The organism is Hymenobacter gummosus, assembly GCF_003970915.1.
Taxonomy (GTDB): Bacteria; Bacteroidota; Bacteroidia; order Cytophagales; family Hymenobacteraceae; genus Solirubrum; species Solirubrum gummosum.
The window spans coordinates 452,178-565,812 of record NZ_RXOF01000002.1; the positions used below are offsets into that span (position 1 = coordinate 452,178).

The 113,635-nt window shown below is 65.1% G+C and carries 99 protein-coding genes (1 of these 99 running past the window's edge); 48 read left to right on the plus strand and 51 right to left on the minus strand.

Annotated features, from left to right (window positions below; translation table 11 throughout):
- Positions 1–307: 307 nt before the first annotated feature.
- Complete coding sequence (locus tag EJV47_RS05315; protein ID WP_126692090.1) at positions 308–691, plus strand: hypothetical protein; 384 nt, start codon at positions 308–310, stop codon at positions 689–691.
- Positions 692–779: 88 nt separating this feature from the next.
- Here EJV47_RS05315 and EJV47_RS05320 read toward each other — a convergent pair whose 3' ends face one another.
- Positions 780–1,754, minus strand: a complete 975-nt coding sequence (locus EJV47_RS05320) for a c-type cytochrome (RefSeq protein WP_126692091.1) — start codon at positions 1,752–1,754, stop codon at positions 780–782.
- A gap of 403 nt (positions 1,755–2,157) precedes the next feature.
- On the opposite strand from EJV47_RS05320, the gene EJV47_RS05325 reads away from it, so the two are divergent.
- Together EJV47_RS05325 and EJV47_RS05330 are read left to right on the plus strand one after the other, a co-directional pair.
- Positions 2,158–3,690: a sigma 54-interacting transcriptional regulator gene (locus tag EJV47_RS05325; RefSeq protein ID WP_126692092.1), complete on the plus strand. Its 1,533-nt coding sequence runs from the start codon at positions 2,158–2,160 to the stop codon at positions 3,688–3,690.
- Between the two features lie 229 nt (positions 3,691–3,919).
- Positions 3,920–4,105 carry a hypothetical protein gene (locus tag EJV47_RS05330; protein WP_126692093.1) on the plus strand — a complete coding sequence of 62 codons (186 nt, stop codon included), beginning with the start codon at positions 3,920–3,922 and terminating at the stop codon, positions 4,103–4,105.
- Between the two features lie 77 nt (positions 4,106–4,182).
- Here EJV47_RS05330 and EJV47_RS05335 read toward each other — a convergent pair whose 3' ends face one another.
- Together EJV47_RS05335 and EJV47_RS05340 are read right to left on the minus strand one after the other, a co-directional pair.
- The gene (locus EJV47_RS05335) at positions 4,183–6,756 is read right to left on the minus strand and encodes a PAS domain-containing protein (RefSeq protein ID WP_126692094.1); all 2,574 of its coding nucleotides are present in this window, start codon (positions 6,754–6,756) and stop codon (positions 4,183–4,185) included.
- A 529-nt stretch (positions 6,757–7,285) separates the two neighbouring features.
- Positions 7,286–7,750: a peptidylprolyl isomerase gene (locus EJV47_RS05340; RefSeq protein WP_126692095.1), complete on the minus strand. Its 465-nt coding sequence runs from the start codon at positions 7,748–7,750 to the stop codon at positions 7,286–7,288.
- Between the two features lie 325 nt (positions 7,751–8,075).
- On the opposite strand from EJV47_RS05340, the gene EJV47_RS05345 reads away from it, so the two are divergent.
- Together EJV47_RS05345 and EJV47_RS05350 are read left to right on the plus strand one after the other, a co-directional pair.
- Positions 8,076–8,561, plus strand: a complete 486-nt coding sequence (locus EJV47_RS05345; RefSeq protein ID WP_243651030.1) for a fasciclin domain-containing protein — start codon at positions 8,076–8,078, stop codon at positions 8,559–8,561.
- Between the two features lie 147 nt (positions 8,562–8,708).
- Entirely contained in the window at positions 8,709–9,323 is a 615-nt protein-coding gene (locus EJV47_RS05350; protein WP_126692097.1) for a fasciclin domain-containing protein, read from the plus strand.
- A gap of 319 nt (positions 9,324–9,642) precedes the next feature.
- Here the strand turns inward: EJV47_RS05350 and EJV47_RS05355 are convergent, their stop codons facing one another.
- The 6 genes from EJV47_RS05355 to EJV47_RS05380 all read right to left on the minus strand — a co-directional run bounded on the left by EJV47_RS05355 (position 9,643) and on the right by EJV47_RS05380 (position 15,972).
- A complete protein-coding gene (locus EJV47_RS05355) occupies positions 9,643–10,536 on the minus strand; it encodes an NAD(P)-dependent oxidoreductase (protein WP_126692098.1) in 894 nt (297 codons plus the stop codon).
- Between the two features lie 204 nt (positions 10,537–10,740).
- The gene (gene rsgA / locus EJV47_RS05360) at positions 10,741–11,670 is read right to left on the minus strand and encodes a ribosome small subunit-dependent GTPase A (protein ID WP_126692099.1); all 930 of its coding nucleotides are present in this window, start codon (positions 11,668–11,670) and stop codon (positions 10,741–10,743) included.
- Between the two features lie 117 nt (positions 11,671–11,787).
- Entirely contained in the window at positions 11,788–13,044 is a 1,257-nt protein-coding gene (locus EJV47_RS05365) for a 3-deoxy-D-manno-octulosonic acid transferase (RefSeq protein WP_126692100.1), read from the minus strand.
- A 274-nt stretch (positions 13,045–13,318) separates the two neighbouring features.
- Positions 13,319–13,951, minus strand: a complete 633-nt coding sequence (locus EJV47_RS05370; RefSeq protein ID WP_126692101.1) for a peroxiredoxin — start codon at positions 13,949–13,951, stop codon at positions 13,319–13,321.
- Positions 13,952–14,085: 134 nt separating this feature from the next.
- Positions 14,086–14,529, minus strand: a complete 444-nt coding sequence (locus EJV47_RS05375) for a Fur family transcriptional regulator (protein ID WP_243651022.1) — start codon at positions 14,527–14,529, stop codon at positions 14,086–14,088.
- A gap of 141 nt (positions 14,530–14,670) precedes the next feature.
- Positions 14,671–15,972: an aspartate kinase gene (locus tag EJV47_RS05380; protein WP_126692102.1), complete on the minus strand. Its 1,302-nt coding sequence runs from the start codon at positions 15,970–15,972 to the stop codon at positions 14,671–14,673.
- 80 nt (positions 15,973–16,052) lie between these two features.
- Between EJV47_RS05380 and fbp the strand changes: the two genes are divergently transcribed.
- Together fbp and EJV47_RS05390 are read left to right on the plus strand one after the other, a co-directional pair.
- Positions 16,053–17,087, plus strand: coding sequence for a class 1 fructose-bisphosphatase (gene fbp, locus EJV47_RS05385; RefSeq protein WP_126692103.1), 1,035 nt, complete (start codon positions 16,053–16,055; stop codon positions 17,085–17,087).
- A gap of 132 nt (positions 17,088–17,219) precedes the next feature.
- Positions 17,220–17,894, plus strand: coding sequence for a hypothetical protein (locus EJV47_RS05390; RefSeq protein WP_126692104.1), 675 nt, complete (start codon positions 17,220–17,222; stop codon positions 17,892–17,894).
- A gap of 57 nt (positions 17,895–17,951) precedes the next feature.
- Here the strand turns inward: EJV47_RS05390 and EJV47_RS05395 are convergent, their stop codons facing one another.
- The 3 genes from EJV47_RS05395 to yihA all read right to left on the minus strand — a co-directional run bounded on the left by EJV47_RS05395 (position 17,952) and on the right by yihA (position 19,715).
- Entirely contained in the window at positions 17,952–18,494 is a 543-nt protein-coding gene (locus tag EJV47_RS05395) for a DUF5606 family protein (RefSeq protein ID WP_126692105.1), read from the minus strand.
- Positions 18,495–18,536: 42 nt separating this feature from the next.
- On the minus strand, positions 18,537–19,019 hold the full coding sequence (locus EJV47_RS05400; RefSeq protein WP_126692106.1) for an energy transducer TonB: 483 nt from the start codon (positions 19,017–19,019) through the stop codon (positions 18,537–18,539).
- A 78-nt stretch (positions 19,020–19,097) separates the two neighbouring features.
- A complete protein-coding gene (yihA, locus tag EJV47_RS05405) occupies positions 19,098–19,715 on the minus strand; it encodes a ribosome biogenesis GTP-binding protein YihA/YsxC (protein WP_126692107.1) in 618 nt (205 codons plus the stop codon).
- A gap of 525 nt (positions 19,716–20,240) precedes the next feature.
- Here yihA and EJV47_RS05410 point away from each other — a divergent pair.
- From EJV47_RS05410 to EJV47_RS05425, 4 genes are all read left to right on the plus strand, one after another.
- Complete coding sequence (locus tag EJV47_RS05410; protein WP_243651023.1) at positions 20,241–22,487, plus strand: OmpA family protein; 2,247 nt, start codon at positions 20,241–20,243, stop codon at positions 22,485–22,487.
- Between the two features lie 131 nt (positions 22,488–22,618).
- Positions 22,619–23,344, plus strand: a complete 726-nt coding sequence (ubiE, locus tag EJV47_RS05415) for a bifunctional demethylmenaquinone methyltransferase/2-methoxy-6-polyprenyl-1,4-benzoquinol methylase UbiE (protein ID WP_126692108.1) — start codon at positions 22,619–22,621, stop codon at positions 23,342–23,344.
- Entirely contained in the window at positions 23,341–24,090 is a 750-nt protein-coding gene (gene porT / locus EJV47_RS05420) for a type IX secretion/gliding motility protein PorT/SprT (protein WP_165903628.1), read from the plus strand. The genes ubiE and porT overlap by 4 nt, the downstream gene beginning before the upstream one ends.
- A gap of 157 nt (positions 24,091–24,247) precedes the next feature.
- Entirely contained in the window at positions 24,248–25,000 is a 753-nt protein-coding gene (locus EJV47_RS05425) for an SDR family NAD(P)-dependent oxidoreductase (RefSeq protein ID WP_126692110.1), read from the plus strand.
- A 186-nt stretch (positions 25,001–25,186) separates the two neighbouring features.
- Here the strand turns inward: EJV47_RS05425 and EJV47_RS05430 are convergent, their stop codons facing one another.
- Positions 25,187–25,861: an alpha/beta hydrolase gene (locus EJV47_RS05430; RefSeq protein WP_126692111.1), complete on the minus strand. Its 675-nt coding sequence runs from the start codon at positions 25,859–25,861 to the stop codon at positions 25,187–25,189.
- A gap of 51 nt (positions 25,862–25,912) precedes the next feature.
- Entirely contained in the window at positions 25,913–26,404 is a 492-nt protein-coding gene (locus EJV47_RS05435; RefSeq protein ID WP_126692112.1) for a cytidine deaminase, read from the minus strand.
- Positions 26,405–26,605: 201 nt separating this feature from the next.
- Between EJV47_RS05435 and EJV47_RS05440 the strand changes: the two genes are divergently transcribed.
- Genes EJV47_RS05440 through EJV47_RS05450 form a run of 3 tightly spaced genes read left to right on the plus strand, consistent with a single transcriptional unit; the run spans position 26,606 to position 29,615 of the window.
- A complete protein-coding gene (locus tag EJV47_RS05440) occupies positions 26,606–27,961 on the plus strand; it encodes a saccharopine dehydrogenase family protein (protein ID WP_126692113.1) in 1,356 nt (451 codons plus the stop codon).
- Between the two features lie 21 nt (positions 27,962–27,982).
- Positions 27,983–28,924, plus strand: coding sequence for a hypothetical protein (locus EJV47_RS05445; RefSeq protein ID WP_126692114.1), 942 nt, complete (start codon positions 27,983–27,985; stop codon positions 28,922–28,924).
- Positions 28,917–29,615 carry an ATP-binding cassette domain-containing protein gene (locus EJV47_RS05450; protein WP_126692115.1) on the plus strand — a complete coding sequence of 233 codons (699 nt, stop codon included), beginning with the start codon at positions 28,917–28,919 and terminating at the stop codon, positions 29,613–29,615. Before EJV47_RS05445 ends, EJV47_RS05450 begins: the two co-directional genes overlap by 8 nt.
- A gap of 256 nt (positions 29,616–29,871) precedes the next feature.
- Here EJV47_RS05450 and EJV47_RS05455 read toward each other — a convergent pair whose 3' ends face one another.
- The 6 genes from EJV47_RS05455 to aroQ all read right to left on the minus strand — a co-directional run bounded on the left by EJV47_RS05455 (position 29,872) and on the right by aroQ (position 35,069).
- On the minus strand, positions 29,872–30,591 hold the full coding sequence (locus tag EJV47_RS05455) for a tRNA1(Val) (adenine(37)-N6)-methyltransferase (protein ID WP_126692116.1): 720 nt from the start codon (positions 30,589–30,591) through the stop codon (positions 29,872–29,874).
- Between the two features lie 68 nt (positions 30,592–30,659).
- Positions 30,660–31,790, minus strand: coding sequence for an acyltransferase family protein (locus EJV47_RS05460; RefSeq protein ID WP_126692117.1), 1,131 nt, complete (start codon positions 31,788–31,790; stop codon positions 30,660–30,662).
- Between the two features lie 65 nt (positions 31,791–31,855).
- Positions 31,856–32,323 (minus strand): ribonuclease HI, encoded by a 468-nt coding sequence (gene rnhA, locus EJV47_RS05465; protein WP_126692118.1) that lies wholly within the window; start codon positions 32,321–32,323, stop codon positions 31,856–31,858.
- Between the two features lie 125 nt (positions 32,324–32,448).
- Entirely contained in the window at positions 32,449–33,012 is a 564-nt protein-coding gene (locus EJV47_RS05470) for a MarC family protein (RefSeq protein ID WP_126692264.1), read from the minus strand.
- Positions 33,013–33,193: 181 nt separating this feature from the next.
- A complete protein-coding gene (locus tag EJV47_RS05475) occupies positions 33,194–34,249 on the minus strand; it encodes an aminotransferase class V-fold PLP-dependent enzyme (RefSeq protein ID WP_126692119.1) in 1,056 nt (351 codons plus the stop codon).
- Between the two features lie 367 nt (positions 34,250–34,616).
- Positions 34,617–35,069: a type II 3-dehydroquinate dehydratase gene (gene aroQ / locus EJV47_RS05480; protein WP_126692120.1), complete on the minus strand. Its 453-nt coding sequence runs from the start codon at positions 35,067–35,069 to the stop codon at positions 34,617–34,619.
- Between the two features lie 71 nt (positions 35,070–35,140).
- Here aroQ and EJV47_RS05485 point away from each other — a divergent pair, with 71 nt between their 5' ends.
- Positions 35,141–35,734: a Riean_0653 family protein gene (locus EJV47_RS05485; RefSeq protein WP_126692121.1), complete on the plus strand. Its 594-nt coding sequence runs from the start codon at positions 35,141–35,143 to the stop codon at positions 35,732–35,734.
- 38 nt (positions 35,735–35,772) lie between these two features.
- The gene (gene xerD, locus EJV47_RS05490; RefSeq protein ID WP_126692122.1) at positions 35,773–36,678 is read left to right on the plus strand and encodes a site-specific tyrosine recombinase XerD; all 906 of its coding nucleotides are present in this window, start codon (positions 35,773–35,775) and stop codon (positions 36,676–36,678) included.
- A gap of 40 nt (positions 36,679–36,718) precedes the next feature.
- Here the strand turns inward: xerD and EJV47_RS05495 are convergent, their stop codons facing one another.
- Positions 36,719–37,141, minus strand: coding sequence for an STAS/SEC14 domain-containing protein (locus EJV47_RS05495; RefSeq protein ID WP_126692123.1), 423 nt, complete (start codon positions 37,139–37,141; stop codon positions 36,719–36,721).
- 102 nt (positions 37,142–37,243) lie between these two features.
- Between EJV47_RS05495 and EJV47_RS05500 the strand changes: the two genes are divergently transcribed.
- From EJV47_RS05500 to lolA1, 3 genes are all read left to right on the plus strand, one after another.
- Positions 37,244–38,971, plus strand: a complete 1,728-nt coding sequence (locus EJV47_RS05500; protein WP_126692124.1) for a DUF6044 family protein — start codon at positions 37,244–37,246, stop codon at positions 38,969–38,971.
- A 200-nt stretch (positions 38,972–39,171) separates the two neighbouring features.
- Positions 39,172–42,192, plus strand: coding sequence for an FtsK/SpoIIIE family DNA translocase (locus EJV47_RS05505; protein WP_126692125.1), 3,021 nt, complete (start codon positions 39,172–39,174; stop codon positions 42,190–42,192).
- Between the two features lie 113 nt (positions 42,193–42,305).
- Entirely contained in the window at positions 42,306–42,950 is a 645-nt protein-coding gene (gene lolA1, locus EJV47_RS05510; protein ID WP_126692126.1) for an outer membrane lipoprotein periplasmic chaperone LolA1, read from the plus strand.
- 81 nt (positions 42,951–43,031) lie between these two features.
- Here lolA1 and EJV47_RS05515 read toward each other — a convergent pair whose 3' ends face one another.
- Positions 43,032–43,880 carry a tetratricopeptide repeat protein gene (locus tag EJV47_RS05515; RefSeq protein ID WP_126692127.1) on the minus strand — a complete coding sequence of 283 codons (849 nt, stop codon included), beginning with the start codon at positions 43,878–43,880 and terminating at the stop codon, positions 43,032–43,034.
- An 87-nt stretch (positions 43,881–43,967) separates the two neighbouring features.
- Between EJV47_RS05515 and EJV47_RS05520 the strand changes: the two genes are divergently transcribed.
- From EJV47_RS05520 to EJV47_RS05540, 5 genes are all read left to right on the plus strand, one after another.
- Positions 43,968–45,278: a DUF2851 family protein gene (locus tag EJV47_RS05520; protein ID WP_126692128.1), complete on the plus strand. Its 1,311-nt coding sequence runs from the start codon at positions 43,968–43,970 to the stop codon at positions 45,276–45,278.
- A complete protein-coding gene (locus EJV47_RS05525) occupies positions 45,275–46,552 on the plus strand; it encodes a hypothetical protein (RefSeq protein WP_126692129.1) in 1,278 nt (425 codons plus the stop codon). The genes EJV47_RS05520 and EJV47_RS05525 overlap by 4 nt, the downstream gene beginning before the upstream one ends.
- A 98-nt stretch (positions 46,553–46,650) precedes the next feature.
- The gene (locus tag EJV47_RS05530) at positions 46,651–47,289 is read left to right on the plus strand and encodes a NeuD/PglB/VioB family sugar acetyltransferase (RefSeq protein ID WP_126692130.1); all 639 of its coding nucleotides are present in this window, start codon (positions 46,651–46,653) and stop codon (positions 47,287–47,289) included.
- Between the two features lie 98 nt (positions 47,290–47,387).
- Positions 47,388–48,341 carry an oxygen-dependent tRNA uridine(34) hydroxylase TrhO gene (gene trhO / locus EJV47_RS05535; protein WP_126692131.1) on the plus strand — a complete coding sequence of 318 codons (954 nt, stop codon included), beginning with the start codon at positions 47,388–47,390 and terminating at the stop codon, positions 48,339–48,341.
- 177 nt (positions 48,342–48,518) lie between these two features.
- Positions 48,519–49,391 (plus strand): nucleoside phosphorylase, encoded by an 873-nt coding sequence (locus tag EJV47_RS05540; protein ID WP_126692132.1) that lies wholly within the window; start codon positions 48,519–48,521, stop codon positions 49,389–49,391.
- A 202-nt stretch (positions 49,392–49,593) separates the two neighbouring features.
- Here EJV47_RS05540 and EJV47_RS05545 read toward each other — a convergent pair whose 3' ends face one another.
- Together EJV47_RS05545 and EJV47_RS05550 are read right to left on the minus strand one after the other, a co-directional pair.
- A complete protein-coding gene (locus EJV47_RS05545; protein WP_243651024.1) occupies positions 49,594–49,893 on the minus strand; it encodes a hypothetical protein in 300 nt (99 codons plus the stop codon).
- Between the two features lie 113 nt (positions 49,894–50,006).
- Positions 50,007–51,023 carry an aldehyde dehydrogenase family protein gene (locus tag EJV47_RS05550; protein WP_126692133.1) on the minus strand — a complete coding sequence of 339 codons (1,017 nt, stop codon included), beginning with the start codon at positions 51,021–51,023 and terminating at the stop codon, positions 50,007–50,009.
- Between the two features lie 176 nt (positions 51,024–51,199).
- Between EJV47_RS05550 and EJV47_RS05555 the strand changes: the two genes are divergently transcribed.
- Complete coding sequence (locus EJV47_RS05555; protein WP_126692134.1) at positions 51,200–51,550, plus strand: 4Fe-4S dicluster domain-containing protein; 351 nt, start codon at positions 51,200–51,202, stop codon at positions 51,548–51,550.
- Positions 51,551–51,808: 258 nt separating this feature from the next.
- On the opposite strand, the gene EJV47_RS05560 is transcribed toward EJV47_RS05555, so the two are convergent.
- Both EJV47_RS05560 and EJV47_RS05565 read right to left on the minus strand, forming a co-directional pair.
- Positions 51,809–53,029: an adenine nucleotide alpha hydrolase family protein gene (locus EJV47_RS05560; protein WP_126692135.1), complete on the minus strand. Its 1,221-nt coding sequence runs from the start codon at positions 53,027–53,029 to the stop codon at positions 51,809–51,811.
- Positions 53,030–53,113: 84 nt separating this feature from the next.
- On the minus strand, positions 53,114–54,070 hold the full coding sequence (locus EJV47_RS05565) for a carbon-nitrogen hydrolase family protein (RefSeq protein WP_126692136.1): 957 nt from the start codon (positions 54,068–54,070) through the stop codon (positions 53,114–53,116).
- 230 nt (positions 54,071–54,300) lie between these two features.
- Here EJV47_RS05565 and EJV47_RS05570 point away from each other — a divergent pair, with 230 nt between their 5' ends.
- On the plus strand, positions 54,301–56,931 hold the full coding sequence (locus tag EJV47_RS05570) for a valine--tRNA ligase (RefSeq protein ID WP_126692137.1): 2,631 nt from the start codon (positions 54,301–54,303) through the stop codon (positions 56,929–56,931).
- 179 nt (positions 56,932–57,110) lie between these two features.
- Here the strand turns inward: EJV47_RS05570 and EJV47_RS05575 are convergent, their stop codons facing one another.
- The 3 genes from EJV47_RS05575 to EJV47_RS05585 all read right to left on the minus strand — a co-directional run bounded on the left by EJV47_RS05575 (position 57,111) and on the right by EJV47_RS05585 (position 60,399).
- Entirely contained in the window at positions 57,111–57,329 is a 219-nt protein-coding gene (locus EJV47_RS05575; protein ID WP_126692138.1) for a hypothetical protein, read from the minus strand.
- A 156-nt stretch (positions 57,330–57,485) separates the two neighbouring features.
- A complete protein-coding gene (locus tag EJV47_RS05580; RefSeq protein WP_126692139.1) occupies positions 57,486–58,910 on the minus strand; it encodes a dihydrolipoamide acetyltransferase family protein in 1,425 nt (474 codons plus the stop codon).
- Between the two features lie 229 nt (positions 58,911–59,139).
- Complete coding sequence (locus EJV47_RS05585; protein WP_126692140.1) at positions 59,140–60,399, minus strand: competence/damage-inducible protein A; 1,260 nt, start codon at positions 60,397–60,399, stop codon at positions 59,140–59,142.
- Positions 60,400–60,533: 134 nt separating this feature from the next.
- Here EJV47_RS05585 and EJV47_RS05590 point away from each other — a divergent pair, with 134 nt between their 5' ends.
- Together EJV47_RS05590 and EJV47_RS05595 are read left to right on the plus strand one after the other, a co-directional pair.
- Positions 60,534–61,397, plus strand: a complete 864-nt coding sequence (locus tag EJV47_RS05590) for a DUF4197 domain-containing protein (RefSeq protein WP_165903629.1) — start codon at positions 60,534–60,536, stop codon at positions 61,395–61,397.
- Positions 61,398–61,607: 210 nt separating this feature from the next.
- The gene (locus EJV47_RS05595; protein WP_126692142.1) at positions 61,608–62,357 is read left to right on the plus strand and encodes a DUF4197 domain-containing protein; all 750 of its coding nucleotides are present in this window, start codon (positions 61,608–61,610) and stop codon (positions 62,355–62,357) included.
- Positions 62,358–62,513: 156 nt separating this feature from the next.
- On the opposite strand, the gene EJV47_RS05600 is transcribed toward EJV47_RS05595, so the two are convergent.
- From EJV47_RS05600 to EJV47_RS05635, 8 genes are all read right to left on the minus strand, one after another.
- On the minus strand, positions 62,514–62,888 hold the full coding sequence (locus tag EJV47_RS05600; protein ID WP_126692143.1) for a hypothetical protein: 375 nt from the start codon (positions 62,886–62,888) through the stop codon (positions 62,514–62,516).
- Between the two features lie 99 nt (positions 62,889–62,987).
- Complete coding sequence (locus EJV47_RS05605; protein ID WP_126692144.1) at positions 62,988–63,596, minus strand: Uma2 family endonuclease; 609 nt, start codon at positions 63,594–63,596, stop codon at positions 62,988–62,990.
- A gap of 46 nt (positions 63,597–63,642) precedes the next feature.
- Positions 63,643–64,269, minus strand: coding sequence for an ABC transporter ATP-binding protein (locus EJV47_RS05610; RefSeq protein WP_126692145.1), 627 nt, complete (start codon positions 64,267–64,269; stop codon positions 63,643–63,645).
- Positions 64,259–65,056 (minus strand): acyl-ACP--UDP-N-acetylglucosamine O-acyltransferase, encoded by a 798-nt coding sequence (lpxA, locus tag EJV47_RS05615; RefSeq protein WP_126692146.1) that lies wholly within the window; start codon positions 65,054–65,056, stop codon positions 64,259–64,261. The genes EJV47_RS05610 and lpxA overlap by 11 nt, the downstream gene beginning before the upstream one ends.
- Before the next feature lie 137 nt (positions 65,057–65,193).
- Complete coding sequence (locus EJV47_RS05620) at positions 65,194–66,588, minus strand: bifunctional UDP-3-O-[3-hydroxymyristoyl] N-acetylglucosamine deacetylase/3-hydroxyacyl-ACP dehydratase (protein WP_126692147.1); 1,395 nt, start codon at positions 66,586–66,588, stop codon at positions 65,194–65,196.
- 120 nt (positions 66,589–66,708) lie between these two features.
- Positions 66,709–67,758, minus strand: coding sequence for a UDP-3-O-(3-hydroxymyristoyl)glucosamine N-acyltransferase (gene lpxD, locus EJV47_RS05625; protein ID WP_126692148.1), 1,050 nt, complete (start codon positions 67,756–67,758; stop codon positions 66,709–66,711).
- Positions 67,759–67,863: 105 nt separating this feature from the next.
- Positions 67,864–69,099 (minus strand): HD domain-containing protein, encoded by a 1,236-nt coding sequence (locus EJV47_RS05630; RefSeq protein WP_126692149.1) that lies wholly within the window; start codon positions 69,097–69,099, stop codon positions 67,864–67,866.
- Between the two features lie 54 nt (positions 69,100–69,153).
- Positions 69,154–69,522, minus strand: coding sequence for a four helix bundle protein (locus EJV47_RS05635; protein WP_126692150.1), 369 nt, complete (start codon positions 69,520–69,522; stop codon positions 69,154–69,156).
- 440 nt (positions 69,523–69,962) lie between these two features.
- Here EJV47_RS05635 and porX point away from each other — a divergent pair, with 440 nt between their 5' ends.
- The gene (gene porX, locus EJV47_RS05640) at positions 69,963–71,534 is read left to right on the plus strand and encodes a T9SS response regulator signal transducer PorX (RefSeq protein WP_126692151.1); all 1,572 of its coding nucleotides are present in this window, start codon (positions 69,963–69,965) and stop codon (positions 71,532–71,534) included.
- 73 nt (positions 71,535–71,607) lie between these two features.
- Here porX and EJV47_RS05645 read toward each other — a convergent pair whose 3' ends face one another.
- From EJV47_RS05645 to EJV47_RS05655, 3 genes are all read right to left on the minus strand, one after another.
- Positions 71,608–72,333, minus strand: coding sequence for a hypothetical protein (locus EJV47_RS05645; protein ID WP_126692152.1), 726 nt, complete (start codon positions 72,331–72,333; stop codon positions 71,608–71,610).
- Positions 72,334–72,390: 57 nt separating this feature from the next.
- Positions 72,391–73,818, minus strand: coding sequence for a PKD domain-containing protein (locus tag EJV47_RS05650; protein WP_207895832.1), 1,428 nt, complete (start codon positions 73,816–73,818; stop codon positions 72,391–72,393).
- Positions 73,819–74,165: 347 nt separating this feature from the next.
- Positions 74,166–74,507, minus strand: a complete 342-nt coding sequence (locus EJV47_RS05655) for a hypothetical protein (protein ID WP_126692153.1) — start codon at positions 74,505–74,507, stop codon at positions 74,166–74,168.
- A gap of 177 nt (positions 74,508–74,684) precedes the next feature.
- Here EJV47_RS05655 and EJV47_RS05660 point away from each other — a divergent pair, with 177 nt between their 5' ends.
- The 3 genes from EJV47_RS05660 to EJV47_RS05670 all read left to right on the plus strand — a co-directional run bounded on the left by EJV47_RS05660 (position 74,685) and on the right by EJV47_RS05670 (position 78,381).
- Entirely contained in the window at positions 74,685–75,044 is a 360-nt protein-coding gene (locus EJV47_RS05660; RefSeq protein ID WP_126692154.1) for a winged helix-turn-helix domain-containing protein, read from the plus strand.
- 147 nt (positions 75,045–75,191) lie between these two features.
- Entirely contained in the window at positions 75,192–77,858 is a 2,667-nt protein-coding gene (locus tag EJV47_RS05665; protein WP_126692155.1) for a TonB-dependent receptor, read from the plus strand.
- A 7-nt stretch (positions 77,859–77,865) separates the two neighbouring features.
- Positions 77,866–78,381 carry a hypothetical protein gene (locus tag EJV47_RS05670; protein WP_126692156.1) on the plus strand — a complete coding sequence of 172 codons (516 nt, stop codon included), beginning with the start codon at positions 77,866–77,868 and terminating at the stop codon, positions 78,379–78,381.
- A gap of 239 nt (positions 78,382–78,620) precedes the next feature.
- On the opposite strand, the gene EJV47_RS05675 is transcribed toward EJV47_RS05670, so the two are convergent.
- The 3 genes from EJV47_RS05675 to EJV47_RS05685 form a co-directional block, all read right to left on the minus strand.
- Positions 78,621–81,173: a TonB-dependent receptor gene (locus tag EJV47_RS05675; RefSeq protein WP_126692157.1), complete on the minus strand. Its 2,553-nt coding sequence runs from the start codon at positions 81,171–81,173 to the stop codon at positions 78,621–78,623.
- 506 nt (positions 81,174–81,679) lie between these two features.
- On the minus strand, positions 81,680–84,151 hold the full coding sequence (locus EJV47_RS05680; RefSeq protein ID WP_126692158.1) for a TonB-dependent receptor: 2,472 nt from the start codon (positions 84,149–84,151) through the stop codon (positions 81,680–81,682).
- 171 nt (positions 84,152–84,322) lie between these two features.
- Positions 84,323–84,760, minus strand: a complete 438-nt coding sequence (locus EJV47_RS05685; protein WP_126692159.1) for a MarR family winged helix-turn-helix transcriptional regulator — start codon at positions 84,758–84,760, stop codon at positions 84,323–84,325.
- A gap of 462 nt (positions 84,761–85,222) precedes the next feature.
- On the opposite strand from EJV47_RS05685, the gene EJV47_RS05690 reads away from it, so the two are divergent.
- From EJV47_RS05690 to EJV47_RS05725, 8 genes are all read left to right on the plus strand, one after another.
- On the plus strand, positions 85,223–86,128 hold the full coding sequence (locus tag EJV47_RS05690) for a hypothetical protein (protein ID WP_126692160.1): 906 nt from the start codon (positions 85,223–85,225) through the stop codon (positions 86,126–86,128).
- Positions 86,129–86,455: 327 nt separating this feature from the next.
- Positions 86,456–87,181 (plus strand): hypothetical protein, encoded by a 726-nt coding sequence (locus tag EJV47_RS05695; protein ID WP_126692161.1) that lies wholly within the window; start codon positions 86,456–86,458, stop codon positions 87,179–87,181.
- Between the two features lie 10 nt (positions 87,182–87,191).
- Positions 87,192–88,538: a hypothetical protein gene (locus EJV47_RS05700; RefSeq protein WP_126692162.1), complete on the plus strand. Its 1,347-nt coding sequence runs from the start codon at positions 87,192–87,194 to the stop codon at positions 88,536–88,538.
- On the plus strand, positions 88,516–90,549 hold the full coding sequence (locus EJV47_RS05705; RefSeq protein WP_126692163.1) for a hypothetical protein: 2,034 nt from the start codon (positions 88,516–88,518) through the stop codon (positions 90,547–90,549). Before EJV47_RS05700 ends, EJV47_RS05705 begins: the two co-directional genes overlap by 23 nt.
- 151 nt (positions 90,550–90,700) lie before the next feature.
- A complete protein-coding gene (locus EJV47_RS05710; protein WP_126692164.1) occupies positions 90,701–91,819 on the plus strand; it encodes an aminotransferase class I/II-fold pyridoxal phosphate-dependent enzyme in 1,119 nt (372 codons plus the stop codon).
- Complete coding sequence (locus EJV47_RS05715) at positions 91,816–92,589, plus strand: hypothetical protein (protein ID WP_126692165.1); 774 nt, start codon at positions 91,816–91,818, stop codon at positions 92,587–92,589. Before EJV47_RS05710 ends, EJV47_RS05715 begins: the two co-directional genes overlap by 4 nt.
- Before the next feature lie 79 nt (positions 92,590–92,668).
- On the plus strand, positions 92,669–93,214 hold the full coding sequence (locus tag EJV47_RS05720) for a hypothetical protein (protein ID WP_126692166.1): 546 nt from the start codon (positions 92,669–92,671) through the stop codon (positions 93,212–93,214).
- 12 nt (positions 93,215–93,226) lie between these two features.
- Positions 93,227–94,066 carry an amidohydrolase family protein gene (locus tag EJV47_RS05725; RefSeq protein WP_126692167.1) on the plus strand — a complete coding sequence of 280 codons (840 nt, stop codon included), beginning with the start codon at positions 93,227–93,229 and terminating at the stop codon, positions 94,064–94,066.
- 91 nt (positions 94,067–94,157) lie between these two features.
- Here the strand turns inward: EJV47_RS05725 and EJV47_RS05730 are convergent, their stop codons facing one another.
- Together EJV47_RS05730 and EJV47_RS05735 are read right to left on the minus strand one after the other, a co-directional pair.
- Positions 94,158–96,827 (minus strand): T9SS type B sorting domain-containing protein, encoded by a 2,670-nt coding sequence (locus tag EJV47_RS05730; RefSeq protein ID WP_126692168.1) that lies wholly within the window; start codon positions 96,825–96,827, stop codon positions 94,158–94,160.
- Between the two features lie 100 nt (positions 96,828–96,927).
- A complete protein-coding gene (locus EJV47_RS05735) occupies positions 96,928–98,283 on the minus strand; it encodes a sigma 54-interacting transcriptional regulator (RefSeq protein ID WP_126692169.1) in 1,356 nt (451 codons plus the stop codon).
- A 337-nt stretch (positions 98,284–98,620) separates the two neighbouring features.
- On the opposite strand from EJV47_RS05735, the gene EJV47_RS05740 reads away from it, so the two are divergent.
- On the plus strand, positions 98,621–98,932 hold the full coding sequence (locus EJV47_RS05740) for a VF530 family protein (protein ID WP_126692170.1): 312 nt from the start codon (positions 98,621–98,623) through the stop codon (positions 98,930–98,932).
- A 158-nt stretch (positions 98,933–99,090) separates the two neighbouring features.
- On the opposite strand, the gene EJV47_RS05745 is transcribed toward EJV47_RS05740, so the two are convergent.
- Positions 99,091–100,347 carry a pyridoxal phosphate-dependent aminotransferase gene (locus EJV47_RS05745; RefSeq protein ID WP_126692171.1) on the minus strand — a complete coding sequence of 419 codons (1,257 nt, stop codon included), beginning with the start codon at positions 100,345–100,347 and terminating at the stop codon, positions 99,091–99,093.
- Between the two features lie 299 nt (positions 100,348–100,646).
- On the opposite strand from EJV47_RS05745, the gene tsaE reads away from it, so the two are divergent.
- From tsaE to EJV47_RS05770, 5 genes are all read left to right on the plus strand, one after another.
- Positions 100,647–101,081 (plus strand): tRNA (adenosine(37)-N6)-threonylcarbamoyltransferase complex ATPase subunit type 1 TsaE, encoded by a 435-nt coding sequence (gene tsaE, locus EJV47_RS05750; RefSeq protein WP_126692172.1) that lies wholly within the window; start codon positions 100,647–100,649, stop codon positions 101,079–101,081.
- Between the two features lie 102 nt (positions 101,082–101,183).
- Entirely contained in the window at positions 101,184–102,416 is a 1,233-nt protein-coding gene (locus EJV47_RS05755; protein ID WP_126692173.1) for an alanine dehydrogenase, read from the plus strand.
- A 292-nt stretch (positions 102,417–102,708) separates the two neighbouring features.
- Entirely contained in the window at positions 102,709–103,560 is an 852-nt protein-coding gene (locus EJV47_RS05760) for a GNAT family N-acetyltransferase (protein ID WP_126692174.1), read from the plus strand.
- Positions 103,561–103,609: 49 nt separating this feature from the next.
- Positions 103,610–104,566, plus strand: a complete 957-nt coding sequence (locus EJV47_RS05765; RefSeq protein WP_126692175.1) for a hypothetical protein — start codon at positions 103,610–103,612, stop codon at positions 104,564–104,566.
- A gap of 3 nt (positions 104,567–104,569) precedes the next feature.
- A complete protein-coding gene (locus EJV47_RS05770) occupies positions 104,570–105,514 on the plus strand; it encodes a hypothetical protein (RefSeq protein ID WP_126692176.1) in 945 nt (314 codons plus the stop codon).
- Between the two features lie 365 nt (positions 105,515–105,879).
- On the opposite strand, the gene EJV47_RS05775 is transcribed toward EJV47_RS05770, so the two are convergent.
- Together EJV47_RS05775 and EJV47_RS05780 are read right to left on the minus strand one after the other, a co-directional pair.
- On the minus strand, positions 105,880–106,674 hold the full coding sequence (locus EJV47_RS05775; protein ID WP_126692177.1) for a hypothetical protein: 795 nt from the start codon (positions 106,672–106,674) through the stop codon (positions 105,880–105,882).
- 46 nt (positions 106,675–106,720) lie between these two features.
- A complete protein-coding gene (locus tag EJV47_RS05780; RefSeq protein ID WP_126692178.1) occupies positions 106,721–107,767 on the minus strand; it encodes a T9SS type A sorting domain-containing protein in 1,047 nt (348 codons plus the stop codon).
- A gap of 636 nt (positions 107,768–108,403) precedes the next feature.
- Between EJV47_RS05780 and EJV47_RS05785 the strand changes: the two genes are divergently transcribed.
- Positions 108,404–109,309 (plus strand): hypothetical protein, encoded by a 906-nt coding sequence (locus EJV47_RS05785; RefSeq protein ID WP_126692179.1) that lies wholly within the window; start codon positions 108,404–108,406, stop codon positions 109,307–109,309.
- Between the two features lie 3 nt (positions 109,310–109,312).
- Here EJV47_RS05785 and EJV47_RS05790 read toward each other — a convergent pair whose 3' ends face one another.
- The 3 genes from EJV47_RS05790 to EJV47_RS05800 all read right to left on the minus strand — a co-directional run bounded on the left by EJV47_RS05790 (position 109,313) and on the right by EJV47_RS05800 (position 112,271).
- Positions 109,313–110,251, minus strand: a complete 939-nt coding sequence (locus EJV47_RS05790) for a flavin reductase family protein (protein ID WP_126692180.1) — start codon at positions 110,249–110,251, stop codon at positions 109,313–109,315.
- A 45-nt stretch (positions 110,252–110,296) separates the two neighbouring features.
- Complete coding sequence (locus tag EJV47_RS05795; RefSeq protein ID WP_126692181.1) at positions 110,297–110,821, minus strand: hypothetical protein; 525 nt, start codon at positions 110,819–110,821, stop codon at positions 110,297–110,299.
- A gap of 91 nt (positions 110,822–110,912) precedes the next feature.
- Positions 110,913–112,271, minus strand: a complete 1,359-nt coding sequence (locus tag EJV47_RS05800; RefSeq protein ID WP_207895833.1) for a tetratricopeptide repeat protein — start codon at positions 112,269–112,271, stop codon at positions 110,913–110,915.
- Between the two features lie 443 nt (positions 112,272–112,714).
- On the opposite strand from EJV47_RS05800, the gene EJV47_RS05805 reads away from it, so the two are divergent.
- Positions 112,715–113,635: the 5' portion of a M28 family peptidase gene (locus EJV47_RS05805; RefSeq protein WP_243651025.1), read on the plus strand. Its footprint extends 3 nt past the window's final position; 921 of the gene's 924 nt are visible here — the first part of the coding sequence; it begins with the start codon at positions 112,715–112,717; the stop codon falls past the right edge of the window.

The following is a 113,635-nucleotide window of genomic DNA, read 5'->3' on the forward strand; positions in this document are numbered from 1 at the left end:
CGTTAAATTTACATTAAATAGCAACGTGGGGCTTTGTCATTGGATAAAACGAGCCTTTAGCCAACAACTGGGGTTTTGTATCGGCCTGGTTGGCTAGATTGGATGGGTAAGCCCTACACTGATCGGCTACCATGAGTCACCATCTACTGCGCATGTTTGGCTGGTTGCTGCTCCCGGTATTCAGCGGTGGCTGCGTGGTCCACCGGCCCCCCGATTCCTGGGACTACGCCCGACGCCAACCCGACGCCGAACGCGCAACGGAATCGACGCGCGGCTGGAGGTCGGGAAAAAGATTCTCCCGCTTCCGTTGCCTTTTATACTCTGGGAGCTGGGTTCCCGCCGGTATCAGCTGGGCCTGGAGTTTACGGCCGACGGGGTAGCGTACCAGCAGTTCGACTCCATCCGGTATCAGATTCGCCCGCCCGGCAACCAACTGCTAGCGGCCGGTACCCTGCCGTTGCGCCGGGGCCGGGTGGGCCGGCTGCCGTTTCAGCCCTCGGAGCCGCTGGTGCTGGAGCGTTACCTGATTCGCTGCGCCACGCCCGCCCGGCTGCGGCTGGGCCAGCCCCGGCAGGACCTGACGGGTAGCTTCCGGGTTTACGCGGTGGACCGGGCTGGCCGCCCGACTACGCTGGCCCTGGACCAGGTGCCGCTCCGCTATAACAAGCAGTACATTGTCACGCTATGGTGAAGGCCCTCATGGCGTTACTGGCCGGATAAAACAAAAACGGCCGCCCCGAGCGGGACGACCGTTTTGCACTGCCGGGCTTGGTTTTTCCCTAACGCGTAGCCACGGCGGCGGCGCCGTCTTCGGGCGTCGCATTCTTAATTACGGGAATTGTGCGCAAATAGGCGTAAATGGCCTTGGCTTCCGCTTCATCCATGAGGGTGAATTTGGGCATGGGCAGGCGCAGCACGCCCTGCGGGGCCTGCCCGAAGCGCACGGCCTGCACAAACTGCGCCTCCGACCAGTCGCCGAGGCCGGTTTCGGCGTCCATGGTCAGGTTGCGGCTCGGAATCTGGCTGCCGTCGGTGGTCACGAAGTGGGTGCCGCCGGCCATGTAGCCCTCCGACTTTTCCGGCTCCAGCGCGTTGTTGGTCTGGTGGTCCTTGCTGTGGCAGTCGTAGCACTTGTAGCGGCCCATCACCAGGTAGCGGCCATAGGCCACCTGGTCGGTAGGAGCGGGGGAGTCGACGGGGCCGGTGGGCAGGGGCACGGGCTTCATCACCGTGTTGGTGAGGGCCTTGGCCAGGAACGAGGGTTCCTGCTCGGGGGTGGGCGTGGGGTTGGGCTGCACCTGCCGGTCGGCGGAGCGCAGGTAGGCAATGACGCTGGCTACGTCCTCGTCGGACATGTGCACGAAATTGGGCATGACCACCCGGTAGCGCCCGTCGCGGCCGATGCCGGTGCGCAGCACGGCCACCAGCTCCGCGTCGGTCCAGGCGCCGATGCCGTGCTGCGGGTCCTGGGTGATGTTGGCCGCGTAGAGCTTGCCGAACTCCGGCGGCAGCTCGGTGAGCTGCTTGCCGCTGAGGGCCCCGGTGGCCGGGTCGCGGTGGCAGTCGACGCACATGGCGTTGACGATTTTCTGGCCCTGGGCCAGGCGCGCGGGCGTGGCCTGGATGGTCAGGGCGGCCACCTGGGGCTTATCGTAGCTCGGAATGCCGCGCACTTGCACGAAGGTGGCCGCGCAGGCGCCGAGAAACACGACGCCGGCCACGAGCAGACCGAGGATACGGAGGACTTTTTTCATAGCATCAGAAAGGCGGTTGGGGGCAGTAGGAGAGTGGGACAAAAGTAGGTTGAACTTGCACTCCAGTCACTCGCATGATGATGTGAGCGGGGTAGCAGGAGCGTCACATATTGCGGCCGGAGCTGGCAGGGCTGGCGCCGGTTTAGCGAGCAAAGCGAGTGTAACCGGTGCCTGCTGTAAAGCAGGTTTTCAACCTGCGTGGGGCGCCTGAGCAGGTTGGCCGGACCAACGGAACAACGCTACCCGCAGGCTGAAAGCCTGCCTTATTTGCGGCGCCGGTTTAGCTGGCGCAGCCAGCTAAACCGGCGCCAGCTGCGCGTCCCTGCTTTCCCGCCGAACCTCAACCGGCCTTTGGCTGTTTACTAGGTCGGGATTCTTCCTCCCGCTCCCTATCTGCCCCCGAATGAACCACGAAGCTATTCGCACCCTCGGCCAGCTCAAGGCCGCGGGCTACCGCTCGCGCACCGTCAAAGAAGAGCTGCGCGACAACCTGATTCAGAAGCTCCAGCGCCGCGAAAACGCCTTTCCCGGCATCCACGGCTACGAAGAGACGGTGATTCCCGACCTGCAGCGGGCCATCCTGTCCATGCACCACATCAACCTGCTGGGCCTGCGCGGGCAGGCCAAAACGCGCATTGCCCGCCAGCTGGTAGGTTTGCTCGACGAGTACATTCCGGTAGTGCAGGGCTCCGAGCTGAACGACGACCCGCTGCAGCCCCTGTCGCGCTACGCGGTGGATTTGGTGGCCGAAAAGGGCGACGACACCCCGATTGCCTGGCTGCACCGAGACGAGCGGTACACCGAGAAGCTGGCCACGCCCGACGTGTCGGTGGCCGACCTCATCGGCGACGCCGACCCCATCAAGGCCGCCACGCTCAAGCTGCCCTACTCGGATGAGCGCGTGATTCACTTCGGGCTGATTCCGCGGGCGCACCGGGGCATCTTCGTCATCAACGAGCTGCCCGACCTGCAGGCCCGCATCCAGGTGGCGCTGTTCAACATTCTGCAGGAAGGCGACATCCAGATTCGCGGCTTCAAGGTGCGCCTGCCGCTGGATCTGCAGTTCGTCTTCACCGCCAACCCCGAGGACTACACCAACCGCGGCTCCATCGTCACGCCGCTCAAGGACCGCATCGACGCGCAGATTATCACCCACTACCCGAAGTCCATCGACATCGGCAAGCGCATCACCCGCCAGGAGGCCCGCCTGACCGAAGCCCAGCGCGGCCTGGTAACCGGCAACGAGGTCATTCACGATTTGGTGGAGCAGGTGGCCATCGAGGCCCGCGGCTCGGAGTACGTCGACGCCAAATCGGGCGTGTCGGCCCGCCTGACCATCTCGGCCTACGAGCAGGTCATTGCCGCCGCCGAGCGTCGGGCCCTGATCAACGGCGAGACGAAAACCCGCGTGCGGGTGGCCGACTTTATGGCCGCCGTGCCCGCCATTACCGGCAAGGTGGAGCTGGTGTACGAGGGCGAGCAGGAAGGCGCCGGCATCGTGGCCGAGAAGCTGATGGGCAAGGCCCTGCGCAGCCAGTTCCTGCACTACTTCCCCGACCCCGAAAAGGCCAAGAAGCAGAAGGACAAGCCCAACCCCTACAAGCCCGTGCAGGATTGGTTCGGCGCCCACTCCGTCGACATCCTGCACGACGCCCCGGAGGCCGACTACCGCAAGGCCCTGGAAGCCGTGCCCGGCCTGCGCGACCTGGTGAAAGCCAGCATCCCGGCCGAAATGTTCGACGAGGACCCGCTGTTCTGGCAGGAATTCGCCCTGCACGGCATGGCCGAAATGAGCCTGCTCTCCCGCAACCGCCTCACCGGCGGCACCCAGTTCAAGGACCTGTTCTCGTCGATGTTCACCATGCCCAACTTCGGCGGGGACGACGACGACGATGACGACGAGTACCTCTCGTCGAAGAAGCGGAAGCGGCGGTAGAAGTCGTCCGGTTCCCAGGATAAAAAATGAAGGGCCGCCCTGCACTACGCGGGGCGGCCTTTTTCGTGCCCGCGCCTGTTCCGCTCACCCCGGCCGCCGTGCCGTTCGCACAGCGTGGGGCCGGGCTCATCGAAACTCCCGGCGGGAGGGGGTGGGGTTGCCGCACCTTTGTCATGTCAGTCGGGCACAACGCCGCTGCCCGCCGCCGAAACCGCCAACGCCCCGCACCATGAAAGCTCAACTCTTCGCCCGCCTCGCCTCCTTCTTCCTCGTAGTGGCCCTGCTGCTGCCCACCCTCGACGCCGCAGCCACCGTGCGCCCCGCCAACTTCGGCCGCCGCGGCCAGGCCGGCCTGCACCGCCCGGTGTACAAGCAGTACAAGCCCGGCCAGCGCTGGATTTTCCAGAAGCGCTAAGCCCGCCGCCTGGCTCCAGCTTCCGTTATCAGCGCGCCGCTGCTGGCCTTTCCGGGCCGGGGCGGCGCGCGGTGCGTTTACAGGGGCAGCTCCACGGTGAAGGTGCTGCCTTCGCCCAGGTGACTGAGCACCGTGATGCGGCCGCCGGCATTTTCCACGATTTTCTTCACCATGTACAGCCCGATGCCCGAGCCCTCCACGTGGGTGTGCAGGCGCTGAAACATGCCGAAAATCCGCCCCTGCTGGGTGTCGTCGAAGCCCAGGCCGTTGTCTTCCACCAGCAGGCGCAGGCGGCCGGCCTCGGCGTGGCAGCTGATGCTGATCTGCGGCAGCCGCTCGGGGTGGCGGTACTTCAGGGCGTTGGAGAGCAGGTTGTAGACGATGCTGCGCAGGTTTTTGGGCGAGAACGAGATGGTGGGGCAGGCGGCCACGTCCACCGTCAGGCGGGCTTCGGCCTCGCGCAGCAGCGGCAGCAGGTCCTGGCGCACGTCTTCCACCACGGCGGCCAGCACCACGGCTTCGGTGGGCTGCGCGTACTCCTGCTGCAGTTTGCTCACGTCGGTGAGGTAGTCGATGGTGCGCTTGAAGCGGTCCACGGCGCCGTGCATGCGCTCCAGAATGGGCTGCACCAGCTCCTGGGCCAGGGCTTCGGGCGGCAGCTGCTCGGTGAGGGCCCGCAGCAGCCCCTCGATGTTGGTGATGGGCGCCTTCAGGTCGTGGGAGGCGGTGTAGATGAAGTTGTCCAGGTCGGCGTTGGTGCGGCGCAGCTGCTGGTTGAGCGCGGCCAAATCGTCGTTGCGGATGCGCAGCTGCTCGTTGGCCTCGGCCACGTGCTGCTGAGCCAGGGTCTGCTCGGTCACGTCGGTGACTAGGGCGTACAGGCCCGCTACCTGGCCCTCGCGCCAATCGGGGATGTAGCTGGTGCGGATGTGCTTGACGAAGCCTTCCCGGTAGGGCATGCGCGACTCGAAGTCCAGGGCTTCCCCGGCCAGGCCGCGCTCCAGGTAGCCGCGCACGTTCTGGTAGGCTTGCTCGCCGATGACCTCGCGCACGGGCCGGTTCAGCAGGGCTTCCGGGGGCTTGTGAAACCAGATTTGGTAGGCCTGGTTGGCAAACTGGTAGCGCTGCTGCTGGTCGACGTAGCTGATGAGCACGGGCAGCGCGTCGGTGAGCAGGCGCAGGCGCTGGGCGGCGGCTTCGCTGGCCTGCTGGGCCCGTACCTGCTCCGTCACTTCGAAGGCAAACACCACCACGCCGTCAATCCAGCCGTGCTCGTCGTAGCGCGCCTGCTGGATGTAGTTGAAGTAGCGCTCCTCCAGCTTTCCGGTGCGGGGGTTGACCACCGGCAGCAGCATGCTCAGCTCCTGGTGCGTCACGCCCGAGTCGTACACCCGCTGCAGGGTGTGGTGCACGGCATGGTCGCTGATTTCGGGGATGGCGTCGAGGATGGGCTGGCCCAGCAGCCGGCGGCCCGGAAACAGCTGCTCGTAAGCAGGGTTGACCAGCTCGAACACCAGCTCGTCGCCGCCCAGGATGCAGATGCCAGCCGGCGCCTGCATAAACAGGCGTTCCAGGCGGGCGCGCTGCTGCTCGGCTTCGGCGCGGGCGGCCTGCATTTCGCTGGTGCGCAGCCCCACACGCTCCTCCAGCGCCTGCGTCAGCTGCCGCAGCTCCAGCTGGGTGCTCAGCAGCTGGGCATTGTTAAGTAAGAACTCCTCGTTGGCGGCCCGCAGCTCTTCGTTGGTAGCGGCCAGCTCCTCGTTGAGCTCCTGCACCAGCTGGCGGGCCTGCACCTGCGGGGTCACGTCGTAGGCAAAGACGAAGATGCCGTCGATGCGGCCGGAAAGGCTACGGCGGGCCTGGTAGATGAAGTTGTAGTAGCGCTTGTCCAGCTCGCCCGGGGCCCGCCGGCCCTCGTTCTGGTGGTCGAGCTGCACCAGCATTTCGTTGGCGTAGAAGGTTTCGCCGGTCTGGTACACGCGGTCGAGCAGGCCGAAGATGGGCTGGCCGTGCAGCTCGGGCATGGCCTGGGCAATGGGCAGGCCCAGCAGGTGCCGCTCGCCCACCAGCGCCTGGTAGGGCGGGTTGACGAACTGAAACACGTGCTCCGGGCCCTGGAAGATGCAGATCATGGCCGGCGCCTGCTCAAACACGCTGCGTAGCTGCTGGCGCTGCAGCTCGGCCTCGGCGTGGGCTTCCCGCTCCCGGGCCTGGCTTTCGCGCAGGGCCTGCTCGGCGGCGCTGCGCTCGTGGTCGGCCGTATCGGTGAAGCTCACCACCAGCAGCTCCCCGCTGCGCTGGGCGGCCAGGTGAAAGTAGTTGTCGAGTCCGTCGCGCTGGTAGTTCACGTCGAGGCGGCGGGGCTGGCCGCCGGCCCGGAAGGCCTCGCAGTAAAAGCCGAACACGCCCTCGGCCGCGGCGTGGGGGTACAAGGTCAGAAACGAGGCGGCCGGGCGCTCCGGCAGGTTGAGCATACGCTGGGCCGCTGGGTTCAGGTGCTCGTAGGTCAGGTCAATAATATCCGCCTCGGCGCCGGCCGCATAGCGGGGGCGAAACAGGATAACGCCGGTAAGCGAGACGTTCAGCAGCGTGCGCAGCAGCTCGTCGGGCGGGGCAGCCGCAAAGGTCGGCGAGGCAGGAAAGTCGGGCATGGGTACCGGATCGGGAAGCGGCTAAGGCAGGCAACGGGGCCCGCGGCATCCGCGAAAGGTAAGGCAGAAAGAGGGGAGGGGTAGATGCGCAACGCGGCAGCGGGTGTTCGGGTTGCGTTCGGCCAGGCAAAGGGCGCTTTCGCACAGCCCGGGCCGGCGTTGGGCGAAGGCGGCGGCGGCCGGTCGCCGCCGCGGGCCACCTTTGTACTGTCGGCCGGGCAAAGCAGCCCGCCACCGGCACCAAACACGAACATATCAGTCCGGCGCCAGTGCCCGGGCCTACGGTACCGCCGGCTGCCACGCGTTGGCTCCGCAGCATCCTGGGTGGAATGGTTGGGGTCTGCTGCCTCCTAAGTCCAACGGGCAACCGGCAAATAGCCCTCCGCGTCGACCCCGACGGGAGGGCTTTTTTTTTGAGGCATCCGACCAAAGGTGGAAGCGGCGGCCGTGGCCGGGAAGCAGCGGCCGCCCAGCAAAAAGCCCGGTACCAAGCAGGTACCGGGCTTTTGTGTATCAGAGGCGAGCCGGCTTAGGCCTGCTCCTCCTTCACCACGATTTTCTCGATGGTGTCGTTGGCGCGAATCTGGTCGATGACGTCGAGGCCCTCCACCACTTTGCCGAACACGGTGTGGTTGCGGTCGAGGTGGGCGGTGTTGTCGCGCGAGTGGCAGATGAAGAACTGCGAACCGCCGGTGTTGCGGCCAGCGTGGGCCATCGACAGCACGCCGCGGTCGTGGTACTGGTTGCCGCCGTTCAGCTCGCAGGGAATCTTGTAGCCGGGGCCGCCGGTGCCGGGCGCGCCCTTGGCGCCTTCGCGGGTGTTGGGGCAGCCGCCCTGGATGACGAAGTTCGGAATGACGCGGTGAAACTTCAGCCCGTCGTAGAAGCCCTGCTGGGCCAGGTCGGTGAAGTTCTTGACGGTGCCGGGGGCATCCTGCTCGTAGAACTCAACTTTCATCACGCCTTTGCTGGTGTGGATTTCGGCAGTTTTCATGGAATACGTGCGTGTGGGGAAACGTGAAGCGGCCCCGGCCCGGTGGCCGGCGCGGCTGCAAAAGTAGCTTTTTACGGCCGGCCGTAAATCCGGGGTACCGACGAGCTTCGTAAGGTGCTGCAGCCCGGCGGCCGAAGCCCGGTTGCACCACCATCAATTCCTTTCCAAACCTCCCGTTTCCTCTCCGATGAAAAAGACCCTGACTCCCTCGGCGCTGGCCCTGCTGGCCGTAGCCGCTACGCTCAGCCTCGGCAGCTGCGGCGACAACAAGCCCGCCGAAACCACCGAAACGACCACTACGACGGAAGCCGTGACGGAAGCGCCGATGGATACTACGGCCGCTGCCCCGGCCGCTGGTGCCGGCGTGATGGTGGGCGGCGCCATGATGACGCCCGACAAGGACATCGTCGACAACGCCGCCAACTCCAAGGACCACACCACCGTGGTGGCCGCCGTGAAGGCCGCCGGCCTGGTGGAGACGCTGAAGGGCACCGGCCCGTTCACCGTGTTTGCTCCCACCAACACCGCCTTCGAGGCCCTGCCCGCCGGCACCGTCGAAGGCCTGCTGAAGCCCGAGAGCAAAGCCAAGCTCACCAAGGTGCTGACCTACCACGTGGTGCCCGGCGCCCTGAAAGCCGCTGACCTCAAAGACGGGCAGGAGCTGACCACCGTGGAAGGCGAAAAGCTGAAAGTAACCGTGAAGGACGGCACCGTTATGGTCGGCGGCGCCACCGTCACCATCCCCGACGTGGTGTCGAGCAACGGCGTCACCCACGTTATCGACAAGGTGCTGCTGCCGGCCCAGCTGTAAGCAGCCCCGCTGGTCTGAAAAACAACGGCCCGGTCTGCCTCCGCAGGCCGGGCTTTTTCGTGCCATTACCTTTGCCCACGGCGGGCTAGCCCAACCTTGCCGGCCGCCGTTGCGTCTGCTAGCTTTACGCCCCAACCTGAACTATTTATGCGTACCCGCTTCCTGCCTTGGCTGGCGCTGCTGCCCCTGCTGGCCGCCTGCAATTCCCAGCCCGAAACCACCAACCCCGACGCCACCGAAGCCGCCGTGGCCGACTCCGTCGCCTACGACCCCGAAGCCAGCACCGACTCGGCCCGCATGGGCAAGGCGGGCGGCGTGGAAGTGGGTGGCTCGGCCCTCACCCCCGATAAAACCCTGGCCCAGAACCTGGCCGCCTCGCCCGACCTAAGCCAGCTGCTGCAGGCCGCCAAGCAAACCGAGGTGGCCGAAAAGCTGGGCGGCGAGGGGCCCTATACCATCTTCGCGCCCTCCAATGCGGCTTTCGGCGGGCTGCCCCACGGCGCCATGGCTGGCCTGCTCAAGCCCGAAAGCAAGCAGAACCTCACCGGCCTCATTGGCTACCACATCCTGCCCAGCCGCCTGCTGGCCCTGGACCTGCGCGACGGGCAGGAGCTAACCACCCTGGAGGGCCAGAAGCTTAAAATCGGCGTGCAGGGCGAAACAATTACCGTCAACGGCGCCAAAGTGACGACCAAGGACGTGGTGTCGAAGAACGGCGTCATCCACGTTATCGACAAAGTGCTGCTGCCGCCCAACGAGTAAGCCTGGAGAAGTAGAAGCAGAATAAAGATAAAGAACGTCATCCTGAGCAGAGCGAACCGCAGGTCGACGTAGTCAAGGACCTTCCTCGCACCCCGCACCACCGCCACGTACGAAGTGCAGGCTGATCAGCAGGAACGTCAGAAGCGCAGCCACCATGCCCGGACGATTGGGCGTTGGTGGCTGCGCTTTTTAGTTGACATTAAGTAGCGTCAGTACGTCATTATCAGCGGCGGTGCGGGGTTGGAGGAAGGTTCTTGACTACGTCGACCTGCGGTTCGCTGCGCTCAGGATGATGGGCTTTTGTAAGCCATTGCCGCTCCTACCGGTGCAGCCCCGCGCCCTCCGAAATGCGGCGGGCGAAGGAAGTCCAGTCCTCGTCGGCGCTGTCGTGGCGGGCTACGGTGGCGGTGAGGTGGTCGAGGATGATGTTGGCCACGGGCATGGGCACCTGGTGGGTGCGGGCTTCGGCCAGGGTCAGCCTCAGGTCTTTCTGCAGAATGTAGGGCGCCGCGCCGGCGGGCTGGTAGTCTTCCTCCGCAATCATGCGGCCGTAGCTGCGGTAGGCCGGGCTGTTGAACAGCGTAGTGGTCAGAATTTCAAACACCTCCAGGCGGTTCAGCCCGCTCTTTTCGGCCAGCGTAAAGGCCTCGGCCATGGCCTCGATGGCGGCGCCCAGCATGAAGTTGCCGCAGAGCTTGAGCACGTTGGCCGCGCCCGCGTCGGAGCCCAGATCGAAAGAACCCTGGCTGAAGGCGGGCAGCAGTGGCGCCAGCCGGGTCTTGCCCTCGGCCGCCCCCGAGAGGCACACCCACAGCTGCCCGTTGGCCGCCACGATGGGCTTGCCGAACACCGGCGCGGCCACCAGCCAGGTGCCCTGCTCCTGGTGCAGCTCGGCCAGCTCGCGGTTGGTAGCCGGGGCCACGGTGCTGCAGGAGGCGTGCACGGCCCCGCGCGGCATGGCTTCCAAGAAGCCCTCGTCGCCGGTGGCCACGTCGCGCAGCACCGCGTCGTCGCTGAGCATGGTGAAGACCACCTCGGCCTCGCGCACGGCGTCGGCGGGGGTGGCGGCCAGGCGGGCACCGCGGTCCTGCAGGCGCTCGGCCTTGTCGGGCGTGCGGTTGTACACGGTGAGCTGGTGGCCGGCCAGCAGCAGGTTGGTGGCCATGGCCTGGCCCATGCGGCCGAGGCCGATGAAGGCGATAGAGTGCTTCATGAAGACAGCAGAGCGTTAAGCGGAGGCGGCTCTGGTGTATTCGCAGGGGACAGGGCGCGGGTTGTGAGCCGGGCCGAATCGGTAACTGCTGGCGGCCGGCAAGGGCGGGTAGCCGCGAGCCTTGGTGGTGGCAATCAGCACCGGTGTCTGGTGCCGGCAACGATAATGGTAATGCGACTCCGAAGCCGTACCGCCCCGCGGGGCTTAGCGGCGGTTGTCCTCGTCGGCCAGCATGCTCAGGTAGCTGTCGTAGCGCGGCAGGGCGATTTTGCCCTTTTTCACGCCTTCCTGCACGGCGCAGCCCGGCTCCTCCACGTGGCGGCAGTTGTGGTAGCGGCACTGGCCCAGCAGGGCGCGCATTTCGGGGAAGTAGTGGGCCAGCTCGTTCTTTTTCATGTCCACCAGCCCCAGCTCCTTGATGCCGGGCGTGTCGATGAGGTAGGTGCCGGGACGCACTTCCAGCATTTCGGCGAAAGTGGTGGTATGCCGGCCCTTGTCGGAATACTCGCTGATTTCGGCCGTCTTCAGCTCCAGATCGGGCACCAGCGCGTTGATGAGCGTGCTCTTGCCCACGCCCGAGTGCCCCGACAGCAGGGTGGTCTTGCCGTCGAGCAGGGCTTCAATGTCGGCCACGCCCTCGCCGGTGTGGGCCGAGGAGCGCAGCGTGGGGTAGCCCGTCCGCTCGTACATGTTCTGAATCTGCCCCAGGTACTCCAGCAGCTCCTCTTCGTAGATATCGACCTTGTTGAACACCAGCGTGGCCGGAATGCTATAAGCCTCGGCTGTGACCAGAAACCGGTCGATAAACCCAAACGACGTGGCCGGCGAGGCCAGCGTGACGATGAGCAGGGCCTGGTCGATATTGGCCGCCACGATGTGGGCGTGCTCGGCCTTGTGCACCGAGCGGCGGATGATGTAGTTGCGCCGCGGCTCGATGTGGTCGATAACACCGGTGCCCGCGTCGCCGTCGGGGTCAGCGTCGAAGCCCACCACGTCGCCCACAGCCAGCGGATTGCTCACTTTCAGCCCCTTGTGCTTGAAGCGCCCGCGCAGGCGGCAGCGGTGCAGCTGCTGGGTGGCGTGGTCGCGCACCACGTACCACGAGCCGGTAGATTTGACGACGGTTCCGGTCATGCTGTAGGGTAGGAGGGTGTGAGGGAAGGAGGGCAAGAGTTATTAGGGGCACTAAGGGCGAACTAAGAGCGAAGGGAAGAAGGCATTGACTTGTAAAAGGTCATGGCCTGACAACTCTTACCCTCCTACCCGCATACCCTCATGAACTACCCGCAGGATGCGCCCCGTGGCGCCGGCTTCCTGCTGTACGTAGGCCCGGGCGCGCTGGCCCAGCTCCCGGCGCTGGGTGGCGTCGGTCAGCAGGGGCTGCAGGGCGGTCTGGGCTTCTTCGGGCGTAGTCACCACGAAGGCCAGGCCCTGGGCTACCAGGTCGCGGGCTTCGCGGAACTTCTCGTAGCGCGGGCCGAAGAGCAGGGGCAGGCCGAAGGCGGCGGCTTCCAGCGTGTTGTGCAGGCCCTTGCCAAAGGCCCCGCCGATGTAGCCCAGGTCGCCGGCGCGGTACAGCTCGCGCAGCAGGCCGATGTTGTCGATGAGCAGCACCCGGGCCTGGGCCACGGTGGCCGCGTCGGCCTGGGAGTAGCGCACCACCCGGCCGGGCAGCACGGCTTCCACCTGCGTCAGGTGCGCCTCGCTGATTTCGTGCGGGGCCACGATGACGCGCAGCTCGTCGGCGTGGCGCTGCACCGCGGGCGTGAGTACGTCCACGTCGGGCGGCCACACCGAGCCAGCCACCAGCACCGGGGCCGCATCGGCCGTGAAAGCGGCTACGATGGGCAGCTCCCGCGGCGGGGCGGCGGCCGTGGCCGCCACGGTGTCGAAGCGGGTGTCGCCGGCCACGGTGGTCTGGGTGATGCCGATGCGGCGCAGCAGCTGCACGGAGGCCTGGTCCTGGGTGAAGATGTGCGTCAGCTGGCCCAGCACCCGGCGGAAAAAGCCGCCCCAGGGCTTGAAGAATACCTGCTCGGCGCGGAAGATGGCCGACACGCAGATGGTGGGCACCCGCTGGCGCTTCAGCTCGGCCAGGTAGTGGTACCAGAACTCGTACTTGACGAAGATGGCCAGCTCGGGCCGCACCGTCTGCACGAAAGCGCGGGCGTTGGCGACCGTGTCGAGCGGGAGGTAAAGGATGTAGTCGGCCCCGGGCCAGTCTTTGCGCACCTCGTAGCCTGAAGGCGAGAAGAACGTCAGCACCAGCCGGTGGCCGGGATACTGCTGGCGCAGGGCTTCCAGCAGCGGGCGGCCCTGCTCAAACTCGCCCAGCGAGGCGCAGTGCAGCCAGATGCGCGGGGCCGCGTCGGCGGCCAGCTGCTGCTGCAGGCGCGGCAGCCAGCCACGGCGGCCCTCCACCCACTGCCGGGCTTTCGGCACGAAAGGCGCCACCAGGCGCAGCAGCAGGCCGTAGAGGCGCAGGGCAAGGGAATAGAGGAAAACCAACGGGAAAGTTTGGGCAGGTGTCGAACAATCAGGCCGCGAAATTAGCAGGTAAGCCGCGCCCGAGTGTAGCGCGGGCTTTAGCCCGCGTCCGCCAGATGGTAGCTTTAGTCAATCCCGCCAGATAGTAACTGGAGTCAACTGGCTCATTATGTTCAACGACAATCGTTCGGGCAAACGCGGACTAAACCGAAGGAAGGCGGAGCCAAGCCCGCGCTACAGCAAAAAAGCTCCGGCCACGACGACCGGAGCTTTTTGGGAACCCATTAGCTTGGGCTTAAGCGTGCTTGGCCAGGTAATTGGCGACGCCTTCGCGGGTGGCCGACATGGCCTCCTTGCCTTCTTCCCAGTTGGCGGGGCACACTTCGCCGTTTTTCTCGAAGTACTGCAGGGCATCCACCAGGCGCATGGCCTCGTCGATGCTGCGGCCCAGCGGACCGTCGTTCACCAGCTGGTGGCGCACGATGCCGTCCTTGTCGATCAGGAACAGGCCGCGGTAAGCCACGGGCGAGCCCACGAAGGTCATTTCGCCGGCTTCGTTGTAGTCGTAGTGGCCGCCGAGCACGTCGTAGTTGGCCGCAATGGTCTTGGTCGCGTCGGCTACCAGCGGGTAGGTCACGCCTTCGATGCCGCCCTTGTCGCGCGGGGTATTCAGCCAGGCAAAGTGCGAGAAGTGCGAGTCGGTGGAGCAGCCCACGATGGCTACGCCTTTGGCCTCAAACTCGGCCAGACGGTCTTCAAACGCAATGATTTCAGTGGGGCAAACGAACGTGAAGTCGGCCGGGTAGAAGTAGAAAATGACGTGCTTCTTGCCCAGGTAACGGTCGAGCGAGAAATCCTCTTCGAATTCGCCGTCGATAACGGCGGTAGCTTTGAAAGAGGGGGCACGCTTGCCTACGAGAACTGCCATGAGAGTTGGAGTTGGGTGAAAAATGAACTGCTGGAAGTGGGTGGGGCAGTTGGTTGGTACAGGTCGGTATACGCGGAAACCGCCGCGCCGGTGAATTTTATCGGGCGTGCAACTGATTTATTAACAGTGGATTGTCACTTGCGCACGCCCGTGATGTGCAGGGAGAAGGAGTGGGGCTGGAAATGCTCGAAGCCCCGGCTGGCGAAGAATTCCTGCAGCAGCTGGTCGAGCTTCGGGTCGCAGTAGTCGATGATTTCCTGCGTGTCCTGGCAGACGAGGTGGTGGTGGTTGGAGCAGTCCGTGTCGTAGCGGCGGCGGGTACCGTCGGCATCGGCCACGCGCTTGAGCAGCCCGGCGGCCACGAAGGAATCCAGCGCCTTGTACACCGTGCCCAGCGAAATGGTGGGGTGCGCCGGCCGCACCCGCCGAAACACCAGCTCGGCCGTAGGATGCCCCGGCAGGGTCAGCAGCGCCTCCAGAATCACCATGCGCTGCTGGGTGGCCCGCAGCCCCGCCTGGGTCAGGCGCTGGTGCAGCTGGTCACGGTCGGGCAGGGGCAAGGTGGTCGGTGTACTCACAGATAGGAATGATTCTCCGCAGCAAAAGTACGCCTATAAGCTGAACCAGCCCAAAAAGGTTTGATTTTGGTGGGGTGACACGTGACAAGTAACAGGTGATAGGTCAGAATGCTCAACGTGTTACTTGTCACATGTCACCTGTTACTTGTCACCCAAAGCCCGCGCCACGAACTGGAACGTTTGCCGGGTGCGCTGCTCCAGCAGCAGCTCGCGGCCCTCGGTGAGCTGGCTGATGGCCTCGGCGGTGTAGTTCTTGATGGTGTACAGCTCCAGGCCGGTGTTGTAGTAGATGGTAAACTGCTCGCGCAGCTGCTCCAGCAGCTTGCGCAGGCGGTACTCGTGCCAGTCGGTGCATACCGAGAAGCTGATGGCCGAGTTCTGCATCAGGTTGATTTTCAGCCGCACCTGGGCCAGCGTGCCGAAAATCACCTCCAGGTTTTCCTCCGAAATAAACGTGAGGTCCTTGGACTCGAAGGAAACCAGGCACTGCTCGGTTTTGCGGATAAAGGCCGGGGCCAGCAGGCCGTGCTTGCAGTCGTGAATGCGGGTGCCCTCGGCTGCGGGGTCCACAAACGACTTGACCAGCAGCGGAATGCGCCGCACGGCCAGGGGCTTGATGGTCTTGGGGTGAATCACCGAGGCCCCGTAGTACGCCATTTCAATGGTTTCCTGGTAGCTGATTTCGGGGTAGCGCACCGTGTCGGGGAAGATCTTGGGGTCGGCGTTGAGCAGGCCGGCCACGTCCTTCCAGATGGTCACCGACTCGGCCCCGAGGCAGTAGGCCAGGATGGCGGCCGTGTAGTCGGAACCCTCGCGGCCCAGCGTGGTGGTCTGGCCGCTGGCCGTGCCGCCCAGAAAGCCCTGCGTCAGCACCACGCCCTGCGCCAGCAACGGGGGCACCTGCTCGCGCAGGTTGCGCTCGGTGGTAGCCCAGTCCACCCGGCCCTCGCGCCACGAGTGGTCGGTGCGGATGAGCGGGCGCACGTCGAGCCACCGGGCCCCCACGGCCGCCGCCACGATGCACGTCGCCAGCAGCTCGCCGAAGCTCACCACCTGGTCGTACTGCCGGTCGTACTCGCCCTTCGCGAGCGTGGCCAGCCGGTCGCCCAGCTCCTGCAGCAGGTGCGGCAGGGCGCCGCTGCCCTCGCCGCAGGCGGGCACGCCGTCGGCGTCGAGCGGGGCGGCGGGCAGCAGGCCCCGGGCTACCTCCAGGTGAAAGCGGCGCAGTTCCGCCAGCGGCGCGGCGTAGTCCTGGCCCGAGTGCGCCAGGTGAAAAATATGCTCCAGGGCGTTGGTGGTCTTACCCATGGCCGAAACCACCACCAGGAGGGGTTGGCCGTCAGGATTTTGCCCCAGGATTTGTTGCAGATTTTTTATAGCGGCGGCGTCCTTGACGGAGGCGCCCCCGAACTTGTACACGCGGAGCGGCGGCGAAGATTGCATGCGTCAAAAGTAGAAAGCGGGTCGAAAACGCGTAGTTTTGTTACCCCCTGTTCCCGTTTTTTTCTCACTTCCCACTGCTTATGGACCACAATCAGGACCGCCTTGCGCTGCCCGTCGGTACCACCCTCGACCGGTTTATCATGCGCAAGCAGGAGGACTTCCCCTACGCCACCGGCGAGCTGTCCCAGCTGCTGCGCGACATTGCGCTGGCGGCCAAAATCGTCAACCGCGAAATCAACCGCTCGGGCCTGATTGACATCACCGGCGCCTACGGCCAGCAGAACGTGCAGGGCGAGGAGCAGCAGAAGCTCGACGTCATTGCCAACATCCGCTTCATCCGCGCCCTGCGCAACGGCGGCGAAGTCTGCACGGTCATTTCCGAGGAGGAAGAGGACATGATTCAGACCGGCAAAAACCACGGCAAGTACGTGGTGGCCATCGACCCGCTCGACGGCTCCTCCAACATCGACGTGAACGTGAGCATCGGCACTATCTTCTCGATTTACCGCCGCCAGTCGGCCATCGGGCAGGAGGGCACCCAGGAGGACTGCCTGCAGAAGGGCGTGCACCAGGTGGCCGCCGGCTACGTGATTTACGGCTCGAGCACCATGCTGGTGTACACAACCGGCAACGGCGTGAACGGCTTCACTTACGAAGCCTCCCTGGGCGAATTTTTCCTCTCGCACCCCAACATCACCACGCCGCAGTCGGGCAACATCTACTCCATCAACGAGGGCAGCGCCAACTCCTTCCCCGAGGGCGTGAAGCAGTTCGTGCAGTACTGCAAGGACCAGAGCTTCTCGGCCCGCTACATCGGCTCCCTGGTGGCCGATTTCCACCGCAACCTGCTTAAGGGCGGCATCTACATCTACCCGCCCACTCACAAGGCCCCCAACGGCAAGCTGCGGCTCATGTACGAGTGCAACGCCCTGGCTTTCATCGTGGAGCAGGCCGGCGGCAAGGCCAGCACCGGCAAGCAGCGCCTGCTCGAAATCGAGCCGACCTCCCTGCACGAGCGGTGTCCGCTGTTCATCGGTTCCACCGAGCTGGTGGAGAAGGCCGAAGCCTTTCTCTCGCCCGAGCCCGCCGAAGCCGTAGCCGCCCGCGAAGCGTAAACGGGTAGTCGGTACGGGGTAGCTGGTAGCTGAACAAACCCGATCAACTACGAAAAAGCCCCGCTGAGTGTTCAGCGGGGCTTTTTCGTGGAAAGGACGTAATATAATTCAGGTTTACACCGTTGGACCCGTATGACGGCTGTTTCGGTGAAATGTTACTTGATAGGCGCCGCCGCTTGGTGCCTTTGTGCGGTATCCGGCCACGCCCAAACCCAGGTGCCCGCGCCCGACAAGCGCAACCTCCTGTCGTTGGTAGCCGGACCAACAGTGTTCCGGGTGCAGCCCGGCGAACAATTCTTCCTGCCGAATGACCGCCCCAGGTTCAACGCCGTGGGCGGCGTACAGTACACGCGCTGGCTGGACCGTTTGAGTTTGTTTGGGCTCCGCCTCGGAGCCGAGTCCACCTGGCGGGAAGGCCGATTCAGCTTCAATGGGCAGCCGCAGTACCGCCGGGAGCGTTTCCTGCTGGCGCCGGCCGAGCTGGTGGTCCGCTACCCGCCGCGCCGGGAAGAGCAGCAGTGGCGGGTGCTGGCGTTTATCGGCGGGTACTATTCGCTGTTGCAGCAGCGTACAACATACGTGCAAACCACTGCCGGGACAGATGAGCAGAAGCAGACCTGGATATACGGCATGGCTGGGACTTCCGCTGGTTTAGGTTTGGTACGGCAGGGAGCAAATGCCGAGCACCATTTTGGAATCCGGGTCTTGACAGATGGCGGCAGCTTTAAAAATCGGAAAAGCACCGACCCAGCCGTCCGCTACGAAAGCCTGAACCTGTACTACAACCTCGTTAACATACGCTGGTAACACAGAAAAGCCCCGCTGAGCAGTCAGCGGGGCTTTTGGTTTGATTAGAAACCGGAATTACTCCGCCTTCTTGCTTTTACGCTTGGGCTTGTCTTCCGTGGCGGCCTCGGGGCTGCCGGCGGCGTCGTCCGCCTCGGCCGTCTGGGGCGGAACGGCCCCACCGGTGCTCAGCTCGTCGGTCGAGGCAGCTTCTTCTACGGCGGCTTCCTGGTAGGGCAGGCGGCTGCTCACGGCCGAGTACCACGATACCAGTTTCTTGATATCGGAGAGGTACACGCGCTGCCGGTCGTAGTCGGGAATGATTTCCCCGATAAATGCAGTCAGCGCCGTATTCTCCGATTTGTTGGTGACGGGCAGCTGCTGACCGTACTTCTGGTGAATGCGGTCGAACACCTCCGTCAGCGGCACCGTCTGGTCCGGGTCTTCGGTGTAGATGCTGATTTCGTGCAGCAGCGAAACTTTGTTGCTGGCCGAAGCTACCGAGCGGCGGGCCTGTGCATCCAGGGTTTCCACCAGCACGCCGTTGTTGGCGGGGCGCACCAGGCGGTACAGGCCGGGCATGCCGCTGATGGCGGCAATTTCCCTCAGGTCGTAAGGCATAGGAACGGGAAAAGGGGTAAGAAAAAAAGGGGTTGGGAAAGGCTATTCAGCCGTGTTCGGACCGGCCGCGCCCAACTTGAAGCTGATGGGCAGGCTGGTCAGAATGGGGTAGTCGGGCTTCTTGAACTTGAGCAGCTTGGTCACGCGCAGGGCTTCTTCGCCGGTGCCGCCGCCCACCTGCTTCACCAGCTTCACCCCACTCATGGTACCGTCGGGGTTCAAGGTAAAGCTCACGATGCAGGTGCCCTGAATACGGTTGCGCTTGGCCAGCATCGGGTACTTCAGCTCCTTGTAAATGAAGTCGTACATGGCCTCCTGCCCGCCCTCGTAGTACTCGGCTACGGGGATGGACTTCGGGGCCGCGGTGGCAATCTTGGTCACCGGGTCGACGGCCGGGGCTACTTCGGGGGCCGGAGCGGCTTCGCCTTCGGTTTTGGTTTTCACTTTCACTTTTTGCTGGGCCAGGGCCGGCAGGGCCGCCAGCGCCGTCAGGGCGAATACCAGCGTGAAGGTGGTCTTTTTCATGGGGTGATTCAGGAGAGGTGAGGAGGAGAAGAAAGACAAATCAATGACGGGCCGCGCCAGGGCAATTACGCTGCCAATCTACGCATTCTGGGCAGCATCGCCCAGTTGCTGGTTCACCTCCTCGATAAAGCCCAGCACCTCGTCGCGCCCGTCGCGGGCCACGGCCGAGGTCACGAAATAGCGCGGCAACTCCTCCCAGGTTTCGCTCATCTTGGCCAGGAAAGTCTGCACGTTCTGCTCGGTGCGGCCCCCCGACTGCTTGTCCGTTTTGGTAAACACCAGCACGAAGGGCACGCCCATCTCGCCCAGCATGGTGATGAACTCCAGATCGACGGCCTGGGGCGGCAGCCGCGAGTCGATGAGCACAAATACGCAGCTTAAATTCTCGCGCTTGGATAAATAGGCGCGGATCATTTTTCCCCATTTTGCCCGCGACTCTTTGCTGACGCGCGCATATCCGTAGCCCGGCAAATCGACCAAATACCATTGCTCATTTATCAGGAAATGATTGATGAGCTGGGTTTTACCCGGCAGGGAGGAGGTTTTGGCCAGCCCGTTGCGGGCGGTCAGCATATTTATCAGGGAGGATTTCCCCACGTTGGAGCGCCCAATGAAGGCGTATTCGGGCAGCGTGGGGGCCGGGCACTTCGCCACCTCGGTGTTGCTGGTCAGAAAACGAGCGTCACGAATTTGCATAATCGGAGAGGGCTGAAATGGGGAATTGCCGCCGCAAAAGTACGGCCGGCGCGGCTATTGATTTGGAGTCCTATTTTTTCTGGGTTCGTATTAAATTTTTTTACCGCAGGCTTGCCATTATTATTGCGCTTCTATATTTGTGCGGCTCCTAGTGGGTATTTCTATGATTTTGCAGCCGGCAAAACGATTGGAAAGCCCGGCCGCCCACCGTCAAAAGATAGGATACGGCGAAGGTCGTATTATAAAATTTTTATCTTTGCCCGAGGTAAACCCGTTTTCCGGCGTTTCTGCGGGGTTTGACGGCCAACTGAATCGTTGCGTTCAGATTGCCGGAGCCCGCAAAATTCCCGGCGGCGAACTAACCTTGAGGCGGGTTTTGAGTATATAGGGACGCTTTTGCTGCCCCTGACCCCATTTTTGGGGCCGATACGCAAGACACCACCAACCCTTCTCTGCAACTCCTTATTCCAAACTCCCCTTCCAATGGACAACTTCGTCAGAAGGTTACTACAGGCCTCGGTTGCCATGGCACTGACTGCCGCGGTGGCTCAGCCTGCCGCGGCCCAGAACACCCGAAAGCAATTGAAGACCGCCAACAAGTTCTTCGACCAGGAGAACTACCGGGCTGCCATTCCATTCTACGAGCAAGTACTGGCCAAAGACCCGAACAACGCCCTGGCCTTGTTCCGCGCCGGCATTTCGTACATGTCCTTTGACAAGGAAAAAGCCAGCGACTACATCTACAAGGCCCAGAAGCTCAAGCCGAAGGTCTCGAAAGACGTGGAGTACTGGCTCGGCCGCGTCGACCACCTGAACTACAACTTCGACGAGGCCATTACGCACTTCCAGGCGTACAATGCCACGCTGAAGAAGAAGGATACCCGCAAGGCCCAGCTGGCCCAGCTGATTCAGCACGCCAAAAACGCGAAGATTCAGTTCAACTCGCCTAAGGACATCTTCGTGAAGAACCTCGGGCCGACCATCAACACCTCGTTCTCGGAGCACAGCCCGGTAATCTCGGCTGACGACAAGCTGCTGCTGTTCACCACGCGCTCCGAAAACGTGACCGGTGCCAACGCCGACGGCGACAAGGCCAAGAAAGGCCAGGGCAACGTAGCTACCGACGGCGAATACTTCGAGGACATCTTCGAAGCCAAGCGCATCGACGAGGACGAGTGGGAAAAGCCCCGCTCCCTGTCGGGCGCCCTGAACGGTAAAGGCCACGACGCCTCCATCCAGGTGTTCGACAACGACACCAAAATGCTGATGTACCGCCAGGACGAGGGCGGTGACATTTTCTACTCCGAGCGCAACGGCACGGACTGGACCGAGCCCAAGAAGCTGAACGGCAACATCAACTCGAAAGCCTTTGAGTCGGACGCTTTCATCACGCCGGACGGCCTGACCATCTACTTCTCCACGAGCAAGTACTCGGAGGACAACACGCTGGACATCTACTTCGCTACCCGCCAGCCGGGCGGCGACTGGGGCCCGGCCAAGAGCATCGGCAGCCAGATCAACACCAAGTTCGACGACGACAGCCCCTACCTGAGCCGCGACGGGAAGACCCTGTACTTCTCCTCGCGTGGCCACAACACCATGGGCGGCTACGACATCTTCAAGTCGACCTGGGATGAGGCGGCCCGCACCTGGGGCCGGCCGGAGAACATGGGCTACCCCGTGAACACCCCGGACGACGACACCTACTACCGCCTCTCGCCCGACGGCTCGTACGCCTACCTGTCGTCGTACCGCATCGGCGGCTACGGTGAGAAGGACATCTACACCATCAACTACATCAAGAACGTCAACGTCAAGGGCAAGGTCTTCTCGACCCAGGGCGACAGCACGACGGTAATTCCGGGGGTAGAGCTGGTGTTCAACGGGCAGACGGCTTCGAAAGAAGTTATCAGCTTCCGCGACGTGACCAAGCCCGACTCGGGCAACTACCAGGTGACCGTGCTTTCGGGCCGCTCGTACCAGGTAGCCCTGTCGAAGGACGGGAAGAACATTGCCACGGAAGAGTTTGCCGTGCCGGTGGTAACAAACGATTCGACCACCATCACCAAGAACTTCTACATCCCGTACGTGGACACGGCTGGCTTTGCTGGTCCGGGCCTGAAGCCGATTTACTTCGACACGGACAAGTACACGCTGCGTCCGGAGTCGGTGAAGCAGCTGAACAACGTGGCTTCGGTGATGAAGGCCAACCCCGGTCTGAACATCTCCATCGAGGGTCACTGCGACTCGCGCAACACCGACGAGTACAACATGGTACTCGGCCAGAACCGCGCCAATGCCGCCTTCAACTTCTTGAAGCGGAACGGCATCGGCGAGACGCGCATGGTAACAGTGAGCTACGGCGAGCGTCGCCCGGCGGCCCCGAACGATTCGCCGGAGAACATGCAGCTGAACCGTCGTGCTGAGTTCAAGCCCATCCTGAAGGAAGGCCAGAGCATGAAGGACGTAATGACGGCTCCGGCCGGTGGCGCGGGCACTACGCCCTCGTCGTCGACCACCACGACCGGCACTACGACCACGGGTACTTCGGGCCGCACCACGGCCCCGCTGCAGCCCGGCAAGACCAAGGTGAAAGCCGCCGACGGCACCAAGGTGAAAACCAAGGTGGACGAGGACAGCGACAAAGTGAAGGTGAAAACCAAAGGCGCCGACGACTCCAAAACCAAGACCACGACGAAAGAAGGGGAACTGGATGGCAAGGCTAAGGACGCCGCTGGCGACAAAACCAAGGTGAAAACCAAGGTGGACTAAGGCCGCACAGGCCCCGCCACAAACGGGTCGGACCACGGGTCCGGCCCGTTTTTTTTTAACATTATGCGGGGCGGGCCGTTCTATTTGGGCAATTTGCGGCCCGTTCGGCCGTTAAGACCGCACCTTTCCTCATGACCGTAGTACCCTACAAAGACGACCCCACCGGCAAGAAGTCGCAGGTAGCGCAGATGTTCAACAGCATCGCGGGCAAGTACGACTTCCTGAACCACTTCCTGAGCGCCGGCACCGATATCTACTGGCGGCGCAAGGCCGTGGGTGAGCTGAAGCAGCTGCGTCCGGCCCGCATCCTGGACATTGCCACCGGCACCGGCGACTTTGCCTTCGAAACGCTGAAGCTGGGCGAGCAGGCCCACGTGACGGGCGTCGACATCTCGGAGGGCATGCTGGAAGTGGGGCGGCGCAAGGTGCGCGACCGGGGCCTGGGCCACCGGGTGGAGCTGCAGCTTGGCGACTCGGAAAACCTACCCTTCGAGGATAACTCCTTCGACGCGGTGACGGCCTCATTCGGGGTGCGTAACTTCGAGAACCTGAAGCAGGGCCTGGCCGAAATGCACCGGGTGCTGCGCCCGGGCGGCAAGGTGGTCATTCTGGAGTTTTCGAAGCCCCGGACGTTTCCCTTCAAGCAGGCCTACAATTTCTACTTCCGGCACATTCTGCCGGTGTTCGGCAAACTGATTTCCAAGGACCGCGCGGCCTACACGTACCTACCCGAGTCGGTGCAGGCCTTCCCCGACGGTCCGGATTTTCTGACCATTCTGCAGCAGGTCGGATTTACTTCTCCCCAATGGCAACCGCTTACCTTCGGCATCAGCTCCATCTACACCGCCACCAAATGAGGCTGCGCCTGCTCGGGCTGCTGCTCCTGGCGCTGCCCACGGCCGCGCTGGCCCAGAAAAAAAGCTATACCAGCGCCAAGCGCGGCAAAAACGGGGACGTGAAGTCCGTGACGGTAAACAACCTGCCGAACTACGACGAGCGGTGGTTTCGGCCGGGCTTCTACGTCGGGCTGAACACCACGCGCTACCGCCTGGAACACTCGCAGGCCTACGTGGACCGGCTGCGCAACGGGCAGGGCATAGCGGCCAACGCCAAGATTTCGCCGGGCTTCGCGGTGGGCTTCGTGGGCGACGTGCGCCTGGCCGACCACTGGAACCTGCGCTTCACCCCGGGCGTGTCGTTTTTGTCGCGGCAGGTGGAGTTTAAGAAGGTCGGCAACGTGACGGAGGACGTGATGGACCAGGAAATCGGCTCGACCCAGCTGGACATGCCCTTGCTGCTCAAGTTTAAGTCGCAGCGGCGGCGCAACACGCGCATGTACATGGTGGGCGGCATCAAGCCGAGCTTCAACGTGGGCAAGCGCAAGCAGGACCCGGAGCGCAACCTGCTGCAGGTCGGCGACTCGGACTTCGCCATCGAGTACGGGGTGGGGCTGGACCTGTTCTACCCCTTCTTCAAGTTTGCCCCCGAGCTGCGCTTTTCCCACGGCCTGACCAACCTCTCGCAGTCGGCCCCGGACATTTACTCCCAGAGCTTCCAGCGCATCCGCACCAGCACGGTGACGCTGTACCTGACGTTTGAATAATCTTGATTGTCAAATGGCTTGATGGCTAAATGGTTGGTCGTTCTGCTTTTCTGAATGGCTAAATGGTTGGATGGTTAAATGGCTGGCCGTTCTGACGACTCGTTGAACGGCCAGCCATTTAACCATCCAACCATTTAGCCATCTAACCATTTCCCACATGAAAACTGCCCTTATTACCGGCGCCTCGTCGGGCATTGGCCGGGCTACGGCCGTGGCGCTGGCGCGGGCCGGCTTCCGGCTGGTGCTGACCGGCCGCCGCCGGGAGCGGCTGCAGGAGCTGGCCGCGGCGCTGGCCCCCGCGCCGGTGCACCTGCTCGTCTTCGACGTGCGCGACCGGGAAGCCGCGGTGGCGGCCGTGCTGAGCCTGCCCGCAGAATTCCGCGAAATCGACGTGCTCGTTAACAACGCCGGCAATGCCCACGGCCTGGCCCCGATTCAGGACGGTGACCCGCAGGACTGGGATTTGATGCTCGACAGCAACGTGCGCGGGCTGCTGAACGTGACCCACGCGGTGCTGCCCGTGATGCGGGAGCGGCGCAGCGGCTTTATCGTCAACATCGGCTCCATTGCCGGGCATGAGGCCTACGCCAACGGCAACGTGTACTGCGCCTCCAAGGCCGCGGTGGCTTCGCTCAGCAAGGGCATGCGGCTGGACCTGATTAGCCTAGGCATTCGGGTGGCGGAGGTGAATCCTGGCGCGGTGGAAACCGAGTTTTCGCAGGTGCGCTTCAAGGGCGACGAGGAGCGGGCCGCTAAGGTCTACCAGGGCTTCGAACCGCTCAGGCCGGAGGACGTGGCCGAGGTCATCGAGTTCATCGTGACGCGCCCGCCGCACGTGACGATTTCGGAGGTTACCGTTCTGGCCGGGGCGCAGGCGGCGGCTACGACCATCGTGCGGCAGCCGGGGTAGTCCCGGCCGGCCACGTCGTAGCGCGAAGCTGTGCTTCGCGTATTCTGAACGACTCGTTGAACAACGCCTTGTAGTTTCGTTCTGAGACAATCGTTCTGAATACGCGAAGCAGAGCTTCGCGCTACGATGCTGATACGACGCTAAGCAACGCAAACGGCCCGCCAGAAAGCGGGCCGTTTGCGTTGGTCACTGCTCAATCTGGGCTTGTTGCTGAGCCAGCTGGAGCAGCAGGGGCGGCTTCAGCTCGTGCTGGCCTTCAAACCAGCGTATATCGGGCCGGGCACCGTGCTGGCGCAGCAGCTCCAGCTGGGCGTTGACGCGGGCTTCGGGCAGGTAGCTGTCGGCGTCGCCGCAGATGACGGTGAGGCGGGGCAGGCGGGTGAGCAGGGCCGAGGCGGCCGCGGGGTCGACGTCTTCGGGGAAGGTACCGGCCCAGAGGACCAGGTGGGCCGGCGTGAAGCTGCCGCGCAGCAGCCAGCGGCTGAGGGTGGTAGCGCCCTGCGAGAAGCCCAGGACGACCACCTGCACGTCGGGCGGGCACTGGGGCAGGAGCCGGGTCAGCAGCACGTCGAGGTAGGCGGAGAAGTCCTCGATTTCGGTGAGGCGGTCCTCGCTGGTCATCCAGGTGGCGCCTACGCGGCCGCCGTTGCCCTGCAGGTAGAACCGGGACAGGCCCTCGGGCGCCACCACCACCGTACCGGGCACCTGCTCGGCGGCCAGGCGGAAGTGGCGGATAAAGTAGCTGGCCAGCTGCCCGTAGCCGTGGCAGACCAGCCAGAGCTGCCGGGCGGTGGCCAGTTCGCCAAGCTGGGCGTAGCGGGCGGTGCGGGGCACCTGCAGGCGGTGTTCGTGAACGTCCATGAGCGGAGCGGCGGAGGTAAGCGCAGCCATAACCGCGGCCCGCCCGGTTGGTTAGCCGCGGGCCGGCAGCACGTCCGACATAAACTGGAAGGGCAGCAAATCGGCCAGGCTGCGGAAGCGCCAGATGGTACCGTTGGGGCCGGGCAGCAGCAGCGGAATGGGCGTGGCCTGGCGGCTTTCGGCTTCCACCATCACCTGGCGGCAGGCCCCGCACGACGTGACGGCCACAAACTCGCCGCCCTGGGGCCGGGCGGCCACGGCCATGAGCTTAACGGCGCGGGCGGGCTGCTGGCCGTTGAGGCCGAAGAGCACGGTGCGCTCGGCGCAGAGGCCGGAGGGGTAGGCGGCGTTTTCCTGGTTGGTGTTCCACGCAATGCTGTCGTCGTCGAGCAGCAGGGCGGCGCCAACGTGGAAGTGGGAGTAGGGCGCGTAGGCGTAATCTGTAGCGGCCTGGGCGGCCTGCCAGACGCGGGCTTCGTCGGCCGAGAGTTCCGCCGGCGTCAGCACGTCGGCGGTAATGGTCAGGTTGAGGGTTTGGGCCATCAGCGGGCTCAAAAACGGCGGGAAAAGAAGGGAATGCAGCCACCTGACGGCGGCCCCCGTTGGGCCACGGGGGACGAAAATAGTACATTTCGGGCAGGAATCAGTTGGCAGTTGCCAGTTGTCGGTTGTCCGTCATTGAGAAATCGGCAGCCACAGCGCCTGCCAGCTGACAACTCCCTACTGCCAACCCCATTCCCACGCATGACCCGCATTCTTCTGCTCGGCGCCGGCCGCTCGGCTTCGTCCCTGATTCAGTACCTGCTCCGCCACCTCGCCGCCGAAGACTGGCAGCTCACCATTGCCGATGTAAACCCAGCGCCGCTGCAGGCCGCGCTGGCCGCCTACGCCGCGCGGGCCCGGGCCGTGGCGTTTGAAATCAACCAGACCGAGCGCCTGCACGAGCTGGTAGAGGCCCACGACCTGGTCATTTCCATGCTGCCGGCGCTGTTTCACCCGCTGGTGGCCCAGGCCTGCCTGCAGCACGGGCGCCACCTGGCCACGGCTTCGTACGCGACGGAGGAAATCCGCGGCTTCGACGCCCAGGCCCGGGCGCAGGGGCTGACCTTTCTGATGGAATGCGGGCTGGACCCGGGGCTGGACCACATGTCGGCCCTGCCGGTGATTGAGGAAATCCGGGCCCAGGGCGGGCGGCTGACCTCGTTTAAGTCGTACTGCGGGGGGCTGATGGCGCCCGACTCGGAGGGCGGCAACCCCTGGCGCTACAAGTTTACCTGGAACCCGCGCAACGTGGTGGTGGCCGGGCAGGGCACGGCCCGCTACATCGAGGGCGGCCACCCGCGCTTTATTCCGTACCAGCAGCTGTTTCGGCGCACGGAGCAGCTGGCGGTGCCCGGCTACGGCGAGTTTGAGGGCTATGCCAACCGCGACTCGCTGAGCTACCGCCCCCTCTACGGCCTCGACGATATTCCGACCATGCTGCGCGGCACCCTGCGCCGCCCCGGCTACTGCGCCGCCTGGGCCGCCCTGGTGAGCCTGGGCCTGACGGACGACTCCTACCACCTCGGCAACGCCGCCGAGCTGCCCTGGGCCGAGCTTATCGAGTCCTTCCTGCCACCCGCCGCGCCGGGCCGGGCGCTGCCCGCGCGCGTAGCCGCTTACCTCGGCCTCGACCCGGCCGGCGAGGAAATGCAGCGCCTGGCCTGGGCCGGCCTGTTCGGCGCCGAGCCCGTGGGCCTGCCCGACGCCACGCCCGCCCAGCTGCTGGAAAAGCTGCTGACGGCCAAGTGGCAGCTGCAGCCCCAGGACCACGACATGATTGTGATGCAGCACCTGTTTGAGTTCGAGCCCGCCGACGGTGGCCCGCTGCAGCAGCGCACCTCGTCCCTGGTGGTTATCGGCGACGACGCGGTGCACACGGCCATGGCCAAGACCGTGGGCCTGCCGCTGGGCATGGCCGTGCGCCGGCTGGCCCGGGGCGAGGTGGCCCACCGCGGCGTGGTAGTGCCCCTGCACGCCGACTTGTACCAGCCCATCCTGCAGGAGCTGGCCGCCGACTACGACATTCATTTTGTGGAGACGGAGCACGCGCTGGCCTAGCCCGGCCGCGTTATCGGGCCGATGAAAAACTACCTGCTCCTGCGGCTGCGCACCCAGGCCCGGCAGTGGGCCGAGCTGGGCTGGTGGCGGGCCCTGCTGCTGCTCTTTATCGGGGCCGGGGCCGGCGCGCAACTGCTGCGGCTGCTGGCCGCTCACCCCGCCGCGCAGTGGGTCCTGCCGCCGCTGGTGCTGCTGGCGGTGGCCGGCGCCCACCGGCAGCGCACCGACCTGCAGTTTCTGCAGCTGACGGCCCCGCAGTACCGCCGCTGGCTGCTGGGCGAGTACGCCCTGCTGGGTTTGCTGGCGGCGGCCTGGCTGCTGCCCTTCGGCTACTGGTCCGGCGCCGGGCTGAGGGTGCTGCTGCCCCCGCTGGCCGCCTGGCTGCCGCCCGCCGCGGAGCGCATCGCCCGGCAGCACCGCAGCCTGGTGCGGGCCGAGGCGTTTGAATGGGTGAGCGGACTGCGGCGGCGCCTGGGCTGGCTGCTGTGGCTGGCTTTGCTGGCGGGGGCCGCGGCGCTGCGCCAGCACACCGCCGCGCCGGCCGGGGCCCTGGCTGCCTGGCTACTGGTAGTCGTGAGCTTTTACGACACGCCCGAGCCGCTGCCCATGCTGCTCACCGGCGCCCGCAGCCCCGCGCACTGGCTGCGCGCCCGCGTAGGCTGGGCCGCCGTCTACTTTACGCTGACGGCCGCGCCCTTGCTGGCTTTGCTGGTGCTGAGTCCGGCCGGCTGGGCCGGGGCGGCGCTGCTGCTGGGCTGGAGCCTGACGGTGCTGACGATGGTCGTCCTGGCCAAATACACCTTCTACCCGCACCTGACCATCCTGCGCTACGCCCAGGCCGGCGTGGTGGCCCTGGGCCTGCTCATCCTGGCCGATTCGGTGTACGTGGCGCTGCTGGCGGCCGTGCTGGTGGGCCTGCTCTGGCGCAGCCGCTACCGCCTCAAAACCTACCGCTATGATTAGCATCACCGACCTGCACTACCGCTACGGCCGCCACGCGGTGCTGCGCGGCGTGAACCTCGCGCTGCGGCCCGGCACCATTCACGGGCTGGTGGGGGCCAACGGCGCCGGCAAAACCACCCTGCTCAACTGCCTCTACGGTCTGCTCTCCGACTACCAGGGGCAGGTGCGCCAGTCCGAAGGGCGGCCCATCCGGGAGTGCGCCGGCTTGCTGCCCTACGAGCCGTATTTCTACCCCCGCCTCACCGGCCGCGAGTACGTCACGTTCTGCCTGCAGGCCCGAGGCCAGCCCGTGCGCGGCCTGGAGGAGTGGAACGAGCTGCTGGAGCTGCCCCTCGACCAGTACGCCGAAACCTACTCGGCCGGCATGAAGAAGAAGCTGGCCCTGCTGCCGCTGCTGGTGCAGCCCTTCCGCTACCTCATCCTCGATGAGCCCTTCAACGGCCTCGACCTCGGCGCCTACCTGCTGCTGATGGAAATGCTGCGCCGCCTGCGCCGGCAGGGCACCGGCCTGCTGCTGACCTCGCACCTGCTGGGTTCCCTCACCGAGCTCTGCGACGAAATAACCGTGCTGGCCGACGGCCGGGTGCTGCGCCACTACGGCCAAGCGGAGTTTGGCGCCCTGAGCACCGACCTGCTCGACAACCTGCACCAGCACAAGCTGCAGCGGCTCGGGCAGCTGCTGCCGGAATAGCCGACGCCACCGCCGCTGGCAGTCATTGCGAGCGAGGCGCGGCAATCTTTCCTCCCGCGGCACGACGGTACCACCGGCACCAGCCCAAACGACTCCGCCCGAAACCGCAGATACTGATTTTGGGCAGCTCCGTTTTCGCTCTGGTGGCTTGGTGGTTTCTATTCTACCAGTTAGGCCGTCGTGCTACTAGGGGAAGGATTGGCTACGCCTTCCTGCGGTTGCTTCGCGTTGCTCGCAATGACAGCCGAGTGAGTCGTCAGAACGCCAGGTAAAAATCCCGCAGCAGCTGCCGAAACGCGGCCGAATACGCCTCGTCGGCGTCGTGAATAAACAGCTCCGCGCTCTGCACCATTTGCGGCCCGAAGCCGAAGCTGCTGATGTGGCGCAGCGGCTTGCTGCCGAGCCGGTGGTGCACTATCAGTTGCTGCCTCAGCCCAAGGCCCGCTTGTAATGCCTCCCGCTCAAACTCCCGCATTTCGGGCGGGGGCAGCAGCACGGTGAGCCGGCCGGTGGGGGAGAGGTGCGCGGCGGCAAAGGTGGCCAGCTCCGCGAAGCTCAGCGTATCGGCGCCGGCGTGGCGGGCGGCGGTGCGCTGGGCGTCGGGGGAGCGGAGGGAGCGGCGGAAAAAGGGCGGGTTGCTCAGAATGTGGTCGAAGCGGCCGGGCGCGGTAGCGGCGTAGGCAGTCAGGCTCCGGGCGTGCACTTGAATCCGGTCGGCCCAGGGCGAGGCGGCCACGTTGCGGGCTGCTTGCGCCGCCGCGGCGGCATCGATTTCCACCGCTTCGATGCGGGCCGCGGGGTTGCGCTGGGCGGCCATCAGGGCCAGCAGGCCGGTGCCGGTGCCCACATCCAGAATCCGCTGCGCGCCCTCCACGGCCGCCACGGCGCCCAGCACGCAGGCGTCGGTGCTGACTTTCATGGCGCACTGAGCCTGCCCGATGCGAAAGTGCTTGAACTGGAAAAAGTCGTTGGGCACGGCCGAAGTGGGGAAGAAGTGAGGAAGGCTATGCGGGGAAAAAGCCGCCGCGCGTTGGGGCTCGGGCGCTACGGGCGGGGTTGGTCTTCGGGAGCAGCCGGCAGCCGGGCGCGCAGCCACCGGTTCAGGGGCTGCTCCACGCCGCGGTACAGGCCCACCGCGGCCGCCCACAGCAGCAGTACCGTGGCCGGGTAGCCCAGCGCGGTGTGGGCATCGAGGCGGCGGCCCAGCCACACCTGAAGCGGACCCTGGTGCAGCAAATAAAACGCGTACGAGCTGGCTCCCAGCAGTTGCAGCGGGCGGCTAGCCAGCAGCCGCGCCACCGTCGTGCGCTCGGTTATCAGCCCGTAGAGCAGCGTCGCCACGGCCAGCGGCAGTAGCAGGTGGTTAACGACCAGGCCGGCCGGGTGGTGCAAGGCCGGACGCGGGTCGGGCAGGGCCGTAATGCCCACCAAGGCGGCCACCGCCAGCGCCAGGGCGGCCAGGCCCAGGTAGGTGTACAGCGGGTGCGGGCGGACCCCGGGCCGGGGCGGTAAATGCAAGGCCAGCCCGGCGCCCACCAAAAATTCCACGCTTCGCCCGAAGAACGTGTAGACCAGCACAAAATTCGGATTTTGCAGCACCGGCAGCTCCAGCCGCCGGGCCAGCAGCGCCAGCCCCAACCCCACCACTAGCAGCCCAAGGGCGCTGCCCACTGCCAGCCAGGGCCGCCGCGCCGGGAAGCTGCGCTGCTGCACCCACAGGTAGGCCAACGCAAACAAGTAAAAGCATTCCTCCACCGTCAGGGACCAGCCCTGCGCAATGCCGGTGAAGGCAAACTCGGCGCTGAACCCCCGCAGCAAGGTGAGGTTCAGCCCGGCTTCGAGCAGCCGGTACCGCGCCGAGCCGCCGGGCGAATCGGGGAACAGCAGGGCCACGACGGTGAGCAGCAGGTACAGCGGGTAGATGCGGGCCAGCCGCCGCCCCAGGTACTGAACCAGAAAGGCCCGGCGCCAACGAATGCGGCCGGCGTAGCGGTGGGCAATGAGAAAGCCGCTGAGCGTGAAAAAAATGCTCACGCCTACGTGCAGCTCATCAAATACGGGCCACAGGCCGGGCAGCAACACCCCGAGTCGGCTGGGGCTGAAATGGTGCAGCCACACCAGCAGGGCCGCCACGGCGCGCAGGCCCGTCAGCGGGCGGAAGTAGGTGGATGACACGGGCGAATAGAGTCACAAAGAGTGGACATAGCTAGCCAGCCTGCAGCCCAGCGCAGGGCGGGCCATCAGTTCCGCTTCGCCTCAATCAGCTCGTAGCCCTCGTCGACCAGCAGGCGGCCCTGGGTGGCGCTGCCCACGGCCAGCCGGTCGCACCGCTCGTTTTCGGCGTGGCCGTTGTGGCCGCGCACCCAGCGGAACGTCACCTTGCGCTGGCGGTACACTTTCAGGAAGCGGCGCCAGAGGTCCTCGTTGGCCTTTTTGCCGAAGTCGGGCTTCTTTTCCCAGCCGAACACCCACTTCTTCTCCACCGCGTCGACCACGTACTTGGAGTCCGTCACCACCAGAATGGGCAGTTCGGGGCGGGTAATGGCTTCCAGGCCCACGATGACGGCCAGTAGCTCCATGCGGTTGTTGGTGGTCAGGCGGAAGCCCTGGGTCAGTTCCTTCTCGTGCGGCCCAAAGCGCAGGATGGCGCCGTAGCCGCCAGGGCCGGGGTTGCCCCGCGAGGAGCCGTCGGTGTATAAATGGATCATGGGGTCTTGGGGGCTTGGGGTCTTGGCCTGTTCAGCAATGCGCGTGAATGTGGACTGGCGTGCTCAAGACTGGCTACTGGAACGTCAACCAAGCCCCTAAGCACCCAGGCTCCCAAGACCCTAAATCAAAAATTCTGTTTGAACAGCTTGATGGCAATGGCCAGCAGGATGACGCCGAACACGCGGCGCAGGATGTCTTCGCCGGCTTTGCCCAGCTTCCGCTCAATCCAGTGGCTGCTTTTGAGCACCAGGTACACGAACACCAGGTTGGCCACGATGCCCACCAGCACGTTGGGCAAGGAGTACAGGGCCCGCAGCGACAGCAGCGTGGTCATGGTGCCGGCGCCCACGATGAGCGGAAAGGCCAGCGGCACGATGGAGCCGGTGCCGCCGGTGGTGGGGTTGTGGCGGAAAATCTGCACGCCCAGCACCATTTCCAGCGCGATGAAGAAGATGATGAGCGAGCCAGCCAGGGCAAACGAGGCCAAATCGACGCTGAACAGGGCCAGAATGCTCTGACCCAGAAACAGGAACACCACCATAATCAGCCCCGCCACCAAGGTGGCCACCTCGGAGTTGATGCGGCCCTCGCGCTGGCGGATCTGGATGATGATGGGAATGGAGCCCAGAATGTCGATGATGGCAAACAGGGTCAGCGTCACCGACGAAATCTGCTTCAGCGAAAACAGGGTGGAGAGGTCAGGCATGGGCGTAAAACGGCAGCCCGTCATGCAGAGGCGCAGCCGAAGCATCTCGCGTGCTGACGTCAGGTAGTAGCTACTTTGTTTGGGCGGCAAAGGTACTACCTGGCATCAGCACGCGAGATGCCTCGACAAGCTCGGCATGACGTTCCTTTGCCGGTGGGTGGCGCTACCCCGCCGCCAGCAGCTGCAGCAGCTGGTCGTAGGCCACGTCGGGCAGGGCGGGGAAGTTGGCAATGCGGAAGGTGGTCTTGCTCCAGTTGCCGTAGCCGCTGCCAAGGGCCAGGCCAGCAGCGGCGGCGCGCTTCTTCGTCTCGTCGATGAGGGCCGCCGGGGCCTGCACCGCAATGACGGTGGTGGAGCGCGTCTCGGGGTTTTGCACCAGGGGCTGAAACTGCGGGTGCTCCTCCAGAAACTGGTACAGGCGCTGGGCCCGCTCGCGCAGGTGCTGGTCGATGGCCTTGATGGGGGCGCGGTCGAGCAGCACGCGGCAGAGCAGGTAGATGGCCAGCACGTTGGGCGTGTGGGTGGTTTGGAAGTTGAGCATCTTCTCGTACATGCTCACCAGCGAGTTGTAGTGGCCTTTCTCCCCGATTTCGCGGGCGCGGGCAATGGCGCGGGGCGAGCAGATGAGCAGCCCGAGGCCGGCCGGCATGCCGAAGCACTTCTGCACCGAGCCGTACCAGATATCGGCCTTGATGTGCTTGAGCTGAATGCCCGCCAAGGACGACGTCACGTCGACGGCCAGCAGGGCGCCGGTTTGCTGGCAGCGGTTGTAGAGGTTGAGCACGGCCCCGTCGCGCAGCTGGGTGGCGGTGCTCGTCTCGTTCTGGGTGATGCACACCAGATCGGCGTCGGCCGGAATCAGGCTGGGGTCGGGCACTTCCTCCAGGCCGAACTGGTGGCCGGTGCTGGCCGGGTGAATGGCCTTGGCGTAGTCAAACCACTTCTCGCCGAAGCTCCCGTTGTAGAGGTGGAAGCTGCGCTGCTTCGTCAGGCTCTGGGCCAGAATTTCCCAGCACTCGGTGGCCGAGGAGGTGAAGAACACGAAGTAGTCCTGCGGGATGTTGAGCTTGGTTTTCAGCTCGGCAATGGTCTGGCGCACCAGGGCCGTAAACCGCTCCCCGCGGTGCGGGGCCGAGAGCCAGCCCTCGTCGAAAGCGGCGCCGAGGTATTGCTTGATGGCAGGATAAACCTGCGAAGGACCAACGTTGAAGGTATACATAGGTGCGAAAAGGCTAGGAGAGGAGCGGCAAAGGTAGACCGCAGATGGGCACGGATGAACGAACGGATAGAACGGATTCGTGCGGGCGTGGCGGCTGCACTGGTAGTCATTGCGAGCAAGGCGAAGCAACCGCAGGAAGGCGTAGCCAATCCTTCCTCCCGTAGCACCAACGCTCCCGCTGGCAGCAACCGAAAACGGCTCCGCCCGAAACATTAGTCACTCGGTTTCGGGTGCGGCTGCCTTGTTCTGGTGATTTTCCGGCTGCTGCCAGTTGCACCGTCGGGCCACGAGAGGCAGGATTGGCCACGCCTTCCTGCGGTTGCTTCGCCTTGCTCGCAATGACTACCAGTGCAGCCGCCCGCGCCGCTCAGCTGCCCGAGCGGAAGCCCACCCGCCGGGGGCGCTGGTTCTGGAAGTACTGCAGGGCGAGGCGGTAGCTTTCCAGCTTGAAGCCGCTGATGCAGCCCACGCAGTGCCGCCCGATGAGGCTGCGCTGGCGAAACTCCTCGCGGGCGGCCAGGTTCGAGAGGTGCACCTCCACCACGGGCGTATTGATACCGGCAATGGCGTCGGCCAGGGCCACCGAGGTGTGGGTATAGCCGCCCGCGTTCAGCACAATACCGTGGTAGGCGAAGCCCACCTCGTGCAGCTTGTCGATGAGCTGGCCTTCGTGGTTGCTCTGGAAATGCTCGATGGCGAAGTCCGGGAAGGCTTCCTGCAGCTCGGGCAGGTAGTCCTCGAAGGAGCGGGTGCCGTAGATGCCCGGCTCGCGGCGGCCGAGCAGGTTGAGGTTCGGGCCGTTGATGATCAGGATTTGCATGGGGCGAAGATGCGGCATGTCGCCCAAAGATGTGGTTGGGCCGCACCGCATCCTGCCCTATCTTCGGGGCCATGAACCTGCCCGCCGCGCCCACCCGCCGTACCCTCATCCTGCCCCTGCTGGCCCTTGCCCTGCTCTCCGGCGGCTGCAAAGACGTCGCCGACGCCATCAAGCCCAAGCTGCCCGACGAAACCCAGGAGGGCAAGGGCACCTTCGGCTGCCTGGTCGACGACAAGCTGTGGCTGCCCTACGCCGAGCACACGCTCGACAGCGAAGTAGAAGCCAGCTACGCCGGGGGAGTATTCTCGCTCCGGGCCGAACAGGAAAATGCAAGCAAGCCCGTGCAGTATTTTTACCTGCGCGCGGCAGGCCCCCCCGGCGGTGGCGCCCTTACGCCGGGTACCTACGCGGTGGGCCCAGGCTTCGTCGGCTGGATAGAGGTGCAGGAAACCGGGCGGCCCCAGGCATACCGCAGCCGGCGCGGGCAAGGCACGCTGACCATCACCAAGGTTGAGCCGCGCACCAATACGTCCACCGTCCTGGGCCAGCAGATTACCACGCGCTTCACCATCGTGTCGGGTACCTTCCACTTCACGGCTACCGATTCGATTTCCGGCAAAACCGTGACCGTGAAAGACGGGCGCTTCGACGTGCAGGCGTTTTAGCGGGGCGGCCGCGCCGGAGCGTGCTATCTTTGCCCGCTATGGCGCTTACCTGGAATCTTGCCCTGAAGCAGTTTGAAGGCTACCTGCGGCTGGAAAAGTCGTTGTCGGACCATTCCATTGAGGCCTACGTGCGCGACGTGGACAAGCTGCGCCAGTACCTCGACCTCAGCAAGCTGCCCGCCCGCCCCGACCAGGTGACGGCGCGCATCATCCGCGACTTTCTGGCCTGGCTGGGCGAGCTGGAGCTGACGGCCAACTCCCAGGCGCGGACCTTGTCGGGCCTGCGGGCCTTCTACAAGTTTCTGCTCATCGAAGACCTGGCCCAGCAGGACCCCACCGACACGGTGGAGTCGCCGAAGCTGGGGCGCAAGCTGCCCGATACGCTCAGCTACGCCGAAATCGAGCAGCTGCTCTCGGCCATCGACCTGAGCACCAACGAGGGCACCCGCAACCGGGCCATGCTGGAGGTGCTTTACTCCTCGGGCCTGCGCGTGTCGGAGCTGGTGGGCCTGCGCCTGTCGAATCTGTACGTCGACCAGGGCTTTGTGCGGGTGATGGGCAAGGGAAGCAAGGAGCGGCTGGTGCCCATCGGCCGCGACGCGCTCAAGCACGTGGGCCTGTACCTGGAAGGCGTGCGCTGCCACCTCGACGTGCAGCGCGGCTCCGAAGACATCATCTTCCTGAACCGCCGCGGCGGCGCCCTCTCGCGGGTGATGGTGTTCAACATCATCAAGGACACTGCCCTCAAGGCCGGCATCGACAAGGTCATCAGTCCGCACACCTTCCGCCACTCCTTCGCCACCCACCTCATCGAAGGCGGGGCCGATTTGCGCGCCGTGCAGGAAATGCTCGGCCACGAGAGCATCACCACCACCGAAATCTACACCCACCTCGACCGCGACTACCTGCGGCAGGTTATCACGGCCTTTCACCCGCGCAGCTAGCCGAATTGAGCTGTTCCGCTGTTGTTCGGCTGCTTGTCAATCAGCGTTCGGCCTGACTCTGGCTGCGCAGCCACTGCCGGGCCATCGTCAGGTCGTCGAAGATTTGCAGCTCGAACTGCTCGCCGAAGGGGCGACGGGCGGCCACGTCGGCGGTGCTGGCCAGCAGGTGCGGCGGCGTGACGTGGGCCACGTAGCGCAGGCCTCGTTCGGCGGCCACGGGCGCCCAGATGTGCTCCAGCCAGGCCGTCGAGCTAAACCACGGCCCGGAAAGCTGGCTGTTGTCGTTGAGCAGGCAGGGCGAGGGAAAATGCCGCAGCGACGATAAATACGCTTCCGCGCCCCGCTCGGCGTCGCGCGTGGGCACAAAACCGGCCCAGTTGGCCTGCAGCCAGCGGTTGGCGGGGTCGAACTGGATGGAGCAGTACACCTGCTCGTCTTGGTTGTACAGGTCTTGGAGGCGCATGGGGGTAAGGATCAGGCAAGAAAGTAAGACGGCGGCGGCAACCTGGTAATGTAAGCGCACGGCGCGTGAAAAGGTTGGCGCCGGCTGCGACCTTTGCGGCGCATGAGTGCCCCTTCGTTCCCGCCTTTTTCCCGCCGTCCGCTGCTCTGGGCGCTGCTGGCCCTGCTGCTGCTGTGGCTGCCCATCCTGCTGCGCGGCCCCGATTCCTACGTCATTCTCGACGACAACCTCGACGCCGAGGTGAGCGTGCCGGTGCTGCTGCACCGCTTCGGCGTGGCGCTGGATTACCGCCTCGAAACCACGATTCCGGCCATTATGAACGGGTTGCCGCGCTCGGCCCAGCGCCCGGGCCTGAACGCGACGGTGGGTTTGTTTGACCTGCTGCCCCCGCTGGCGGCTTACTGGACCAACGATTTGCTCGTACGCCTGGCCGCCTTGCTGGGCCTGTACCTGCTGCTGCGCCGCTACGGCCTCGGCCGGCCCGCAGACCGGGCGCTGGCCGCCGGCGTGGCCCTGGCCTGGGCGGTGCTGCCGGCCCACAGCATGTATGGCCTCTCGGCCCTGGGCCTGCCCTGGCCGGTGCTGGCCGTGCTGAACCTGCGCGCCGGCCGTGGTCGGTGGTGGGACTGGCTGACGCTGCTGCTGTTTCCGCTCTGGTCCATGCTGGTGCTGGCGGGCTTTTTTCTGCTGGCGGCCCTGGGGCTGCTTTTGCTGCTCGACGGGCTGCGCCGCCGGCGCGTGGCCTGGGCGGCCTGGGGTGGGGTAGGAGTGCTGGCCCTGGGCTACCTGGTGGTGGAGTGGCCGCTCATCAGCAGCACCCTGCTGCGGCCGCAGTTTGTGCCGCACCGGGTAGAGTTCCGCCTGGCCGAGCTGACGCCCAAGGGCCTGAAAGCGGGCCTGCTCAGCGCCTGGCAGTACTTCGTGTGGGGCCAGTACCACGCCAGCCGCTTTTTCCGGGGCCTCATCCTGCTCACGCTGGTCGTGGCCGCGGGGTGGCGCTGGCGCCGGGGCGAAACCGACAAACGCTGGGAAGCCCGCGTGCTACGGGCCTTGCTGGGGCTGGGGCTGCTGGCTGTGTTCTGCGGCTTCTACCCCCAGCTGATGGGCCCGGTGCAGCGTCTGGCGCCCTCGCTCGGCGCCTTCAACCTCAGCCGCTTCCACTTCCTGACGCCCCTGCTCTGGTTTGGCCTCTGGGTGCTGGCCCTGCGTGAGCTGCCCGCGGGCCCGCTGCGCACCGGCCTGGTGGCGCTGCAGCTGCTGCTCGGTCTGGCGCTAAACCCCGAGTGGAGCCAGAACCTGCGCCGCTGGGCCGGCCGCCCCGCCGCGCACGAGCCCAGCTGGCAGCAGTTTCTGGCCCCCGAGCTGCTCACGCGGGTGCGCCACACGCTGGAGCAGCGCAGCGGCCAGCCCGCCGCGCAGTGGCGCGTGGCCTGCCTGGGCCTGCCGCCGGCCGTGGCCCAGCTCAGCGGCTTCTACACCCTCGACTCCTACCAGAGCACCTACCCGCTGAGCTACAAGCACCAGTTTCGCCCGCTCATTGCCGGGGAACTGGCCAAGAGCCCCGAGCTGCAGCGCTACTTCGACGACTGGGGCAGCCGCTGCTACCTGTTCTCGGCCGAGCTGGGCCGCAACTTCCGCGTAGCCCGTACCGACAGCCTCGTGGTGCAGCACTGGCGCTTCGACGCGGCGGCCTTCCGGCGGCTGGGCGGGCGCTACGTGTTGTCGGCGGCGCGGCTGGCGCGGCCGGCCGAGGCGGGGCTGCGGCCGGTGGGCTACTGCACCGAGCCCGCGGCGTACTGGGGTTTGTATATTTATGAACTGATTGACTGAGCGAATAGCTGAACGATTGAGTAATGAGCAGGCAAGACCAGGCGCCATCCCAGCGTTGATGACGTGGGCGGTGCGGCCGGTGGGCTAAGAATTTTAGCCGCACAACTGCCTGACTCCTCGGCTGAAATCACTCATTCACTCACTCGCTCATTCACTCATTGCCCTCCAACCCCGTAATTTCGGCCCTTTAGTGCGTCTGAATGGCAAAGAATACCTACAAACCCGCCAGCGGCTCGGCCCCCCGTGCCACGAACGAACCCCGCCCGGCGCGCAACCAACCGAAGGCTGAGGCCGCCCCGGCGCCCGCGCCCGTGCGGGAGCCGCGCCGCCCCGCTGCGCCCGTCGCGCCCAAAACCCCGCGCAAGCCCCTGAAGCTGCCGAGCTTCGGCGGGGCGCTGAATTTTCTGCAGGACCGCCGCTTCCAGCTGTTTGCCGGCTTTTTCTTCCTGATTTTCTCGCTTTTCCTCACCATTGCCTTCTTTTCCTACCTCTTCACCGGCCACGCCGACCAGAGCGTGGTGGAGGGCATGGAGCAGACTTCGGTGAAGGAAGCCGGGCAGGAATCGAGCAACTGGCTGGGGCTGATGGGGGCCTGGCTTTCCCATAAGCTCATTCAGCAGGGCTTCGGCATTGCCGCCTTCGCCCTGATTCCGGTGGCCTTCGCGGCCGGCTACAAAATCGTGTTCCGCCGCCAGGAAGTCTCGCTGAGCTTTGTCTCGGCCGTGAGTTTGTTTGCCATGCTCTGGCTGAGCATGCTGCTGGGCTACCTGGTGCTGAGCCTGCAGACGCCCGGCGCCGACCCGCGCACCGCCCACAGCCTCGACTTCCTCTCCGGCCGCGTGGGCTACGAGGCCGCGCTGTGGCTCGATAGCCTCATCGGCTGGGGCACGGTGCTGCTGCTGGCCTTCCTGCTGATTTCCTTCGTGGTAGGCTTCTTCAACGTGACCACCCTGAACCTGCCCCGCCGCGGGGCCGGCCTGGAGGACGAAGAGGACGAGCTGGCGCCCGCCGTGGCCCCGCAGCCCGGCGTGAACCGCCCGGCCCGGCCCGCCACGGCCGCCGCTGCTAGCGACGAGGACGACGAAGAGGAGCCCGAAAACGACTTGGGTTTTACCGTGCGCAACATCGGTCCGGTGGCCGAAGTAGCCAAGCCGGCCGCTGCGGCCCCCGCCGAAACCCGGCCCGCCGCCCGGCCCGAGCCGGCCGCGCGCCCCAGCCTGGCGCTGACGGTGGAAGGAGAGGACGACGACACGCCGCCCTGGGAAGTCAGCCCGGCCGCGTCGGGCACTTCCGCGGCCACGGCGGCGGCTTCGCTGGCCGCCGGTGGCCTCAGCACGGCCGCCAGCGCCGCCGCGGCGCCGGCCGTAGCCGCCGCTACCACCGCCGTTGCGGCGCTCAGTTCCGGTCCCAGCTTTTCCATCGAAGCCCCCGCGGCCGAGCCGGTGGTAGCGCCCACGCCCCCGCGCGTGCCTGCTGCGCCTACCGTGCCCACGCCATTGTCCCTGGCCGATTTGGCCGACGACAACGCCCCGCTGCCGCTGCCCACCACGCCGGCTACCAAGGGCCCGTCGTTCCAGGTGGAAGTGGCGCCCGAGCCCGAGCTGCACATCGAAAAGACCCCGCCGGGTGAGCTGGACCCCTCGGCCGGCGCCGATATGGCCGTCATTGCCGAGGAGGACGAGGACGCCGAGCAGATGCCCAACGTGAACTACGACCCCACGCTGGACCTCTCGCGCTACCAGTTTCCCACCCTGGAGCTGCTCAACGACTACGGCGCGCCCAAGGCGCAGGTGAGCAAGGAGGAGCTGGAGGCCAACAAGGACCGCATCGTGGAGACGCTGGGCCACTACGGCATCAACATCGCCTCCATCAAAGCCACCATCGGCCCCACGGTCACGCTCTACGAAATCGTGCCCGATGCCGGGGTACGCATTTCACGCATCAAGAGCCTGGAAGACGACATTGCCCTGAGCCTCGCGGCCCTCGGCATCCGCATCATCGCCCCGATTCCGGGCAAGGGCACCATCGGTATCGAGGTGCCGAACACGAAGAAGGAAATGGTGTCGATTCGCTCGGTGTTCGGCACCGAGAAATTCGCCCACACCGAAATGGATTTGCCCATTGCCTTCGGCCGCACCATCACCAACGAGGTGTTCGTGGTCGACCTAGCGAAGATGCCGCACTTGCTCATGGCGGGTGCTACCGGCCAGGGTAAGTCGGTGGGTTTGAACGTGATTCTGGCCTCCCTGCTCTACAAGCGCCACCCCGCCCACCTGAAGTTTGTGCTGGTCGACCCGAAGAAGGTGGAACTGAGCATCTTCAACAAAATCGAGCGGCACTTCCTGGCCAAGCTGCCCGACACCGAGGAGCCCATCATCACCGACACCAAGAAGGTGGTGCACACGCTCAACTCGCTGTGCATGGAAATGGACCGCCGCTACGACCTGCTCAAGGACGCCGGCTGCCGCAACCTCAAGGAGTACAACCGCAAGTTCATCGAGCGGCGCCTGAACCCCAAGAAGGGCCACCGCTTCATGCCCTTCATCGTGCTGGTCATCGACGAGCTGGCCGACCTGATGATGACCGCCGGCAAGGAGGTGGAAACGCCCATTGCGCGCCTCGCCCAGCTGGCCCGCGCCATCGGCATTCACCTCATCGTGGCCACCCAGCGCCCTTCGGTGAACGTGATTACCGGCATCATCAAGGCCAACTTCCCTTGCCGCATTAGCTTCAAGGTGACCAGCAAAATCGACTCGCGCACCATCCTCGACGCCGGCGGCGCCGACCAGCTGGTGGGCCAGGGCGACATGCTGATTTCGCAGGGCTCCGACATCATCCGGGTGCAGTGCGCCTTCATCGACACGCCGGAGGTGGACCGCCTCTGCGACTTTGTGGGCGAGCAGCAGGGCTACCCCGACGCCTACCTGCTGCCCGAGGTAGCCGGCGCCGACGGCGACTCCGGCGGCGGCGACTCCGACTTTGACCCCTCGGACCGCGACTCCATGTTCGAGGAAGCCGCCCGCGTTATCGTGCTGCACCAGCAGGGCAGCACTTCGCTGATTCAGCGCAAGCTCAAGCTGGGCTACAACCGCGCCGGCCGCCTCATCGACCAGCTGGAGCACGCCGGCATCGTGGGGCCCTTCGAGGGCAGCAAGGCCCGGGAGGTACTTATTCCGGACGAATACGCTTTGGAACAGTTGTTGAACACGCTCCCCAAGTAAGCCGCCTGCGGCCTCTGAAACGACAAAATGAAGTTTTCGGGAGCGTTTTTAAACAAACCCGCGTTTTGTACGTCTCATAGGCGCAGTTCATTTCCGAACTCCTTATTTCTCCCATGAAAAAATTCATTGCCCTGCTGGCCCTGGCCGCCTCGTTCGTTCAGCCGGCCGCCGCGCAGCAGGACCCCAAAGCCGGCAAGATTCTGGATCAGATGAGCGCCAAGTATCAGGCCATGAAGGCGTTCAAGGCCTCGTTCACCCAGACGCTGGAAAACCAGACGGCCAAGGTGAAGGAAAACATGAGCGGCGACATCCTGGTGAGCGGGACCAAGTTCCGCCTCAAGCTCAACGGGCAGGAAGTCATCAACGACGGCAAGGTGATGTACGCCTACGACAAGTCGACCAACGAGGTGAACGTGCAGGACGCCGACCAGGACGACCAGGAAATCAACCCCTCGCAGATTTATTCGCTCTACAAGAAGGGCTATAAGTACACCTACGCCGGCACTACCAAGGAAGCTGGCGTGACCTGCGACGTGATTGAACTCACGCCCGAGGACCACAACAACCAGGTGTACAAAGTGCGCCTGAACGTAAGCCAGGCCGATAAATCGGTGAAAAGCTGGAAGATGTTCAAGAAGAACGGCAACCGCTACACCTTCGCCATCAAGAAGTTTGAGCCCAACGTGCCGGTAGACGCTACCACCTTCACCTTCGACAAGGCCAAGTACAAGGGCGTGAAGGTTATTGACCTGCGCTAAGCTTCGGCTTTCGATTTTACTTGCGGCCCGCTTCTGCCACTTCGGCGGAGGCGGGCCGCGGTGTTTGCGGGGCAAGTCACGTTAAAATTCCTCGCCGAGCAGTTCGGCCAGTTGGAGGATTGCGCCTTCATGGTGCTGTGCGGCCGCTTTTTCAAACCAAAACCGGGCATCGGCCAGATTACCAGTACCGTCCCATTTTTCGGTGGCCCAGCGCCCTAGCATGTACATAGCGTGGGCTTGATTGGCTTCGGCGGCCAGTTCGAGGTGATGGCGCGCAAGTGACCAGTTCTGGTATTCCGGGCGGGTGTATTCGAGGCCCAGGCCGGTGTGCGCCCTCGTGCAGCCACCGTCGATAGCAGACTGAAACCAGCAGACCGCTAAGCGGTGGTTGCGCGGGCCACCGACCCCGCGCTGGTAGCAGCGGGCCAGGTCGCACATTGCGTCGGCGTGGCCGAGGCGGGCACTTTTGCGGTACCACTTGCGGGCTTGGGTTAAGTCCTGAGCAACACCATCCCCGCGAAAGTAAAAGCTGCCAACGGCCTGCATGGCTTCCGAGTCGCCCAGGACGGCGGCACGTCGGTAGTAGTGAAATGCTTTGGCAGGGCTCTGCGGCACACCGTAGCCGTTGTCGTAGCACATGCCTAGGTTGTAGCAGGCAAGGCGGTGGCCCGCGTCGGCCGCCCGTTGTAGCCAATGCACAGCCTGTGCATAATCCTGCTCCACGCCCCAGGCGTCGCCGTAGGCCAAGCCCAGGAAACCGGCGGCGCTGACGTTGCCAGCTTCGGCCGCGTGGTGCAGAAGTGCCAGGGCCCGGCGTATAAACCGGCTGCTATAGTTACGGGTGAAGCGGGAGCGGTACATGACCACCAGGGCCCAGCGGGTCGTTGCGGCCGCCACGCGGCTGTCGAATTGGGCGCGCACTAAAAACACGGTTGGGGTAAGTGCCACAAGTTACCCGGTAGCGCCTATATTTAGCCGCGTTGCTAGCCATTAGCCTTCATCCTTAGTCGATTGATCATGCAAGAAGATTTCCTCCACTACGTCTGGCAGCACCAGTATTTCGACAAAGCCAGCCTGCGCACCGAGCAGGGCGACGCGATTGTGGTGCTCAAGCCCGGGTTCCGCAACGCCGACGCCGGCCCCGACTTCCTGGGCGCCCGCCTCATGATCGGGGAGGTAGAATGGAACGGAGCCGTGGAAATTCACCTGCGCGCCTCCGACTGGCACCGCCACCAGCACCAGCACGACCGGAAGTACGACCAGGTGATTCTGCACGTGGTGCACACCGCCGACCAGCCCGTGCACCGCACCAACGGCAGCGAAGTACCCGCCCTGGCCCTGCAGCCGCGCCTGGATGCCGGCTTGCTCTACGCCTACGAGGCCCTGATGGCCGCCGACGAGGTGCGGCCGCTGCCCTGCGCTGCTGCCCTGCCCACCGTGCCCGAGGTGACGCGCCTGATGATGGTGGAGCGGGTGCTGCTGGAGCGCGTGGAGCAGAAAGCCGCCGCCGTGCAGGAGCTGCACGAGCGCAGCGGCTACGACTGGGAAACCACCGCCTGGCAGGTGCTGGCTGCTGGCTTCGGCTTCAAGAAGAACGCCGAGCCGCTGACCCGCCTGGCCCAGGCTCTGCCGCTGCCCGTGCTGCGCCGCCACCGCCACGACCTCGCCCAGACCGAAGCCCTGCTGCTCGGACAGGCCGGCCTGCTGCCCGCCGCGGACGAGGCCACGGACGACTACTGTGCTCAGCTGCGCCGCGAATACGACTTTCTGGCCCACAAGTACCAGCTGGGCGGCACGGCCCTGGCCGCCCACGAGTGGAACTTCCTGCGCCTGCGTCCGGCCAACTTTCCCCCGGTGCGCCTGGCGCAGCTGGCCGCCCTCATCCACGCCCAGCCCCGGCTGTTTCAGCCCCTGCTCGACGCGCCCGATGTGGCGACGCTGGCGCGCATGCTGCTGGCGCCCGTGAGCGAGTACTGGCAGCACCACTACCGGCCGGGCGTGGCGGCCACGGGCAAGGTGCCGGCCCTGGGGCGCAGCAGCGCCCACCTGCTCATCAGCAACGTGGTGGTGCCCCTGCGCGTGGCCCACGCCCAGAGCCTGGGCGACCGGGAAGGCGTGGAGGCGGCCGTGGAGCTGCTTACCCAGCTGCCGCGCGAGCAGAACAGCGTGCTGGCCCCTTACGAAGCCCTGCGTTTTCAGCACCGCAGCGCCGCCGATTCGCAGGGGCTGCTAGCTTTGCAGCGCGGCTACTGCCAGCCCCGCCGCTGCCTGCACTGCGCCATCGGCAGCCGCATCCTCCAACGCAACGTGCCCACTCCCGCTCCGTGAAGCTGCTCCTGCTGCTAGTCGGCAATGCCGCCGTGCTCTACGGCCTCTACCGCTGGCTGCGGACGCAGCGCCAAGTGCCGCAGTTACGGGTGTTTCTGTTGCCCACGCTGGCGTTGCGGTTAGTAGCAGGCCTCAGCAGTGCGCTGCACCCCAGCGAAGACGCCCGGTATTTTCACGCCTGGGCCAGTCACTTGGCTGCGCAGTTCTGGGCCGCGCCCCTGGACTGGCTGCACATGCTGGGCGGCGACGAGTTTCATTTCGAGGGCCGCAGCCTGGTGTTTCACGACTATTCCAACACCTTCTTTTTCATGAAGGTGCTCTCGGCATTCAGCTGGCTGACGGGCGGCTCGTTCCTGGTGCAGGGCCTGTACCTCTCGGTGGCCGCCTACGTGGCCTGCTGGACGCTGGTGCGCGTGCTGAGCCGGCTGTTTCCGGGTAGCCGGGGCGCGGCCATCGGCGGGCTGCTGCTGTGGCCCTCGGCGGTATACTGGTCGAGCGGCATTACCAAGGAAAGCCTGCTGCTGGCCGGCAGTGCCCTGCTGCTGGCCGGTGCGCTGCCGTTGCTTTACCGCCCCACCGAGCCCGGCCGCTGGCGTTGGGCGCTGCTGGCGGTGCTGGGGGCCTGGCTGGCGTTTAAGATGCGGTTTTTCTTCGGCGGGGCCTTGGTAGCCATGCTGCTGGCCCTGGCCGTGGTGCGCGCCGCCGAGGTAGCGGCCGGTGGACTGCGGCGGCGCTGGCAGGTCTTGCTGTTCGGGCTGCTGCTGGCGGCGGGGCTGCGGCTGGCCGGGGAGGTAAGCCCGGTGTTCCGGTTCAATAAATTCGCCAGTCAGCTCACCCGCACCTACGCCACGCTGCGGGAAAAGTCCATCGGCCGGCCCCACATTGCGCTGCCGCACCTGGCGCCCACGGCTGAGGGTATTTTGCTCAGCGTCCCCAAGGCTGCTGCCAGCACCCTACTTCGGCCCTTCGCCTGGGAGGGCGACACGGTATTCTACGGTTTTGCGGCCCTGGAAAACCTCGGTTTGCTGCTGCTTACTGCCCCCGCGGGCTGGGACCAGCTGCGCCGCCGGCCGGTGCCCTTGCCCTTCGCCCTGGCGCTGGTGCTGCTCACGTATTGCCTGGCCATGGCCGCGCTGGTGGGGCTGAGCACCCCCAACCTCGGCACGCTCAGCCGCTACCGCGCGCCCTGGCTGCCGCTGCTGGTGTATTTGCTGCTGTGCCAGCCCACCGTGGGCGGCTGGCTGCGGCGCCTGCGCGGGCTGGAGCTGCGCTAGCCGCGCGAGTGGGGGCGTGCTGCGTTTCCGGGGCGGCTGCCGTATCTTTGCGGCTTAGCGTGCCCCACCGCGGGTGCCCTTTCCCGATAGATTCGCGCATGGAAAATCCCGTAATCATCCTTGGTGCCCAGACCGTCGGCACCGCCGCCCTCGACGCCTTTACCAGCAACGACGTGGTGGTGTACTGCCTGCTCGACGACAACCCCAAGCTCAAGGACACCGATCTGCACGACGTGCCCATCATGGGCGCCACCGACGACGAGGAGATGCTGAAGCTGCTCGGCAAGAAGTGTGAGGTGTTTGTGGCTACCGAAGACACCGCCTCGCGCAAGGCCCTGACCAATATGCTGCGCGAGGAGTACCAGCAAGTGCCCGTCAACGCCATTCACCGGGCCGCCAGCGTCTCGGAGCACGCCTGGCTGGGCCACGGCAACCTGGTGGCCGCCGGTGCGGTGGTGGCCTCCGACGCTAAGGTGGGCAGCGGCTGCCTCATCGGCGTGCGGGCCGTGGTGGATGTGCGCGCTCAGCTGGCCGACTACGTGCAGCTCGGGGCCGGGGCCATCGTCAACGCCGACGCCGAAATCGGCGAACAGGCTTTTATCGGCTCGGGTGCCGTGGTGGTGTCGGGCGTCAAAATCGGCGCCAAGGCCCGCGTGGGCGCCGGCGCCGTGGTCGTGGCCGACGTGCCCGCCAACCAGACCGTGTTCGGCAACCCGGCTCAGATAATTAAAAATTAAGAATTAAAAATTGAGAATTAGGAACGAAAGCCTGCTGGCGCGTTGCTGCTCTCAACCGATAATTCTTAATTTTTAATTCTTAATTTTTAATTGAAAAAATGGATTTCCGCGTCCTGCTTTACTACTGCTACTCGCACATCGAAGAGCCCGAGGTGTTTCGGGAGCAGCACCACCGGCTGTGCCTGAGCCTGAACCTGCGCGGCCGCATCATCGTGGCCGAAGAGGGGCTGAACGGGACGGTGTCGGGCACGGTGGCCGACTGCGAAGCCTACATGCAGGCGGTGAAGGCCGACGCCCGCTTTGCGGCCCTGGAGTTTAAGGTGGAGGAGGCCCCGGCCCACACCTTCCAGAAGCTGCACGTGCGCGTCAAGCCGGAAATTGTGCACGTGGGCCTGCCCGCCATCAAGCCCTACGAGCGCACCGGCGTGCACCTCTCGCCGGAGGAGTTCCGGGCCATGAAGGACCAGGACGACGTGGTCATCCTCGACGTGCGCTCCGACTACGAGCACCACCTCGGCCGCTTCAAAAACGCCGTGACGCTCGACATCGGCAACTTCCGCGAGTTTCCCGACAAGGTGGAGGAGCTGCGCCAGTACCAGGACAAGAAAATCCTGACCTACTGCACCGGCGGCATCAAGTGCGAAAAAGCCTCCGCGTTTCTGCTGGAGCAGGGCTTCGAAAACGTGTACCAGCTGCACGGCGGCATTATCAAATACGGCCTCGAAGCCGGCGGCGAGGATTTTGAGGGCAAGTGCTACGTCTTCGACGGGCGCGTGGCCGTCGACGTCAACACCGTCAACCCCACCGTCGTGGCCCAGTGCATCAGCTGCGGCCGGCCCGACGAGCGGATGGTGAACTGCGCCAACCCGCACTGCAACGCCCACGTGGTGCTCTGCGAAACCTGCGCCGCGCAGCGCGAAGGCGCCTGCTCCGACGCCTGCCAGCAGCACCCCGACAAGCGCCCCTACGACGGCACCGGCACCTACCCCAAGCTCAGCAACCACTACAACCCCGAGCAGGGCCTGACCTCCTACCGCGCCCCGGCACGGTGAGAGGGGAGGCGGAATGATAAGTAAAGAATGGAGGCAGCTTGCTTCCCTTCGCAGCGTCAGCAGCTTAACGGGCCCAGCGTCCGACGGCGCGGCTCAAACATTGTTTGGGCCGCGCCGTTTTCGTTTAATCTGCGTAAATCGTCCTTCTTCTTTCCTCATTCATCATTCCCACGCGCCATGCCGATTCCTTCGTCGGAGCTCATCCTGAACCGCGACGGCAGCATCTACCACCTGAACCTGCTGCCCGACCACATTTCCGATACCATCATCACCGTCGGCGACCCGGACCGGGTGGCCCTCGTGAGCCAGCACTTCGACTCCATCGAGACGCAGGTGAGCAAGCGCGAGTTTGTGAGCCACGTGGGTTACTACCGCGGCAAGCGCCTCACCGTGGTGTCCACCGGCATCGGCACCGACAACCTCGACATCGTGCTCAACGAGCTGGACGCGCTGGTCAACGTGGACTTCGTGACCCGGGAAGTGTGCCCGCCGGAAGAACGCATTGCCCTGCGCATCATCCGCATCGGCACCAGCGGGGCGCTGCAGCCCGATATTCCCGTCGGCTCCCACCTGGTGTCGGAGCACGCCGTGGGCCTGGAGTCGCTGATGCAGTTCTACCCGCTGGTCGAAACTGGGGCCGAAATCGAGTTTGCCACCGCCGTGCAGCAGGCCGTCGGGCTCGACTACCGCCCGTACTGCGTGCTCGGCTCCGACCTGCTGCGTGAGCAGCTGGGCCAGGGCATGGTCACCGGCAACACCGTCACCTGCCCCGGCTTCTACGGCCCGCAGGGCCGCGCCCTGCGCCTGCAGCCCCGCTTCCCCGACCTCATCGACCGCCTGGCCCAGGTGCAGTACAGCAACGCCGAGGGCACCTTCCGCCTGACTAACTTCGAGATGGAAACCGCCGGCTACTATGCCCTGGGCCGGATGCTGGGCCACGAAGTGGTGTCGTTGAACGCCATCGTAGCCAACCGTGCCACCGGCGAATTCGCCGAAAATTCCGACCAGGTGGTCAACGATTTGATTGCGAAGACGCTGGAACGCCTCTAATCACGGATTTGGACGGATTTTTCGGATTTCACGGATTTTGTGGACGATTGTAGAGCCGAAGCGACCAGCTTCGGCTCTTTTCGTTCGTTGCTGCCCTAGCGGGGTTGAATGCAAACAGCCCGACCATTTGGCCGGGCCGTTGCTTCTGGCGGAAATCGTCCACAAAATCCGTGAAATCCGAAAAATCCGTCCAAATCCGTGATTAATAGAAATCAAAGCCGATGATGGCGTGCAGCGGCAGCGTGGCGCCGGCTTTCAGGGTCAGGTAGCTTTCGTGCACGGCCCAGACGGTGGTTTGCACGCGCTTGGTTTGCCCGTCGGCGGTTTGGAAGTAGATGTCGAGCTTGCCGTGCTCGTTGTTGCCGAGGGCGCAGGCACGGTCGGCATCGAAGCGGCGGAGCTTACGCTCTTCAGCGGTGGCGAGGACGTCCTCGTGGGGGAAGTGGAGGGTCGGAATCGTTTCCTTGGCAACGGTTTCGGCCGATTGGGTGAGAGCTTGCATGAGCTTCTAATCGGTAGGTTCTGGTAAACGGAGTACAAACAACCGTGCCAAAAACGACGCCGCCCGTGAAGACTGCGTGAACCCGGAAAAAATCGGTGGCGCGGCGGTCCTTTCTACGGCAGCGCCGTCAAAAAGGCCATCGTGTCCACCCCGTCGGCGTAGTCGCCGACGCCCGGCTGCTGGGCCCGCCCGGCCGGCACGGAGCCGGGAAACCAGCCATTCACCGACACCACAATCTGCGTTTTATCGGCCACATCCGCAAGCTGTTGGCGCAGGTCCTGCTCGTCGTGGTACTCGCTGTAGTGCAGCACCGAAATGGGCGACACCAGCTGCATACTTTCGGTCAGCAATAAAAAGCCGTTGTCGAGGTGCGGCACGCGGTTCACCAGCAGCAGGCTTTTCTGGTAGTCGTAGTTGTTGTGGTAGCGGTTGTGGTGGTCGACCTGCTCCCAGGGCTGCATGGCGTCGAGGAAGGGGCGGAAATCGTAGCCCGCAGGCACCAGCAGGCGCGACACGTTGCGGCAGCCCAGGCCGTAGTACTGAAACACGTCGGGGCCGAATTTGGCCAGCTCCTCGCGCGGCTCCAGGCCGGCCAGCACCCCGATGCTGGATCGGTTGCGGCGAATCAGGTTGGGCTTCTTGCTGAAGTAGTACTCGAAGTAGCGGGCGGTGTTGTCGGAGCCGGTGGCAATGAAGGCGTCGGCCTCGCGCAGCATGTCCACAAACTGCAGCTGCCCCTCGAAGCGCGGCTCGATTTCCAGCAGTTGCTGGCCCACCCAGCGCAGCAGCAGGTTGTCGTCGGCCGAGAGCTTGGCCAGCAGGATGTGGCCGCTGAGCAGCACGCAGAGCATATCGTGAAAGCCCACCAGCGGAATGTTGCCGGCCATGACCACGCCCACGCGGCGCGGCGCCGTTTGCGGCTCCGGGGGGTACTGGGCGGCCCAGGCGGTCAGCGGCTCGGCTTCAAGCAAGGCGGCCACGCCCTGGAAGGCGGCGCGCACGTTGGGCTCGTCGAACCAGGGGTTGTGGTTGCGGGCGCGGGCGGCCAGGGAGTACAGCTCGTCGTCGGAAAGGCTGCGCAGGCGCTGGCCCAGGCGGATAAAGGCGGCGAGGCGTTCGGAATGAGTCATAGGAAGGGAAAAGCGGAATCCGGGGGCGAAAGTTCGCAAGAAAGCGCCGCCGGTACTACTTTTGCCCGACTGTACGCACCCCAGCGGCGCCCCGCGCGGAGGGCTTGAGCCAACCCCAGGCCCCCGCCGCTGCGTATCAGGCCCTAACAAGACTCTCAACCTGACGACCTACGGCCATGGCCATCATGATTACCGACGAGTGCATCAATTGTGGTGCCTGCGAACCGGAATGCCCCAATAACGCCATTTACGAAGGCGGTGCCAACTGGCGCTGGGCCGACGGCACCAGCCTGAAAGGCGCGGTGGAAGTCGACGGCGGCAAGCAGGTGGACGCCACCTCGCCCCAGACGCCCGTCTCCGACGAGTACTACTACATCGTATCGGATAAGTGCACCGAGTGCGTGGGCTTCCACGAGGAGCCCCAGTGCGCCGCCGTCTGCCCCGTCGACTGCTGCGTGGACGACCCCGACTACCGCGAAACCCAGGAGCGCCTGCTGCAGAAGAAAGACTGGCTGCACGTCGCCTAAATCACGGATTCAAACGGATTTTTCGGATTTCACGGATTTTGTGGACGATTGCTCCCTATATCAAATTGTCCACCATATCAAACAGCCTGGCCACATAGCCGGGCTGTTTGCATTTATGCCGGTCCGGTTTAGCAGCAAATGAAACGAGCCGAAGCTGTTCGGCTTCGGCTCCTTATTCGTTCACAAAATCCGTGAAATCCGAAAAATCCGCACGAATCCGTGATTCGTGAAATCCGAAAAATCCGTCTAAATCCGTGATTATGTGCCGCAGTTGAAATACTTGTCGTAGGCCGATTCGGGCAGCAGGCGCAGCTTGCTGGCTACCTTGATGGGCCAGCGCAGCAGCCGGATCAGGGAGTAGTTGTTGGGGTAGTCGCGGAAGGTCTTGACCGGGGCGGCCACAATCTGCTCGAACTCCTCGCGGGTGAGGCCCAGGCGCTTGATGCACAGGTTGATGACCTTCTCGTCCTCGATGGCGTTGACGTGCCGGCACTTTTCCAGGGCTGCTTCGCGCGTCATCTGCCCCGAGCGGACCAGGGCCGAGTAGTTGAACAGGCGCCGGTCGATGTTGAACTTGACGCGGTTCAGGTAGTAGATGACGCTCTGGTAGAGGTCGTCGAAGTAGTGGGCGCCGGGGTTGGTCCAGTCCAGCTCCCGCTCCAGTAGCTCGTCCACTTCGGCCCGCACGTAGGGCACGTGGTAGAGCAGCGTGACGGTCTTGATGCCGCGCAGCACCGTGTAGTAGAACATTTCCTTCACGTCGAGGTGGAAGCCCGGGTCGTTGGGCGTCCACTCGCGCAGGGGCACCGTGCCAAACTGCCGGTGCACGGCTTTCAGGTACTTGCCGTCGAGGAAGTTCCACGACAGCGGGGCAATGCCCTCGGTGCGGAACGACTGCCCGATGATGATGCGCTGCACGCCTTCCTTGGCCGCCACCCCGTACAGGGCCGTGGCAATGCCCACGTCGGTACCCTCCTCAATGTCGGGCGTAGAGGCTTTCAAAAAGGCAATCTTGAGGTCTTTTGATTCGCGCCAGTCGGAGGTGATGGTGCGCAGCTCCACGCCGAGCTTGCGGCAGGCCTTCACCATGTTTTCGCCGGCCACGGGGTTGCCGAAGCCGTCGTTGAAGTGCACGGCCAAGGGGCGCAGGCCCAGCTTCACCACGCAGTACCACAGGGTGTAGCTGCTGTCGCGCCCGCCGCTGACGCCGAGCACGCAGTCGTATTTTTTGCCCTGGCCGAGACGTTTCATGTCGGCAGCGGCGCGCTGCACGTAGGCCTCGCCGGCGGCCCCCAGCGGGTTGTCGCGGTCCATTTTATCGTGCAGCTCGCAGAAGTTACACTCGCCCGAATGGGCATGAAAGCGGATGCCGGGCACCGTGGTGTCCATGATGCAGCGGGTGCAGCGCTGGTAGCCGGGATGGGGTGCGGGTAGGTCGACAGGGGAATCGACGGTAACCGGGGCGGCGGGGAAAGTCATTGGGTAATCGTGGTGCAATAGGCGGGCGGAAGAAGTGCGTGGTGGGAGGTGTGGAGAAGAAAGCGGCGCGGAAAAGAAAAAGGGTTAGGAGGGCAGCTCGTCGAAGCGGTAGCCGAGCTGCTGCAGGCGGGCGGTAATGGCGGTGCCACGTTCGGGGCGGCTGGGGCGCGGTACCTCGGCCACAATCAGCTCCCCGGCAAACTCGTTGAACTTGCCCTGGGCCCGGATGCCGCTGGCGTCGACGGCCAGCGAGCAGCCGATGCTCTTTTTGCCCTCGTACGGCCCGCCTACGATGTAGCCGACGGAGGTGGTGCCCACCACCACCACGTTGTAGTACGAGGCCAGAATCTGGTAGGGTTTGATCCACTTCTCGCGGTAGGGGTCGTCTTCCTCCGTAAGGGAGTAGTCCACCGTCCACGACGAGGGCGAGAGGATGATTTCGGCGCCCATGCGGGCCAGCGTGTGCCCGATGGGCAGCCCGTCGAGGTAATTGTCGGCGCAGATGTTCAAGCCCAGCCGGCCCAGCGGCGTGTCGATAACGTTCAGGGTGGTGCCCACCTCGTAGAACGGCTGCTCGACGGTAAGCAGGTTGATTTTGTGGTACTTGAGCAGAATTTCGCCCTGCGGGTTGATGATGACCGCGGCGTTGTAGATGCGCCCGTCGGCGGCGCGCTCCGTCAGGCCGGCGCACACGTAGATGCCGTGGCGGGCGGCTTCCTGGCAAAGGCGGTCGGAATAGGGGCCGGGAATGGGCTGGGCCTCGGTGAGGGCGCTGGGGTGCGTCCAGGCGAAGTCCAGCGTCTCAGGCAGCAGCACCAGGTCGCACTGCTGCTCGGCGGCTTCCTGAATCATGCGGGCGGCGCGGTCGAGGTTGCGCAGTGGCTCGCCGCCCTCCACCAGCAGCTGCCCCATGCCGATGCGCAGCTGGCCCTGGGGCGGAGCGTTGTGGTAGGCGAGAGGGGTGAGGGGGGCAGGAGCGGTAGCGGGGCCATTCGGGGCCGACGCGGCGGTTTTTTTCCAGCGGCTAAACAAGGTCGACATCAGGTTGCGGCGGCACGTTGGTGCAAAGGCAAGGCTTGCTACCTAAAAGTACGCTGCCTTTCGCAAAATCCGCGTCAGCTTCGGCGCAGACAGACTGACAAAGCTACCATTATTGGCAGGGTGCAAAATTAAAGCAGGATTAAATACAAGCATTGGCCCGCTTTTTATGCTGGTTCAGCTCCGGGCCGAAATGCCTACTTTTGCCGATTCCGAACCGATTTCTCCCGATTATGTCCATCCCAAAGACCTACCAGCCCGCCGAGGTAGAAGAAAAATGGTACCAACGCTGGCAGGAACAAGGCTTTTTCTCCTCGAAGCCCAACCCGCGCAAACCGGCCTACTCGGTGGTCATCCCGCCCCCGAACGTAACCGGCGTGCTGCACATGGGCCACATGCTGAACAACACCATTCAGGACGTGCTGGTGCGCCGCGCCCGCATGCAGGGCAAGGAAGCCTGCTGGGTGCCCGGCACCGACCACGCCTCCATTGCCACCGAGGCCAAGGTGGTGCAGATGCTCAAAGAGCGCGGCATCGAGAAAAAGGACCTCTCGCGAGAAGAATTCCTGAAGTACGCCTGGGAGTGGAAGGAGAAGTACGGCGGCATCATCCTGGAGCAGCTCAAGAAGCTGGGCGCTAGCTGCGACTGGTCGCGCACGCGCTTCACCATGGAGCCCGAACTGACCGAGGCCGTGCTGCGCGTGTTCGTGGACCTGTACCGCAAGGGCCTGATCTACCGCGGCATCCGCATGGTAAACTGGGACCCGCAGGGCCGCACGGCCCTGTCGGATGAGGAAGTAATTCCCAAGGACACCATGGCCAAGATGTACCACCTGCGCTACCCGGTAGTGGGCCGCGAAGGGGAGTTCATTACCGTGGCTACCTCGCGCCCCGAAACCATCATGGCCGACGTGGCCGTGGCCGTGAACCCCAACGACGAGCGGTACCAGCACCTGCACGGCGCCAAGGTGCAGATTCCGCTGCTGGGCCGCGAAATCCCGGTGATTCTGGACGAGTACGTGACCATCGAGTTTGGCACCGGCGCGCTGAAGGTGACACCGGCGCACGACCTGAACGACTACGAGCTGGGCCTGAAGCACAACCTGCCGGTTATCGACATCCTCGACGACGCGGGCTTCTTGAACGAGAAGGCCGTGCTCTACGTGGGCCAGGACCGCTTTGCCGCCCGCCGCACCATCGTGAAGGACCTGGAAGAAGCCGGCTTGCTCGCCAAAGTGGAGGAGTACGCCAGCATCGTGCAGACCTCGGAGCGCACCGGCGCCGTCATTGAGCCGCGCTTGTCGATGCAGTGGTTCCTGAAGATGGCCGACATGGCCGGTCCCGCCCTGGAAGTGGTGGAGGACGACCGCGTGAAGCTGCACCCGCCCAAGTTCAAGAACATGTACCGGGTGTGGATGGAGAACGTACGCGACTGGTGCATCTCCCGCCAGCTCTGGTGGGGCCAGCGCATTCCCGCGTACTACCTCCCCGACGGTACCTTCGTGGTGGCGCTGACGGACGAGGAGGCGCTTCAACTGGCGCGTGAGCAAAGCGGCAACAGCGAGCTGCAGCTTAGCGACTTGCGCCAGGACGAGGACGTGCTCGATACCTGGTTCTCGTCGTGGCTGTGGCCCATCTCGGTGTTCGACGGCTTCAAGGACCCGGACAACCCCGACGTCAACTATTACTACCCCACGGACGACCTCGTGACGGCCCCGGAAATCCTGTTCTTCTGGGTGGCGCGCATGATCATGGCCGGCCTGGAGTACCGCCAGGACGTGCCCTTCCGCAACGTGTACCTGACCGGCATCGTGCGCGACGCCCAGGGCCGTAAGATGAGCAAGAGCCTGGGCAACTCACCCGACCCGCTGGACCTCATTGCCCAGTACGGCGCCGACGGCGTGCGCACCGGCATGCTGTTTTCCTCGCCGGCCGGCAACGACCTGTTGTTCGACATCAAGCTGGTGGAGCAGGGCCGCAACTTCACCAACAAGCTCTGGAATGCCTTCCGCCTGACCCAGGGCTGGGAGGTGGATGAGTCGTTGCCCTTCGCCAACGAGCGGGCTACCGAGTGGTTCCAGGCCAAGCTGCAGGCCACTCTGGCCGAGCTGGACGAGCACTTCGCCAAGTTCCGCATGTCGGACGCGCTCATGACCATCTACAAGCTGGTGTGGGACGACTTCTGCTCGGTGTACCTGGAGATGATCAAGCCCGCCTACCAGGCCCCCATCGACGCCGAGACGCTGCGCCGCACCACCGGCTTCTTCGAGAGCCTGCTGAAGCTGCTGCACCCGTTCATGCCCTTCATCACCGAGGAAATCTGGCATCACCTGGCCGAGCGCGGCCCCAAGGACTACCTCTGCGTGGCCGCTTGGCCCAAGCAGCAGCCCGTAGCCAACGGCGCGGAGCTGCTCAGCCGCATGGAGAAGGCCCTGGATATCGTGGGCGGCGTGCGCGCCATCCGCAACCAAAAAGGCCTGGGGCCCAACAAGCCGCTGACCCTGGCCGCCAAAACCGACGACGCGCAGCTGCTGACGGAGTACGACGGCATTCTGCGCAAGCTGGCCGGCCTGACGGAAATCAACGTGGTGGACGCGGCGCCGGCCGCCGCGGTAGGCTTCGTGTCGGGCGGGGCTGAGTTCTTCGTGCCCATGGAAGGCCAGATTGACCTCGGGGCCGAGAAGGAGCGCCTGAGCAAGGAGCTGGAGTACGCCCAGGGCTTCCGCGAATCGGTGCTTAAGAAGCTCAGCAACGAGAAGTTCGTGCAGAACGCCAAGCCCGAACTGGTGGACAAGGAGCGGCAGAAGCTGGCCGACGCCGAAGCCAAGATTACGGCCCTGGAGCAAAGCCTGGCCGCGTTGTAAGCCACGCCCGCCCGTTTCGGCTGACAATGAAACCGGCTGCCTTCCTTGCGGAGGGCAGCCGGTTTTGCTTGTAGTACGGGCTTTAGCCCGCGTCCGTCCCAACGATTGTCGCAGAACGAACGGCCCTCAACGGGAACAAATTACTATCCAAAGAACGCGGGCTGCAGCGCGCGCAACGCTTATTCCTGCCCACCCGCCACCGGCCGCCCGGCCGCCGCGGCCTTCTCGCGGGTCTGCTCCGTCAGCTTATTCTGCAGCTGAAATGTGACCTGCTCACAGTCGTCGAGGCGGCGCTTGGTCAGGGTCAGCTCCCGCTCGGCACTGGAGAGGCGCAGGTAGAGGTACACAATCAGGGCCAGGGAAATAACCAGAGCACCAAGCGTAAGAAGGTTTTTCATAACCAAAAGAAAGTCAAAAAGAAAAGCCCGTCAGGTTGACGGGCTTATTGAGGTAGCGCGAAGCTCCGCTTCGTGCATCGTTGCTGACGCGTGGACGGCCAAACTGCCGGCCCAATCCCGTTCAACGATACGCGAAGCAGAGCTTCGCGCTACGTATTAGATGGCCGTGTTCGGGTCGAACTGCTCCAGGTAGTCGGCCACGCGGCGCACGAACATGCCGCCGAGCGAGCCGTCGACGACGCGGTGGTCGTAGGAGTGCGAGAGGAACATGAAGTGGCGCACCCCGATCAGGTCGCCCTGCGGCGTCTCGATGACGGCGGGCTTCTTCTTGATGGCGCCCACGGCCATGATGGCCACCTGCGGCTGCATGATGATGGGCGTGCCCATCACGTTGCCGAAGGAGCCTACGTTCGACAGGGTGTAAGTGCCGCCTTCCAGGTCCTCGGGCTTGAGCTTGTTGGCCCGGGCACGGTTGGCGAGGTCATTCACGCGCTTGGTCAGCCCGTTCAGGTTCAGCTGGTCGGCGCCGTGAATCACCGGCACGATGAGGTTGCCGGAGGGAAGGGCCACGGCCACGCCCACGTTGATGTCGCGCTTCTTGATGATGTAGTCCCCATCCACCGACACGTTGATGTTCGGGAAGTCCTGGATGGCGCGGGCAATGGCCTGCACGAAGATGGGGGTGAAGGTGAGGTTTTCGCCCTCGCGCTTCTTGTAGGCGTCCTTGTGCTTGTTGCGCCAGTTCACGATTTCCGTCACGTCGGCCTCCACGAAGGAGGTCACGTGCGGCGAAATGCGCTTGGAGTCCACCATGCGCTGGGCAATCATCTTGCGCATGCGGTCCATTTCCACCAGCTCCTGGTTGCCCGAAACCGACGGGGCCGGCTTGCTGGCCTGCACGGCCGGGGCGGGCTTAGCGGCGGGAGCGGGCTGGGCGGCGGGAGCCGGCGCGGCTACCTGGGCCGGAGCCGGCTGCGGTGCCGTAGCAGCCGCCGGGGCAGCGGCGACGTGCTGAGCCGGGGTAACATCGGCCGAAGCGGCCTGCGGCGCCGGCTGCTGACCGCGGCCGGCTACGTAGTCGAGGATGTCTTTCTTGGTGACGCGGCCACCCTGGCCGGTGCCGGGCAGGCGCTCCAGATCAGCCATCGAAATGCCCTCCTCGCGGGCGATGTTGAGCACCAGCGGGGAGTAGAAGCGGCCGGGCTGGGCTTCGCCGAGCTGGCTGCTGATGGACTGGGCAGCGGGCACGTGCGGTACCATGGCGGCTTCGGCGGCTCCTTCTTCTTCGGCCGCCGGAGCGGCCGTGGCGGCCGGGGCCTGGCCGTTGGAGGCCGCCGCAGCGTCGGTTTCGACGATGGCAATGGGGGCGCCCACGGCTACCACCTGGCCTTCCTCCACCAGAATCTGCTGCAGCACGCCGGCGTGAATGGCGGGCACCTCGGTGTCCACTTTGTCGGTAGCCACTTCCAGCACCGATTCGTCCTGCTCAATGGTGTCGCCCACCTGTTTGAGCCATTTCAGGACGGTGCCTTCCATGATACTTTCGCCCATTTTGGGCATCACCATTTCCACTCGTGCCATGCGGAGGTTGCGTTGAAGAATTCGGGGGTGGGAGTTGTGGGGTTGAGCAGTCAATCGGCTGGGGAGGCCGAAATCGGGGCCAAAGGTAGCGGATTTGGCAATTGCGGCGTAATCGGACCCGAACACTTGTTAGGCTCGGCCGAAAAAAACCGTAGCGCAGGCTTTAGCCCGCGTCCATCAGGGGACGTTCAACGGTTACCGTTCGAGCGGACGCGGGCTGAAGCACGCGCTACTTGCCCTCCGGCAGGTGGCGCCGCACCAGGTTCAGGGCCACGGTGCTGATGTAGCTGATGTTCAGCTCCCGGCCGCGGTTGATGCTGACCTTCTGGGCCACCGTCTGGTGCGCGTCGGCGTAGGCCAGCCAGAACGTACCTACCGGTTTTTCCTCCGTGCCGCCCCCGGGCCCGGCAATGCCGCTGGTAGCCACCGCCACGTCGACGCCCAGGCTGCGGCGCAGGCCCTCGGCCATTTCGCGCACCGTCTGCTCGCTCACGGCCCCGTACTGCTCCAGCGTGTCGGGGCTGACGCCAAGCTGCTTGATTTTGACCTCGTTGGCGTAGGCCACCACCGAGCCCAGAAAGTACGCCGAGGAGCCCGGCACGCTGGTCAGCCGCTGGGCAATGGTGCCGCCGGTGCAGCTTTCGGCCGTGCCGATGGTCAGGCCGCGCGCCTGCAGCAGGCTGCCTAGCGCCGCTTCCAGCGTGACTTCGCCCTCGGCGTACAGGTAGGGGCCGATGAGGGCGCGCACGGCCGGCAGCTGGGCCTCCAGGCGGCCGCGCAAATCGGGCTGGCCGTCGTCGGTAGCGGTAAGGCGCAGGCGCACGGCTCCGAACGACGGCAGGTAGGCCAGCTTCATGTTGGCGGGCAGCTGCGCCTCCCAGCCGGCAATCTGCTCGGCCAGAAACGACTCGCCCTGGCCCACCGTCTGCAGCACCGCGTGCTCGATGGGCGGCACCTGAAACCGCTCCTGCAGCTTGGGCAGCACGTGGGTAGTCATCAGGTGCTTCATCTCGAAGGGCACGCCGGGCATCGACACGAACACCACGCCGTCTTCGCCGTCGAACCACATGCCGGGGGCGGTGCCCACGGTGTTGCGCAGCGGGGTGCAGGCGGTGGGCAGAAAGGCCTGCTGGCGGTTCACCTCCAGCATGGGCCGGTTGAAGCGGGCAAAAATGGCCTCCACGTCGCGCAGGCTGGGCTCGTACAGGGCCAGCTCGCTGTTGAAGTACCGGGCCAGCACGTGCTTGGTGAGGTCGTCCTTGGTGGGGCCCAGGCCGCCGGTCATCAGCACCACCTGGGCCCGGCCGCGGGCCTCGTCGAGGGCGCGCACGATTTCCGCGGCCTGGTCCGATACGGAGCTGATCTGGCGGATGCGCAGGCCGATTTTGCCCAGCTCCTGGCCCATCCAGGCCGAATTGGTGTCGATAACCTGTCCGTAGAGCAGTTCGTCGCCGATGGTGATGATTTCGACGGCTGGGAGGTGGGGCATGGCGAAAGAAAATGGGAGAGGAGCAAATTCGACGCAATTTGCGCACGGCGTTTGTAAGACCGCGCCGGCCGGCTTTGGTTTGCCGCCCGGCGGGCTTTCCGCCATCTTTCCCGCCTACTCTCACCGCCTTCCGCATGCGCGCACCCCGCTTCTCCGCTTTCCTGCTGGCCCTGGGCCTGCTCACGGCCGCCACCACCCAGGCCCAGACCACGAAAAAAACGACCACCACGGCCAAGAAAACCACCGCCAAGACTACCACGGCGAAAACGACGACGGCCAAAAAAACCACCACCGCCAAGCCCACCACCACCAAAACCACGACGGCCAAAACCACCACTACGACCAAGCCCGCCACCCCGGCGCCCACGCCCGCCCCGCCCGCGCTTACCGCCGACGAGGCCAGCAGCGCCGTGCGCGAGGCGCTTACGCTCAGCGTTACCCGCGCCCTGGAAGCCGGAGCCGAGGCCGACGCCTTCAACGGCAACGCCGATATTCGCTTGCCGTTTCCGCCCGAAGCTGAGTTGTTCAACGCTGCCTTGCGCAGCCTCAAGCTGGGCGCCGTCATCGACAAGTTTGAGGTGCAGCTGAACCGCGCCGCCGAAGCCGTGGCCGCCAACCCGCAGACGCAGACCATTCTGGCCGCCGCCGCCCAGCGCTACAGCATTGCCGACGGGCTGGCCCTGGTCAATACCCGCGAGAGTCGCCTGATTGCCACGCAGTTCAAGCAGCAGCAGCTGGCCCAGGTGCAGCAGGAGCTGCGCCCCCTGGTGGATGCGGCCCTGGAGCAAACCGGCGCCAAGCAGGCCTACGGGGAGCTGGTGCTGCGCTCCAAGAAAATGCCCCTGGTGGCCCCGCTCACCACCAACCTCACCGATTACAGCACCGGCAAAATCACCGAGGGCCTGTTCACCCTCATTGCCGACGAGGAAAGCCGCATCCGCCTGAACTCCGCTGCCCGCCCCACCGCTACGCTCAAGCGCGCCTTCGGCGACAAGTAGCAAGCACTGTCAGGCCGAGCAGGGCGAGGCATCTGGGTGAACAATCCTGGCGGAACCAACCCAGGTGCCTCGCTGCGCTCGACATGACAAGCGGCCGCCCGGCCGGGTAATCCTCACCGATGTGCGACGGAACGACTCCGTTGGTCGATTTTTTGGTCCGGTTTCTGCCATTCGGCGAACCGAAACCCCGTTTCTGGTTTTACTAACGCTATGAAGAACTTCCGCTCCGCTGCCCTGCTCACCGCCACGCTGGCCCTGGCCACCACCGCGGCCCAGGCCCAGTTTACCCTGCCCAAGATTGGCAACATCAAGCTGCCCACCACCACTAAAACTTCCACCGGTGGCAGCGTAACCCAGCAGGAAGCGGCCCTGGGCCTGAAAGAAGCCCTGACTCAGGGCATCAGCAAGGGCGCCGACCAGGCCTCCAAGCAGGACGGTTTCTACCTCAACAGCCTCATCCGCATCCCGTTTCCGCCCGATGCCCAGCGCGTGGCCACCACCCTGCGCAACATTGGCCTGGGCTCGGAAGTCGATAAGTTTGAGCTGGCCCTGAACCGCGGGGCCGAGCAGGCGGCCATCAAGGCCAAACCCATCTTCATTTCCGCCATCAAGAGCCTCACGTTTTCCGACGTGTGGAACATCCTGACCGGGCAGAAGGACGCGGCCACCCAGTACCTCAAGCGCACCACCACCACGCAGCTGGTATCGGCCTTTTCGCCCATCATGCAGCAGGCCCTCGACCAGACGCAGGCCACCAAGTACTACACCGGCCTGGTGACGCGCTACAACAAGATTCCGCTGGTCAGGCCGGTAAATCCGAACCTGAACGAATATGCCACCGGCAAAGCCGTCGACGGGCTGTTCACGCTCATTGCCCAGGAGGAAGCCAACATCCGCGAAAACCCCGTGGCCCGCACCACCGAACTGCTGAAGAAAGTGTTCGGCAGCAAGAAAAGCTAAGCCGCGTGGTGCCACCACTCTAAAGTCGTGGCACCACTACGTATACGTCGTGCCGCCCGGGCGGCAGCACCCCGGCAGAACACACCCGCCGCACAAACGAAATGGGGCCACGACTTCCAGAGTCGTGGCCCCATTTCGTTTGTGCGGCGGGTCGGCCTAGTAGTCGTCGTCATCATCGCGGCCACCGCGGCGGCTGCGGCGCTGGGCCTCGTAGCTGTCCTCGTCGTCCAGGCCCAAATCGTCGTCGTCATCGTCCAGGCTGCCGTAGCGGTTGGAGCCTTCGGGGTCTTCCTGGGCTTCGGCGGCCGAAAACTCGTCTTCGGTCAGGTTGGCCAGGTCCAGGGCCTCGTCGTGCGAGGAGCCCGTGTCGCGCCACATCAGGTAGTCGGCGTATTTGGCGCCGAGGGAGTCTTCCGAGGAAGCGCCCTTGCGTCCGCCACCGCGGGCCGACTTGGCGCCGGCCGGGGAGGTATCCAGCTCGTCGTCGTCATCGAGCAGGTCGTCGTCGTCGAAGTCGTCGTAGCTTCTCATGTGAGGGGGTAAGTAAAGAAGTTAAGCGGTGGCAAAAGTAGGGGCTGGAACCGAATCAAGGCCGATTTAAGCCCGCAAACGCAGGCAGCGGCGGCGGGGTTACACCAGCGGGGGCGGGAGTGGCGGCTGAAATTCCACCCGGCGGTACACCTCGCTCAGCGGCAGCGCCACGCCCAAGGTGTCCAGCAAAGCCGTAGCCGCCTGCCCTTCCAACGACTGGTAGACCCACTGCGCCGTAGTAGCATCGGGGCGGGAATACACCTCGATGCGCGGCCGCTGCGAGTCAACCAGCACGTAGTGCCGCAGGGCCGGAATGCGCAGGTAGAACAGCAGCTTGTCGCTGCGGTCGTGGCCCTCGGTGCTGGCCGACAGCACTTCCACCACTACCGCTGGGTTCAGCAGCACGCCGGGCCGGGGCTTCTCCTGAAACTCCGGTGGACCGCAGACCACGGTGGCATCCGGGTATACGTACAGCTCCGAGTCGGCCAGGTGTACGCGCTGGTCACTGGCGCGCACGGTACAGTCCCGGTCATAGAGAGCGTTGCCAAGCAGGCGGATGATGTTGGCAACGATGACGTTATGCGCATCACTCGCGCCGGCCATGGCTACCACTTCGCCGGCGTAGTACTCGTTCTTGTAGGGCGCAGCTTCTTCGGCGGCCAGATATTCCTCCACGCTGACGTAGCGCGGCTTTTCAATAGCTTCCATCGACACGGGTCTTTCCCAAATCTACGCAAGCCGGTACATTCCTGGCTCAGCGGCGCGGAGCAAAATCCGTTACCGTCAGCTGCTCCTGGCAGAAGCGGTATTCCTCCTCCACGTTGCTCGACACCAGCACCAAGCGTCCCGCCACGGTGGCCGCCACGTGCTCGTGGTACCAGGCCACGCCGGCCCGGTCGAGGTTGGTGGTAGGCTCGTCCAGCAGCAGCAGCGGGGCCTCGGCGTACAGGGCCAGCCCGAGCTTGACGCGCTGCTTCATACCCGAGGAAAAGTCCCGGATCAGTTTGTGCCGGGCGTGGGGCAGCTGCAGCAGCTCGATGAACTGCGGGCCCGACAGCCCGGCCCGCAGGGGGCGGAAACGGGTGTGAAAGTGCACCAGCTCGGTCAGCGTCAGCTCCTCAATCAGCTCCAGGGCCGGGGCGCAGAGCGTGAGGTAGCGCGCCACGTCGTCGGGGCGGATAGTCTGACTATTCAGCGTGTAGGTCAGCTCCCCGGCCGAGGGCAGAGTGTAGGCGGCCAGCGTCTGCAGCAGGGTGCTTTTGCCCGAACCGTTCGGGCCCAGCAAGGCCGTAGCCGTGCCGGGGCGGAACGTGCGCGTCAGGTCGCGGAAAATCCAGTCGCGGCCGAAGCGTTTGCCCAGCCCGCGCGCCTCAATCTGCACCGCCGCCGTTGCGCGAATAGCCCTTGATGATGCCGCGCGAGGAGTTGCGCACGAAGTTTACCACCTCGTCGCGCTCGGGGGAGGGCAGCAGCTCCAGCTCCACCTTGTCGAGGGCGTCGCTGGTGTTCAGCCCGCTCATGAACAGCAGGCGGTAGCACTGCTGCACCTGCAGGATGGCGGCCTCCGAGAAGCCCCGGCGGCGCAGCCCCACCGAGTTGACGCCGGCGTAGCTCAGCGGCTCGCGGCCCACTTTGATGAACGGCGGCACGTCCTTGCGCACCAACGAGCCCCCGCCGATAAAGGCGTGCTGCCCGATGTTGACGAACTGGTGCACGGCCGACATACCGCCCAGAATGGCCCAGTCGCCGACGACCACGTGGCCGGCCAGCTGCACGGCATTCGACAGGATGCAGTTGTCGCCCACCACGCAGTCGTGGGCGATGTGCACGTAGGCCTGCAGCAGGCAACCCGCGCCCACCACGGTCTTCATGCGGTCCACGGTGCCGCGGTTCACCGTCACGCACTCGCGGATGATGGTGTTGTCGCCGATGTGGGCGGTGGTTTTCTCGCCCGCGAACTTCAGATCCTGCGGAATGGCGCTAATCACCGCGCCGGGAAAAATCTTGACGTTCTTACCGATGCGCGCCCCCGCCATAATCGTGACGTTGGGGCCAATCCAGGTGCCTTCCCCGATTTCAACATCGTGCGCAATGGTCGTGAAGGGTTCCACCACCACATTTTGGGCAATGCGGGCGTCGGGGTGAATGTAGGCGAGGGGCTGGGTCATTGGGTTGAATTAATAATTAAGAATTAATAATTAAGAATTGCGGCGGCTGGCGCAGCAAGGCACCTTTGCGGCTAATTGACAGTCAAGGAGAAACCGTCAATTATTCATTCTTAATTATTAATTATTAATTCAAAAACTTAGGCGTCTTTCCGTACGATGCTGGCCGACATTTCGGCTTCCATTACCACTTTGCCGTTGACGAAGGCCTGGCCGCGCATCTTGGCAATGCCGCGCTTGATGGGGGAAATCAGCTGGCACTTGAAGATGATGGTGTCGCCGGGCTTCACCATGCGGCGGAAGCGGCAGTTTTCGATGCCGAGGAAGTAGGTCCAGTAATTTTCCGGGTCGGGCACGGTGTTCAGCACGAGGATGCCGCCGGTTTGGGCCATGGCCTCAATCTGCAGCACGCCGGGCATCACCGGGTTGCCGGGGAAGTGGCCGGGGAAAAACGGCTCGTTCATCGTCACGTTCTTCACGCCCGTCACCGTAGTGGCGTCGAGGTGAATAATCTTGTCGATGAGCAGGAAAGGGTAGCGGTGGGGCAGGACGGCGGCAATCTGGTTGATGTCCAGCACCGGCGGCCGCGAGGGGTCGTACTGCGGCACCGGGGAGGAGTCCACCTCCAGCATCTTCTTCTTGATCTTCTTGGCGAAGGCCACGTTGGCCGCGTGGCCGGGGCGGGCCGCCAGAATCTGGCCTTTGAGCGGGCGGCCCACCAGGGCCAGGTCGCCCACCACGTCGAGCAGCTTGTGACGGGCCGGCTCGTTTTTGTGGCGCAGGTCCACGTTGTTGAGGATGCCTTCCTTCTTGACGGCCACTTTGGGCTTGCCCAGCATGGTGGCCAGCTCGCCCAGCTCCTCCTCACTCACCACGCGGTCCACCACCACAATGGCGTTCGACAAATCCCCGCCCTTGATGAGGTTCGACTTGTAAAGCGCCTCCAGCTCGTGCAGAAAGCAGAAAGTGCGCGAGGCGGCAATGTCGTCCTGAAACTGGGTGATGTTCGTGAGGGAGGCGTGCTGCGAGCCGAGCACCGGCGAATTGTAGTCCACCATCACCGTCACGCGGTAGTCGTTGAGCGGCAAAGCGGCCAGCTCCACGCCGCGCGAGTGGTCGACGAAGCGGATTTCGTTCGGAATTTCGAAGTAGTTGCGCAGCGCGTTCTGCTCCTCCAGGCCCACCGTCTGCAGCGCCTCGATGAAGGGCAGCGAGGAGCCGTCCATGATGGGCGGCTCGGGCCCGTCGAGCTGAATCAGCACGTTGTCGATTTGCAGGCCCACCAGGGCGGCCAGCGTGTGCTCTACGGTGTTGACGCGCGCCCCGTTCTGCTCGATGGTGGTGCCGCGGGAGAGGTCCACCACGTTGTCCACGTCGGCATCGACGGTGGGCTGCCCGTCCAGGTCGATGCGCTGGAACTTGAAGCCGTGGTTGACCGGGGCGGGGCAGAAGGTCATGGTGGCCTGTACGCCCGTGTGCAAGCCCACGCCGCTCACGGTGACCGGGGCCTTAATCGTATGCTGTTTGTCGAACATGGTGTCAGTAGGGAGTCGGCCGCGGTCGGTTGTCGGTGGCCGGTTCGTGGCATCAAGGGCCCGTAAGCCCCGCCAACCGACAACTCCCAACTGATAACTGCCAACAATCGGCCCGCAAAGCTATGACTTTTCCGGCGCGTCTGACTTCTCCTGGGCCCGTTCGAGCTTGAGCAGGCGGCGTTCCAGCTCGGGCAAATGGCGGAACACGGCGTTGGCCCGCAGCGAGTCGCGCAGGTTGAAGGCCGGGGCGCCCTGCACGAATTGGCCTTCTTCCTTGATGGATTTGCCCACGCCCGACTGGGCCGTGACGGTGGTGCGGTCGGCCAGGGTGATGTGCCCGACGATGCCGACCTGCCCGGCCAGCACGCAGTAATTGCCGATTTTGGTGGAGCCCGAAATGCCCGACTGCGAAGCCACCACCGTGTGCCGGCCGATTTCCACGTTGTGGGCAATCTGCACCAGGTTGTCGATTTTGGCGCCCTCCCGGATGATGGTCGAGCCCATGGTGGCGCAGTCGATGGTGGCGTTGGCGCCGATGCTCACGTTGTCTTCCAGCACCACGTTGCCGATCTGCGGAATGGGCCGGTAGGAGCCGTCGGGCTGCGGCGCGAAGCCGAAGCCGTCGGAGCCGATGACCGCGCCGGCGTGCACCACGCAGCGGGCCCCGATAACGGTATCGGCGTAGATTTTGGCCCCGGCGTAGATAATCGTCCCGTCGCCGATGCGGCACCGGTCGCCGATGGTGGCGTGGGGGAAGATGAGCACGCCGCGCCCGATCTGGCAGTTTTCGCCCACGTAGCTGAAGGCCCCGCGGTAGCCCTCGTCGCCGATTTCGGAGTTCGAGCCCACGAAGCTGGGCTGCTCCACGCCGCGCTTGCCGGCGCGGGTAAACTGCTGGTAGAACTCCAGCAGCTGCGTGAAGCCCAGGTAAGGGTCGTCCACCCGGATCAGGGCGGCTGCCACCGGCTGCTTCAGCTCCAGCGTCTTGCTCACGATAACCGCCGAGGCGCCCGTGGTATACAGGTGCGGCTCGTACTTGGGGTTCGACAAGAACGCCACGGCGCCCTCGCGGGCTTCTTCGATTTTGGCGAGCCGGTCGACGCGCCGGGAGGCCTCGCCCTCCACCGTGCCGTTCAAAACGCCCGCAATCTGGCCTACCGTAAATTCCATAGGCGGCAAAAGTATGGGGTCTTGGGGAATTGGGGTCTTAGGGGCTTGGTATAACAAGGGTAACCGAACAATCCCAAGCCCCTAAGACCCCAAGCTCCCAAGGCCCTAATGCATGATTTCCTTGGGGTAGCAGACGTAGTATTTCTCCACGCGCTTGCTCAGGGAGCTGATGTTGGGCAGGTCCGAGGCCTGGGCCACGTCGATGACGTGGCCGCGCTTGGTCAGCACGTTGATGGCGTCTTCGCCCGAGGTATCGTAGGCGTGGTTGCTGATGCGGCCCACAATCATCAGGGCGGCCGCTTCGTCCAGCGGCAGCTTGAAGTAGTCGGCAATCAGCTCGGTGATGCCCAGCTTGAAATCCTCGTCGATGGGGGCGTTGTCGAGGGTGATTTTGAACAGGTGGCGGTCCAGGATGCAGCGGGCCATGAATGACAGGACAAAGTCCGGGTGCGCGGCCCAGCTCTTGATGGCCGACCACACATCGGTGTCGTCGAGGCGCACGAAGCGCTGGATGATGGCCGGGTCATCCTCAAAGTCGAGCATGCGCACCGGGTTCATCAGGAAGTAGCCCAGCTCGGGCGAAGCCGACACGGACACGCCCGCGCGGGCCAAATCCCGGGCGCGCTCCATGATGCGGATGACCATCTGCTCGGCACTGGTCACGGCCTTGTGCATGTACACCTGCCAGTACATCACGCGGCGGCTCACCAGGAAGTTCTCGATGCTGTACACCGCTTTTTCCTCCAGCACCAGCCGCTCGTCGGGGCTGACGGTGAGCATCTTGATGAGGCGGTCGGCGCCGGGCTGGCCCTCCTTCACGCCCGAGTAGAACGAGTCGCGGTTGAGGTAGTCGAGCCGGTCCATGTCCAGCTGGCTGCTGACCAGCTGGTGGAAGAACGGGCGCGGGTAGGAGCCCTGGAAGATGTCGATGGCCAGCTGCAGGCGGCCCTGGAACTCCTGGTTCAGCAGCTCCATCAGGTGCAGGGAAATCTGCTCGTGCGGCACGTCCTCGAACAGGGCGTGCTCGAGGGCGTGGGAGAGGGGGCCGTGGCCGATGTCGTGCAGCAGAATGGCAATCTGGGCCGCCTCGCCTTCCTGGGCCGTGATGCGCACGCCCTTGTCCTTGAGCGTGCGCAGGGCCAAGCTCATCAGGTGCATGGCGCCCAGCGCGTGGTGAAAGCGCGTGTGCAGGGCGCCGGGGTACACAAAATCCGTCAGGCCGAGTTGCTTGATACGTCGCAGGCGCTGAAAGTAGCGGTGCTCGATGAGGTCGAAGATTAGCTCGGTCGGGACGCTGACGAACCCGTAGACCGGGTCGTTCAGGATTTTTCGCTTGTTCATTTAGGGGTCTTGGGGGCTTAGGGTCTTGGGGGCTTGGTTGTTTATGAGGCCCCTTCACTGACCTTCTGTGCGACCCTTGATTGTGGTGTAGTAGGCGCTAAGCATTTTACGTAGGCGCACAATATCGGCCGATAACGTTTCAAATTCGGCGGCCGAAAGATAATCCAAGCCCTGCGCTAGGAGCGCCTGCGACTCCAGCTCACTGGCCGACCCCATCGCAATGACCAAAAACCGAAGTAGTTCGGCCGGCGACTCGCGCCCGCAGCCTTCGGCCAAGTTGTGGGGTACGGAAGCTGCTGCCCGGCGCATCTGGCTGGTCAGGCCAAACAGTTCTTCTTTCGGAAAGCCCCGTGTGATGCGGTAAACGGCCAGCGTGACGTCGAAGCCCTGCTGCCAGACGTGCAGTTTCCGAAAATCGAACATGGTTTTTAGGGTCTTAGGGGCTTGGGGTCTTGGGGGCTTGGGTTTTGGGGGCTTGGGGTTGTTCTAGGGCCGGGACGCCTGAAATTGTTTCGGGCTCCTGAAGGCTTGGGTTCGTTACAGGGCCCCAGGCGGATTGAACATCAACCAAGACCCTAAGTCCCCAAGACCCTAAGACCCCATAAACCAAGCCCCCAACAAGATTGCTTAGTTTTGGCCGCTGCCGATGGGTGGTGCCCAAATTTTCCACAACCCTATTCACCATAAAGGGAGTAAAGCAGCGTTGAGCCCACCGGGCCCGACTTTAGGGCCGTAGTGCTGATGCCGTCAGGGCCGGCATGCATCCAAGACCCTAAGCTCCCAGGAACCTGCACCTGTAACGCTGGCCGGGCAGTTGGTGCGCCCAAGACCCTAAGCTCCCAAGACCCCAAGACCCCAACCACATGCAACGCTACAACATCCTCTGGGCCGACGACGAAATTGACCTCCTGAAGCCGCACATCCTGTTCCTGAAAGAGCGGGGCTACGACGTGACGGGCGTCAACTCCGGCGCCGACGCCATCGACGAGGTACAGGAGAAAAACTACGACCTGGTCTTCCTCGACGAGAACATGCCCGGCATTACCGGCCTCGAAGCGCTGTCGGAAATCAAGGCCGCCAAGCCCACCTTGCCGGTGATTATGATTACCAAGAGCGAGGAGGAGCACATTATGGAGGAAGCCATCGGCTCCAAGATTGCCGATTACCTCATCAAGCCCGTCAACCCCAACCAGATTCTGCTGTCGGTGAAGAAGGTGCTCGACAACAAGCGCCTCGTCTCCGAAAAAACCAACAGCTCGTACCAGCGCGACTTCCGCCAGCTGGGCATGCAGCTCTCCGACCGCCTCTCGCCCGCCGAGTGGGCCGACGTGTACAAGAAGCTGACCTACTGGGAGCTGGAAATCAACGAGACGGAGGGCAAGAGCATGGCCGACGTCTTCAACATGCAGAAGGACGAGGCCAACACCTACTTCGGCCGCTTCATCACCGAAAACTACGAGGACTGGGTCAACGGCGACGACAAGGACGCCCCGCTCATGTCGCACCAGCTGTTCAAGGAGCGCGTGTTCCCGCTGATGAAGCAGACCGGCGACACCCCGGTATACTTTGTGCTCATCGACAACCTGCGCTACGACCAGTGGAAGGTGCTGGAGCCCATCATTGCCGATATGTTCACGGTGGACACCGAGGAAATGTACTACTCCATTCTGCCCACCACCACGGCCTACGCCCGCAACGCCATCTTCTCGGGCATGATGCCCGGCGAGATTCAAAAGAAATACCCCAACCTGTGGGTGTGGGACGACGACGACGAGGGCAAAAACCTGCACGAGGCCGAGTTCATGGAAATCAACTTCCAGAAGAACAACCAGAAGCAGAAGTACAGCTACAACAAGGTGACTAACCTGCAGGCCGGCAAGGATTTGCTGGGCAAAATGAGCAACCTGCACAACAACTTCAAGCTCAACGTCATCGTCTACAACTTCGTGGACATGCTCTCGCACGCCCGCACCGACATGGCCATGATTCGGGAGCTGGCGGCCGATGAGTCGGCGTACCGCTCGATTACCCGCTCGTGGTTTCTGCACTCCCCGCTCTACGAGATGCTGCAGCAGATTGCCGACAAGAAGGGCAAGCTCATCATCACCACCGACCACGGCACCATTCGCTGCAAGCGGCCCTACAAAATCGTGGGCGACCGGAACACCAACACCAACCTGCGCTACAAGCACGGCAAGAACCTGGGCTTCGACGAGAGCCGGGACGTGTACGTGGTGCGCAAGCCGGAGCGCGTGTTTCTGCCCCGCGAAAACGTGTCGACGGCCTACGTCTTCACCGTGGGCGACTATTTCTTCGCCTACCCCAACAACTACAACTACTACGTGAACTTTTACAAGGACACCTTCCAGCACGGCGGGATTTCCCTGGAGGAGTGCATCATTCCCTACATCACGCTCAGCCCGAAAGGGGCGTAGGGTGCTCCGCCGACCCAACAAAAAAAGCCCGCCAGTCCGGCGGGCTTTTTTTGTTGGGTCGGCGAAGGTGCCGCTACTTCATGTACACGGCCAACTGCGCCTGCAGCATATCGGGGCGCACCCGCAGCCGGGTTTGGTGGGAGGCAGTATGAGCCGAGCCGTCGGCGTCGCGGTAGCTGTACGTGGACTCCAGGTAGTAGCGCTCCGGGGTTTGGGGCCGGGTGTAGAGCAGGGTAATTTCCAGCAGGCGCCGCGGCAGCATCAGCCCGATGCCGCCCTGAAGCCCGGCCACTATTCGGCCGCCGTTCGACTCCTGGTACGGGTCGGCTGCGGTGAGCCGCACCCCGGGTTCCAGGAAAACGGTGACGTCGCTGGCTTTTTCGTCCCAGTACGTATCCACGCCCACGTACGGGCGCAGGATGCCCTGCACCCACAGCGCGTCGTTGCAGCGTACCACCCGGTTCAGGCCCACCGGCAGCAGCAGCTCCCGCGTCACTTTCTCCCAGGTGCTTTTGGCCACCAGTGAGGGTAGTCCGGAATGGCCCGGGCTCCACATCCGCTCGTAAAGGGTGTGGTCCGTGTGGTACTGCGCCAGCCCGGGGGCCAGGTCCACAAACCACTGCCGCCCCAGCGGGTAGCGCAGCCGCACCCCCAATACGACGCCGACATTGGAGCGGGCCAAGGGGTCGAGATAGGTGCCCGCGGTGATAGGGCCGGAGGTGCGCTTGTGGTTGAACACCACGCCGGGGCCGCCCGTGATGGCGAAATGGAATTTCTGCGCCTGAAGCGGTTGAGCCAATAGGCTGACCAGCCAAATTGTCAGAGACAAGGTTCTCACATGCATGACGCCGACCACTTACGGATTTATGGGATACGTCATCTGGTAGTCGTAGCGGACGCCGTTGTCGACAACGTAATGGTTGGAGGTCAAAGAACGCATTAGTAAGCCGTAAGGCCGACCAATGTTGTAGTCATGCTTTACTTTATCATCATTCGTGTCATTATCCCGGCGGCAGCCAAAGCTGGTTGGACCAAGAGCCGTACAGGAAGCGCCCGACGGTTGTCCCTGAAAATTGATAAACGACCCACAGATTTCAGCCCCGATACTGGCCACGTTGTAGTCTTGCCACCTGTTGTTGCGCTTTCTGAAGGATTTTGTTTTTACCCCTACGTAGCGGTATAGAGGGTAGCAAGTGGCCCAAATGACGCTTTTAAACTTCTTGTCATTATTGGTTCCAAAGTCTCTCTCGTCGCCTCGTTCGTGTATGGTAAATCCCGGTTTTTTACAGTTTATTTTAGGTACGACCACTCGGTACGGCGCCGACTGCAGGATGCAGCCCTGTGGGTTGCGTACGGTCAGTACCACAAAATACTCTTCGTCCTCATCGGAATTCGGGTAAGTATGGATGAAGGTAGGCGACGTGATGCGGCGGGCGGGTTCGATGATGCTGTGGTCGCCGTAGTCCCACTGGTACGTGTAGGTAGCATTGACCTGTTGCAGCGTGAACGTCAAAGTTTGCTCGTTGACGCTATGTGTGAATGATACTGCGCTGCTGGGAATCGAAGTAGAGCAGGCAGCATTTGGCGTACGCACCACGCGCAGGGTGGAACCAGTGCACTGCACCCCGCGCACAGTCACCGTCACGGTGTAGGCGCCTTCGGTGGCGTACGTGTGGCCGGGAGCCATTTGGTTGGAAGTGGTGCCGTCGCCAAAATCCCAAGCATAAGTGGCACCGGCGTAGCGGTTGATAGGGTCGAACTCGTAGTAACGGCTGCTTACCCTCCTGACGGTAAAATCGGAGCAGCCGCCTACTTCGGCCACCGTCGGAAACAGCGTGTGTAATTTTACCGTGGCCCGCGCAAAAAAACCGGGATTATCGGCGTGATAATCGTCAAGCGCAGCCCAGTCGTTGTCGGTAATTTCGATGTACTTGCTCTCGGTGGGGAAAATATAGATAGTGTTGCCAATCTTGTACTCGCCTTTGTCGTTCAGAAACGTGCGCAGCAAATCATCGGCGATGAAATGATTATCCGGGTCATTGTCTGCATTCCAGGTGCCGGCGGCCATCAACTCATGGCGTTGCTCCTCAACAACAGAGCGTAGCGAGCGATACGCTGGAAACTTGCTTTCAAAATGCACCAGCTCGCCATCCTCAGTAATGACAGAATCCGTAGAAACCACGTCGGGGTATGCGTGGCCTTTGTCTTCTTCAACGAGTTGTTGGCGAATTCTGGTTAAGTCTTCTTCGCTGTCAAACACGAGCATTCCGTGCTCGGTGTGCACACCGCTGAATTCGGCGTTCTGAGTGCCTACTATACCTTGTTGATTCCCCCCCCCCCAGTTTCTCCTCTTTCTCGCATCCTACCAGCCACATACCTCCCAGAACCAGCAACAAAAATTTTGTCTTCATCGGAAAAATACAGTGAAAATGAATAGAAAAGCTTGGAGCATATGAGGCGCGTAGCCTCTCGTCTCGCAGGATGTACCTGCCGGAATGCTTGAATAGGCAATAGTAAATTGAAGGTGAGGATACGTCGGGTAAGGTAGTATAAAAACATGGTATTTTCCCAAGAGGTTTAAAAATAACTTGTTGCAGCCGGGCCGTGTTGGGGGGCTCAGCAGCCGCGCTGCTACTGCCGCCGCCGGCGCCGCTCCGTCTCGATGAGCAGGGCGCCGTTTTTGGCCGCCGGCCCGAAGCGCTTCACCGCCTCGGCCGGCTCCAGCTCCCGCAGCCCGATGATATCCTCGGCCGGCGGCGTGTCCACCGAGTCGGGGAGGGGCTGGCCGTTCACCACGCGCAGCGGGCCGCGCCAGCGCAGGGGCGTGTAAAAGGTTAGGGCCGCCGGCACCGCCCGGTAGGCCCGCGCCTGGCCTTCCACCACTTCGTTGTCGTCGGGAGGGGCGCCGGGGGGCAACTGGGCCAGGCAGGCAGCGCCGGGCAGCAGCAGGGCCGATAGCAGGAGAAGTTTCATGGGCGTCGGGCTGTTCGGGCTACGAAAAGTCTCAAGGCCTAATATAGACGCCGGCCGCTACACCAGGATTGCATCAGCGGTTCAATTGTTTAGGGGCTGCCGCCCCGGCCGGGTGGGGCCGCCGGCGGTGCGGGGCCCCGGGGCGGAGTATCTTGCGGCCACACCCCACCTAAGCGTATGCATTCGATTTTACCCGACCCCGCCAGCTTCCGCGTCAACGGCCGCCTGTGGATTGAAGGCCCCCAGGACCGGTTTCTCGGCATCGGCCGGCTGGAGCTGCTGCAGCACATTCAGCGGCTGGGCTCGATTTCCAAGGCCGCGCAGGCCATGAATATGTCCTACAAGCGGGCCTGGGAGCTGGTTAGCTCCATGAACGCGCAGGCCCGGGAGCCGCTGGTGAGTACCCAGACCGGCGGGCCCCAGGGCGGCGGCGCCCGGCTTACGGCCGCCGGCGAGCAGGCCGTGGCGGAGTTCGATGCGCTGCAGGCGCGGTTTCAGGCCTTCGTGGAGGCCGAAACGGCGCGGCTGCGCGGCTAAAGGGCAACCCCGGCGACCAGGCTGCGTTATGTCGGCTCGGAAACAACGGGCTGGCCCGCCGGCCATCTGAGGGCGGGCAAGGCTGGCTCGGCTTCCCGGCGCCGTCTGCGCGGACGGCGCCGCCGCGCTCCTCTAACCGCTCGGTGCATGCCTTTACCCTTACGCTGGTTGCGGCCCGTGGCCGTCGTGTCCTGTTTGGCCGTCCTGCCGCCCGCCGCCGCGCGGGCCCAGACCACCGCGCCGTCCGCCCGCCCCGCCGCCGCGCCCGACACGGCCCGGCGCGCCCCCATCGGCCTGGGCGAGGTGGTGGTGACGGCCTCCCGGGTGGAAGAAAGCATCCTTCAGTCGCCGGTGACGGTGGAGAAGCTAGGGCCCCGGGCGTTGCGCCTGACACCGGCGCCCTCGTTTTTCGACGCCATCGAGGCCGTGAAGGGCGTGCAGGTTATTACGCCCAGCCTGGGCTTCAAGGTCATCAACGCCCGGGGCTTCACCAACACCACCAATGTGCGCTTCGCCCAGCTCGTCGACGGGGTGGACAACCAGGCCCCGCACATCGGCGGGCCGATTGGCAACGCGCTTGGACCAAATGATTTGGACATTCAGGCGGTGGAAATCTTGCCGGGCACTGCCGCCGCGCTCTACGGGCTGAATGCCATCAACGGGCTGGCCAACTTCACCACCCGCAACCCCTTCGACTCGGAGGGGCTGAGCCTGCAGCAGAAGACCGGCGTGAACCACCTGGGCGGCGCCGGCCGCGGGGGCCGGCTGTTCTCCGAAACCAGCCTGCGCTACGCCCGGCGGCTGGGCGCGAAGTGGGCGTTCAAGGTCAACGGCGGCTACACCCGCGGCTACGACTGGGTGGCCGACGACCCGACCGACCTCTACGCCCAGGGCAACGCCTCGGCCGGGCTGCCCGGTGGGCCTACGAACCCGGCCTACGACCCGGTCAGCGGCTACGGCAACGAATCCTCCAACCGCACCACCCTCACGCTGGGCGGCAAAAGCTACGCCGTGGCCCGCACCGGCTACCGGGAGGCGGAGGTGGTGGACTACCGCCTGCGCAACCTGCGGGCCGACGCCGCTCTGCACTTTCGCCCGCGTACCGGCGTGGAGCTGGCCTACACCTACCGCGTGGCCGGCCTCGACAACGTGTACCAACGCTCCAACCGCTTCCGCCTCGACGGCTATACCCTGCAGCAGCACGCGCTGGCCCTGACCACGCCGGTGCTGCAGGCCCGCGCCTACTTCACCCGCGAAAACACCGGCCGCAGCTACAACCTGCGCTCCGCCGCCGAAAACCTCGACCGCAGCTTCAAGCCCGACGCGCAGTGGTACCAGGACTACGCCGCGGCCTGGAACGCCGCCACCCAGGCCGGGCAGTCGGTGCCCGCGGCCCACGCCGCCGCCCGCACGGCCGCCGACGCCGGCCGCCTGCAGCCCGGCACGCCCGCGTTTGAGGCCCGGCTGCGGGAGCTGGCCGACATCAACAACTGGGACCAGGGTGCGGCCCTGCGCGTGCGCGCCGACCTGCTGCACGCCGAGACGCAGCTGGATGTGGCCCGGGCGCTACGCCAGCAGCTGTGGCCCGCGCTGCCCGGCGCTGTGGACCTGCGCGCCGGCCTCGACCACCGCAGCTACGTCATCCAGCCCGACGGCAATTACTTCATCAACCCCCGGCCGGGCCAGGACCAGTTCAGCCCGCTGGTGTACGGCAAGACCGGCGGCTTCGTGCAGGCTGGGGCGCGGCTCTGGCAGCAGCGCCTGCGCCTCACCGCCACCCTGCGCGCCGACAAGAACGACTACTTCCGCACCCGGTTCAATCCGCGCCTGACGGCGGTGCTGTCGCCCACGCCCCGGCACCACTTCCGGCTGAGCTACCAGAGCGGCTACCGCTTCCCCAGTCTGTTCGAGGGCTTTTCGAACGTGAACAGCGGGCAGGTCAAGCGCATCGGCGGGCTGCGGGTGATGTCGAGCGGGGTGTTCGAAAGCAGCTACCTGCGCAGCAGCATCGACCAGTTCAACGCCGCCGTCACGGCCGCCATCAACGCCGACGCCAGCGGGGCCTCGGCGGCCGAGAAGCGGCGCGTGGCCATCCTCAACAACCAAAGCCTGCTGCGCCCGAACCCCTACACTTACCTGCGGCCCGAGTTTATCCGCTCCCTGGAGCTGGGCTACAAGGCGGCCCTGCTGCCCGGCGGCCGCCTGCTCGTCGACGTGGACTTCTACTACAACCGCTACCGCGACTTCATTGCCCAGGTGGAAGCCTACGTGCCCCTGGATGCTGCCGGCCAGCCCCTCGGCCCCGACGCGTCTATCAATACCGTGGCTACAGCCCTGAATGCCCGCGCCACCCAGGCCCGCTACCGCCTCTGGACCAACTCCCAGAGCCAGGTGAGCAACTTCGGCGGCTCCGTGGGCCTGCGCTACGAGCTGCCCGCGGGCCTGCTGGCCGGGGCCAACGCCACCCACGCCCGCCTGCGCCGCACCGAGTCGGGCGACGGGCTGGAAGACGGCTTCAACACCCCGCGCTGGATCTACAACCTCAGCCTGGGCCACGATGAACTGCCCCACGGCCTGGGCTTCGGGCTGAACTACCGCTGGCAGCAGCGCTACTACTCCCAGACCTTCCTGGTGTCGGGCTACGTGCCCGCCTATCACACCCTCGACGCCCAGCTGAGCTACGCCGTGAAGCAGCCCGACCTGCGCCTGAAGCTCGGCGCCACCAACCTGCTCAACCGCTACTACGCGTCCTACCTCGGCGGCCCGAGCATCGGCGGCCTGTACTACCTTACGGTGACGTACGGGCTGAACTGATAAAGCAATGCGCTACTGCTGCGGACTGGTAATACTGGGTGTAATAGCGGCCTGCCGCGCCGAAAAGCCCGCGTTGACTGCCCCGGTAACCACCGAAGCCGCGCCGCCGCCCGACCAGGACACCGTAGCCATCCTGTCCTACGACAAGACCAACGAGTACTTCTACTGGGACGACCGGAAGGCGCGGTTTGGCGACGCCACCCACCTTGAGCTGACACCCCGGGATTTGGCCCTGGTCGATTCGCTGCTGCGGCAGAGCGTGGCGGCCTGGAACGCCTATCAGCGGCAGCACGGCTACACCGGCCCGCCGCTGAACCCGAACGGTTACAAGCGGCAGCTGCTGGCCGTCGTCACCCCGGCGGGGGAGAAGCTCGTCTGGGTGAACTGGCTGTGCGAAGCGTCCGACACGCGTTGGAAGCAGACCGTCATCCAGGTGTCGGACGGTGGCGACTGTTACTTTAACGTGCAGCTGAACCTAAGCCGGCGGAGCTGGGAGGAAGTCAGCGTGAACAGCAGCGCATAGGTTACGCTGCCCGTGGCAACGGAAAAGCCGGCCCCCGACGGCAATAAGCGCGTCAGTGGCCGGCTTTTCGCAGGGCCCGTCGAAGCCGGGCTACCGGACTGGTGTATGCTTCTCACTTCACTCACCAAATGGTCGTTGCGTCGGGGGTAGGTGCGGGTTTCTCACTTCACTCACCGTACTCGGGGCGCATTGCCGGTAGCCTGGCCTCGACGGGCCGTGGGGCTGCTAGGGGCGGGCGGCTAGCCGTTGCTGCCGCCGCCCTGCTTCTGGTCGTCGTTCTGGATGCTCTTCTTGGGGCGGCTCGGGCCGTTGTCCATTTTGCCGAAGCGGTAGAAGAAGCTCACGCGGATCTGCCGGTTGTAGAAGTACGAGTTGTTCTCGTAGTCGAAGCGCGGCGAGGTCAGCTCGTTGCGGAAGGCCAGCTTGCCGTTGAAGGGGTTGATGACCGACACCACGATGTTGGCTTTCTTATCCCAGAACTCCTTTTTAGCCCCCAGGCTGTAGACGCGGTAGCCCGAGGCGCGGCCCTGCAAGGTCACCTGCCGGGAGTTGAAGTAGCCGAAGAACTGCGCGCTCCAGCCTTTCTCGAACTGCCAGCCCGAGTTCAGGTTCAGGTTGAACATCGTCCCGCCGTTCGACAGGCCCAGCGCCGGGCTGCTCACCTGCCGCCAGTACACGTTCACGTTGCCGCTGATGTTCCACTTGGGCGTGAGCTTGGTGGAGCCGAAGGCGGAGAGGCCGTAGTTCGAGTTCCGGGCCAGGTTGCGGTAGGTCGTGTACAGGATGCGCGTCGTGTCGGGCGTGGCCAGCAGCTCCGAGCCGGGCACCAGCCGGGCCACGCTCTCGATGGCGTTGTTGGTCTGCCGCCAGTAGCCCGAAAACGTCACCGAGCTTTTCTTGATGAAGGTCACGTAGCTCAGCTCGTAGGCATCGGTCAGCTCCGCGTCCAGGTTCGGGTTGCCCGACGAGACGTTGCGCCGGTCGGCCGAGTTGATGTAGGGGTTCAGAAACCAGATGCCCGGCCGCTGAATGCGCCGCGAGTAGCTGGCCTTCAGCGTGTGGTCGGGCGTGATGGTCCAGGAGGCCTGCAGGTTGGGCGCCAGGTTGGTGTAGGCGGTGCGCAGCTGCGTGCCGGTGCTGCGGAACTCGCCCACGATGCGCGTGTGCTCCAGGCGGGTGCCGCCCTTGAAGTTCCACTTCTTGCCCAGCGCGAAGCCGTAGGAAGCGTAGCCGGCGTACACGTCCTGGTCGTAGCCGAATTCGTTGGAGCGCAGCGGCACCGGCCGGTAGCCCCGCCCGTCCAGCACGGTGTCGGCCTCCACGCGGTAGTCGCTGTCGACGTGGCGCAGGATGGTTTTCAGGCCCGTTTCCAGCGTCTGGGTGCTGTCGAGGGGCTGCACGTAGTCGGCCTGCAGGGTGATTTCGCGGTTGCGGTTGTCGTTGCGGGCCTGCTCGCGGTAGTCCAGGAACTCGGCCCGCGTCTGGTCGAGCTGGTAGCGCTGCCGCCCCACGTTCAGGCTGTAGAGGCCCAGCAAACTCAGCTCCTGCCGGGGCTTGGTGAACTGCTTGGTGTAGCCCAGGTTCACGTCCACGTTGCCATTATGGTCGCGCGTGTCGATGGCGCGGTCGTAGTCGTCGATGAGCAGCGGCGTGCCGTCGTCGGTGCGAAACAGGCGGTAGTCGGTGGCCTGCGTGCGGTCGTTCACGAAGCCGCGGTAGTTGCCCTGCACCCCGAAGCTGAGCACGTCCTTGGGCGTCAGGTCGTAGTCGAGGCCCAGCTGCCCCCAGGTGCCCCAGCCCATATTGGTGAAGCGCCCGGACTGGTCCAGCTGGCTCTGGGTGTTGTCGGAGAGGTAGTCGGTGCGGCGCGTCACGTTGCGGGCCAGGTTATAGAACGGGTTCACGCCCAGGCCGCTGCTAAGGCCCAGCTTGCCGCGGCGCCGGTTCAGGTTGCCCCCGATGTAGGCGTTGCGGTTGCTGATGCCGACGTTGGTGTTGCCGTTCAGGCCCTCCAGGTTGTTCTTTTTCAGAATGATGTTCACCACGCCCGCCGTGCCTTCGGCGTCGTACTTGGCTGAAGGGCTGGTAATGACTTCCACCGACTTAATCTGGTCGGCCGGAATCTGCTTGAGCGCCTCGGCCAGGTTGGTGGCCAGCAGAGTGGAGGGCTTGCCGTTGATGAGCACCCGGATGTTCGAGGAGCCGCGCAGCTGCAGGTTGCCCTCCAGGTCCACGGTCAGCAGCGGGGCCTTCTGCAGCACGTCGGCCGCGGTGCCGCCCGAGTTGGTCAGGTCCTTTTCGGCGTTGTAGACGAGGCGGTCCACCTTGCTTTCCACCAGCTCCCGCTCCCCGGTCACCTTCACCTCGCCCAGCTGGGTGGTGGCCGCGGCCAGCAGCACCGGCGGCAGCTGCACCGCGGGCTGGGCGGCCGTCACCGTCACCGCCACCCGCTGCGGCTGGTAGCCCACGAAGCTCACCGCCAGCGTGTACTCGCCCACCGGCACATTGGCCAGCACAAACTCACCTTTCTCGTCGCAGGCGCCGGCCAGCACGGCTTTTTCCGAGCCGGCCGCCAGCAGGGCCACCGTGGCAAACTCCACCGCCTGCTTGCTGGCCGCGTTCTGCACCACGCCCGTGATGCGGCCCGCCGCCTTGGCCGTAGCCGCGCCCGGGGCCGCCGTGGTCTGCGCCGCCAAGGGGGCCGCGGCCGTCAGCAGCAGGCCCAGGGCCAGGCCCGCGCGGCGGCCCGTCGCGGGCGCCGAAAGCCGGAGAAAGGTAGTCGGTGTTGTCATCGCTGGTCGGGGTGACGGTGGTACGAATGTTTTCGTATAATCTGGTCGGCAACTCGCGCATGGTCACTGACCGAGGGCGAAAAGGTTACCGGAAAGGGCGGGGAGAATTTGCGCGGCGCGGACTGGGGCGGGACGGCGCCGCGGGCCGAATTCAGCACAAAGACCAGTAAGCATCAGCCCCGTTGCATATTATCAACGAATATTTTCGTATATAGCTTAATCTATTGATTTGTAGTAAGTAAAAATTTTGTCCGGCAGAAGTCGTTGGGCTTCCCGAACGATGTAGCGCGGGCTTCAGCCCGCGTACGCCAGGTCGGTGTCGTTCAAGCGTACGCGGGCTGAAGCCCGCGCTACATTCCAGCGGCGCCGTTCTTGAAAACGCTATAGTTGGCTAATGACTTCCTGCGCAGGAAACTGCTATAGAACTCGAAAAAGCAGGAGGTGAGGCCGCATCCCGCGTAGCCTCACCTCCGGTTTTGACGGCCACCATGCACGCGGAGCCGGCCTTAGTTGCCGCCGGCCCGGCGCTTCTCATCCTCGGCCCCGCCGCCGCGACGCTTGCTCTGCGCCACCTTGTCGTTGCCGAAGCGGTAGCTCAGCGACAGCGTCACCACCCGCGACTCGTAACGCTGGAAAAACCGCTCCCCGTAGTTGTCGAAGGCCACCGTCGAGCGGGTTTTGTTGGTGAAGAAGATGTCCGTGGCGTTCAGCTTCACCGTGGCTTTGTTGTGCCACAGCGCCTTCTGCACGCCCACCGACACCTGCCCCTGCCCGCGCCCCACGAAGTAGGCGTAACGGTTGGGCGAGTCGTAGTTGGCGTTGAGGTCGGCCTTCCAGTCGTGGCCCAGCACGAAGGTGCTGTTGGCGCTGAGGTTAAAGGCCGGGCGGCCGGCGTTCAGCTGGGTGCCGGCCAGGTTGCCCACGAAGCGGCTGTAGTAGGCCACCCCGTTCAGGTACACGTTCCACCACTTGGCTATTTCCACCGGCGCGGTCAGGGTCAGGGCGTAGTTGTACTGCCGGTCCAGGTTATCCGTGGTCGATACCACCGCCTGCCCGCCCTCCGGCGCCGGCTGCACCGTGCCCACGATGGGGTTGGTGGTAATGGCGTAGCTCAGCCCCACGCTGTACTTCTGGCGGAAGGTGTGGGTCAGCTCAAAGTTGTAGCTGGTCTGCGGCAGCAAATCCTGGTTGCCCGCCCCGTAGGTGGTCGGGTTGATGTAGCTGCGGAAGGGGTTCAGCTGCCCGTAGGAGGGCCGGTCGATGCGGCGGCTCAGCGACAGGCTCGTCTCGTTTTTGTCCGAAAAGCTGTGCTTTACAGCGGCCGAGGGAAACAGCTGGAAGTAGTGCCGGTCGAAGCGGCCCGAGTCGGCCTCGGGCCGGCCGATGGCGTTGGTCTGCTCCCCGCGCAGGCCGGCCTGCAGCGTCCACTGCGGCAGGGTTTTGCTCACGCTCACGTAGCCGGCAATGATGTTTTCGTCGTAGCGGAAGCGGTTGGAGCGGTCCGGGTCGCGCACCAGCTCGTCGATGGCGCCGGTGCGGACCGGCTTCATAAACAGCAGGTCGTTGTCCGACAGCACCCAGCTGACTTTGCTGCCCGCCTCCAGCCGGGCGGTCTTGCTCAGCGGCCGGGTGTAGTCGGCCTTCACCGACTGGATGGTGAGGTCGTTGCGCTGGTCGCTGGTGAGGCGGTCCAGCAGTTCGGCCGGCCGGGTGTAGCGCGTGTCGAGCAGCTGGCCGCGGCGCGAATCGTAGCGGGCGTAGTCGGCGTCGGCCGTCAGCTCGTGCTGGCCCAGGGAGTCCTGGAAGGTGTGGCGGAAGTTGGCGTTGAGCGCGTAGTTGGGCAAATCCCCGTCGCGCAGGTTCACCGACTGGTACCGCTCCGTCAGGCGCCCGTCGGCCGCGTACGATTCCACGTCGTTGCGGCCCCGGCTGTCGGTTTTCAGGGCCAGGCCGTTGGCCACCACGCCCAGCACGGTACGCTCCGAGAGGTTGTAGTCGAGGCCGGCTTTCCAGGCGTGGGAGCGGCCGTGGCCGACGCCCTCGTTGTCGAGAAACGAGCGGCTGTCCAGGATTTTCTGCCCGCCCTCGGAGCGGTAAAACTCCCGGTTGATGGTCAGCGCGTTCCAGTTGCGGCGGTCGGCAAAGGTGTAGTTGCCGAACACGTTCAGGTTTTTGCGGCGGTGGTTCAGCGTCAGGCCCGTCGTGAGCTTGCCGTAGCGCCCGTAGCCGTAGCTGATGTTGTAGGAGCCGTTGGTGCCCAGCTTCTGGTCCTTTTTCAGATTGATGGCAATGATGCCGGCCCCGCCCTGGGCGTCGTACTTGGCCGGCGGGTTGGTTATCAGCTCGATGTTCTTCACCTGGTCGGCGGGCAGGGCGCGCAGGTAGTCGGCCAGCTCCGTGCCGGTCATGGGCTGCCGCTTGCCGTCGATGAGCACCAGCAGGCCCTGCCGGCCGCGCAAAGCCAGGTTGTCGTTGCCGTCCACCGTCACGCCCGGCGAGCGGCGCAGCACGTCCAGGGAGGTGTTGCCGGCCGAAAGCGGGGAGTTTTCCACGTTCACCACGGTGCGGTCGGCCAGGCGCTCAAACTGCGGTTTCTGGCCCACCACCTGCACCTCCTTGAGCTGGGTGGCTTGGCTGGCCGTCAGCGTCAGGGCCGGCAGCGTCACCCGCTCGGCGCCCAGCTCAAAGGCCCGCGACCATTGCCGCTCAAAGCCCACCTGCGAAGCCGACACCAGGTACTGCCCGCCGGTCGCCTGCTCAAACTGAAACTGCCCCTTCTCGTCGCTGAACTCGGTCTTAACGACGGTGGAGTCCTTGGCGCGGTGCAGGGTCACGGTGGCGTAGTCGACGGGGGCGCCGGCGGCGGTGCGCACCGCCCCGCCCACGGCAGTCGGGGCCTGGGCAAAAACGGCTGGCGTCAGCCCCAGGCCCGAGAGCAGGAGCAGAGCGGTGCGCGGCAGGGAGTAAGAAGTTTTCATAGCTGAGAAAGGCTGGAACAAGGGCAGGGAGAAAAGCAGGGGCTGGGCCAGCGGCCGGCCGCGCAGGGTGAATGTTGTCTTACGAACAAATTCGTAGTAAACGTACGAACGTTTTCGTATTTTCAAAAGGTCAGGTTGAAAAAGCGCGTGGCGGCGCGCCACGGGGGGAAATCAGGGGCCCGGGGTAGGGGTGCAGTTCAGGGCGATGCGCTCCAGCACGGGCCGCAGCAGGGCCAGCTCCTCCTCGCTGACGCCGGCCAGGGCCAGGGCGCGGTTTTGCAGCACGATGGGCTGCACCGCGTCGAGGATGCGGTGGCCCTCTTCGGTCACGCGCAGCTGGGAGCGGCGCCCGTCGTGGGGCAGGGGCACGGCCGACACGAGGCCGCGGCGGGTGAGCAAAGCCAGGATGCGGGCCACCGAAGCCTGGTCCTTGAACACGCGCTCGGCAATGTCGTGCTGGGTCAGGTCGTCGTGCTCCAGCAGCACCCGCAGCACCAGCCACTGGTCGATGGTGATGTCGAGGCCCGCCCGGTCGATGGTGGCCTGGGCCATGCGCCGGTAGCTGCGGATGGCCCGGTCGAGCGAGTAGAAAATGATGGAGGAAAGCACGGTGGAGGCGGTTTGGGCGAAAGACTATGACATGTCATAGAAGTTGCAGGGGCGCGGAAATTTTGAGCGGGGAAGCTGGCAAGCAGGAGCGGGGGCCGGGGCGGCTTGTCCGGTTTTGGCGGAGAGCCCCGGATTCAGAGCTTAGATAGCCAAGGACGATGCCAATTTGGTAACTGTTTGATTGATAGGTGATTGATGCAGCTTGTCGAAGTCGAGGCCTATCAAAAGCTGTCCAGAACCGGACACAGTGTTCGGTCTTGCCGGCGGGGTTGTCCGGTGTGGGCGTAGCCGGGCCGCACTGGGGTGAAATGGATTTCGTCCGAAATGGGAAAGCGGGCGAAATCCGAAACGGATTTCGGGGGCTACCGCGTCAGAAGAGCCAAAAACGCGGTTTGCCCGACTGGCACCGGGTTTGAAAACCGGGGAGGGCAGAGAGTCTTCACCCTAAACCCCTTGTCAGTCATGCACCACATTGATCGGACGCTGCAGGAAATGGAATCCGGGCCGGGCCTGCTGGCCGGCGAGTACGAAACCGGCTACGAGCTGGGCGCCCAGGACGAGTACGGCCGGGAGGAGCTGGGCCAGGAATTTGGCCAGGAGTTTAGCAACGAGTACGGGCAGGAGCTGGGCCAGGAGTTCGGGCAGGAGTACGCCCAGGAAGGCGGCTTCGGCAGCCAGGAAATGTTTGAGAGTCCGCAGCAGCAGGAGCTGGAAATGGCCTACCAGCTGCTGGAAGTCAGCAACGAGCAGGAGCTGAACCAGTTTCTGGGGGCGCTGATGCAAAAGGCGGCGGGCGCGGCGGCCGGGGCGGCGTCGCGCTTCGTGGCGTCGCCGGCGGGCAAGAGCGTGGGCCAGTACCTGGTGAACTTCGGCAAGAACACCCTGCCCCAGCTGGCCACGCAGGCGGGCGGCAAGGCCGGCGGCTCGTTGGGCGGGCGGCTGGGCGCAGCCGTGGGCGGGCGGCTCGGGGCTACCGGGGCGCGCCTCGGCACGGCCCTGGGCACGCGGGCCGGCAGCTGGGCCGGCTCGAAAGCCGGGCAGTGGGCCGGCACCCAGGCCGGCGACTGGCTGGCCTCCAACGCCCAGCGCGTGTTTGGGCTGGAGCTGGAGGCGCTGAGCCCCGAAAACCAGGAGCTGGAAATTGCCCGCTCCTTTGTGCGCTTCGCCGGCGACGTGACGCGCCGGGCCAGCCAGATTACCCGGCAGAACCCGGGCATCAGCATTGCGGCCCTGGGCAAGCAGGTGCTCATTTCGGCGGCCCCGCTGCACGCGCCCGGCCTAATGAGCGGCGCCGGCGGCCTGGGCGGCCGGCGCAACCGCGGCTCCTGGGTGCGCCGCGGCAACAGCATCGTGCTGTACGGGGCCTGAGGCGGGGGCGCCGGGCATGGGCAGAGCACGGGCAGAACGGGGAAATCAGAACGTCATCCTGAGGCGCAGCCGAAGGACCTTCCTCGAACCCTGCACCGCCACTGCCTACGAAGTGCCCACGCTTGCTCGCGTCAACTGAAAAGGGCGCTGCTGCCTTCAGAGCTTCTGCGCCTGGACTTAACGGCAATGCAGGGCTTGAGGAAGGTCCTTCGGCTGCGCCTCAGGATGACAGACGATTACCGGCGCGCCGTCCACCACGCCCTTCGCGGCCAGCTCCTACACCCAACCAGAACTTCTTTCAACTCTTCTTCCAACCCATCTACCGACATGTACAACAACGAGTTTGAGCTGGAATTCGAGCAGGCGCTCGGCCAGCAGCAGGAAGGCGGCTTCGGCCAGGAAAGCGCCTACGAGTTCAACCCCGAGTTCATGGGCGAAATGAACAACGGCGAATCGGCCTACGAGCTGAGCGGGGAGCTGACCGAGACCCAGGAAATGGAGCTGGCCCACGAGCTGCTGAGCGTGCAGAGCGAGGAGGAGCTAAACCAGTTTCTGGGCAAGCTCATCAAGGGCGCCGGCCGGGCCATCGGCAACTTCGCCCGCTCCTCGGTGGGGCGCACCATCGGCGGGGTGCTCAAGACGGTAGCCAAAAAGGCCCTGCCCATTGCGGCCGGGGCGCTGGGCACCTTCGTAGGCGGCCCGGTGGGCGGCATGATTGGCAGCAAGCTGGGGGCGGCGGCCAGCAACCTGTTTGAGCTGGAGCTGGAAGGCCTCAGCCCCGAGGACCAGGAGTTTGAAACCGCCCGCGCCTACGTGCGCTTTGCCCACGGGGCCGCCCGCCGCGGCGCCGGGCTGTACCGGCAGCAGGGCGGGCAGCCGCCCCAGCAGCTGGCCCGGCAGGCCCTCACCGGCGCCGCCCGGCAGTACGCGCCCGGTCTGCTGCGCCCGGTAGGCGGCCGCTTCGGGGGGCCCGACTACGGCGGGGGCGGGCCGCTGCGGGCCCGCAGCGGCACCTGGACGCGGCAGGGGCGCACCCTCATCATTCAGCTGTGAGCCCCGGGCCATGCGCCGCGCCGCCGATACCCGGTTTCTGGCCAACGAGGCCCTGAGCTTGCTCAGCCGCCTGCAAACGGTGCGCTCCTTTATGCTGAGCACGCCCATGGTGCCGGCCGCGGCCGTGTCGGGGGCGGCGCAGCGGGCCATCAACGAGCACCTGGCCCGCGTGGCTTTCGATTTGCGCGACCAGCTGCTGGGCTTCGTCGGCTGGCTGAAGGAGCCGGAAAGCCAGCAGCACTCGGCGGCCCGGACGCAGGCGCGCTTCGTGCTGCTGAAGATGCGCTTCAACAACCTGCTCGACCAGGTCGACATCTTCGCCGACGTGCTCAGTCAGCGCGGGGAGCACGGCACCGGCATCTGGATGGCCGGCCTCGATGTGCTGGCCGAAGACGCCCTGTGCCTGCCCGGCCGCTACTACGACCCGCCCCCGCTGATCTGCTTTCTGGAGCGCGGGCACGGGGCGGCCATCCGCCGGGCCCGCACCCGCCTGCCCGGCGGCGACCAGAACCCCGTCGGCGTCATCCAGATACCACGCGAAAGGATGGTGGGCAGCGGTATTGCCTCTTCGCTCATCCACGAAGTGGGCCACCAGGGCTCCGAGCTGCTGGAGCTGACCACGTCCATCCGGGCCGAAATCGATAAGCACCTGGAGGGCCTGGAGCCCGCCGGGCAGGTGGTGTGGAAGCTCTACCAGCGCTGGCTCAACGAAATTCTGTCGGACTGCTGGGCGGTGGCCCACCTGGGCATTGCGGCCACCTACGGGCTGATGAGCGTGGTGAGTTTGCCCAGCTACTTTGTGTTCCGCATCGGCACCGACGGGCCGCACCCGTTCCCCTGGATTCGGGTCAAAATCAGCCTGATGCTGGGGCGGCAGCTGTTTCCGCACCCGCAATGGGACGCCCTGGACGAGCAGTGGGAGGCCCTGTACCCGCCCACCGAGCTGCCCGCCGACAAGCAGCAGCTCCTCGGGCAGCTGCAGGCCGCCCTGCCCGACTTCGCCCGGCTCGTGCTGGAGCACCGGCCCCGGGCCCTGCGCGGGCGGCGGGTGCGCGAGGCCTTTCCGGTGGCCGAGCGGCAGCCCGCGCGCCTGCAAAGCCTGTTCGAGCAGTGGCAGCAGCAGCCCGCGGCGCGCGAAAAAAGTGCCCCCTCGCTGGTGTTTGCCGTCATCGGGCAGGCCAAGGCCGACGGGCGGCTGACGGCCGAACAGGAATACGAGCTGCTCACCCGCCTGCTGACCCGCTGGGCCCTGAACCGGGCCCGCAACCACGGCGCCCCGCCGCCCCCGGTGGCCGCGCCGCCCCTTTCCTCACTCTTAACCGACTCTGGAATCCATGAACCGCGAACTAAGCATTGACGCCGCGCAGGTGTCCTTGGGCGACCATTCCATCCTGACCCTGGAGCTGAGCACCGACCCGCAGGAGCGGGCCCTGGACGCGCAGCTGGCGCACGAGGGCGCGCTGCTGCTCGTCTTCGACAACCTGAGCACCGACCGCGCCCTGGAGCTGAAATACCGCTACCGCATCCACGCCAACGGGGACTTCGAGCTGGACCCCGACGATAGGGTGGCCGGCGGGCAGTACTTCCTGCACATCACGCCCACCCAGCTGCCCGACAACCTGGCCGGCCGCAGCCACGCCACCCTGCACTGGCAGGTAAACAGCTGGGACGACGCGGGCACTTACAACGTGCGCGGCCTGCTGGCCCCGCTGAACCCGTACTGGCCCGACAAAGGCCAGGGCAACTTCCCCGAGCCGCTGGACTTCGGGCCCATCAAGCTGGTGGTGGCCGAGCAGGAGGAAAAGCCCGTGCGCGTGACCCTGAACGAGGCCGGCCGCGAGGAAACCACCGACCAGCCGCTCTGGTCCCTGATCCGCCACCGCACCATCGACTTTACCCGCTACCGCGCCTTTGTCGACAACGTGCTCTGCGTGAAAAGCCCCGAAAGCCAGCAGCTGTACGCCGGCGGCATGACGGGGCGCAACGCCTACTTTCTGCCCTTCAACCGGCTGGCCTCCTACGCCATGCTCAAGCACGCCACCGAGCTGTACCTGATGCAGGAAGCCGGCCTGGCCCCCGAGGCGCTGGATGCCAGCGGCGGCAACCTCAACCAGCTGCCCCCCAGCCGCTACCCCGACGAGCCCCGGCGCCTGGGCCCCGGCAAGGTGAGCATGAGCAAGCTGCGCGACAATTACCTGGAGCAGCTCGAAGACGAGGAAGGCCGGGTGCTGCCCTACTTCAAAGTCATTCGCGAGAAGCTTAAGGAAGTGCCGCTCAAGGACTTCAAGGACCTGGGCAAGCTCCGCGGCATTGGCAACTACGACCTGTGCTACGGCATTCTGAAGTCCAAGCTCACCGCCCCGCCGCTGATGGAGCTGATCTGGTCGTACTGGCACGAGGAGGGCGGGCTGGTGCAGACGATGAACGCGCTGTGCCTGCGCTTCCAGAACGTGCGCCGCGCCGGCCCCGGCCCCGACCCCTTGGCCAACCTGAACGTGGACCCGCTGCGGCCCCTGAACAACCTGGTGTGGGGCTACATCGAGGATGAGCGCAACCGCCTCACGCTGAACCGCCGCAACCTGGAGTACCAGTACGAGTACGGTATTTCCCTCATTGGGCGGGCCGTGCAGTCGATTCCCGTGGCCGAGCACCGCACGTTCTTTCTGCGCGGCTTCCACTCCCTGCTGCGGGCGGCGGTGGAATTTTTCCAGCAGGCCAACTTCACCACCGTCATTCCCGACGGCTTTCCCATCCTCAACCACCTGCGCGAGGTGCACCTGATGCTGGCCGAGGGCGCCCACAACCAGTACGGCGACCTGCCCTGGACGGCCCGCGCCGAAATGCTGATGCAGCAGTGGCTGCTGGCCCGGCCCGAGGTGCGCGAGTTTCTGGGCGGGCGCATCATGGTGCCCTACCAGGAAGCCTGGATGGACCGCGTCGACAACATGAAGCAGCTGCAGGGCTGGAACCCCACCAACGTCTCGCACTTCCACGACCTGGGCGCCTTCGGGGAGCAGCTGCTGCTGAGCATCCGCTACGGCAGCTGGAACTCGCCCACGGTGGGCGCCACCAACGCCGCCAACTGGGCCTACTACTGGCGCGAGGAAATTCAGCGCTACATCCACGCCTACAAGGCCGTGACGGGCGTCGACCTGGCCTCCGACGTGGTGGACGCCCGCGTATCGGTGCCCAGTAACGAGGACCGGTACCTGCAGCCCGCCCAGCTCATCGAGCGGCAGGTAGCCATTCAGCAAAGCCAGCTGCGCGCCGGCCGCCCCGCCCTGGCCCCGCCCGCCCCGGCCCGCCTGGCCACCGGCGTGCCCGTGGTGCCCGCCGCGGCCGCCCCGGTGCGGCGGGAGCTGTATTGAGTTTCCAGAGCGTCATGCCGAGCGAAGTCGAGGCATCTTGCCGGATAGTAAAAACAATCCTTGAGTTACTATCCGGCGTCAGCGCGCGAGATGCCCCGGCTGCGCTCGGCATGACGTTCTGTGTAGGTCACCTGACTTGACTTCACGCCCCGTGGCCGACTTCACTTCCGCGCTCTACCTGGGCGCCCGCGCTGTGCCGTGGCCCGCCGGGCTGCCGCTGACCTCGGGGCGGCCGGCGGCCCTGCACGAGCCGGCGGGGCACCGCTGGGTGGCCCGGGAGGTGGCACGGCGCCAGGGCCTCGACGCCGGCGTGCTGGCGCCCTCCAGCCTGCACCTGTTCTGCGACGTGCTGACCCTGCTGCCCCCGCGGGGCGCCGTGCTGCTCGACGAGGGCCTGTACCCGGTGGGCCGCTGGGGCACGCTGCGCGCCCTGCTGCAAGGCCGCCCCGTGCACGCCTTCGACCCCGACCGGCCCGCCGCGCTGCCCCGGCTGCTGCACCGCTGCGCCCAGCAGGGCCTCACGCCCTGGCTGCTCACCGACGGCTGGCGCACCCCGGCCCACGCCCCAGCCCCGCTGGCCCGCTACCAGCAGCTGCTGCGGCCCTTTCCCGGCGCCGTGCTGCTAATCGACGACACCCAGGCCTTCGGCGTGCTCGGCACCCGGCCCGATGACCGGCAGCCGCTGGGCTACGGCGGGGGCGGCAGCCTGCCCTGGGCGGGCCTCAGACCCCCGGCGGCGGAAGGGCAGGGGCCGCAGCTGCTCACCGTCACTTCCCTGGGCAAGGGGCTGGGCGTGCCGGTGGCGGTGCTGGCCGGCCCGGCGCCGCTGATAGCGCAGTACCGCCGCCGCAGCGAGGTGCGGGTGCACACCAGCCCGGTATCGGAGCTGCACGCCTGGGCCGCCGCCGAGGCCCTGCACCACGACGCCCGCTGCGGCTCAGCCGCCCGGCAGCGGCTGAGCGGACTGGTGCAGCTGTTTCGGCAGACGCTGGCGGCGGGTGGCCTGAGCGCCTTCGGCGGGCCGTTTCCGGTGCAGACGCTGCGCCCGGTCCGCGCCTCGGCCGCCCTGGCCCTGCACCAGCAGCTGCGGCAGCAGGGCCACCACGCCCTGCTGCTCGCCGGCCCCCGGCCCGACCAGCCGGCGCTGGCCTTTTGCCTGCGCGCCGACCACCCCCCGGCCGCCGTGCAGGCCGCCGCCCGCGCCGTTGTGCGCCTCGCCCGCGGCACCGACTGGCTTCTCACCCCCGCTAACCCGCTGATTTCGCCATGAACATGCTGACTTCCGGGGCGCCCCGCGCCACCGTGTACACCACTCTGGGCCAGACGCTGCGCGTGCCGCTGCGGCCGGAAGCCCCCGAAAACCAGTTCATCAGCTGGTTCAATGGCCAGCTGGCCGCCAACCCCGGCTTTCCGCTGCGGGTGCGCAGCATCCTGCTGGTGGCGGGCCGGGCCCCGTGCCCGGATTGCCGGCAGGCGCTGCGCCAGTTTCTGAGCCGCTGGCAATTGGCCGGCAAGCTGCGCATCGTGGGCGCCGAACTGGCCGGCAGTGGGGCCTGCGGCTGCCGACTCCAGGCCGCCAGCCCGCCCGCTTCGGCGCTGGAAGTGTTGCTGGGCGAGGCGGAGCAGGAGCTGGTGGGGCCCTACCGCCGGGTGCGCGGGCACCACATCCACCAGTCGGGCAGCTACGGGAGTGGAGATGCGCGGCGCACCAACCCCAACCACCAGGCGGCCGTGGCTATGCAGCAGGGCGTGCCGGGCTTCACCGAGGCCCAGCACCGCCGCGCCTCCGCCGTGCAGCGCCACCTCAACCGCGGCTACCGCGGCCGGGACCTGCGCGAAAAAACCGGCGGCGTGACGGTGGCCGCCCGCGGCCCGGGCCGGCTGCCGGCCACGCCCAGCCAGGGTTTCGAGGATCTGAAAGCCTACTACGCCCTGCGCGCCGCCGGCAAGTCGCCCGCCGAGGCCTATCAGCTGGTCATGCAGTCGGCCCGGCAGCTGGCGGCGGCGGGGGCGCAACCGGTGCGCGTGCCCAGCCGCTGAGCTGCAGCCGGTAGTGCCGGTGGCCCGCCGCGCCGGTGGCCCGCCGCGCCAATTATCGTCCACCTAAGTCTTTGCTACCATGTCGCCTAATCCAACTCCTGAAACCGCCGTGGCGGTAGTGTACCCCCGGCAAGGGCCCGCGCTGCGCCTGCCCCTGCGCGCCGCCGCGCCGCCCGAGCGGCAGCTGATGCAGTGGCTGCGGCAGCGGGCCGCCACCGAGGCGGGCTTTGCCGGGCGCATCCGCAGCCTGCTGCTGCTCACCCCGGCGCCCCTGAGCCCGGCCGGACACGCCGCGCTGCGGCAGTTTCTGCGCCCCGCCGGGCTCGATGCGCGCCTGCGGGTGCAAACGCTGGGCCGCGCCGCCCCGCCGGCCGCCGAAGCCGCCGCCCCGAATTTGCTCGACGAGCTGCTGGGCGAAACGGCCCTGGCAGGGGAGGGCATGTTCAGCCGGGCGGCCGACTGGGTTAAGAAGAAGCTGGCCGAAAAAGCCCTGCGCGACGCCCTCAACCAGCCCGTCAGCGGCGGCGTCGACCCGTACAACGCCAGCCCCCCGGGCTGGCCCCCGGTGGTGCGGCCGGCCCGCCCCAGCACCGGGGAGCCCCGCCGAACCGGGCCGTACCGCTAAGCCGCCACCGCCATGCTCATCATCGACTGCCACTGCCACGCCGGCAAGGGCGACGGGCTGACCGGCCCCTGGGACACCGACGCCCCGCTGCGGCCCTACCTGCAGTGGGCCGCCGAGGCCGGCATTCAGCGCACCGTGCTCTTCGCCGCCTTTCACTCCGATTACGCCGCCGCCAACCGGCAGGTGGCCGCGCTGGTGCAGCAGCGCCCCGAGCGGTTCTACGGCTTTGCCTTCGTGCACGCTCAGCGCGACCGGGGCCGCATCCTAAGCATGGTGCAGACGGCCGTGCAGCAGTACGGCTTCTGCGGCATCAAGTGCCACCGCTACGACGCCCGCCTCAGCCGCGAAATCTGCGACGTGGCCCGCGCCTTCCGCTTGCCGGTGCTCTACGACGTGGTGGGCGAAACCAGCGTGGTGGAGCTGCTGGGCGAGCAGTACCCCGACGTGAATTTCATCATCCCGCACCTGGGCTCGTTTTCCGACGACTGGCGGGCCCAGACCCAGCTCACCGACCAGCTGGCCCGCTTCCCCAACATCTACACCGACACCTCCGGGGTGCGCCGCTTCGATATCCTGCAGCGGGCCGTGCGCCGCGTGGGCGCCCACAAGTTCCTCTTCGGCTCCGACGGCCCCTGGCTGCACCCTGGCGTGGAGCTGGCCAAAATTCAGGCTCTGCACCTGCCCGTCGAAGACGCCGAAAAAGTCCTGTCCGGCAACCTGCTCCGGCTTATCGGCCAGGTGCGCCCCGCCCCGCTACCCGCCGTAGCCCGCCGCGTCGCCGTCACGGCCGACGCCAGCTTCAGTCAGCAGTGGCGCGACCCGTGGCTGCTGGGGCCGCGGGAAGAGGGCTGAGCGAAGCAAGCGGGCCGCCGCCGGGCTGCTGAGTCGGTGGTTCGTTGTGGCAAGCGGCCGTTATCGAGCCGTACGGGCGGCGCCGGTGGCCTCAGCGGACCAGCGTGACGGTGCCCTTGACGACGCGTTCGGCCGGCTCGCAGTCCGTCGAATAGCGCCAGAGGTAGTAGTACACGCCCGCCGGGGCGCCGGCCCCGGTCCAGAACTCATCGGCCTTGACGGAGGAGAATACCTCGCGGCCCCAGCGGTTGAAGACCTGCAGCCGGAACGTGCGTGGGTACTGCAGCCGCAGCTCAAACACGTCGTTGACCTGGTCGCCGTTGGGCGTAAATACGTTGGGCACCGTCAGCGGCTGCTGGGGCTCGACGCGCAGCTCCGTGGGCGGGGAGACGGCGGCGCAGCTGCCGCGCAGCACCCGCACCCGGTACCAGCCCGGCTGGGCCGCCTGGTAAGTCGGCTGCCCGTTGTCCGCCCCGGCCGATTGCCAGGGGCCACCCGGCAGCGCGCCATACTGCCAGTCGAAGCGGGTGCCGGCGGGCTGGGGCTGGGCCAGGCTTAGCTGCCCGGTGAGCTGCCCGCAACGCAGCACCAGCGGGCTGGCGGGCGTCAGCGCAGGCGCCGCCACGGGGGCAATGACCACCGCCACTGAATCGGCGGCGCGGCAGGCCCCGGTGCCGGCTTCGTAGTACAGCACGTGCCGGCCGGGGCCGGCGGCGCTGGCGCTAAACACACCCTGGCGGGCATCGGCAATGCCCCGGCCGCGCCAGGTGCCGCCAGCGGGCGTGGCCCTGAGCTGCAGCACGGTGTCGGTGCGGCAGAGCGTGGGGGGCAGGCTGAGCACCCGCACGGGCTGCGGGCGCACCAGGATGCTGACCGTATCCTGCCCGCCGCAGGCACCGGCGGCCGTCAGGCGGTACGTCAGCCGGTGACGCCCCGGGCCCGCGGCGGCCGAGCTGAACAGGCCCGTGGCCGCGTTGCTGATGCCGGGGCCGCTCCAGGTGCCGCCGGCTGGTGTGGCCCTGAGCTGCAGCACGGTGTCGCGGGCGCAGGAGAGGGTGGGCGGTAAGCTCAGCACCCGCACCGCCGCCGGCCGCACCACCAGGCTGAACGTATCCTGGCTGCCGCAGGCAAGAGTGCCGGCGGGCAGCTGGTAGGTAATCAGGTGCCGGCCCGGACCGGCCAGCCAGGGACGGAACGTGCCGGTCTGCGCGTTGCTGATGCCGGCGCCCAACCAGGTGCCCCCGGCCACGGTGGCGCTCAGCACCACGGTGGTGTCGCGGGCGCAGCTCAGGGCCGGGAAGGGCGGGCGGTTGATGCGCAGGCGTGGCGTCACCGTCAGGCGCAGCGTGTCGCGAAAGGTGCAGCCGCCGGCCGTCAGGGCGTAGGTAACCTGGTGGGTGCCCGGGCCGGCCTGCGCCGGGTCGAACAGGCCCGTCTGGGCGTTCTGGATGCCCGGGCCGGCCCAGACGCCCCCGGTGGCGGTGGCCTGCAGGGCTACGGCCGGGGCGTCGGTGCAAAACGGGCCGGCGGGCAGCACGGCCGGGGCCCACTGCACGAAGGCCTGGCCCGCCTCGGCAATGCCCCCCACCAGGCGGCCCGGCGCCCCCAGAATGAAGTTGTTGCTTTGGTGGTCGACGGCCACCCAGGTGCCGAGGGCGTCGCCGCCGCGGGCCTGCGGGGCGTAGTAGCGGCGGCGCAGCTGCCAGCTGCCGCCGGCCAGCTCGTAGCGGTACACCACGCCGGCCGCGCTGCCAAAGCGGTTGTCGAAGGTGTTGCTCACCAGCAGCAGGCGGGCGTTCATGGCCACGGTGAAGCCGTAGCGGCCGGGCGTGTCGGGGCTGAACAGCGTTTGCAGCAGGCGCCAGCGGCCCGCCGCCCGCTCGTAAATCCGCACGCCGCCGTTGGAGTCGGCGCCCACGGCGGCGTAGTTGCCGTACAGGGCCACGCTCATGCCGGCCCGGCTCTGGTTCGGGTAGATTTCGACCTGGCTCTGCTGCCAGGTGCCGGCGCTGTTGCGCTGGTAGAAATACGCCGCCGACTGCCCGCGGCTGAAGGCGTCTAGGGCCCCGACGACCAGCTGGTCGCCCTGAATAGCCACGCTGTAGCCGTAGTCGTAGCCGGTCACGCCCCCGACCGGGGGCGTGAGGGTGGCCACCAGCGTCCAGGGCTGGGTGGGCACGGCGGGCTGCCGGAATACGTGCACGGCGAAGTTCTGCGTACCGTTGTAGCCGCAGCCCACCACCACGTCGGTGCCGCTTTTGGCCAGCGACCAGCCAAAGCCCGTGATGGTGCTGCTGGGGTTGACGAGCAGGCCCGTTTGCACCCACTGCGTGCCCTGCCGGGTGTACACGTACACCACGCCCCGGCCCAGGGCGGGCGTACCGGGGCGGGTGTAGTTGTCGGCCGCCACCAGCGCCGTGTTGTCGTCGATGTAGACGTGGTGCCCAAACGCGTCGAAGGGCACCGTGCCGGGGGCGCTGAGCGTCTGGCGGGGTACCCACACCCCGCCCACGTACTCGTAGATGTGCGCCTTGCCCGGTTCGCCGCCGTAGGCGTCAACGTCGGCGCCCGCAATGGCAAACCGCTCACTCACGCTGGCGCGGCTGCCAAAAAATCCCCGGTTTCGGGGCGTAGGGGCATCCAGGGCAAACAGCTCGCAGGCGGGCGTCTGGGCGAAGACGGGCCGGCTCCCAGCCGTCAGGAGTAGCCACAGGCCAAGGACAAGCCGCAGCCGGCGGCGCAGAGGGTAAATAACACGCATGCGGATAGACAAAGGGTAAAGGGCCCGCGCGGGCACACATTCGCAGGGTAAAGGTAGATAGGACCGCCGAGCCTACCGCAACGCCCGCGCCGCGAGCAGCTCAATCCTCCGCCAGCCGGGCCGTGTGCATCTGCAGAATCCGTTCGCTGCAGCCCAGGCGGTGGGCGGCCAGCTTCAGGTTGCCGTTTTCGTGGCGGATGGCCAGCTGCTTGGCCACTTCCGTCACCTGCTCCTTGATTTCCTTCAGCCCCAGCCCCTGGTAAAGCAGGCTCTTGACGCCGGCTTCCAGCTCGGTGCTGCTGGGCGCGGCGGCGCCGAGGCGGGCAAAGTCGGGCCAGTCGGCGCGGGGAATGTCGCCGATGGTGATGGGGCCCTCGCCCAGGTGCTTGCTGGCAATGCGGCCCACCAGCTGCTGCAGCTCGCGCACGTTGCCGGGGTAGTCGCGCAGGAGCAGGAAGTCGTACACCTGCTGGTCGACGAGCTGCCGCGGGCCCCGGTGCTGGGCGAAAAAGTGCTCGGCCAGCACCACCACGTCCTCCTTCCGCTCGCGCAGCGGCGGCAGCTCACACGTCCAGCCCGACACGCGGTAGTACAAATCCTGGCGGAAGGTGCCGCGCTTGACTTCGGCGCCCAGGTCGCGGTTGGTGGCGCACACCAGCCGGAAGCGGGCCTGCCGCCACTGGTTGCTGCCCACGCGCTTGTAAGTGCCTTCCTGCAGGGCGCGCAACAGCTCGGCCTGCAGGGGCAGGGGCAGCTCGCCCAGCTCGTCCAGGAACAAGGTGCCGTCGTGGGCCAGGGCCAGGGCGCCGTCGCGGGTGCTGATGGCGTTGGTGAAGGCGCCCTTCTCGTGGCCGAACAGCTCGGAGCCCGACAGGCCCGGAATCAGGTTGGTGCAGTCCACCACCACGCAGTCGCGCTTGTGCGGGCGGGCGTCGAGGCGGTGCACCTCGCGGGCCACCAGCTCCTTGCCGGTGCCGCTTTCGCCGGTGATGAGCACCTGGCAGTTGGAGGCGGCCATGTCGGTGAGCTGGCGCAGGGTATCGAGCCAGCGGCGGCTGCGGCCCACCAGGCGCCGCTGCAGCTCCTGCACCTGCTGTTCCTGCGTCTGCCAGTAGCGCAGCCGCGAGGCCACAATCTGCACCGGCTTTTCCACGCCAAACCAGGCAAACACCTCGGCCGCCCCGCTGCGCAGCAGGGCCCAGGTGCTGGTGGTAGGCAGCAGCCCCACCGACACGGCCATGATGCGGGCCTCGGCGTAAAGCTGGTAGGCCTCGATGGTTTCCTGTACCTCCGCCAGCGCGGTGTGGTGGTCGAAGAACACCAGCACGGGGCCCGTGGGCACGTCGTGGGGGTGCAGGGCCTGGGGCGCGAGGCCCGCGTCTTCGAGCTGCCCGAGCACCTCGGCCAGCTGCGCGTGGCTGCGCGAAAACGTCAGAAAGTGCAGCGGGGCAGACATCCCTCCAGTCCGGCAAATGGCCCGACGGCCTGCTGGTGGAGCAGGGGCAGCCGGGGGCGGTTTGCAATGAAGGCCGGGCGTCGGTCGACGGCCGGGTAAGCGGCGCGGGGGCCGTTGCAAATAGGTGTACTGCGTGCGGGAGGATGAAAATAGGAAATTTTGAATGTGTGGTCTATAGCATAATCATGTGATTGACAGGGTAGTGACTTGGCAAAAGCCGGCACGCCGCGGCCCCGCCGGCGAAAGTGGCGCCGCCAACGGCGCCGGCCCCCGGTATCCGTGGCCCCGCCGTTGCGTATCCCGCTCTACCTTTGCCGCCCCCAAACCCCTTTCTGCCATGCCCGCCCACCCCGACGAAGTCCGCGACGAAAACGGTCACTTGATTCGTGAGCTGCACGGCGTCAAGCTCGCCGAAATCCTGGATTACCTCGTGCAGCACTACGGCTGGCAGGAGCTGGACCGCCTGATCCGCATCAACTGCTTCGCCAACAACCCCACCAAGAAAAGCAGCCTGAACTTTCTGCGCCGCATGCCCTGGGCCCGCGAAAAAGTCGAGCAGCTCTACATCGATACCCGCATTGACGAGGTGCTACGCCAGCAGCAGGCCGCAAAAAAAGCCGCCGACTCGGAAGGAGCCGGCGGCCAGTAGCGCTAATACCAGAACGACAAAGCCAGAACGTCATTCCGAGCGAAGTCGAGGAATCTCGCGTGCTGATGTCAGATAGAAATCTTCTCGTTCAACGAGGATTCTACTATCTGGCTAAACACGCGAGATTCCTCGGCTTCGCTCGGAATGACGTTTTTATTTTACTGCAGCTTGTCCAGCGCATCTTTCAGGCGGGGCAGGGCGGCCTGGATGGACTCCAGCGAGGCGCCGCCCACCGAGGCGCGGAACCAGGGCTCCGTAGGGGCGGTACCGAAGGCGCTGAAGGGCACCAGGGCCAGCCGGGCTTCGCTGATCAGGTAAGACGTCAGCTCCTGCGTGGTGCGGATGGTCTGGCCGGCGGGCGTGGTCTTGCCCAGCACGTCGAGCTTGATGGTGAGGTAGATAGCGCCCATCGGGGCCACGGCCTCCACGGGGTAGCCCTGCTGCCCGAGCGCCTGCAGACCCTCGTACAGCGCGTCGAGGCTGCGCTGCACCTTGTCGCGGAACCCGTCCACGAAGCCGTCGACTTCGGCCGTCTGGGGCAGGTAATGGGCGGTGGCCACCTGCTCGGCCTTGGGCGCCCAGGCCCCGATGTGGCCCAGGATGGCCTTCATCTTATCGATGACCACGCTCGGGCCAAAGGCGTAGCCCACGCGCACGCCGGTGGCGGCCAGGGCCTTCGAGATGCCGTCGATATAGATGACGTACTCGCGCAGCTCGGGGCGCAGGTTCACCGGGTCGAAGTGCTCGGTGTCGCCGAAGGTCAGCAGCCAGTAAATCTGGTCGTACATGATGTACAGCGGCTTTTCGTCGGGGCCGCGGCGCTTGTTTTCGGCAATGACCAGGTCGCAGATTTCCTCCAGGTCGGCCCGGGAAAACACCGTGCCGGTGGGGTTCAGCGGGGAGCAGAGGGCCAGCAGGGTGGCGCCCTGCAGGTGCGGGGCCACCTCGGCGGCGGTGGGCATGAAGTTATTTTCGGGGCGGGTGGCCACCAGGCCCTGCTGGGCGCCGGAGAGGTGGCAGTAGTGGTTGTTGTTCCACGAGGGCACCGGGAAGACCACTTTGTCGCCGGGGTCCACCAGGGCCATGTAGGTGGCGTAGATGAGCGGGCGGGAGCCGCCGGCCACCAGAATGTCGTTGGAGGAGTATTTCAGGCCGAGGCGGGCTTCCAGAAACTGGCTGACCGTCTGGCGCAGTTCCAGCACGCCGTTGGCGGGCGGATAGTTGGTATTGCCGGCCTGGTAGGCCTGGGTGATGCCGGTTTCCAGCGCCTCGGGAATAGGGTAGAGGCTGGAGTCGAAGTCGCCGATGGTGAGGTTGCAGATCTGCTCCCCCTTGCGGATCATGTCGTTGACCTCGTTGCCGATTTTGATGATTTCGGAGCCAATCAGGCTGCCGGCCATTTTGGAAACTTGCATGAAAATGGGTGCTAGTGCGCGGGCAAAAGCGGCAGCCCCGGCCGGGCCACGGCGCCGCAAGTTAGACGCTCAAACGGTTTTTGACCGGAAAAATGAGTTGACGCGCTGGCGCCGGATTAGCCGCAGGCGTATCCGGTGCCTAAAATAAAGCAGGCTTCCAGCCTGCGGGGACACCCGGACGACTTGCTTGGTTCGAGTCAGCAACGCGCCACGCAGGTTGAAAACCTGCTTTATAATAGGCGCCGGTTACGCCGTCGCAGACGGCGTAACCGGCGCCCGTCCGTCTTACCTTTGCCGCCATGTCCCTGACAATCGACATTCCCAGCCTCGCCGCCCTGCCCGAAGCGGCCCAGCAACTGAAAGCCGCCATCGAAGCCGCCGACTGCGCCATCGTGCTGCTGGAAGGGGAGATGGGCGCCGGCAAAACCACCCTCACCCGCGCCCTGTGCGCCGCCCTGGGCGTGCACGACGAGGTGAGCAGCCCCACCTTCTCCCTGGTCAACGAGTACCGCAGCGCCCAGGGCCGGCCCATTTACCACTTCGACTTCTACCGCATCGACTCCGTGGACGAAGCCCTGCGCATTGGCGCGCCGGAGTACTTCGATTCCGGTTATCTTTGCCTGATAGAGTGGCCGAGCCGAATCGAGCCGCTGCTGCCGCCGCGCCGGCTGCTCCTGAACCTGGAAGTCACCGGGCCGGAAGCACGCCGCGTTGAATTAATAATTAATAATTAAGAATTAAGAATTGAAACCGGCTGTCAGGCTGCCTGATTGCATCGGTTTCGGTTCATGGTTCTCAAATTATTAATTATTAATTGTTAATTATTAATTGAAAACATGCCCGAACAGCTCCCCCCCGGCTTTTCGTCGCTGACGGCCCCCGGACGGGCCTACGTGCCCCAGGAATCCATGCTGGCCGTGGAGACGCGCAAGCGCCGCCTGTTTATCGGGCTGCCCCGCGAAACCTCGCTGCAGGAAAACCGCGTGGGCCTCACCCCCGAAGCGGTGAAGCACCTCGTCAACGAAGGCCACGAAGTGGTGCTGGAAAGCGGCGCCGGGGAGCCCAGCAAGCACTCCGACCACGACTATTCCGAGGCCGGGGCCAGCATCGTGTACACGGCCCAGGAAGTGTACAAGGCCGATATTCTGCTGAAAATCGCGCCGCCCACGCTGGAGGAGATGGAGCTGCTGCACCCGGGGCAGACCTTGATTTCGGCCCTGCAACTCGGGGCCGTGTCGGTGGAGTACCTGCTAGCCCTGCAGCGCAAGAAAATCAACGCCATTGCCTTCGAGCTGATCAAGGACCCCTCGGGGGCCAAGCCGGTGGTGCGGGCTATGTCGGAAATTGCCGGCTCCACCGTCATGCTGGTGGCGGCCGAGTACCTGGCCCGCGGCAACGAAGGCAAGGGCATCATCCTCGGGGGCATTACGGGGGTGCCGCCGTCCCAGGTAGTCATTCTGGGGGCCGGCACGGTGGCCGAGTACGCCGCCCGCGCCGCCATCGGCCTGGGGGCCGACGTGAAGGTGTTCGACAACCACCTCTACAAGCTGCGCCGGCTCAAGCAGAACCTGGGCGCCCCGCAGCTGTACACCAGCACCTTCGATACGTACACGCTCAACCAGCAGATCCGCCGCGCCGACGTGGTTATCGGCGCGCTGAACGCCGAGGAGGGCCGCATTCCGTTTATGGTGGCCGAGGACGTGGTCAGTACCATGGCCCCCGGCTCGGTCATTATCGACGTGAGCATCGACCAGGGCGGCTGCTTTATGACCAGTGAGCTGACCTCGCACGCCCGCCCGGTGTTCCGCAAGTACGACGTGATTCACTACTGCGTGCCCAACATTGCCGCCCGCGTGCCGCGCACGGCCACCAACGCGCTCAGCAACATCTTCACGCCCATCCTGCAGGAAATCAGCCAGCACGGCGGCATCAACGAGGCCCTGTTCAACGACGAGCATTTCCGCTCCGGCGTGTACCTCTACAAAGGCTCCCTGACCAACGCCATGATTGCCCGCAAGTTCAACCTGCGCTACAAGGAGCTGGGGCTGATGATTGCCGTGCGCAACTAACATCACGGATTTCTGCGGATTTGACGGATTACACGGATTTCGTAGACGATTATCGTCCGCGCCAGCCGTGCAGTAGCGCGAACCGCAGGTCAGCGGAGCTAACTTGTAGTTCGCGTATCCAGCACGTTTGTCGTTGACAGATAAACAACGAGTCGTTCCGAATACGCGAAGCAGAGCTTGACTACGTCGACCTGCGGTTCGCGCTACAACGCGGACGACAGCCAACGGCGCGGCGGTGGCTGAACGGTATTTTGGGTGCGGCCGGCTGGGCGAATTATTCCAAATTCGCCCCATGACTTTCTCCGCCGACCGCCTCACCTCCCGCCCCGTGCTCGACTGCTCCGCCGCCGAGCAGGCCGAAGCCATGAACCGCTCGTTTGAGCAGTACATCGTGCCGCTGCGCTTCGACGTGGCCGCGTTTCAGCGCCGCTTCCGGGGCGAAAACCTGGACCCCGTGGCCAGCCGCCTCTGGTACTGCGACGGGGAGTTGGTGGGCGTGGTGCTCATCAGCCGGCGGGGCTGGACGAGCCGAGTGGCCGCTATGGGCCTGGTGGTGGAGGCGCGGGGCCAGGGGCTGGGCAAGCCCATGCTGCAAACCGCCGTGGACGAGGCCCGCAGCCGCGGCGACCGAAGCATCATGCTGGAAGTCTTCACCAACAACCCGGCCGCCATCCGGCTCTACGAGCGGCTGGGGTTCGGCATCACGCGCACGCTCAGCGGCTTTCAGCGCCCCGCCGCTCCGGCCCCCGCGGCGGCGGATGAGTTGCAGGAAACCGACCCGCTGGCCGTGGCGCGGCGCATCGCACAGCACGGCGACGAGGCGCTACCCTGGATGCTGGCCCCCGAAACCCTGGCCGCTACCACCGCGCCCTACGTGCAGGCCTGGCAGCTGCCGGGCGGGCAGGCCCACGCCCTCGTGCGCCCCGAGGCCGACAAAACCGTGCTGCTGGGCCTGGTGGTGCCCGCGCCGTTGCGCCGGCAGGGCTGGGGCCGCCGGATGGTGCGGGCCCTCGAAGCCCGCTACGCCGACCAACTGCTGCTGATGCCCTGCCTGCTGCCGCTCGGCGCGGGCCAGGAATTATTGAAGCATTGCGGCTGGCAGCCGATGGGACTGGAGCTGTACGAAATGGAACGGCCGCTGTAGCGTTATACTGCGGCTTGAAACCCGCCGTCCATTCGCAGCTCGTTCATTTATGCTATCCATTCGTTACCTGACAACCTACGGAGGCGTGGGCCTGCTGCTTGGTGGCCTGCCGGGCTGCCAGTCGGGGCCCTCCGCGGCCGAGCTGCGCCAGCTGCAGGCGCTGGACGCCACCCTGCAGCTCAGCAACGCGGGCCGGGCCCGCCAAGCCACCGGCTACGTGGGCGGTATCGAGCGAAACGTGACGCGCAACCGCGGGCAGCCCAAGGACGTGGCCGTGCTGCACCTGGCCCAGCAGGTGCAGGCCCGCGCCCAGGCCGAAGTACGGTACCTGCGGCGGCTGCGGCAGCGGCTGCTGGCCGGGCGGGGGGCCGCGGCCTCACTGGGCGCGACGGAGCCCGTAGCAGCCCTGCTGCTGGCCCCCGGCGGCGCGGCCGACAGCCTGCAGCGGCGGCTGAACGCCTACGCCCGCTTCGTGCAGCAGATTCTGCCGGCCCAGGATACCATGCTGGCCGCCGATGCCCGCCACGACCTGCGCGTGCAGGAAGCCGTGGGTAAAGAACTGAACGAGTGGGGCTTCAGGGAGCTGCATTTCCGCGGCGCCAGCGTGGCCTCGGCCCTGGCCACGCTGGCCCGGCAGGAAGCCGACGTAACCCGGCTGGCGCGGCAGGCGCTGGAGAAGCTGGCCGAGAAAGTGGGCTCGTCCTGCATCGTGTTCGAGCGGATCGGGGCCGTGGCCGCGCCCGAGTCCAATACCGTGCGGGAGGGCGACACCTACCGCGCCACCCTGTACCTGGGCACTACCGGCTCGGAGGTGTACGGTGTCCGCATGACGGCCAACGGGCAGCCCGTTAAAGTCAATTACGATATGCATGGTACCGTGCAGCTGCCCGTGCCCGCGGCGGCGCCCGCGGGGCCGGCCGCCTGGGAGGCCGTGGTGCAGGGGCGCTACGGCGGGCGCGACACCACGTTTCGGCTGCGCGTGCCCTACACCATTCAACGCCCGTAAGTCATGCCCTCGATTCGCCTTGCCGCCGTTAGGCGGGCTGTTTTCCCGATTTTCCGGCGCAGCACGCTGCTGGGCGGCGCGTTCATCCTGCTCGTTGGGGCCCCAGCCTGCCAGTCGCGCGCCGACCAAGCCGCCCAGCTGCGGCTCAAGTTCATCGACGATACCCTGCTGACCACCAACGACGAGCTGAGCCGCGACAACGACCAGGCCGTCAAAGGCATCCGGGCGCAGGTCGAGCGAAACCAGCGCCAGCCCGCCGAGCTGCGCGTACTGCGCCGGGCCGAGGCCGTGCACGATAGCACCCGCCAGCTGGTAGACTACCTGCGCGGGCTGCGCGACCGGCTGCTGCGCCAGACCGACAACGAGCATTATTTCCGCCAGCTCGGCGGGCGCCGGGAGGTAGCCGCGCTGCTGGGCGGCCCCGGCACCGCCGCCGATACCCTGCACCGGCAGCTGCGCGCCTACACCCGCTACCTGCGCCAGGTAGCCCCGGCCGCCGATTCCGCCGCGCTGCCACCCGCCGATTTTGCGGAAGCCTCGGTGGCCGGGGCGCTGGCGACGCTGGCCAGCCAGGAAACGCGCCTGTTGCTGCGCGAAGCCGCAGGGCTGGCCGCGCTGCAGCGCCGGGTGACGGTCAACACCCTGGACCACAGCTACCGGGTGCTGGCTACCGCCGAAGACAACGTGGTGGCCCCGGGCACCACGTACCGGGCCAATCTGCTGCTGGCCGCGGCCCTGCACCGCCCCACGAGTTTTGCCATGACGGCCAACGGCCAGCCCGTAGCCCCGGGACCCGACGGGTTTGGGCAAGTGGAGTTTGCCGTGCCGTCGTTGCGCGGGGCGGCCCGCCGGCAGGCCCGCTGGACGGCCACCATCACCGTGCGCCAGTACGGCCGCGACTCCACGTTCCGCGTGCAGGTGCCTTACACCATTGTCCCGCGCCGCTAGCTCTGGTCAGATGAAAGCTACCCACCGGAATATGTGTCGCTACGCCTTGACGGGCTTGTTGCTGGGGCTGGCGGCCTGCCAAGCTTGATCTACGCAAACCGAGATGCTACGCCTGAATTTGTTAAGTAGAAGCTGATAGCCCGACAACGCCTCGGTGGCAAACCGCCGTCAAGCAGAGGGCCTGGAGACAGGCAGGTGAAAACCCACACTCAACTGATCGACTTGGCTGTAATGGCTCAAAGCGCCGGTGTGCGCGCTGAAGCTCGGCAGTTGTAGATGCTGAATTGAATAGACTATAAAACAGTCGCCTTAGTCATCCGGCCAGGGAGACTGTCAGCCGATAAAGCTGATTTGTGTTACCAACGTTATAATTGAAACCGATACGCCGCCTGGGCGCCTATCCAAGTGACTTTACTAGTTACCTCGTTGTGGTAGCTTACCGGGTCCACATCCGGGGCAATGTCCCAGGTGGTATAGTCTAGGCGCCAACGGGCTCTTTCCTCGAGGCCTATGCAGGCAACCAGCCGGGTGGACAGGTGATGCCGCCGTCTTAGTTGCCACTCGTGGCCAGCCGCCAAATAGACTCCCCGCCGCGAATAAGAAAACCGGGTTGGCGTAACTGTAGCCTCCATAAATGGGGGGCCAATTCGAGTTCCACCCGTTATGTCGAACGTAAACGCGGGCCGTGCATTATCAAAGGCGTAGCTTTTGAACGAGACGACTGGACCTGCGAAAAAGCCAGTAAGCACGTCAAGGCCCCCTTCGGCCAACCAGCGGTGCTGTCTGGCCGAAGAGGGGAAATAATAAACGACTGTCAGGCCCGCACGCATGTCTTGCTCAAATGATTTGCTGGTGCCGCGGACTCGCCACTGCTGACCGCCGGGTGCGTCGGCGTAGGTCTGAAAGGCCAATCCATGCGAAACAATTCCTGCGTTGAGCTTGACGCTCAAGTGGTCGGAACAGCGGTATTGACCGCCCACAGCAAAGGCGCGGCTGGGCATGTGATATACATCGAGGCGGTGGCTGACGAGGGCATCGCCCCAAAAATGAGTATATGCTCGGTTCAGTGACGCCTCTGACAGCACCGAAAAACGGCCCTGGGCAGCGGCCTCAGCCGTGCCCAGCCAGCCGACAGCCGCCATCCAGGGAGCCAGCGCCATCAGCCGGCAACCAGGTTGGGTAACAAGTGACCTACGCATTGGGCAATTAATTAATAGTAACGCGCCGGGAAATGATGCGGCCCCGGCCGGTCAGGCGCAAATAGTAGATGCCGGGCCGTATGCCGGTGAGCGAAGTACGGAAGGTGCGGGTGGTGTTGGCTGGTACTGAACCGGCGTAGATAGGGCGCACGTGGTTTCCCTCGGAGTCGTATAGCCCTATCGTAACTTGTTCTGTCCGGCCCAACTGCACGTTAACGTCTAGTGGGGTGCTAGCCGATGCCGGATTAGGATATTGTTGAAAAGTAATATTTTCTGATGAGCCGGCCGGAGGTGCCACATCGTAAAGCGCTACGTCGCCCTCCGGCTGAAACTTGGTGGAGATGCCGTAGCCTAGGTTGCCAACATCGGAGCCCAAGTGCAAGCCCACTTCCTCAGCAGTGACACCAGCTGACAGGGGGAGAATCAGCTCGCCCGCGCTAAGATGGGCAATCTGCACCCCGCTACTGTCGACGGTTTCGACGGTAGCATTTCGGAGCGCGCCATCCAGGGCTAGCTTGCCGTTATTGAGGCGAGCCCGGGTCTGCGCTACTAGGTGGCTAGCGTAGAAATTATCATCGTGAACGGCCGCGCTATCTTCAGCATTGCTTTGTGACCGGGTGAGCGAAATATTGAGGGCCGAAAAGTCATTAGGCGCATCGTATGGATAGTTGCGAAGTACTGCTCGGAAGTCATGTATTATTACTCGGTTATGTTCAGCATCGAAAGTAATTTCCCCGCTGGATGTTGTAACGCGCCGAAATTTGTCAGAAGATTCGGTGGGTTCGACAATAGGAAATGGACTGGTGGAATATTTCAGGTTAATAGGAGTGGAGCCTACGCAAGCGGCTCCCCAGTTGGAACAAATGGGATTTGGCGCACTCGCGTTTCCTTGGTGTTGTGTGTATGACCCGTAACCTCCAAAGTCATCAGTATAAGAGCTACCTTCAGTAATCTGAGCATAGCCGTATGCGTACCGAAAGATAAAATTACTATTAGTGGTCGGAAGAGTATAAGGTTGATTGATTCCTTTGCCAGTGCGTGGAGGTTCTTTCATGACGCAGAAATACAATTCAGCCTAAGAACGAGAGAATCCGCAATTCTCATGCTTTACTTTCGTCTTGTATAACTCACCACATTTTTTCGCGTCAACCTCTGTTTTATACTTATCCTGCCATGGACGGCAACTGCGGTGAGCGTGCGCCCAGGTGTCGCCCAGCGCGGCGGGGCTAATCAGTAACAAGGCTGCTGTTGCAGTTAGTTGAGGGGGAATACGTGTTTTCATATGCGCATTGAAATGATGGTGAGTTTGGTTTGACTGCCAGGGGGATTAATATAGAGGTAAGATGTGAAGATATAAATCCGTAACTGAACATATTTTTAGCCGCTGCCGACAGTTCAAGTTTGGATCGGCTATGGGAATTGAGTGGCGCGGCTTGTTGCCAAAAGGGGGCTACGGCCGGAGCATGATCTGCGTAACGTTTACCGCGCTGCCCCTGCCGCCCGGCCAGACGCGCCGGACCGCGTACTGGGAAGGCACCGTAACAGTACCCCACAACGGCCGCGACACCACCTTCCGCCTGCGGGTTCCCTACATTATAGTACCACGCCGCTAATCCGCCACGCTAATCGTTGCTCCGATGAACGCCGCTTATTCATTCCGCGCCCGCTTAGCCTCGGCCTGCTTGTTGTAGTGACCGGCTGCCAGGCGGGCCCTTCTGCGGCGGAGCTGCGCCGCCTCAACCTGCTGGACAAGGAGCTGATGCTGCTCAACGAACAGCAGGCGCAAAGCCACCGCGGGATGGTGCGGCACCTGGAAATCGAAGTAGCCAAAAACCGCAATCAGGCGAAGGATATAGCGGTGCTGGAGCACGGCAAAACCGTGCGGGCCCAAACGCAGCGGCTGGTCGACTACCTGCGCGACGTCCGGCGGCAACTGGTGCCGGCGGGTGAGCTGCCGACCCCGGAGCAACTGGCCGACCGCCGGGCCGCTGCACAAATTCTGCTGACGCAGGGGCGGGCCGATAGCCTGCAGCGCCGCCTGGACCGCTACGTTGACTTCCTGACCGCGGGGCTGGGCTCCGACCCGCGGCTGCTGGACCAGTTCAGTTTCCGGGCCCGGCGCGCGCATGGCGGCGACCAAGCAGCCGGGGCCAGCTTCGGGAAATACTACTTCGCGGATGCCAGCAGGGCCGCCGCGCTGGTGGAGCTGGCCCGGCAGGAGTCGGAAGTGCTCCGGCTGGAAGCGGCCCTGCTCGACAAGCTCAGCCAGCAGGTCGGGAGCATAGTCGACGTGTTCGACAAAATCGGCGCCTTTGCCTCGGCTGAGAGCAACGTGGTGGGGGAAGGAGAAACCTACCGGGCCGAATTGTTTCTCACGGCCTCCGCCAGCGGGGCCAGGCCGCTGATGAGCCTGAACGGGCAGCCGCTAGCAGTTGGCCCCGATGGCAAGGGCCGGGTAGCTTTTACCGTGCCCCGGCTCCCGCCGGACCAACGCCGCCAGACCGCCTACTGGGACGGGACGATATCAGTCCGCTACCACGGCCGCGACACCACCTTCCGCGTGCGGGTGCCCTACACCATCGTGCCGCGCCGCTAGAGCTTACTCCCCGGCCAGCAGCAGCGTTTTCCAGGCGTCGAGCAGGCGGCCTTCCTCCAGCAGCTGCTGGCCCAATAGCTGCAACTGCCGGCGCTGCAGGGCCGCGTCGTGCTGAAACTTGTTGAGCGTGTAGGCCACCAAGGGCTCTTGGCGGAAGGCCTGTACGTCCTCAGCCGAAGGCAGGGCGGCCCGCTCGATGTTGGCCAGCCGGCCCAGGTTGTTGCCCGTCAGCACCTCGGAGTGGCGGATGTGCGCGGGCAGCTCGTCGATGCCGATGCCCTTGTGGCGGTTGGGCTTGGGCACCTCGAACAGGCTTTCCGGGATGACGCGGCTGTACCAGTCGCCGCCCAGGCGGGCCACCGCGTCGAACTTGTGCGGGTCGATGCCGGGGCCGTTGGCGAGCAGAATGTCTTCGCGGAAATGGCTCTGCACCACGCGGCAGACCACCAGGTTGCCGCCGCCGTTGGAGTCGCCGATGGCAATGACCTGCTCCACCACGCACTCAAACGCGACGGGGCACTCGGCCACGCGGGGCGGGCGCACGTTGTCGGAGGCCAGCTCGGTGAGGCCGGCCTTGCGGAATTCGTTCACGTCCCGCTCGTACTCGGTGCTGGCCAGGGACATCTGCTCCACCAGGGCGTAGTCGCAGATGTTGATGACGCACTCCGGCACCTCGTCGCGCACGTTGTAGAGGGTGTGCTTCTGGGTGTTGTCGCGCACGCGGTTGGCCGGCGAGAAGATGAGCGTGGCGGGGTTGGAGCTGAACACGTTGAAAAACGAGAACGGGCTCAGGTTCACGTTGCCGGCGCGGTCGATGGTGCTGACGAAGGCAATGGGCCGCGGCGCCACCGCCCCGAGCATAAACTGGTGCCACTCGGGGCCGGGCAGGGTGCCGGGCGTGATGGTGCGAAACGCGGAAGCGGTGGGGGCGGGCAGGGGCATGGGGCGGACTTGGTTTGGCGGCCGAAGTTCGCAGGTTAGCCGGAATTAGTCGTCATACGCCCAGGTGCCGTCGGAACCAGAAAGATGCGCCTCGGTCAGCGCCCCGACGTAATAGCTCAGGTTATAGCCGGTCGGGGCCGCCGCCCGGCGCTGGTAGACAAAAGGCCGCGGGCGGAGCAGGCCGTAGGCCGTGGCCGGTAGCTGCGGCAGGTAGCCGGGCACGAGCTGGGCCAGGGAGTCGGGGTAAGCGCCCCGCTGTCGGCGGTAGGCTTCGAGGGCGGCCACTACCTGCGCCCGGCGGCGGTGCGTGGCCTGGTCCTGCTGCCGCCAGATGCCCAGCGCCAGCGGAAAGCTCACCACCATTACGGCCAGCGCCAATAGGGAGTAGCGCGTCAGCTCCCGAAAGCGGGGGCCGAAAGCCAGGTAGGGCAGCGTGGCCAGGGACACGAGCAGCGCCATGGCCAGCACCTGGGGAAAGAGCAGCAGTGCATCCGCCACTTCGGCGTGCAGAACCAGCAGCGCGAGCAGCAGGCCGAGGCTGAACAGGAGGTGCGGGCGGGACAAGGACATAGCGGCTACGGTGGGCAGCCGCAAAATAACCGTTGCGGGCCTTATACCTACCGGCAGCTTCCGCCGGGCTGTTGCCGCCCGCAAGTTCTGCCTAGCGGGCCAGACTTAGCGTGCTGGCCGGAGCCGCGAGGCGCTTGCCGGCTTTGCGCGCGCCGCGGTGCTGCTGAAAATAAGTGTGGGCGTCGGTGGCCATTTCCGACTCCGGCTCGGCCTGCTCCCGCACCAGGGCGAAGTAGCGCGTGGCGGCGGGCCAGTCCTGCTGTTGCTGGGCCAGCTTGGCCAGCTGCCAGTGAGCCGAGAGGTAGTAGCCGCCCTGGGTGTCGCCGCTGGTTTCGGCGAAGACCAGGCAGCGCTGGTACAGCTCCCGGGCCTGGGCCGCGTCCTTGTAGCGGTACTGCTGCAGGCAGGCGAGGAAGAAGCTGGCGTAGCGGCCACTCACGGCCTCGTAGCCCGGCAGGCCGCGGTTGATTTTGTCGAGGATGTCGCGGCTGACCCGCTCACACTCGCGCGGCTGGCCCTGTTCGAAGCACAGCTTGGCGTAGAAGCGCTGGAAGTAGGCGTTGTCGGGGTAGCGGGCGGCCAAGGTGCGGGCCAGGGGCAGCGCGTCCTGGGGCCGGTGCTCCTCGTAGTACAGAATCTGCAGCAGGAAATACTGCGTTTCGGGGGCGGTGTAGAAGCCGTTGGCGGCCACGCTGCGCAGCTGCTGCAGGCCCAGCTGCCGGTTGCCCTTGGGGAAAAACAGCAGCACCGGCCGCAGCAGCGGGTAGTTATCCGCAATCCAGGGGGCGTAGTAGTTGAGCAGGCCCTGCCCAAACAGAAACTCCGGGCTCAGCCCGTTGGCTTCCTGGCTTTTGCCCAGAAAGTCGAGGGCCCGCTTGCTGCTGACGGTGGCCCGGCGCCAGTTGTTGCGCTGGGCGTTCAGGCGGGCGTCGAAGCCGTAGGCGGCCGAGAGGAAAAAACAGGCCTCGTAGTTGCGGTTGTCCTGCTCGTACAGGTGCTCGGCCTTGCTGATGACCGTGTCCATGTAGGCCAGGAAGGGCCGGTCGTGGGCCGTGGTGCGCAGCTGCGAGGGCACCATCTGCCACCACTGGGCCAGGCCCAGCAGGAAGTAGGGCATGGGGTGCTCGGGGTAGCGGCGGCGCAGGGAGCGAAACTGCCGCTGGGCTTTGTCGTGCTTGAAGTTGTAGAGGTTGTCGATGGCCCCCTCCAGCTCCAGACGAATGTCCGCATCGAGCAGCAGCCAGCCCTTGGTGTCCACCGCTTCGGGCATCACCTCCACGTTCTGCAGGGTGATGTCGCGCACGGGAGCCGCTGGGGCGGCCGAATCCGCCGGGGCCTGGGCCTGGGCCGTGGGGCCACCGAGTAGGGCCGTCAGCAGCAGCGCCACGCCGGCTACCAGCCCGCGCAGCTTGCAACCCGGAAAAACAAAGCAGCAGTAGCAGTTTCCCATGCAGTGAGCGGTGGCTGGTTAATTAATTATTTTGGTACTAAATCAATGTGATGCCCCGGTGAAACAGCCGCAGAAGCAGGGCCAAAAGGCCAGTCTCGCTACAATTATCCGCCGGCCAGGCTCTTGGCAATACAAAGCTAATTATTTGTTTCGGCTTCCAGATTAGCGGATTTTGTGCAAGCTGATGAATTGTTAAACTTTGTTTGATTAGGATAAAATTATATCGGGCTAGTTCAATAAAAGTGGCTCGGTTCTCAAAATGGGTCAATGTTCTTATTTTGGGAAGCTTGCTGGCGTGGAAAGCAAGCCGTTTGACCAATTCCAAGGCCGAAACCCCCATCCAAGCGCCTTGCAAGGCACTGCCTGGGTGGTTAGTCCGCCCGCGGCATACTTTCGCGGACCGGGGCCGCGTTGCCAGCGGGTACCCGTATTGCCCGCTGCCCGTGCGTCTGCTATTCCTGCTGCTTCTGCTGGCCGGGGCCGCCTCGGCCGCGCCGCTCGTTCCGGCGCCCACCGCCGACTCTGCCCGCCTGCGCCGCCACCTGCGCTACCTCATGTCTACGCCCGCCCCGCGCAACCATCAGCACGTCGTTGTGCTCGACTCAGTGGCCCGCTACCTGGGCCGGGAGCTGCGCCGCAGCGGGGGGCGGGTATCGGAGCAGCCCTACGAAGTGAACGGGCAAACCTACCGCAACGTCATTGCCGCCTTCGGCCCCGAAACCGGTCCGCGCATCGTGGTGGGGGCGCACTACGACGTGTGCGGGGAGCAGCCCGGTGCCGACGACAACGGTACCGGCGTGGCCGCCCTGCTGGAGCTGGCCCGCCTGCTCGGCCAGCAAACGGGCCTGAAGCAGCGCATCGAGCTGGTGGCCTACACCCTGGAGGAGCCGCCTTACTTCCGCACCCGGCACATGGGCAGCTACGTGCACGCCAAGAGCCTGCACGACCAGGGGGCCGAGGTGCGCGGCATGGTGGTGCTCGAAATGCTGGGCTACTACGACGAGCGGCGCGGCTCCCAGCACTATCCCTTCGGCCCGCTCAAGCTGATTTATGGCACGCGTGGCAACTACGTCACGGCCGTGCGCAAATTCGGCCGCGGCCGCTTCAGCCGGCCCTTCGCGCGGCACTACAAGCGGGCCGCCGCCCTGCCGGTGCGCCGCTTCCAGGCCCCGGCCTGGCTGCCCGGCATCGACTTCTCCGACCACCTCAACTACTGGAAGTTCGGCTACTCGGCCCTGATGCTCACCGACACCTCCTTTTACCGCAACCGCAACTACCACCACGCCGCCGATACCCTGGAAAAGCTGGATCTGCACCGCCTGGCCCTGGCCACCGACGCCGTGCTGGCCGCTTTGCTGCGGGTG

Excerpts from the sequence above, each read along its gene's own strand:
- aroQ (WP_126692120.1), bottom strand. The coding sequence starts at position 35,069 with ATGCAAATCCTGATCATCAACGGCCCGAACCTCAACCTGCTCGGCCGC.
- EJV47_RS05575 (WP_126692138.1), bottom strand. The coding sequence starts at position 57,329 with ATGAAAAACCTTCTTACGCTTGGTGCTCTGGTTATTTCCCTGGCCCTG.
- EJV47_RS05520 (WP_126692128.1), top strand. The coding sequence starts at position 43,968 with ATGCAAGAAGATTTCCTCCACTACGTCTGGCAGCACCAGTATTTCGAC.
- EJV47_RS05760 (WP_126692174.1), top strand. The coding sequence starts at position 102,709 with ATGACTTTCTCCGCCGACCGCCTCACCTCCCGCCCCGTGCTCGACTGC.
- EJV47_RS05590 (WP_165903629.1), top strand. The coding sequence starts at position 60,534 with ATGCGCGCACCCCGCTTCTCCGCTTTCCTGCTGGCCCTGGGCCTGCTC.
- EJV47_RS05630 (WP_126692149.1), bottom strand. The coding sequence starts at position 69,099 with ATGAACAAGCGAAAAATCCTGAACGACCCGGTCTACGGGTTCGTCAGC.
- EJV47_RS05445 (WP_126692114.1), top strand. The coding sequence starts at position 27,983 with ATGAAAAACTACCTGCTCCTGCGGCTGCGCACCCAGGCCCGGCAGTGG.
- EJV47_RS05500 (WP_126692124.1), top strand. The coding sequence starts at position 37,244 with ATGAGTGCCCCTTCGTTCCCGCCTTTTTCCCGCCGTCCGCTGCTCTGG.
- porX (WP_126692151.1), top strand. The coding sequence starts at position 69,963 with ATGCAACGCTACAACATCCTCTGGGCCGACGACGAAATTGACCTCCTG.
- EJV47_RS05430 (WP_126692111.1), bottom strand. The coding sequence starts at position 25,861 with ATGGACGTTCACGAACACCGCCTGCAGGTGCCCCGCACCGCCCGCTAC.
- EJV47_RS05350 (WP_126692097.1), top strand. The coding sequence starts at position 8,709 with ATGCGTACCCGCTTCCTGCCTTGGCTGGCGCTGCTGCCCCTGCTGGCC.
- EJV47_RS05485 (WP_126692121.1), top strand. The coding sequence starts at position 35,141 with ATGAACCTGCCCGCCGCGCCCACCCGCCGTACCCTCATCCTGCCCCTG.
- EJV47_RS05620 (WP_126692147.1), bottom strand. The coding sequence starts at position 66,588 with ATGTTCGACAAACAGCATACGATTAAGGCCCCGGTCACCGTGAGCGGC.
- EJV47_RS05340 (WP_126692095.1), bottom strand. The coding sequence starts at position 7,750 with ATGAAAACTGCCGAAATCCACACCAGCAAAGGCGTGATGAAAGTTGAG.
- EJV47_RS05380 (WP_126692102.1), bottom strand. The coding sequence starts at position 15,972 with ATGCAATCTTCGCCGCCGCTCCGCGTGTACAAGTTCGGGGGCGCCTCC.
- EJV47_RS05690 (WP_126692160.1), top strand. The coding sequence starts at position 85,223 with ATGCACCACATTGATCGGACGCTGCAGGAAATGGAATCCGGGCCGGGC.
- EJV47_RS05770 (WP_126692176.1), top strand. The coding sequence starts at position 104,570 with ATGCCCTCGATTCGCCTTGCCGCCGTTAGGCGGGCTGTTTTCCCGATT.
- EJV47_RS05605 (WP_126692144.1), bottom strand. The coding sequence starts at position 63,596 with ATGGAAGCTATTGAAAAGCCGCGCTACGTCAGCGTGGAGGAATATCTG.
- rnhA (WP_126692118.1), bottom strand. The coding sequence starts at position 32,323 with ATGATCCATTTATACACCGACGGCTCCTCGCGGGGCAACCCCGGCCCT.
- EJV47_RS05790 (WP_126692180.1), bottom strand. The coding sequence starts at position 110,251 with ATGCCCCTGCCCGCCCCCACCGCTTCCGCGTTTCGCACCATCACGCCC.
- fbp (WP_126692103.1), top strand. The coding sequence starts at position 16,053 with ATGGACCACAATCAGGACCGCCTTGCGCTGCCCGTCGGTACCACCCTC.
- EJV47_RS05800 (WP_207895833.1), bottom strand. The coding sequence starts at position 112,271 with ATGGGAAACTGCTACTGCTGCTTTGTTTTTCCGGGTTGCAAGCTGCGC.
- EJV47_RS05475 (WP_126692119.1), bottom strand. The coding sequence starts at position 34,249 with ATGTATACCTTCAACGTTGGTCCTTCGCAGGTTTATCCTGCCATCAAG.
- EJV47_RS05370 (WP_126692101.1), bottom strand. The coding sequence starts at position 13,951 with ATGGCAGTTCTCGTAGGCAAGCGTGCCCCCTCTTTCAAAGCTACCGCC.
- EJV47_RS05680 (WP_126692158.1), bottom strand. The coding sequence starts at position 84,151 with ATGAAAACTTCTTACTCCCTGCCGCGCACCGCTCTGCTCCTGCTCTCG.
- EJV47_RS05660 (WP_126692154.1), top strand. The coding sequence starts at position 74,685 with ATGCATTCGATTTTACCCGACCCCGCCAGCTTCCGCGTCAACGGCCGC.
- EJV47_RS05440 (WP_126692113.1), top strand. The coding sequence starts at position 26,606 with ATGACCCGCATTCTTCTGCTCGGCGCCGGCCGCTCGGCTTCGTCCCTG.
- porT (WP_165903628.1), top strand. The coding sequence starts at position 23,341 with ATGAGGCTGCGCCTGCTCGGGCTGCTGCTCCTGGCGCTGCCCACGGCC.
- EJV47_RS05325 (WP_126692092.1), top strand. The coding sequence starts at position 2,158 with ATGAACCACGAAGCTATTCGCACCCTCGGCCAGCTCAAGGCCGCGGGC.
- EJV47_RS05795 (WP_126692181.1), bottom strand. The coding sequence starts at position 110,821 with ATGTCCTTGTCCCGCCCGCACCTCCTGTTCAGCCTCGGCCTGCTGCTC.
- EJV47_RS05735 (WP_126692169.1), bottom strand. The coding sequence starts at position 98,283 with ATGTCTGCCCCGCTGCACTTTCTGACGTTTTCGCGCAGCCACGCGCAG.
- EJV47_RS05435 (WP_126692112.1), bottom strand. The coding sequence starts at position 26,404 with ATGGCCCAAACCCTCAACCTGACCATTACCGCCGACGTGCTGACGCCG.
- EJV47_RS05670 (WP_126692156.1), top strand. The coding sequence starts at position 77,866 with ATGCGCTACTGCTGCGGACTGGTAATACTGGGTGTAATAGCGGCCTGC.
- EJV47_RS05745 (WP_126692171.1), bottom strand. The coding sequence starts at position 100,347 with ATGCAAGTTTCCAAAATGGCCGGCAGCCTGATTGGCTCCGAAATCATC.
- EJV47_RS05425 (WP_126692110.1), top strand. The coding sequence starts at position 24,248 with ATGAAAACTGCCCTTATTACCGGCGCCTCGTCGGGCATTGGCCGGGCT.
- EJV47_RS05740 (WP_126692170.1), top strand. The coding sequence starts at position 98,621 with ATGCCCGCCCACCCCGACGAAGTCCGCGACGAAAACGGTCACTTGATT.
- EJV47_RS05530 (WP_126692130.1), top strand. The coding sequence starts at position 46,651 with ATGGAAAATCCCGTAATCATCCTTGGTGCCCAGACCGTCGGCACCGCC.
- EJV47_RS05540 (WP_126692132.1), top strand. The coding sequence starts at position 48,519 with ATGCCGATTCCTTCGTCGGAGCTCATCCTGAACCGCGACGGCAGCATC.
- EJV47_RS05570 (WP_126692137.1), top strand. The coding sequence starts at position 54,301 with ATGTCCATCCCAAAGACCTACCAGCCCGCCGAGGTAGAAGAAAAATGG.
- EJV47_RS05695 (WP_126692161.1), top strand. The coding sequence starts at position 86,456 with ATGTACAACAACGAGTTTGAGCTGGAATTCGAGCAGGCGCTCGGCCAG.
- EJV47_RS05555 (WP_126692134.1), top strand. The coding sequence starts at position 51,200 with ATGGCCATCATGATTACCGACGAGTGCATCAATTGTGGTGCCTGCGAA.
- EJV47_RS05700 (WP_126692162.1), top strand. The coding sequence starts at position 87,192 with ATGCGCCGCGCCGCCGATACCCGGTTTCTGGCCAACGAGGCCCTGAGC.
- EJV47_RS05545 (WP_243651024.1), bottom strand. The coding sequence starts at position 49,893 with ATGCAAGCTCTCACCCAATCGGCCGAAACCGTTGCCAAGGAAACGATT.
- EJV47_RS05505 (WP_126692125.1), top strand. The coding sequence starts at position 39,172 with ATGGCAAAGAATACCTACAAACCCGCCAGCGGCTCGGCCCCCCGTGCC.
- EJV47_RS05755 (WP_126692173.1), top strand. The coding sequence starts at position 101,184 with ATGCCCGAACAGCTCCCCCCCGGCTTTTCGTCGCTGACGGCCCCCGGA.
- ubiE (WP_126692108.1), top strand. The coding sequence starts at position 22,619 with ATGACCGTAGTACCCTACAAAGACGACCCCACCGGCAAGAAGTCGCAG.
- EJV47_RS05725 (WP_126692167.1), top strand. The coding sequence starts at position 93,227 with ATGCTCATCATCGACTGCCACTGCCACGCCGGCAAGGGCGACGGGCTG.
- EJV47_RS05765 (WP_126692175.1), top strand. The coding sequence starts at position 103,610 with ATGCTATCCATTCGTTACCTGACAACCTACGGAGGCGTGGGCCTGCTG.
- lpxD (WP_126692148.1), bottom strand. The coding sequence starts at position 67,758 with ATGGAATTTACGGTAGGCCAGATTGCGGGCGTTTTGAACGGCACGGTG.
- EJV47_RS05400 (WP_126692106.1), bottom strand. The coding sequence starts at position 19,019 with ATGAAAAAGACCACCTTCACGCTGGTATTCGCCCTGACGGCGCTGGCG.
- EJV47_RS05665 (WP_126692155.1), top strand. The coding sequence starts at position 75,192 with ATGCCTTTACCCTTACGCTGGTTGCGGCCCGTGGCCGTCGTGTCCTGT.
- EJV47_RS05780 (WP_126692178.1), bottom strand. The coding sequence starts at position 107,767 with ATGAAAGAACCTCCACGCACTGGCAAAGGAATCAATCAACCTTATACT.
- EJV47_RS05705 (WP_126692163.1), top strand. The coding sequence starts at position 88,516 with ATGAACCGCGAACTAAGCATTGACGCCGCGCAGGTGTCCTTGGGCGAC.
- EJV47_RS05595 (WP_126692142.1), top strand. The coding sequence starts at position 61,608 with ATGAAGAACTTCCGCTCCGCTGCCCTGCTCACCGCCACGCTGGCCCTG.
- EJV47_RS05320 (WP_126692091.1), bottom strand. The coding sequence starts at position 1,754 with ATGAAAAAAGTCCTCCGTATCCTCGGTCTGCTCGTGGCCGGCGTCGTG.
- rsgA (WP_126692099.1), bottom strand. The coding sequence starts at position 11,670 with ATGACCGGAACCGTCGTCAAATCTACCGGCTCGTGGTACGTGGTGCGC.
- EJV47_RS05550 (WP_126692133.1), bottom strand. The coding sequence starts at position 51,023 with ATGACTCATTCCGAACGCCTCGCCGCCTTTATCCGCCTGGGCCAGCGC.
- EJV47_RS05675 (WP_126692157.1), bottom strand. The coding sequence starts at position 81,173 with ATGACAACACCGACTACCTTTCTCCGGCTTTCGGCGCCCGCGACGGGC.
- EJV47_RS05635 (WP_126692150.1), bottom strand. The coding sequence starts at position 69,522 with ATGTTCGATTTTCGGAAACTGCACGTCTGGCAGCAGGGCTTCGACGTC.
- EJV47_RS05655 (WP_126692153.1), bottom strand. The coding sequence starts at position 74,507 with ATGAAACTTCTCCTGCTATCGGCCCTGCTGCTGCCCGGCGCTGCCTGC.
- trhO (WP_126692131.1), top strand. The coding sequence starts at position 47,388 with ATGGATTTCCGCGTCCTGCTTTACTACTGCTACTCGCACATCGAAGAG.
- EJV47_RS05410 (WP_243651023.1), top strand. The coding sequence starts at position 20,241 with ATGGCACTGACTGCCGCGGTGGCTCAGCCTGCCGCGGCCCAGAACACC.
- EJV47_RS05495 (WP_126692123.1), bottom strand. The coding sequence starts at position 37,141 with ATGCGCCTCCAAGACCTGTACAACCAAGACGAGCAGGTGTACTGCTCC.
- EJV47_RS05335 (WP_126692094.1), bottom strand. The coding sequence starts at position 6,756 with ATGCCCGACTTTCCTGCCTCGCCGACCTTTGCGGCTGCCCCGCCCGAC.
- EJV47_RS05775 (WP_126692177.1), bottom strand. The coding sequence starts at position 106,674 with ATGGCGCTGGCTCCCTGGATGGCGGCTGTCGGCTGGCTGGGCACGGCT.
- EJV47_RS05345 (WP_243651030.1), top strand. The coding sequence starts at position 8,076 with ATGGATACTACGGCCGCTGCCCCGGCCGCTGGTGCCGGCGTGATGGTG.
- lpxA (WP_126692146.1), bottom strand. The coding sequence starts at position 65,056 with ATGACCCAGCCCCTCGCCTACATTCACCCCGACGCCCGCATTGCCCAA.
- EJV47_RS05355 (WP_126692098.1), bottom strand. The coding sequence starts at position 10,536 with ATGAAGCACTCTATCGCCTTCATCGGCCTCGGCCGCATGGGCCAGGCC.
- xerD (WP_126692122.1), top strand. The coding sequence starts at position 35,773 with ATGGCGCTTACCTGGAATCTTGCCCTGAAGCAGTTTGAAGGCTACCTG.
- EJV47_RS05600 (WP_126692143.1), bottom strand. The coding sequence starts at position 62,888 with ATGAGAAGCTACGACGACTTCGACGACGACGACCTGCTCGATGACGAC.
- EJV47_RS05715 (WP_126692165.1), top strand. The coding sequence starts at position 91,816 with ATGAACATGCTGACTTCCGGGGCGCCCCGCGCCACCGTGTACACCACT.
- EJV47_RS05720 (WP_126692166.1), top strand. The coding sequence starts at position 92,669 with ATGTCGCCTAATCCAACTCCTGAAACCGCCGTGGCGGTAGTGTACCCC.
- EJV47_RS05450 (WP_126692115.1), top strand. The coding sequence starts at position 28,917 with ATGATTAGCATCACCGACCTGCACTACCGCTACGGCCGCCACGCGGTG.
- EJV47_RS05565 (WP_126692136.1), bottom strand. The coding sequence starts at position 54,070 with ATGTCGACCTTGTTTAGCCGCTGGAAAAAAACCGCCGCGTCGGCCCCG.
- EJV47_RS05390 (WP_126692104.1), top strand. The coding sequence starts at position 17,220 with ATGACGGCTGTTTCGGTGAAATGTTACTTGATAGGCGCCGCCGCTTGG.
- EJV47_RS05730 (WP_126692168.1), bottom strand. The coding sequence starts at position 96,827 with ATGCGTGTTATTTACCCTCTGCGCCGCCGGCTGCGGCTTGTCCTTGGC.
- lolA1 (WP_126692126.1), top strand. The coding sequence starts at position 42,306 with ATGAAAAAATTCATTGCCCTGCTGGCCCTGGCCGCCTCGTTCGTTCAG.
- EJV47_RS05330 (WP_126692093.1), top strand. The coding sequence starts at position 3,920 with ATGAAAGCTCAACTCTTCGCCCGCCTCGCCTCCTTCTTCCTCGTAGTG.
- EJV47_RS05580 (WP_126692139.1), bottom strand. The coding sequence starts at position 58,910 with ATGGCACGAGTGGAAATGGTGATGCCCAAAATGGGCGAAAGTATCATG.
- EJV47_RS05560 (WP_126692135.1), bottom strand. The coding sequence starts at position 53,029 with ATGACTTTCCCCGCCGCCCCGGTTACCGTCGATTCCCCTGTCGACCTA.
- EJV47_RS05585 (WP_126692140.1), bottom strand. The coding sequence starts at position 60,399 with ATGCCCCACCTCCCAGCCGTCGAAATCATCACCATCGGCGACGAACTG.
- EJV47_RS05395 (WP_126692105.1), bottom strand. The coding sequence starts at position 18,494 with ATGCCTTACGACCTGAGGGAAATTGCCGCCATCAGCGGCATGCCCGGC.
- yihA (WP_126692107.1), bottom strand. The coding sequence starts at position 19,715 with ATGCAAATTCGTGACGCTCGTTTTCTGACCAGCAACACCGAGGTGGCG.
- tsaE (WP_126692172.1), top strand. The coding sequence starts at position 100,647 with ATGTCCCTGACAATCGACATTCCCAGCCTCGCCGCCCTGCCCGAAGCG.